Source organism: Vibrio sp. Vb1554 (assembly GCF_033344235.1).
This window is the reverse complement of sequence record NZ_JAWPOJ010000004.1, coordinates 1-115343: the sequence shown is the minus strand read 5'-3', so window position 1 is coordinate 115343 and position 115343 is coordinate 1. Positions and strand designations below refer to the sequence as shown.

Annotated in this window: 95 protein-coding genes and 2 pseudogenes (1 of these 97 running past the window's edge); 37 read left to right on the top strand and 60 right to left on the bottom strand. The window is 43.7% G+C overall.

What is annotated here, in order from left to right; all coding sequences use genetic code 11:
- Positions 1-1189: the 3' portion of an aminomethyl-transferring glycine dehydrogenase gene (gene gcvP, locus R8N28_RS05395; RefSeq protein ID WP_017820968.1), read on the top strand. The gene continues 1676 nt to the left of window position 1, outside the view; 1189 of the gene's 2865 nt are visible here — the last part of the coding sequence; the start codon falls outside the window, past its left edge; the stop codon is at positions 1187-1189.
- Positions 1190-1429: 240 nt separating this feature from the next.
- Here gcvP and R8N28_RS05390 read toward each other — a convergent pair whose 3' ends face one another.
- The 3 genes from R8N28_RS05390 to R8N28_RS05380 form a co-directional block, all read right to left on the bottom strand.
- Positions 1430-1831: a VOC family protein gene (locus R8N28_RS05390; protein WP_005388788.1), complete on the bottom strand. Its 402-nt coding sequence runs from the start codon at positions 1829-1831 to the stop codon at positions 1430-1432.
- A 250-nt stretch (positions 1832-2081) separates the two neighbouring features.
- Positions 2082-2909, bottom strand: coding sequence for an MBL fold metallo-hydrolase (locus tag R8N28_RS05385; protein ID WP_225452537.1), 828 nt, complete (start codon positions 2907-2909; stop codon positions 2082-2084).
- A gap of 266 nt (positions 2910-3175) precedes the next feature.
- Positions 3176-4066 carry a LysR family transcriptional regulator gene (locus R8N28_RS05380; protein WP_237289134.1) on the bottom strand — a complete coding sequence of 297 codons (891 nt, stop codon included), beginning with the start codon at positions 4064-4066 and terminating at the stop codon, positions 3176-3178.
- A gap of 108 nt (positions 4067-4174) precedes the next feature.
- Between R8N28_RS05380 and R8N28_RS05375 the strand changes: the two genes are divergently transcribed.
- From R8N28_RS05375 to R8N28_RS05365, 3 genes are all read left to right on the top strand, one after another.
- Positions 4175-5086, top strand: a complete 912-nt coding sequence (locus R8N28_RS05375; protein ID WP_005388780.1) for a DMT family transporter — start codon at positions 4175-4177, stop codon at positions 5084-5086.
- A 195-nt stretch (positions 5087-5281) separates the two neighbouring features.
- Positions 5282-5743 carry a carboxymuconolactone decarboxylase family protein gene (locus tag R8N28_RS05370; protein ID WP_042520770.1) on the top strand — a complete coding sequence of 154 codons (462 nt, stop codon included), beginning with the start codon at positions 5282-5284 and terminating at the stop codon, positions 5741-5743.
- A gap of 104 nt (positions 5744-5847) precedes the next feature.
- A complete protein-coding gene (locus R8N28_RS05365; protein WP_206957499.1) occupies positions 5848-6588 on the top strand; it encodes a helix-turn-helix domain-containing protein in 741 nt (246 codons plus the stop codon).
- Between the two features lie 119 nt (positions 6589-6707).
- Here the strand turns inward: R8N28_RS05365 and R8N28_RS05360 are convergent.
- Both R8N28_RS05360 and R8N28_RS27450 read right to left on the bottom strand, forming a co-directional pair.
- Positions 6708-6860, bottom strand: a pseudogene (locus R8N28_RS05360) (YcxB family protein); the annotation flags it as partial.
- A 234-nt stretch (positions 6861-7094) separates the two neighbouring features.
- Positions 7095-7292: a transposase gene (locus R8N28_RS27450; protein ID WP_033906523.1), complete on the bottom strand. Its 198-nt coding sequence runs from the start codon at positions 7290-7292 to the stop codon at positions 7095-7097.
- 352 nt (positions 7293-7644) lie between these two features.
- Between R8N28_RS27450 and R8N28_RS05355 the strand changes: the two genes are divergently transcribed.
- Positions 7645-8193 (top strand): DUF6795 domain-containing protein, encoded by a 549-nt coding sequence (locus R8N28_RS05355; RefSeq protein WP_033906564.1) that lies wholly within the window; start codon positions 7645-7647, stop codon positions 8191-8193.
- Positions 8193-9389, top strand: a complete 1197-nt coding sequence (locus R8N28_RS05350) for a lipase family protein (RefSeq protein ID WP_033906522.1) — start codon at positions 8193-8195, stop codon at positions 9387-9389. Before R8N28_RS05355 ends, R8N28_RS05350 begins: the two co-directional genes overlap by 1 nt.
- 310 nt (positions 9390-9699) lie before the next feature.
- Here R8N28_RS05350 and R8N28_RS05345 read toward each other — a convergent pair whose 3' ends face one another.
- From R8N28_RS05345 to R8N28_RS05325, 5 genes and pseudogenes are all read right to left on the bottom strand, one after another.
- The gene (locus R8N28_RS05345) at positions 9700-9870 is read right to left on the bottom strand and encodes a hypothetical protein (RefSeq protein WP_162564176.1); all 171 of its coding nucleotides are present in this window, start codon (positions 9868-9870) and stop codon (positions 9700-9702) included.
- 344 nt (positions 9871-10214) lie between these two features.
- Positions 10215-10709 (bottom strand): YcxB family protein, encoded by a 495-nt coding sequence (locus R8N28_RS05340; protein ID WP_065275264.1) that lies wholly within the window; start codon positions 10707-10709, stop codon positions 10215-10217.
- A 224-nt stretch (positions 10710-10933) separates the two neighbouring features.
- Positions 10934-11194, bottom strand: a complete 261-nt coding sequence (locus R8N28_RS05335; RefSeq protein ID WP_005376453.1) for a DUF5062 family protein — start codon at positions 11192-11194, stop codon at positions 10934-10936.
- Between the two features lie 82 nt (positions 11195-11276).
- Positions 11277-11645 (bottom strand): annotated as a pseudogene (locus R8N28_RS05330) (threonine aldolase); the annotation flags it as partial.
- Positions 11646-12506 carry an immunity 49 family protein gene (locus R8N28_RS05325; protein WP_065275263.1) on the bottom strand — a complete coding sequence of 287 codons (861 nt, stop codon included), beginning with the start codon at positions 12504-12506 and terminating at the stop codon, positions 11646-11648.
- 356 nt (positions 12507-12862) lie between these two features.
- Here R8N28_RS05325 and R8N28_RS05320 point away from each other — a divergent pair, with 356 nt between their 5' ends.
- From R8N28_RS05320 to R8N28_RS05310, 3 genes are all read left to right on the top strand, one after another.
- Entirely contained in the window at positions 12863-13477 is a 615-nt protein-coding gene (locus R8N28_RS05320) for a PolC-type DNA polymerase III (RefSeq protein ID WP_005376459.1), read from the top strand.
- A 173-nt stretch (positions 13478-13650) separates the two neighbouring features.
- The gene (locus tag R8N28_RS05315) at positions 13651-15411 is read left to right on the top strand and encodes an ABC transporter ATP-binding protein/permease (protein WP_065275262.1); all 1761 of its coding nucleotides are present in this window, start codon (positions 13651-13653) and stop codon (positions 15409-15411) included.
- A gap of 488 nt (positions 15412-15899) precedes the next feature.
- Positions 15900-16292 carry a hypothetical protein gene (locus R8N28_RS05310; RefSeq protein WP_053307648.1) on the top strand — a complete coding sequence of 131 codons (393 nt, stop codon included), beginning with the start codon at positions 15900-15902 and terminating at the stop codon, positions 16290-16292.
- A gap of 40 nt (positions 16293-16332) precedes the next feature.
- Here R8N28_RS05310 and R8N28_RS05305 read toward each other — a convergent pair whose 3' ends face one another.
- From R8N28_RS05305 to R8N28_RS05290, 4 genes are all read right to left on the bottom strand, one after another.
- Positions 16333-17337 (bottom strand): metal-dependent hydrolase, encoded by a 1005-nt coding sequence (locus R8N28_RS05305; RefSeq protein ID WP_017820976.1) that lies wholly within the window; start codon positions 17335-17337, stop codon positions 16333-16335.
- A 328-nt stretch (positions 17338-17665) separates the two neighbouring features.
- On the bottom strand, positions 17666-18124 hold the full coding sequence (locus R8N28_RS05300; protein ID WP_005388759.1) for a hypothetical protein: 459 nt from the start codon (positions 18122-18124) through the stop codon (positions 17666-17668).
- A 93-nt stretch (positions 18125-18217) separates the two neighbouring features.
- Positions 18218-19246 carry a phospholipase A gene (locus R8N28_RS05295; protein WP_005376466.1) on the bottom strand — a complete coding sequence of 343 codons (1029 nt, stop codon included), beginning with the start codon at positions 19244-19246 and terminating at the stop codon, positions 18218-18220.
- Between the two features lie 226 nt (positions 19247-19472).
- Positions 19473-19976, bottom strand: a complete 504-nt coding sequence (locus R8N28_RS05290) for a DUF2938 domain-containing protein (RefSeq protein ID WP_005376471.1) — start codon at positions 19974-19976, stop codon at positions 19473-19475.
- Between the two features lie 84 nt (positions 19977-20060).
- Here R8N28_RS05290 and R8N28_RS05285 point away from each other — a divergent pair, with 84 nt between their 5' ends.
- Positions 20061-20468: a helix-turn-helix domain-containing protein gene (locus R8N28_RS05285; protein ID WP_031778925.1), complete on the top strand. Its 408-nt coding sequence runs from the start codon at positions 20061-20063 to the stop codon at positions 20466-20468.
- 72 nt (positions 20469-20540) lie between these two features.
- On the opposite strand, the gene def is transcribed toward R8N28_RS05285, so the two are convergent.
- The 7 genes from def to R8N28_RS05250 form a co-directional block, all read right to left on the bottom strand.
- Positions 20541-21047 carry a peptide deformylase gene (def, locus tag R8N28_RS05280; RefSeq protein WP_054576019.1) on the bottom strand — a complete coding sequence of 169 codons (507 nt, stop codon included), beginning with the start codon at positions 21045-21047 and terminating at the stop codon, positions 20541-20543.
- 234 nt (positions 21048-21281) lie between these two features.
- Complete coding sequence (locus R8N28_RS05275) at positions 21282-21746, bottom strand: ABZJ_00895 family protein (protein WP_065275261.1); 465 nt, start codon at positions 21744-21746, stop codon at positions 21282-21284.
- A gap of 512 nt (positions 21747-22258) precedes the next feature.
- The gene (locus R8N28_RS05270; RefSeq protein ID WP_065275260.1) at positions 22259-22798 is read right to left on the bottom strand and encodes a tetratricopeptide repeat protein; all 540 of its coding nucleotides are present in this window, start codon (positions 22796-22798) and stop codon (positions 22259-22261) included.
- A gap of 1 nt (position 22799) precedes the next feature.
- Positions 22800-23570, bottom strand: coding sequence for a hypothetical protein (locus R8N28_RS05265; RefSeq protein ID WP_065275259.1), 771 nt, complete (start codon positions 23568-23570; stop codon positions 22800-22802).
- Between the two features lie 290 nt (positions 23571-23860).
- Positions 23861-25306, bottom strand: a complete 1446-nt coding sequence (locus tag R8N28_RS05260; protein WP_065275258.1) for an AGE family epimerase/isomerase — start codon at positions 25304-25306, stop codon at positions 23861-23863.
- Between the two features lie 113 nt (positions 25307-25419).
- Positions 25420-25956 (bottom strand): AAA family ATPase, encoded by a 537-nt coding sequence (locus R8N28_RS05255; RefSeq protein ID WP_065275623.1) that lies wholly within the window; start codon positions 25954-25956, stop codon positions 25420-25422.
- Between the two features lie 295 nt (positions 25957-26251).
- Entirely contained in the window at positions 26252-27595 is a 1344-nt protein-coding gene (locus R8N28_RS05250) for a magnesium transporter (RefSeq protein ID WP_017635328.1), read from the bottom strand.
- A gap of 215 nt (positions 27596-27810) precedes the next feature.
- On the opposite strand from R8N28_RS05250, the gene R8N28_RS05245 reads away from it, so the two are divergent.
- Positions 27811-28686: a universal stress protein gene (locus R8N28_RS05245; protein WP_025767825.1), complete on the top strand. Its 876-nt coding sequence runs from the start codon at positions 27811-27813 to the stop codon at positions 28684-28686.
- 43 nt (positions 28687-28729) lie between these two features.
- Here the strand turns inward: R8N28_RS05245 and R8N28_RS05240 are convergent, their stop codons facing one another.
- Positions 28730-29119, bottom strand: coding sequence for a MazG nucleotide pyrophosphohydrolase domain-containing protein (locus tag R8N28_RS05240; protein WP_005376487.1), 390 nt, complete (start codon positions 29117-29119; stop codon positions 28730-28732).
- A 26-nt stretch (positions 29120-29145) separates the two neighbouring features.
- Positions 29146-29574, bottom strand: a complete 429-nt coding sequence (locus R8N28_RS05235) for a PaaI family thioesterase (protein WP_031781242.1) — start codon at positions 29572-29574, stop codon at positions 29146-29148.
- A 211-nt stretch (positions 29575-29785) separates the two neighbouring features.
- Here R8N28_RS05235 and gloA point away from each other — a divergent pair, with 211 nt between their 5' ends.
- Together gloA and R8N28_RS05225 are read left to right on the top strand one after the other, a co-directional pair.
- Complete coding sequence (gene gloA / locus R8N28_RS05230; RefSeq protein WP_005376490.1) at positions 29786-30172, top strand: lactoylglutathione lyase; 387 nt, start codon at positions 29786-29788, stop codon at positions 30170-30172.
- 11 nt (positions 30173-30183) lie between these two features.
- Positions 30184-31284 (top strand): alkene reductase, encoded by a 1101-nt coding sequence (locus tag R8N28_RS05225; RefSeq protein ID WP_065275257.1) that lies wholly within the window; start codon positions 30184-30186, stop codon positions 31282-31284.
- A 117-nt stretch (positions 31285-31401) separates the two neighbouring features.
- On the opposite strand, the gene R8N28_RS05220 is transcribed toward R8N28_RS05225, so the two are convergent.
- Positions 31402-31677 carry a nitrogenase-stabilizing/protective protein NifW gene (locus R8N28_RS05220; RefSeq protein ID WP_017635333.1) on the bottom strand — a complete coding sequence of 92 codons (276 nt, stop codon included), beginning with the start codon at positions 31675-31677 and terminating at the stop codon, positions 31402-31404.
- A gap of 241 nt (positions 31678-31918) precedes the next feature.
- Here R8N28_RS05220 and R8N28_RS05215 point away from each other — a divergent pair, with 241 nt between their 5' ends.
- A complete protein-coding gene (locus R8N28_RS05215; RefSeq protein ID WP_065275256.1) occupies positions 31919-33769 on the top strand; it encodes an acyltransferase family protein in 1851 nt (616 codons plus the stop codon).
- 80 nt (positions 33770-33849) lie between these two features.
- Here R8N28_RS05215 and R8N28_RS05210 read toward each other — a convergent pair whose 3' ends face one another.
- From R8N28_RS05210 to R8N28_RS05195, 4 genes are all read right to left on the bottom strand, one after another.
- Complete coding sequence (locus tag R8N28_RS05210; RefSeq protein WP_064369281.1) at positions 33850-34320, bottom strand: RES family NAD+ phosphorylase; 471 nt, start codon at positions 34318-34320, stop codon at positions 33850-33852.
- Between the two features lies 1 nt (position 34321).
- Complete coding sequence (locus tag R8N28_RS05205; protein WP_017820987.1) at positions 34322-34774, bottom strand: antitoxin Xre/MbcA/ParS toxin-binding domain-containing protein; 453 nt, start codon at positions 34772-34774, stop codon at positions 34322-34324.
- A 165-nt stretch (positions 34775-34939) separates the two neighbouring features.
- A complete protein-coding gene (katG, locus tag R8N28_RS05200; RefSeq protein WP_065275255.1) occupies positions 34940-37114 on the bottom strand; it encodes a catalase/peroxidase HPI in 2175 nt (724 codons plus the stop codon).
- 186 nt (positions 37115-37300) lie between these two features.
- Positions 37301-38842 carry a glutamate synthase-related protein gene (locus tag R8N28_RS05195; RefSeq protein WP_065275254.1) on the bottom strand — a complete coding sequence of 514 codons (1542 nt, stop codon included), beginning with the start codon at positions 38840-38842 and terminating at the stop codon, positions 37301-37303.
- Between the two features lie 156 nt (positions 38843-38998).
- Here R8N28_RS05195 and R8N28_RS05190 point away from each other — a divergent pair, with 156 nt between their 5' ends.
- Positions 38999-39478 (top strand): aminoacyl-tRNA deacylase, encoded by a 480-nt coding sequence (locus tag R8N28_RS05190; RefSeq protein ID WP_005376501.1) that lies wholly within the window; start codon positions 38999-39001, stop codon positions 39476-39478.
- A 176-nt stretch (positions 39479-39654) separates the two neighbouring features.
- On the opposite strand, the gene R8N28_RS05185 is transcribed toward R8N28_RS05190, so the two are convergent.
- From R8N28_RS05185 to R8N28_RS05175, 3 genes are all read right to left on the bottom strand, one after another.
- Complete coding sequence (locus R8N28_RS05185) at positions 39655-41067, bottom strand: coniferyl aldehyde dehydrogenase (protein WP_054574613.1); 1413 nt, start codon at positions 41065-41067, stop codon at positions 39655-39657.
- Positions 41068-41192: 125 nt separating this feature from the next.
- Positions 41193-41765, bottom strand: coding sequence for a GNAT family N-acetyltransferase (locus R8N28_RS05180; RefSeq protein ID WP_054574614.1), 573 nt, complete (start codon positions 41763-41765; stop codon positions 41193-41195).
- A gap of 104 nt (positions 41766-41869) precedes the next feature.
- Complete coding sequence (locus R8N28_RS05175; RefSeq protein WP_005376504.1) at positions 41870-42328, bottom strand: NUDIX hydrolase; 459 nt, start codon at positions 42326-42328, stop codon at positions 41870-41872.
- A 168-nt stretch (positions 42329-42496) separates the two neighbouring features.
- Between R8N28_RS05175 and R8N28_RS05170 the strand changes: the two genes are divergently transcribed.
- Positions 42497-43402 (top strand): DMT family transporter, encoded by a 906-nt coding sequence (locus tag R8N28_RS05170; protein WP_005376505.1) that lies wholly within the window; start codon positions 42497-42499, stop codon positions 43400-43402.
- A gap of 79 nt (positions 43403-43481) precedes the next feature.
- On the opposite strand, the gene R8N28_RS05165 is transcribed toward R8N28_RS05170, so the two are convergent.
- Complete coding sequence (locus R8N28_RS05165; RefSeq protein ID WP_262635257.1) at positions 43482-43796, bottom strand: DMT family transporter; 315 nt, start codon at positions 43794-43796, stop codon at positions 43482-43484.
- 394 nt (positions 43797-44190) lie between these two features.
- On the opposite strand from R8N28_RS05165, the gene R8N28_RS05160 reads away from it, so the two are divergent.
- Positions 44191-45555: an endonuclease/exonuclease/phosphatase family protein gene (locus R8N28_RS05160; protein ID WP_054574615.1), complete on the top strand. Its 1365-nt coding sequence runs from the start codon at positions 44191-44193 to the stop codon at positions 45553-45555.
- A 284-nt stretch (positions 45556-45839) separates the two neighbouring features.
- On the opposite strand, the gene R8N28_RS05155 is transcribed toward R8N28_RS05160, so the two are convergent.
- The 4 genes from R8N28_RS05155 to R8N28_RS05140 all read right to left on the bottom strand — a co-directional run bounded on the left by R8N28_RS05155 (position 45840) and on the right by R8N28_RS05140 (position 48693).
- The gene (locus tag R8N28_RS05155; protein ID WP_054574616.1) at positions 45840-46373 is read right to left on the bottom strand and encodes a hypothetical protein; all 534 of its coding nucleotides are present in this window, start codon (positions 46371-46373) and stop codon (positions 45840-45842) included.
- Positions 46367-46753, bottom strand: coding sequence for an MAPEG family protein (locus R8N28_RS05150; RefSeq protein ID WP_005376510.1), 387 nt, complete (start codon positions 46751-46753; stop codon positions 46367-46369). Before R8N28_RS05150 ends, R8N28_RS05155 begins: the two co-directional genes overlap by 7 nt.
- 209 nt (positions 46754-46962) lie before the next feature.
- Positions 46963-47868, bottom strand: a complete 906-nt coding sequence (gene rarD / locus R8N28_RS05145; RefSeq protein ID WP_025998671.1) for an EamA family transporter RarD — start codon at positions 47866-47868, stop codon at positions 46963-46965.
- Between the two features lie 102 nt (positions 47869-47970).
- Entirely contained in the window at positions 47971-48693 is a 723-nt protein-coding gene (locus tag R8N28_RS05140; RefSeq protein ID WP_005390054.1) for a sulfite exporter TauE/SafE family protein, read from the bottom strand.
- 444 nt (positions 48694-49137) lie between these two features.
- Here R8N28_RS05140 and R8N28_RS05135 point away from each other — a divergent pair, with 444 nt between their 5' ends.
- A complete protein-coding gene (locus R8N28_RS05135) occupies positions 49138-49668 on the top strand; it encodes a prepilin-type N-terminal cleavage/methylation domain-containing protein (RefSeq protein WP_005376513.1) in 531 nt (176 codons plus the stop codon).
- A 49-nt stretch (positions 49669-49717) separates the two neighbouring features.
- On the opposite strand, the gene R8N28_RS05130 is transcribed toward R8N28_RS05135, so the two are convergent.
- Complete coding sequence (locus R8N28_RS05130) at positions 49718-50698, bottom strand: chemotaxis protein (RefSeq protein ID WP_025998672.1); 981 nt, start codon at positions 50696-50698, stop codon at positions 49718-49720.
- 672 nt (positions 50699-51370) lie between these two features.
- Between R8N28_RS05130 and R8N28_RS05125 the strand changes: the two genes are divergently transcribed.
- Entirely contained in the window at positions 51371-51979 is a 609-nt protein-coding gene (locus tag R8N28_RS05125) for a response regulator transcription factor (RefSeq protein ID WP_017821556.1), read from the top strand.
- Here the strand turns inward: R8N28_RS05125 and R8N28_RS05120 are convergent.
- The 5 genes from R8N28_RS05120 to R8N28_RS05100 form a co-directional block, all read right to left on the bottom strand.
- Positions 51976-52863, bottom strand: a complete 888-nt coding sequence (locus R8N28_RS05120; protein WP_065275253.1) for a LysR family transcriptional regulator — start codon at positions 52861-52863, stop codon at positions 51976-51978. The genes R8N28_RS05125 and R8N28_RS05120 overlap by 4 nt on opposite strands.
- 157 nt (positions 52864-53020) lie before the next feature.
- Entirely contained in the window at positions 53021-54391 is a 1371-nt protein-coding gene (locus tag R8N28_RS05115; protein WP_318183327.1) for a GGDEF domain-containing protein, read from the bottom strand.
- Positions 54392-54400: 9 nt separating this feature from the next.
- Positions 54401-54997, bottom strand: coding sequence for a response regulator transcription factor (locus tag R8N28_RS05110; protein WP_017635347.1), 597 nt, complete (start codon positions 54995-54997; stop codon positions 54401-54403).
- The gene (locus tag R8N28_RS05105; protein ID WP_065275251.1) at positions 54990-56156 is read right to left on the bottom strand and encodes an EAL domain-containing protein; all 1167 of its coding nucleotides are present in this window, start codon (positions 56154-56156) and stop codon (positions 54990-54992) included. Before R8N28_RS05105 ends, R8N28_RS05110 begins: the two co-directional genes overlap by 8 nt.
- On the bottom strand, positions 56140-59805 hold the full coding sequence (locus R8N28_RS05100; RefSeq protein ID WP_206958804.1) for an ATP-binding protein: 3666 nt from the start codon (positions 59803-59805) through the stop codon (positions 56140-56142). The genes R8N28_RS05105 and R8N28_RS05100 overlap by 17 nt, the downstream gene beginning before the upstream one ends.
- 447 nt (positions 59806-60252) lie before the next feature.
- Between R8N28_RS05100 and ylqF the strand changes: the two genes are divergently transcribed.
- Both ylqF and cqsA read left to right on the top strand, forming a co-directional pair.
- Positions 60253-61197 carry a ribosome biogenesis GTPase YlqF gene (gene ylqF / locus R8N28_RS05095; protein ID WP_065275249.1) on the top strand — a complete coding sequence of 315 codons (945 nt, stop codon included), beginning with the start codon at positions 60253-60255 and terminating at the stop codon, positions 61195-61197.
- Between the two features lie 337 nt (positions 61198-61534).
- Positions 61535-62716: an alpha-hydroxyketone-type quorum-sensing autoinducer synthase gene (gene cqsA / locus R8N28_RS05090; RefSeq protein ID WP_017635350.1), complete on the top strand. Its 1182-nt coding sequence runs from the start codon at positions 61535-61537 to the stop codon at positions 62714-62716.
- Positions 62717-62819: 103 nt separating this feature from the next.
- On the opposite strand, the gene R8N28_RS05085 is transcribed toward cqsA, so the two are convergent.
- Positions 62820-64865 carry a response regulator gene (locus R8N28_RS05085; RefSeq protein ID WP_065275248.1) on the bottom strand — a complete coding sequence of 682 codons (2046 nt, stop codon included), beginning with the start codon at positions 64863-64865 and terminating at the stop codon, positions 62820-62822.
- Positions 64866-65228: 363 nt separating this feature from the next.
- Here R8N28_RS05085 and R8N28_RS05080 point away from each other — a divergent pair, with 363 nt between their 5' ends.
- On the top strand, positions 65229-65846 hold the full coding sequence (locus R8N28_RS05080; protein ID WP_054577832.1) for an HAD family hydrolase: 618 nt from the start codon (positions 65229-65231) through the stop codon (positions 65844-65846).
- Between the two features lie 89 nt (positions 65847-65935).
- Here the strand turns inward: R8N28_RS05080 and R8N28_RS05075 are convergent, their stop codons facing one another.
- Entirely contained in the window at positions 65936-66484 is a 549-nt protein-coding gene (locus tag R8N28_RS05075; protein WP_005376525.1) for a GNAT family N-acetyltransferase, read from the bottom strand.
- A gap of 271 nt (positions 66485-66755) precedes the next feature.
- Between R8N28_RS05075 and R8N28_RS05070 the strand changes: the two genes are divergently transcribed.
- Both R8N28_RS05070 and dcuC read left to right on the top strand, forming a co-directional pair.
- Positions 66756-67880: an acyl-CoA desaturase gene (locus R8N28_RS05070; RefSeq protein ID WP_005376527.1), complete on the top strand. Its 1125-nt coding sequence runs from the start codon at positions 66756-66758 to the stop codon at positions 67878-67880.
- A gap of 359 nt (positions 67881-68239) precedes the next feature.
- The gene (gene dcuC, locus R8N28_RS05065) at positions 68240-69607 is read left to right on the top strand and encodes an anaerobic C4-dicarboxylate transporter DcuC (RefSeq protein ID WP_005376528.1); all 1368 of its coding nucleotides are present in this window, start codon (positions 68240-68242) and stop codon (positions 69605-69607) included.
- Between the two features lie 103 nt (positions 69608-69710).
- Here the strand turns inward: dcuC and R8N28_RS05060 are convergent, their stop codons facing one another.
- The gene (locus tag R8N28_RS05060; protein WP_005376535.1) at positions 69711-70067 is read right to left on the bottom strand and encodes a hypothetical protein; all 357 of its coding nucleotides are present in this window, start codon (positions 70065-70067) and stop codon (positions 69711-69713) included.
- 577 nt (positions 70068-70644) lie between these two features.
- Between R8N28_RS05060 and R8N28_RS05055 the strand changes: the two genes are divergently transcribed.
- The 4 genes from R8N28_RS05055 to R8N28_RS05040 all read left to right on the top strand — a co-directional run bounded on the left by R8N28_RS05055 (position 70645) and on the right by R8N28_RS05040 (position 74721).
- On the top strand, positions 70645-71877 hold the full coding sequence (locus R8N28_RS05055; RefSeq protein ID WP_065275247.1) for an OFA family MFS transporter: 1233 nt from the start codon (positions 70645-70647) through the stop codon (positions 71875-71877).
- Between the two features lie 66 nt (positions 71878-71943).
- Positions 71944-73557, top strand: a complete 1614-nt coding sequence (locus R8N28_RS05050) for a VRR-NUC domain-containing protein (protein WP_065275246.1) — start codon at positions 71944-71946, stop codon at positions 73555-73557.
- 165 nt (positions 73558-73722) lie between these two features.
- Positions 73723-74370, top strand: a complete 648-nt coding sequence (locus tag R8N28_RS05045) for an AcfA family outer membrane beta-barrel protein (protein ID WP_054574626.1) — start codon at positions 73723-73725, stop codon at positions 74368-74370.
- 15 nt (positions 74371-74385) lie between these two features.
- Entirely contained in the window at positions 74386-74721 is a 336-nt protein-coding gene (locus R8N28_RS05040) for a YgiW/YdeI family stress tolerance OB fold protein (protein ID WP_065275245.1), read from the top strand.
- Between the two features lie 80 nt (positions 74722-74801).
- Here the strand turns inward: R8N28_RS05040 and yegS are convergent, their stop codons facing one another.
- The 11 genes from yegS to R8N28_RS04985 form a co-directional block, all read right to left on the bottom strand.
- A complete protein-coding gene (gene yegS / locus R8N28_RS05035) occupies positions 74802-75704 on the bottom strand; it encodes a lipid kinase YegS (protein WP_065275244.1) in 903 nt (300 codons plus the stop codon).
- Positions 75705-75712: 8 nt separating this feature from the next.
- Positions 75713-76618, bottom strand: a complete 906-nt coding sequence (locus R8N28_RS05030) for a LysR family transcriptional regulator (protein ID WP_005376541.1) — start codon at positions 76616-76618, stop codon at positions 75713-75715.
- A gap of 172 nt (positions 76619-76790) precedes the next feature.
- Entirely contained in the window at positions 76791-77216 is a 426-nt protein-coding gene (locus R8N28_RS05025; protein ID WP_005376542.1) for a bifunctional diaminohydroxyphosphoribosylaminopyrimidine deaminase/5-amino-6-(5-phosphoribosylamino)uracil reductase RibD, read from the bottom strand.
- Between the two features lie 49 nt (positions 77217-77265).
- On the bottom strand, positions 77266-78567 hold the full coding sequence (locus R8N28_RS05020) for a BatD family protein (RefSeq protein ID WP_065275243.1): 1302 nt from the start codon (positions 78565-78567) through the stop codon (positions 77266-77268).
- A complete protein-coding gene (locus tag R8N28_RS05015) occupies positions 78564-80294 on the bottom strand; it encodes a VWA domain-containing protein (RefSeq protein WP_065275242.1) in 1731 nt (576 codons plus the stop codon). The genes R8N28_RS05020 and R8N28_RS05015 overlap by 4 nt, the downstream gene beginning before the upstream one ends.
- A complete protein-coding gene (locus R8N28_RS05010) occupies positions 80287-81357 on the bottom strand; it encodes a vWA domain-containing protein (RefSeq protein WP_065275241.1) in 1071 nt (356 codons plus the stop codon). Before R8N28_RS05010 ends, R8N28_RS05015 begins: the two co-directional genes overlap by 8 nt.
- Positions 81350-81928: a DUF4381 domain-containing protein gene (locus R8N28_RS05005; protein WP_017635361.1), complete on the bottom strand. Its 579-nt coding sequence runs from the start codon at positions 81926-81928 to the stop codon at positions 81350-81352. Before R8N28_RS05005 ends, R8N28_RS05010 begins: the two co-directional genes overlap by 8 nt.
- Complete coding sequence (locus tag R8N28_RS05000; RefSeq protein ID WP_017821549.1) at positions 81929-82891, bottom strand: DUF58 domain-containing protein; 963 nt, start codon at positions 82889-82891, stop codon at positions 81929-81931.
- A 12-nt stretch (positions 82892-82903) separates the two neighbouring features.
- Positions 82904-83887: an AAA family ATPase gene (locus tag R8N28_RS04995; RefSeq protein WP_065275240.1), complete on the bottom strand. Its 984-nt coding sequence runs from the start codon at positions 83885-83887 to the stop codon at positions 82904-82906.
- An 85-nt stretch (positions 83888-83972) separates the two neighbouring features.
- A complete protein-coding gene (locus R8N28_RS04990; protein ID WP_065275239.1) occupies positions 83973-85274 on the bottom strand; it encodes an anaerobic sulfatase maturase in 1302 nt (433 codons plus the stop codon).
- Between the two features lie 114 nt (positions 85275-85388).
- Positions 85389-86915, bottom strand: a complete 1527-nt coding sequence (locus tag R8N28_RS04985) for an arylsulfatase (protein ID WP_047008268.1) — start codon at positions 86913-86915, stop codon at positions 85389-85391.
- A gap of 140 nt (positions 86916-87055) precedes the next feature.
- Between R8N28_RS04985 and R8N28_RS04980 the strand changes: the two genes are divergently transcribed.
- Positions 87056-87913 (top strand): LysR family transcriptional regulator, encoded by an 858-nt coding sequence (locus R8N28_RS04980; RefSeq protein ID WP_017635364.1) that lies wholly within the window; start codon positions 87056-87058, stop codon positions 87911-87913.
- Positions 87914-88047: 134 nt separating this feature from the next.
- On the opposite strand, the gene R8N28_RS04975 is transcribed toward R8N28_RS04980, so the two are convergent.
- On the bottom strand, positions 88048-89595 hold the full coding sequence (locus tag R8N28_RS04975; RefSeq protein WP_005376560.1) for an arylsulfatase: 1548 nt from the start codon (positions 89593-89595) through the stop codon (positions 88048-88050).
- 306 nt (positions 89596-89901) lie between these two features.
- On the opposite strand from R8N28_RS04975, the gene R8N28_RS04970 reads away from it, so the two are divergent.
- From R8N28_RS04970 to R8N28_RS04960, 3 genes are all read left to right on the top strand, one after another.
- Positions 89902-90288 carry a winged helix-turn-helix domain-containing protein gene (locus R8N28_RS04970; RefSeq protein ID WP_017635365.1) on the top strand — a complete coding sequence of 129 codons (387 nt, stop codon included), beginning with the start codon at positions 89902-89904 and terminating at the stop codon, positions 90286-90288.
- A gap of 80 nt (positions 90289-90368) precedes the next feature.
- Entirely contained in the window at positions 90369-92723 is a 2355-nt protein-coding gene (locus R8N28_RS04965; RefSeq protein ID WP_065275237.1) for a fatty acid cis/trans isomerase, read from the top strand.
- Between the two features lie 18 nt (positions 92724-92741).
- Complete coding sequence (locus tag R8N28_RS04960; protein ID WP_005376565.1) at positions 92742-92933, top strand: hypothetical protein; 192 nt, start codon at positions 92742-92744, stop codon at positions 92931-92933.
- A 50-nt stretch (positions 92934-92983) separates the two neighbouring features.
- Here the strand turns inward: R8N28_RS04960 and torS are convergent, their stop codons facing one another.
- Entirely contained in the window at positions 92984-95947 is a 2964-nt protein-coding gene (torS, locus tag R8N28_RS04955) for a TMAO reductase system sensor histidine kinase/response regulator TorS (RefSeq protein ID WP_064369292.1), read from the bottom strand.
- Between the two features lie 43 nt (positions 95948-95990).
- Between torS and torT the strand changes: the two genes are divergently transcribed.
- Complete coding sequence (gene torT / locus R8N28_RS04950; protein ID WP_081051359.1) at positions 95991-97040, top strand: TMAO reductase system periplasmic protein TorT; 1050 nt, start codon at positions 95991-95993, stop codon at positions 97038-97040.
- 64 nt (positions 97041-97104) lie between these two features.
- Positions 97105-97560: a methylglyoxal synthase gene (locus tag R8N28_RS04945; protein ID WP_005376571.1), complete on the top strand. Its 456-nt coding sequence runs from the start codon at positions 97105-97107 to the stop codon at positions 97558-97560.
- 77 nt (positions 97561-97637) lie between these two features.
- Here the strand turns inward: R8N28_RS04945 and helD are convergent, their stop codons facing one another.
- Positions 97638-99707 carry a DNA helicase IV gene (gene helD, locus R8N28_RS04940; protein WP_053303491.1) on the bottom strand — a complete coding sequence of 690 codons (2070 nt, stop codon included), beginning with the start codon at positions 99705-99707 and terminating at the stop codon, positions 97638-97640.
- Between the two features lie 324 nt (positions 99708-100031).
- On the opposite strand from helD, the gene yccS reads away from it, so the two are divergent.
- The 3 genes from yccS (at position 100032) to R8N28_RS04925 (ending at position 102988) form a co-directional block, all read left to right on the top strand.
- A complete protein-coding gene (gene yccS, locus R8N28_RS04935; protein ID WP_005376573.1) occupies positions 100032-102185 on the top strand; it encodes a YccS family putative transporter in 2154 nt (717 codons plus the stop codon).
- Positions 102186-102374: 189 nt separating this feature from the next.
- Entirely contained in the window at positions 102375-102605 is a 231-nt protein-coding gene (locus tag R8N28_RS04930) for a hypothetical protein (protein WP_005376575.1), read from the top strand.
- A gap of 80 nt (positions 102606-102685) precedes the next feature.
- Complete coding sequence (locus R8N28_RS04925; RefSeq protein WP_062731017.1) at positions 102686-102988, top strand: hypothetical protein; 303 nt, start codon at positions 102686-102688, stop codon at positions 102986-102988.
- A gap of 184 nt (positions 102989-103172) precedes the next feature.
- On the opposite strand, the gene R8N28_RS04920 is transcribed toward R8N28_RS04925, so the two are convergent.
- Positions 103173-115343: DUF5801 repeats-in-toxin domain-containing protein (locus R8N28_RS04920; RefSeq protein WP_318183326.1), on the bottom strand; the 12171-nt coding region annotated here is incomplete at its 5' end.

The window sequence follows — 115343 nt, the reverse complement described above, 5'->3', positions numbered from 1 at the left end:
CGCATTCTCACTACAACCAAACTCTGGTGCATCGGGTGAGTACGCAGGCCTTATCGCGATTCAACGCTACCACGAAAGCCGTGGCGAAGGTCACCGCAACGTATGTTTGATCCCAAGCTCTGCGCACGGTACTAACCCTGCGACAGCATCTATGGTGTCAATGAAAGTGGTTGTGGTTAAGTGTGATGAAGAAGGCAACATCGACATCGACGACCTAGCAGCGAAAATCGAGAAACACAAAGACAACCTATCAAGCATTATGATCACTTACCCTTCTACGCACGGCGTTTACGAAGAGAAAGTGAAAGAAGTGTGTGAAATGGTTCATGCCGCTGGTGGTCAGGTTTACCTAGACGGCGCTAACATGAACGCGCAGGTTGGTCTAACATCACCAGGCTTCATCGGTTCAGACGTTTCTCACCTAAACCTACACAAAACCTTCTGCATCCCGCACGGTGGTGGCGGTCCGGGTATGGGTCCTATCGGTGTGAAATCTCACCTAGCTCCTTTCTTACCAGGGCATATTGAAGACGGTGTAGAAGGCGCAGATTTCGCAGTATCAGCAGCAGATATGGGTAGCGCTTCTATCCTGCCTATCTCTTGGGCTTACATCGCAATGATGGGCGAAGCTGGCCTAACAGATGCTACAAAAGTAGCAATTCTGAACGCAAACTACGTGATGGAAACACTTCGCCAACACTACCCTGTTCTTTACCGTGGCAAAAATGGCCGCGTAGCGCACGAATGTATTATCGACATTCGTCCGCTGAAAGAAGAAACAGGTATCAGCGAAGAAGACATCGCGAAGCGTCTAATGGACTACGGTTTCCACGCACCAACTATGTCGTTCCCTGTAGCGGGCACGCTAATGGTTGAGCCAACGGAATCGGAAGATCTAGAAGAGCTAGACCGCTTCTGTGATGCGATGATCGCTATCCGCGAAGAAATGGAGAAAGTGAAAAACGGTGAATGGCCACTGGATAACAACCCACTTGTTAACGCGCCACACACACAAGTTGATCTTTCAGCTGAAGATTGGGACCGCCCTTACTCTCGCGAGATTGGCTGCTTCCCGTCTAAAGCGACCAAATCTTGGAAGTACTGGCCAACGGTAAATCGCGTAGATAACGTATACGGTGACCGTAACCTAATCTGTTCATGCCCAAGCATCGATAACTACGAAGATTAATTTTTGTAGAATCTAAATAAACAAAGGCGAACCGATTGGTTCGCCTTTGTTTTTGGTGTGCCGCCGTAACATTTGTTGATACATCGAGAAGGAATGATGGCTAGTTATTGTTTGCACAAAAGTGATTTAGAAATACAGTGACTTCTGAGAACCTTTGAATTAGCACTAATATCTCAGAGCCTTAAAAGCTTGTTGGAAACTCCTCATGAACACTATGTTATGCAGGTGCTGTGTAGTTTCTCAGTTCAGTTGCAGTAAGTCCCACTTATTACCATAGAGATCTTGGAACACCACCACTGTCCCGTATTCTTCCACACGAGGCTCTTCATTAAATACAACACCATTTTTCTTCATCAACTCGTAGTCACGCCAAAAATCATTAGTTTGCAGAAACAGGAAAACACGACCACCTGTTTGATTTCCTACTGCATGCGTTTGCTCCGGTGTACTCGCTTGAGCTAAAAGTAGGTTTGTACCATTGGAGTTTGGAGGAGAAACTTGAACCCAGCGTTTACCACCACCTAGGTTGGTATCTTCAACCAGAGTGAATTGAAGTTTTTGAGTATAGAATTCGATAGCATCGTCGTAATTTTCAACGACTAGAGCAATGTTTCCGATTTGCTGCTGAACAGTTTTGGCCATGATGATTTCCGCTGTGTCAAAACGCTAATTGTACTCTATTTTGAGACTTTTCTAGAAAGCACATAACGCCTTGCAAATGTGTAAGGCACACAATACGAATGCTTACGCACGGCGCCTTTGTCACTAGAACCGACAAACAATATAGCTGCCACCAGTGTCGAATCTTGATTGAGCAACTTATTAAAGCCTTAGCTATAACTCAAGAGCAAATCTCTAACCTAATAAAGAAGGCTGCTCGTATACCACGGTATTATAGTTCTTCTAGTTTTCCCTTAGCTAAATCTTCTTGTTGCTTAAGGAACATGAAGAAGTTTGCCTCACTGATAAACGGGTTACCGCTTGTGCCGAGCTTCTTCCTATTTTCAAAAAGGAAATTTTTATGTGGATGGTTCGAAAGGTTAACGTTCACAATAGGTGCCTGTAGTGAAATTTTTCTAATTTTCTCCATGCTAGTCAGGAACTGGCCAATAACTTCTGGATCATTGCTACTTACGCTATGCCCACCAACGATAAAAGCACGATATTGTTCGCCATTATCTTCAACAGTGAAGTCTAAGGAATAATCACCTTCCGTGTGGCCAGGTGTGAGATAGAACTTAAACTCATGTCCACCAATAGCCATAGAGCTATCGCTTTTTATCTCTATGTCTAAGTTTGGAGGAAGGAACTTGTTCTCACCTTCGCTTTTGTTTGATTGCTGTATAGATAGTTCATGAGCGCTTTTGGTCATCACGACTTTGGAACCATACTTCTCTTGAAGTAACTGGGCGCCTCCAACGTGGTCAGAATGCCCATGAGTTACCAATATGTGCGTTATTGGCTTATCTTTTAGCCCTAGCTTCTCTAGGTTGATAGGTATCCACTCAGAGTAAGGGAAGTCAAGCGTATCAATGATAACGAGTCCGTCGTCTGTAGCAATGGCATATGATGAGACCCACTTGTCTCCTACATAATAGACATTATCAAACATCTGAAATGGTTCTACATAACCGTTCTTATCATTCATTGCTGGAACATATTGACTTAAGGAAGCAAAAGACGAAGCACTGAAAAGTAAACCTACAATAATTTTTTTCACGAAATCGCACACAAATATATCCTTAATAATTTCTTATAGAACTTCGCGGATGAGAAAGCTCTAAACGATTTTCAGAGGCAAATACAACTGCAAATACTTTCTACTTAGCTTGAGTTTTAGCTGACCGAATCACTTGTAAACTCGAATCCCATTAACTGCCTATGTATTCATGATTCTTTTAGAGGTTAAATAAATGAACTCAATTGAAGCAGAGTCATGAAGCTTCAATTGAGGTTACCGGCACAGCACAATGTGATAAACCTCTTTCAAGCAAACATTTGAATGCGATTTTTCCAATTTAAGACATGTTCAATAAATGCATCAACTCTTGCAGGCCTTTTATCGCGGTCTCGATACATAATGAATACTTCTTTACCCGAGCATTGCCATTCTGGCAACAAAGGCAGCAGGTTATGTTGATCATGATTTAGCTCATGAAAGTAATAGGTTGGAATCCACGCAATTCCTAAACCATGGATGACGGCGTCTCTAACTAGCAGTACATCATTTGAAGTGAATTGAAACTTTAGCGGATGATCAAATGTTTCATTGGTGATTTGATTAACTAATTTCCATTGGCAGTCGTTGTTTACCGTAATTAGGCGATGATGAACAAGTTGTTCTGGATGGGTAATCGGTTGGTGTTGTTCTAAATAGCTTCGTGATGCACAAAGCGCAAATGGAATCGACCATAATTTCTGAGCAATCCAGTCTTGTTCAATAAGATCACCAAGACGAAAACTAACATCGACACGGTTAGATACAAGATTGATTTTTTCATTCTGTACATCTAAATCGATACATATCTTCGGATGTTGCTCTGCAAATTCATAAACGCACCGCTTTAACCACATCTGTGTCATGTTAATTGGCGCTGATATTTTGATCGTTCCGCTTAAAGACTGACGCTCAGTCGCAATTCTCGATGTCACATTACTTAAGCTAAGAAGTAACGGCTCACAGAGTTGATAATATTTTTCGCCATCAGTTGTTAACGCAAAGTGGTGTGCACTGCGGTTAAATAGTCTGCAATTTAAGTTTGTTTCCAGCCTTTTTAACTTCCGGCTTAGCGTGGCTAACGGGACATTAAGACGCTCAGATGCTTGTGTTAGGCTTTGATAGCGAGCAACAGAAACGAATAACAAAAGGTCATCCAAAGAGTGACGTTCCATATTTGGGATTAACCCTCTTAAATTTGGCTATTAAAAATCAAATATGAAATATATAGCATTATCGCGTCAAGTTAATTTTTATCAGGAAGATCTATGTCTAAGCATTTATCAATTTGGTGCGGTGTTGTTGTCGCTATCTTTTTTTGGTCTAGTAACTTTAACGTAATAAAGGCTATTAATAGCGATGTCTCTCCTTTGGATTCAGCGACGTTACGATTTTCCGTTGCAGCTTTAATACTCTTACTGATAAGAGGTACTAAACGCTCTCCATATGGAGCCAAACTCACACGAAAAAGTATGTTGTCGTTGTTTGTTATAGCAACCGTGGGTGTAACTATCCAAAACTTCTCTATTTTCTCTGCAATGAGATTTACTACCCCAGTTAACGCAGCGGTTGTTCAGGCAAACCTACCACTTGTCACTATCTTGTTGTCGGGCTTTATTCTCAAGACTTCCATTTCGGTTAAAACTATTTTAGGTGCACTAATCAGTTTTTGTGGAGTGGTAATCGTCATTACAGGGGGAAATATTCATTCTATTAGCAGCAATAGTAATATTGGTGATCTATACATGTTATTTGCTTTAATTAGTGGGTGTTTATACACAATTCTAGCGAAGCGTTTAACATCTCATATCCCAGTAACTCAGCAGTTACGTTGGGTGTTAAGTATTGGTGCCATTCAAATGGTCGCTATAGCGATGTACCACGGCGACTTTAGCCGTAGCTTAAATGCCATAACATTTAAAGACCTAGCATTAATAGCTTACATGAGCCTGTTTGGAACTTTGATTGCTTATTACTTTTGGATGAAAGGCGCTATCGTTCTTGGTCCAGATAAGATGTCTCCATTATTTAATATTATGCCGGTATTCACTCTACTGATTTCGTTCATTTCTGGTGAGCAGGCTCAATGGGAAAATGTTTTAGGCGTCTTTATCGTTGCGGCTGGTGTGTATATAGGTAACTCAGCACCTTTTGCTCGTTTACGGAAGGTGGTGGAGTAAAAATAGACGCCAACCTTAAGTCCATTATTTAGAGCAATACTTTGTTAATTGGCATAAGTTTTCTTGGTTTCCAATAGGTACACTTTTCGCTTTCGTCGTTCACTCTTTTATCTAACTTTATTGAGTACATGTCGAAAATCTTCAATCTTTTGCTAAGAGCGTTTTTTACTATGTAAAAAACAGAGGAGAATGACCATGAAGAAACGACTCAACTATATTGAAGTAGCGCCAAAAGCAATAGAAATCCTATACGCTCAGGAAGCTTACTTCCATGAACAATTTAGCCAATCAGAAACCATGAACATGATCATATGGGAACTGGTTAAGTTACGCATATCGCAAATCAATCAATGTGCATTTTGTATCGACATGCATAGTAAAGATGCGCTTCAGTTAGGTGAAAAGCCGGAACGCATATGGGGGCTTAGTGCATGGAAAGATATGCCATTCTACAGCGATGCAGAACACGTTGCACTAGGCTGGGCTGAACTACTAACTGCTGGCCTACCAGTAGATGATGATACCTATCAGCTGACCTTGAATACCTTTGGAGAAGAAGCTATGGTCAACCTAACAATTGCGATCAACGCGATCAATAGTTGGAACCGAATAGTTAAGGCATTTAAGCCAAAGGTTGGAGTCTATAAACCTCGATAATTCTATTTGACGGTTCTTACTTGTAAGCCACTGCTTATACCTCAACTTAATAGGATGAAAATTACATGTGTATCACTTTCTCATTTAAGTTGAGGTTAAATAGGATGATTCATTTGAACTTAGAATTTGATATTTTAAAACCTCAAAAGGCTTTAGCTGGCTATGTTCAAGCCATTTGGTCAGCATCCGTCAAACCTGATACGACGCAAACCGTACGTAAACAATTACTCAGTGATGCTGGTACAGGTGTGGTATTCATTTTACAGAATGAAGTACAAATAGATGGTGAGTGGCAGACGCCGGGGGTTGTCCTACTGCCTATAAGCATTCTGGCACATCAGGTCTGCCTACCGCCAGGCGCGGTGATGACTGGCGTACGCTTTCATCCTGCTGTTGGTTATCAACTATTTGGTAAACGTCTAGAACAGCTATTGCGGATTCAAGACGACCACCCTTTGGCTTCTTCTGCACTAGCAACATTTGAGTCTCTGCAAACAGCTCGTTCGCCATATGCAAGGATTTCTACGTTATATCGCTGGGTTCAAACACTGATTGAGGAATGTGAACCGCAGTATGTCGGCCACATTATTGACCAACCTACAGGGACCATCAGTCAGCGCCAGAGAGAGCGCAATTTTCAGAAATGGTTGGGGATTACTCCTAAACATTACCAACGCATTAAACGAGTTAAGCACACTTTAGAGCAACTCCGAGCGCAACCCGATCTTACTTTATCGGAGTTGGCGCTAGAGCAAGGTTTTTCCGATCAAGCACACATGACTAGAGAGTGTAAGCAGATTGCGCGCATGACACCGAAGCAGTATGTCCGAAAGAGAAACCTCTAAACCTTATTAGCTTTCTACATCAAACCCAATTGATTCAGAATCGACCATATACTTGTTACAATGTTCGATCATATATCACCTACTTTTTCGATCGCTCATTCCAGCTTGATGTGAGTTGGTTAGCTCGCTTTTGATGCCGCGTGCCGCTCTACCATAAACGCGATCGCTTCTTCATTTAAGCAAGATTTGCTGATGTATTGGCGTTGTTTACCAAGGTGAAGGATAAAGCCCAAGTCAGTTTGTTCGAATTGGTCGATATCATTGATAGCTAGGTAGAGTTGGTAATCATGCTGTTCAACACGGCCACAGTATTCAGTGCCTCGGTCAGTCAAATTCTCGGTATTAGCATAGGTCGAGCTCCAACGTTGAAGTATTCTCTCTGGGTGCTTTTCTAAGGTTGTTAGGACTTTTCTTACTGGCTCTAGTCAACTAAAGCTTGTACTTGCCTATCTGTCATCGGACTCTCAGCATCCTTTAACACCGCCCAACGAAGAGCTTTTTGCATGTCATTGTTTTTCGAGCGTCATCAACAGCCAGTGTAATAACTGCACAATATGGAACCAGTCGAGAGTAACATTCGCTTTCGGAAGCTCATCTTTGACACCACTCCAACCTGCCCAGGCACATCGATGAGCTTTATAGTGAACTCGAGGTATTTTCGCTGTGATATAGCAATGGTGCTGAAAAAGTTGAGATGGCGCCATGTTTTATCGGTTATAAAAAAACAACCATTTTCGCGGTAGCTATTGTTAACTGGTCTTCATGATAAGAATTCAGAATGAGACAATGAGTATGCAAGCTTACGAAATGGACGTGGATAGGTACTTTAACGAATAGCTCGGTATTTTTTTGCCAGAGGGAGTCTACTTATGTTTACCCCATGAAAGTAATAGACATGTCATTTACATTATTTTTTAAAGTATGCCTAGATATAAGCTTTGACATGACTTATTTTTGAGAATTGGGGCGGTCCTAGGCTAGCACTTGAGAGCATTAGGACATAGTATCGTCTCACGCGTGGATATGGGTTGACCTATGTACAATATTGGTAAACAAATGACTAAAATACTGGTTTCCCTTATGAGTGCCACAATATTATTGCTCTCAACAGGTTGTAACGCAGATATGTTTAATTTCTTCAAATTAAAAAAGTTTCAATACATACTTAGCTCAGAGATCACTGGTCGCTTATACTTAGACGGGAAAGCGTTTACTAGCGAGGTAGTTTATCTACACACGGCTTTTTCTAAAAACCGTTATATCACCGAGACAATTACGTCAGAAAATGGTTATTTTCATTTCCAACCTACATATCACTATCAGACGTTTAAAGAACCTGCCCTTCATGAATCCTCTAGCTACATTGGTATTTACATTTTTGTAGATGGCAAAAAATACTACTTACTAGAGGCTCGTTTTTCTGACGTGAAACCCTATGAATTTATTTCAGATAATCTTCTTGATTTAAGTTGTGAGATTAATTCGGACGAATATCGTTACTTTTTTAAAAATAAATTTGTTGAGAATGGCCTCGATCTTGAAATTATTAGTAGGTGTGATTTGAAAGGATTTTCTGAAAAAATATTACTAAATAAGGACACGTAATGGCAAAGTTAACACCAAAAATGGCTTCAGAAATAGCGGATATTCCTTACAAAGCTTATGAAAATAATGGCCGTTTTATCATGCCGGGCAAAAACAGTTTTTCAAATCACTTTTCTTTTTCTGAAGATGATGTATTTGATGGTTTTACAGGCGGTGTAGCGGGTTTATCCAATGTACCGGTATTGCGTAAAGTTATCCCTGGCTTGATGAGAACTTCAGAGGCGTTTGCAGTGGTTGGCACTGGTAAAGGTTCTACATTTGAGAATGAAATTGTCATTTCAATTCGAGGAACACAAAATGCTAATGACTGGATCACAAATGCGAATATAGGGGTGAAAGGATCACCAAACGGTTCGCCCGCTCATGCTGGTTTCAACAATTGTTTTCAAAGTCTTAGCCCCAAGTTGAAGCAGTATATTATGCAGATGAATCCTAAACCAAAACGTATACATTGCGTTGGGCACAGCTTAGGTGGAGCACTCGCATCACTTTGCGCTGATTGGGTGCGTAATGAGATGAAGGTCAGAACCACCTTATACACCTTTGGCGCTCCTAGAGTTGGTCTGGAAGCATACGCACGCTCATCGGAAAAGCTAAACGATGGTGTTTATCGATGTACGCATGGTGCTGATCCTGTACCCAAAATACCGCTTTGGCCATTTATTCATGCTCCAATCTCAACAGGCGAGTACCGCTTGGACTCTGGCACTGGGTTAAGCATATCAGCCCATTTGATGGCAAGAAACAAAAATCCGGGTTACTTAAACACTGCTTCCTCGGATTCTTGGGGAGCGTTGAAGAGGAAATCGAATGACCACTTATTTACCCCTATCCGTCTAAAGTATGAGCAACGAAATCAAGCTTCTTTTTCGGAGTATTGGGCCGATAGAATACAGGGCGCACTTATCACCTATTTGAAAGATGTGGCTCTTTTGTCAACGGTAACGATTCAAGCAGGCGTGATTGCTGGCTTGACCTTTTATGATTGGCTTTCAAGAAAGCTAGAAGCCGTTGCTAAATCATCTAAGCGCAATGAAGAGCAACTAAAAGGCTTATTAGGCCATATGCTTGTTTTTGCCGGTCACTATGGGACCATCGTTGAGGATCTATCCGCCCGATTCATTAGATGGGTTTTCGAAAGAACCATTGGACGACTAGTCAGAGTATCTAAACAAGCGATATCGTTGCTAAGTTAACCTAACCATTGCAATGGCATAGTAACGTGAATGCTTAGTTAGAGGTGAACTCGTCACCTCATAAGTTAACTGGTGACATTGACATAACGCCGCTAAATGGGATTCTTATTAAGCACTTTTTAGATGAAACTTTCTAACCAAATCGGGTCGCGATTTATCAAAACGAATTTGAAAATAATGAATTTTTCACTATTTTCAAATTCGTGATTAGGAGCCAAAATGTAGGTTTACAGTTTCAACTGTTTTTGGATTTCTGTTGGAAAAGTAACTTAAACAATTGACATTAAATAGATTTAATGGGAAATGGCTCTTACAAAACCCGAACTGCGCCCCCTTCCAAGCTGATGATGATGTAGGTTCGATTCTCGCTGTACACTCCATTCTCATAGGCTACTTTACCTAAAGCTTCGAACGCCTCCCATGGGGCTCGAATCGCAATTCCATGGATAGCCCCCTCAAATCGAATAAGTTTCTTCCGCATAGAAGTTACCTTTAGACGCATAAGTCCAACACTGGCCACATGAACTTTATTAGGGAAAACCCAACAAACTAACGAATGTCAAACCTTTGCCGAACATAGTAATCGAGCAAAAATGCTCTAGAAGTTGGCGTCATCACTGTAGGCTCACAATAAACTATCTCATTGTCACTTTTTTGGTTCAGTTTACACACTAACTCCGCAGCACACTTAAGGAGTCCATATACTGGAAAGACGCAACCAGAAACACCGAGTGTAGTGGTTCAGATTTTGAGCCTGAATCAGAGCTACCCCATAAGCATCAAACCCTAAGATCAAAAAAGCAAACCCACGGACTCGCTTTTTTGTTAGCTCGCTTTTGATGCCGCGTGCCGCTCTACTATAAACGCGATCGCTTCTTCATTTAAGCAAGATTTGCTGATGTATTGGCGTTGTTTACCAAGGTGAAGGATAAAGCCCAAATCAGTTTGTTCGAGTTGGTCGATATCATTCCAAGCGAGGCTGCGGTCAACTTTACCGCTTTTGTAGCGCACGCCATCTGCATTCACTTCAAACACCACTTTACTGCCGCGGCTTGAGCTGATGGTTTGACGCCACAGCCACCAAGTTCTTTTGAAGTAAACGCTACACGCTTCAATCACACTCAATACGATAAAGAACCAACCGACGTAACCGTTAGGTAGCAGTTCAAACTCCAATAAAACCACACCAAAGATAAGAAACAGCATCCCTTTTAGGTACGCTTGTGGGAACTTCGTTGGCTGGCTAGTTTGATCATAACACTCAGCAAAGAAAGGTTTGTCGAGTATGTATTCTGTAGTGAATTCGAAATCTTTAGACATGTATGGTTACTTCAAGGCTTCTGTAAATGAGTAATCTTGGTTGCACTCTCGCAACACCTGCATTGTAGCGCTTCTCGGGATTTATCTTTAGTCATTTTGATTCAGTTTTGTAAATCAATGATACCGCCACGCCAAAAGACCTCGGTGCACTTGCCAAGAGCAAACAAGGCGAACCATTTGGCTCGCCTTGCTAATTAATAACCTGTGTGACTTGTTGAGGTTTTCTACTTTAGAGGGTCGTTGTCTGGCAATGCACTGTGTATCCAGACTGCCAGTCGGTGTTTGATGCTTGCGCCGTCTAGCTTGCTTTCCGGTAGTGGCGTGATCTGTTTGGCGTCGACCAAGAATAGGTAAATCGCTTTTACTCTCAGAGGTTGTGGTGACTGAGGAAGGTCAAAGCCTTGTAGCTTCGCCATCTTCCCACCAATCTCTAGTGCCTTCTTAACCAGTTTGTCTTCATTGTGAAGCTTGGAGCTTTTTGACATTTATAAATCCTCTTCTTCGCTTCAATTAAGAATACATGAAGTGTCACGTATGGCGTGTTAGTAAGCTCGCATATTGATAAGTTTATGTCTTACCACCGAGTAACTGGTTGAAAAACGACCTTAATTCTTCGTCACCAAGGCTGAGCAGGTAGTCACCGACATACCATTCAACGATGGATTGATGTGGATGTGCCGTGACTTGCGGATTACCAAACCAAATGCCCTTTTCTGTAGCGAAAGTATGTTGAAGTTCTTTCAACTTTTCACAGCTGAAAGGCAGGATAAGGTGCAACATGTTTGCTTGCGGTTGGGTTGGTCTTACCGCCAAAGATGGGAACTCATCAATGATCTTGTAGATTTGTTTTGTTCGCTCAAACAGAGCCGGCATTTGTGCCAACCTTTCATCAAACTGCATTGCCGCAGACACCACATAAGGTGTTCTACTAATGATTTATTTAGAACAGAGATCATGCTCACCGTAAACAAGCCATTTAGGTAAATATGCGGCTTCTGGAATCGTCCAGCCATACTTATCGTATGCTAATGCAGCAAGACCAGTCAGTTTCAGAGAAACATTTCCTTTTGGCGAATAGCGAACATCTTCATTTATGTAGAACTGGTAATGCGCCTCTAACGCATCCCTCAGTGCCTCTTGATAATGTGCCTCATCGCCATCGATAATGGCAACAAACACATTCACAAATGGAATAAACAAAGAGTGTACATATGGCACTCTGGTTGATTCTAAGTATTGCGGAGAAGATTTCTCCATCACAGTTTGCAATAACTCAGGTAACGCTGATGAATTGCTAAATACACCGTTAACGAACTCGACTAGCGCAACATCGAATGGATCTTTTAAACGCACTAACGACTCATCCATGATGGTCATCAGCTCTACGCAGCGCCAATCTCTCGCGGCCATCGTTAAACAGATTTCATCCAACCAAGCATCCATCGTTCCCCCTGCAACAGAACGGTTACCTACTTCCGAAAAATGTCGGTGCCCAACGGAGAATTCAACCACTTGGTCTGAATGATTGGCCAGCAAGTAGACGTTATTCAGTAACTCAAGCGCCCTTTTTATATAAGCTGGCGAGGCCTGATGTTGTCCATATTTTGAAGCAGTAAAAAATGCCTGAAGCGAATCCCAAGCATCGCCTTTCATTCTTTTAAGAGGTTGCTTATAAAAAGATTGTTTTTCATCAAGCATTCTTTCCCAGAAGCTGTAGAAATCTTCATCTTCTTCACGAAAAATACGCAATTTTCTTTCTTCAGGTATCTCTAAATAATGATTCTTCATTGGTTCCATCGTTCCCTAGCCTCTCATTATAAGTTGTTCTAATTTTTTGCCGTGATGATATTCATACTCAAAATCAAGCCGTGAATGATGCCGAAGTTGATTTATAAAATCAATTTATAATCAGTATGTTGTATCGAAAGTTAATGCTTAATTGAAATGAATCGAAAAGCCGAAAAACATTTGAAATATAAGGCTACCGCACAAGCCGCGATGGGTAAGCCAGAACGTACCTGTCCATAAACAGTGGACGACGAACACTGACTTTGTGGAGTAAAGATAGACAGATATTCACCATTGTGTTCGCCTTTCTTTTTCTGTCGCTTTCGATAATACTCTTGCACAATATTACTCAGCTGGAAAATTTTATGCCTCAAGCAAACTCTGTGGTCGTACTCGACTTTGAAACCACAGGTCTCTCTCCTACTTTAGGTGATCGCGCAATAGAAATTGGTGCAGTAAAGTTAGTCAATGGCGAGGTTGTCGATAGTTTTCAGCAACTCATGAATCCCGGTTTCAGAGTGAGTTCTTTCATTGAGAACTACACCGGCATTACCAACAATATGTTGCGATCGGCACCAAGCTGCGAAGAGGTAATGGCGTCATTTAGTGAGTTCATTGCAGGCGAAAACCTTATCGCTCACAACGCGTCCTTCGATAAACGATTTTTAGATGCGGAGCTTGAACGAATCAACTGTGGTTATTCGGGTGAGTTTGCTTGCTCCTTACTAGTGGCAAGACGGCTCATTCAAGAAGCCCCATCACATAAGCTAGGTGAACTTGTTCGCTATAAAAATATCGACAACGACGGTGTTTTCCACCGTGCACTAGCCGATGCGCAAATGACAGCCAAGCTTTGGCTCTTAATGGTCGAAGGGATAGAAAACTCAGGCGTCGAAAAACCAAGTTTTCAGTTGATGCAAACGGTCAGTAAAACAGCCAAAGGAAAAGTCGACCTGCTACTCGCCAAAAGCCGTGCGTAACCCCCTCCGAACTAAAAGCTGATTCTAGTCTCTTCGACGTTTAAGTGATTTTCGATATACATGCGATATTGGTTATCCCAGTTAATTTCCTGATCCGAAAGCGGTAGTTCGCTGGTCTCACCAACCAAACTGGCTTACTATGCCAGGTACCTAAAACGCTTTGTGAGTCACTCATGAGCAGAAAAAATAACAAAAATCTCAGCATTCTTCTTAAACTCAGCACCTTTATTGCACCTTATAAATGGCGGGTTGCGGCAGCCTTGGTTGCCCTTGTCGCGACAGCAAGTTTGACGTTATCCGTTGGCTATGGAGTGCGCATTCTTATCGACCAAGGCTTTGCTCAGCAATCATTGCAAGAGCTCACCAATGCGATTCAGTTTATTGTCGGTGTCACATTGTGTATTGCCATTGGGACTTTCTTTCGCTTTTACCTTGTCTCTTCCGTAGGTGAGCGCGTTAGTGCGGATATTCGCCTTGCGGTGTTTAACCATGTGATTACGCTGCATCCGAGCTATTTTGAGACCAACAGTAGCGGCGACATAATGTCGCGCCTGACTACCGATACCACATTGCTGCAAAGCATTATTGGTTCATCGTTCTCGATGGCGATGCGTAGCGCTTTGATGTGTTTTGGTGCCATCATTATGTTATTCGCTACCAACGTTAAGCTCACGCTGATTGTGCTTGCTTCTGTGCCTTTGGTTCTGGTTCCGATTTTGTTTTATGGACGACGCGTGCGTGCTCTCTCTCGCCAAAGTCAGGACTCAATGGCCGATGTTGGCAGCTACGCTGGAGAAGCGATAGAACATATTAAAACCGTGCAAAGTTTTAGCTCAGAGTCGCATGAACGAGCGGCTTTCGCTGTCGAGGTGGAAAAAGCTTATGAAGTAGGTAGACAGAGAGTAAAACAGCGTGCGATCCTGATATCAGGCGTTATTGTGATTGTGTTCAGCGCGATTGCAGGCATGCTTTGGGTAGGCGGCAGCGATGTGATTCACGGAAAAATGTCTGCGGGTGACCTAGCCGCATTTGTGTTTTATGCCATTATGGTTGCCTCATCGACTGCAACCATTTCCGAAGTCATGGGTGAATTGCAAAGAGCCGCAGGTGCTACCGAACGGCTGATTGAGATCCTTCAAGTAGACAGCGATATTAAAGCGCCGAACAACTATTTGCCTGTCCGTTCCGACATGCCTGCTGAGGTTAACTTTAATTCGGTGAGTTTCAACTACCCTTCTCGCCCAAATCAACCAGCAATCAAAGAATTAAATCTAACCGCTGAACAAGGAAAAGTACTGGCGTTAGTCGGCCCTTCTGGTGCAGGTAAAACAACACTATTCGAACTGCTGCAACGATTTTATGACCCACAGCAAGGGCAAGTGTTGTTTGGTGGTGAAGATATTCGACAGTTCGACCCAAACGAGCTTCGACGCCAAATGGCGCTCGTACCACAACAACCAGCGCTGTTTAGCCATGATGTTTTTCATAATATTCGCTACGGTAATCCTGAAGCGACGGATGAACAAGTTATCGAAGCCGCGAAAAAAGCCCATGCCCATGAGTTTATTGAGAAGCTTCCCGAAGGCTATCACAGCTTTTTAGGCGAGCGCGGCGTTAGGCTATCGGGCGGACAAAAGCAGCGCATTGCGATTGCTCGCGCGATTCTAAAAGATCCAAAAATCTTACTGCTAGACGAAGCTACCAGCGCCCTTGATAGTGAAAGTGAACATCACGTTCAACAAGCACTTGAAGCTCTAATGAAAGGACGCACAACGCTGATCATTGCTCATCGTCTTTCGACTATCCAACATGCGGATAAAATTGCGGTGCTCGACAATGGCGAATTAGTCGATGTTGGTAACCACCAATCATTAATGCAAAGCTGTGAGTTGTATCAGCGACTTGTGGCATTGCAATTTAAGCACTTGGAGTAACGCCTAGTTAAGCGCTCAAAAATAAGCAAAGGCGGCCCAAATAATTTAATAACAGGAGTTTAACGATGTTTTTGTGTCAGTTCAGCGAGCCTTGGCGAGACTAGGAATCTAATAGCTGCGCTCTGAGTGGTTAATGAGATATTTAGACCATGAAGAGCTAGGATAGAAGATCCCACATCATGTCCCATCGTCGCTGTACAAGGTGACGAAATACAAAAGATGCCACTCGCAGTTAAACGAGCGGCATTAAACCAAGCAGCTCGCCTTTTAACAAAGGAATTCCAGTAACCAGCGTATTCTCCCTTCAACTAGAAACACTCGTTCACAACTACCATATAAAACCCAATCAGCTTCACTTGTAACAATTCAGGTTTCAAAAATAGGAAATCATTACTGAAAAAGTTTACCGCGTTTTGTGTTGCTATCTATGGTTACAATATTCGAGACATCAATGCCTTTAAACCAAGCAACACAAAAGCGGCACCGATATGAACAGCGAAGCGAATCAACTATTTTCTTATCTATGTCAGCGATACGATGCGCTTTCTCAAGAGCTTGAGTCTCGCCCTTTTCCTGAATTTTCTGAGACTATTACTCATCCTCTTGGGCACTGTTTAGTCCGTTGCCCAGCAGGTAGCCAACGCTTTTCTATTGTAGCAGTCAACTTTGCACCCTCCGTTCGCGGGCAAGGCGTGCTTACTGCATTTATCGACTACATCAAAAGCAATCCTTACCACTACCAAGGTGTTGAGGTTGCAATCATTGAAAACAAGAACTTAGCTAAACGGCTTTTGTCTCTTGGCTGGAAGTACAAGTCCCTGTTTGGCAAGATTTTCTTCGCTAGCAAGCCGACCCTAGTAAAGGACTTTCAGTCTGCGTAATAGTTATTACGAAACCGCATCGACATCCAAAGTAAAACCATCACTCAAAATCCGTAAGCATGTTGAAAAAAACTTGGCGATCTTCTGCAGTACTTCCTCGATGAGCAGTGTATTCAACGTGCGCGTCTGCGCTGGCTTTTGGGGATAGATTGATGCCCCATAACGCATTAATTTGGTTTGGTACGATGGAATAACGCATATCAACAATTCGCATTTCATTATTCGGATCCGTCGCTACAAAACCGTTTGAAAACCAACGGAAACGTTCGATGTCTCTTGCTTGTTGCGATTGCGGGTTTAGCCACGGAAATTGCTCTTTTATATTTAACTTTGGAGTTGATTCGCCAGGGTAAATTTTTATTGAACGCCCCACCCTTACGGCATCTACATAGTAGCTCTCTTCCGTTTCATAAATTAGTTTCCAAACCAAAAGATTGCTGAAACTTGGTTTGGCTTTTAATTGTATAGCGTTGTGTTGTCGCTCTTTGACGATTTCCCAACCAGCTACTTCTGCTCTATCTCGTTGTATCGTTCCAAGACTTAGGTAAGCCAGGCACCATAAAAATGCAATGCGGGCATAGTTTGGGCTTCGCTTCAGTGCAACAAACAAAAGCAATATTAAAATAGGGAGTGTGAACGCGGGGTCGATTACCGAAATAGTGTTCCAAGCATAACGCGTGTTGCTTATCGGCCATAGAAGCTGTGTTCCATAACTGGTGCATGCGTCTAATAACGCATGGGTACTATAACCAAGCGCGCAGTAAAACCAACTCTGCCGGAAGCTTAGTCCTCGCTTTTTTGCGAACAATGGATACAACAACAAAGCACAAATGAAACTACCAAACGGGATAAACAAGAGCGAGTGAGTAAATTGGCGATGGTATTCCAAATACAGCAAAGGATCAGTTGAAGAACGGATTAGCACATCTAAATCCGGAGCCATCCCAGAGACCACGCCCAACACGCCAACAACTGCAAGGTTTCGCTTGTTGCTCACCGCCAGTGGCAAAGCTGCACCCAATAAACCTTGCGTTAACGGATCCATCGTTCACTTCCTTTAGATAGATGAAGCTCAGCTGGAAAGCGTACACGCTCAATAGTCGGTTCCAATTTAAAAACCAGAAGGTTCTTCGACATAAATTATCCGCATTTAAGTGGAAAACAATACACGACTTAGTCATGCATTTGCTTGTTTAGCAACAAACACCTTGATTTAGTGTAAGAAGGAATCACGCCGTTCGCTAGTGAACGAACAAATCTGAGTCTAGGCTTGTTTGTTATTTCAAACCCGAAGGTTTATCTGACGCGAAAAAACAAGGCGAACCAAATGGCTCGCCTTGTTTCAAATTTACTGAACGATAAACGACAGGTGTTTAGTCTTGAGGATTCTCTTTCGCGTTGATTTCAGCGTAAGTGTGCAGCAGCTCCGTCAATGTTTTTACCCACGCAAAAACATCCGAAGGTGCATTTTCGATTAGTTTTTCCACTAGAGCACAGTGTGTTTCTAGCGTGATGGCCTCTTCCAAACGGAATGAGATCGCGTAGAAATGCCAAAGCACCAATCGCGTCATTCGCTCGCTATTTTGCTTTGCGTTGTCTGAGTCATCAAACGCTTGTTGAATTTCACTCAGTGCGATTGCTGTCATGCGTAGCATTGCATCAAGACGTGCAGACAACATGCGGTCTTCACTATCCACTTCTTCTTGATCAAAAGTGAACAGCTCATTCATCACGTCTTCTGGCACCATTTTACTGATCATACGAGCACTAAACTCTTCCAGCTCATGGCGAGGCATAGTTACAAGACAATCGAAGGTGTAATCACGAAGCATAAAATCACTCTAGGTTAGAAATCAATTTCAGCCTCGCATTCTAAATATTGAAATTTCAATTGCCAGTGTTAATTTCTATCCATCTACGAAAAACTACAAAACACCGTTGATTGCAATACCAACACCAATCCGCTGCTGATTATGATCATAGTCGATCAAGCTCTTACCATAACCCGCTGAGTATTGTGCGTACCCCTGAACTTTGCCCCAAATCGGAAATGACACACCCAGTTCTGCAAAACCCTTATGTGTTTGAAAGTTCTGGCGACCTAAAAAGGTAAACTCGTAACCATTCCACTTGTAAGCACTCGATAGCTCAAAGTGTCCCATATAGTCTTCGATATCCGGGTTATCATCACCTTTGGGATCATTAGGCGATGTCTTTTCATCTTCAGGTATACGCCACCAAGGCTGGATAGAAACCGCAAAATTGTCTTTTGCAAAGGTTACGTTGGCATAGACACGGTTCCAACTGCGCGATAGCTCCTGTCTCTGACCGTTAGACTCATGTTCAATACCAAAACCTAACCAAGTCGAACCATCAAGTGGTTTCCAGTCTGTTGGGGTGTAGTAAAAAAGCTCTGGACGATAATTGGTTTCACGGAATGGACGAGATGCTGCACCCGTGTATACCTGCCAAAATGATTTAAGAGTCATTCCAAAAAACAGACCATCGCCATCAAATAACAAGTCATCATAGTTCATTGGTACTTTAAAACTGATTTGGAACTCCGCCTCTTCCTTACGCAGTTCATCGCCGTATTTGGTGTCAGCATACGCGCGTTTATTTACTCGATCACTGTACGTAAACGGAAGAATATAGTTAACGCGATGCGCGACCAGACTAAACGGTTCGAACGCGTTTTCTCGTTCTGATTCCAAACGCTTGTCGACCAAACTTTCCTGAAGTTCTTCAGGCTCTTCAATTTCTGGATCTGCGGGCACTGTGCTGGTTACTGTGTCAAGCTCACACTGCGCGCGAATGCTCTTTATGGTTTCTTCACCTTTGCTTTGCTTTATTTTGTCTAGCAAACATAAATCATAAGCACTGGCTGTTTCTCCCATCGCAACTGGCGCTGCCAATAAACTCAGTATTGATATCCCTGCCACTTTTGAAGCCATCTGAAACCCTTAATATTCTTTATGTCAAACCAGATAATTTTAGTTTTTCTTGGTAAACCGCTTGCCATTCTGACGTTAAGGCAATGTTAAATGTCCGCCGACTTTACGTCTTGGATAAATGCAACAGACTTCGAACATATCGGTCAACTATGATCAAAGCGCAAAAAACAACCAAGAGTTGAGCATCATAGATAAAAACCACTCGTTTGCATGATGCTCATGTTATCTATGCAAAATACTGGCTCGTAACTTTGATTGCAAACCCGGCTATGAATAAACCCAAACCATAACCCAAATGCGCCAATGTGCTAAGAAAACGGGCTTTCCAAGGTGTTGGGGTTTTACTCGCAGCAAAACCAAATCCTAGACAAGGTTGAATGACCAAAAATGGGAAGATCAACGTTACCACGCCTGTAATTAAGCTGGGCATTAGACTGGGCTCTACCAACCAATGATGACCAAAAACAGTAACGTGAGCCAAAGCGAAAGTAACGCCGATGGCATAATGCAAAAACCAGCCAAGTGACTTTTCTCCCGGCATCGCCTCTGACGCCATAATTGGCGCATGCATAAGCTTTCCTTGGGGCATGTACAAAACCCAGCGCGCAACCAACGCATAGTTTAATGAAGGAATACCAAACACTCTCCTTTGTAACCATGCCCATAAATCCATTATCAAAGTGGCACCAATCCCTATTAGCACCGCTTGCAATCCCATTAAAAGCAGCATTTTTCTCTCCTCAAGTTTTTGATTTGTTAAGGTCTTAGTTGAATGCTACAACTTAAAGCCAACTTGAAGTCAATGGGGAATAATATGGATATTGCAGAAGTGGTTAGAAAATCAGGATTGCCGACTTCAACGCTCAGGTACTACGAACAGCTGGGGTTAATTCGCTCGATAGGAAGGAATGGATTGAGACGCCAATATTCACCAGAGGTACTCAATACACTCAATTTAATTAGTTTGGGGCGTATCGCTGGAATATCGCTTAACGAAATGGCAGAAATGTTGAATCAATCAGAAGTTTCAAAGCCATATATCGATCGTGACTTACTAACGAAAAAGGCACTTGAGATTGATGAGCAAATAAAACGTTTGAAAGCGGTGCGAGACAGCCTAAACCATGTTGCCACCTGCCCTCATGAGTCACATATGGACTGTTCTTCATTTCAGAAGCTTATGAAGGTCGTAAAGCGTTATGTCCCCCAAAAGCAGAGATAAACCGCTCTCCCTACCGTCCTATTCTTGATTTACAAGGAAGTAACTCGCGGTTGTGAGTTACTTCCTTTCATATTACTTAGCTTGCGATTTTACGTACTTCTTCACTTTTTTCATCGCCATTTTTTGCTTCAGCGGTGAAAGGTAATCAATAAACAAGTTACCCGATAGGTGGTCAATTTCGTGCTGCATCACAATCGCCAAGAACTCACCGCTCTCAATTGTAATCGGGTTGCCATCACGGTCTAGTGCAGAAACAACAACTGACGTGTAACGCTCTACATCTGCGTAGTACTCAGGAACAGATAGGCACCCTTCTTGACCAAGTGCTTTGTTTTCTCCGCTCACCACTTCTGGATTGACTAAGATTAAAGGATCATTGCGTTCGTCAGAGATATCGATGACAACAACCGCCTCTTTTCTGCCTACTTGGGTTGAAGCTAAACCGATACCATTGCCCGTTGCGTAAAGTGTTTCTAGCATATCGTCTATCAGCGTTTGTACTGTCGATACATCAGTGACTTTTTCTGCTTTTACTTTAAGCCTTGGGTCTGGAATGGAGAGAATTTCGAGGACTGCCATACTTACCTTTCATATCTATAAATCGTAATTCGTGGAGAATTATACACACGTTTCTCGATACATAAACCTGCTAAGCTATCTTGCGCACAAGGCATAAACCATTAACTCAAACGACAACACAATAAATGGGTTTGCCTTTTAAACAAAAAATCCTACAAACAGGAAACTAAAACGCCAGCACATTATGGCTGGCGTCTTGTCATGATCCTAATTGAATCGTTTGTTGTATTTTATCTACTGACTTTCCTTGGCTTTGAGTAATACTCTAATCGCCATTTTCTCACCACTTTTTAAAATTAAGTAGGCGATGCCAATCGTTATTAGCATTATGATAGCAATAAAAATACTTACCCCACCGAGCTCAGATAATAAATAAAACGGAGAAATATCTAACGACATTAAGATAAGAGAGAACACTACCAAACTTGCTAAAGTCCACAGTAAAACAGCATACCATCTTGTTTTTGATGGCATTACATCTCCAGTCTTGTAGCCGAAGTAATAACCAACACTCATGGCTGGGATTAACGTGCTAAGAAAGCCTGTACCACTCATTTCTATCCCAACAATATATTCAATGGCCAACAGCAATGCAGCCCAACAAACGGACGCCAAACACAACAGAGACGTAACAAGAAGTACCGATGGTGGCTGGTTCATTTCTGATTCTGAATAGTTACTTTTTAATTCCACTTTCATTTCTTTCCATTTATTTGAATAAAATAAGCGTTTTAGATCATGCTTCCGCTTGGACAACCTAGAGAAACAACACCACAAGAAATACAACTTGTAGCTTTTTAAATAGTTTTATTTTCATTTAACCTAGATTCCAACTAACTGTTATTTTTTAAAACTAAACCCTCTCTCTCAAATTGTATATTCAATAAGTTTATTCATATGGGCCCAATGCAACCATGTTAATACGTTCTATGTATCAGAAACAATTCATTTATTTCCAATGACACTAGTGAGATTATGCGACGTGATTGGAATCTCACTTAAGTTTTCATGGACCTATCGCGCTGAAAATTGAAGTCTCTACCTGTCATAGAATAAAAAGCCATCAAAACCAGTGGTTCTGACGGCTTTTTATTTTCTATTACACACTCGATTATTGTTGCAGCTTCGCTGTGGCTTCTACTGCTTTGTAGAAGTCCAGCACTCTCTGTTTGAGGTTCGATTAAAACCCTATAAAACATTAAGCCGCAATATTAATTGAGTTGTTCTATATAGCGATTCAGCTCTACCGCATATGTTTTTTGATCAATCGCAGTGTCACCTATTTCTTCATCTAGAAATCCAAGTAGCATTTGTGCACCACCTTCACCATTATTTAACGCTTGCGTCAGGTAATAGGCTGAAAGCACCTTATTTTCAGGTAAACCACAGCCATCATCATACAAACATGATCCTAAATAAAATTGTGCACTAGCCAACCCATCATCAGCAGCCTCTGAGATTAAAGAAAAGCCCCGCTTAACATCCATGACTTTTGGCTCTTTCAGAAGGATTACCCCTAAAAGCTCTTTACTATGAACATCATCCACTTCGATAGCTTTGATCAATAAAGACTTTGCTCCTTGCACATCACCTTGTTCATAAAATTTATTTGCTTTGCTGTACAACTGCTCTGGAGCTTCTCGGGCCTGAGTTAGGAGGCTTTCTGTCGTTTTAGTTGCCTCAAACTTTGACGTAGTATCGTTACATGCCGTAACAAGGAGCACTACTAATAAAACGTTAACAATTCTCATGTTATTCCCATGTGCATTTGATAAACAAGACTGCTGTCGAGTATGAATCGTCATACTGACCGCTTACAATTTGAAACTTTGTATTGATAGGAGCTTTAGCACTAGCTTCACACATATTGGCAATTTGACCACGAACATAAACACTCGAATCAAAGTTATACTTGTCTTCTTGAGAAATTATACTTGCTAATGAAACTCTAGATAGTTGAGGAGCTTTCCCATATTCCCTTTCGACTTTCAAATACTTCACATTAACAATCAAAATGCAGCCAGATGATTCTAGATTTGCATTGTGTACTCGATTAGCTAGTACTCTAACGTTTTGTCGGATAATATCAAAGAGAAGCATAGCTCTGCCTTTCTGTAATACCATCCCTAAGGCCATGGCCCTTCCACTATTTGCTTTCATTGCAGTAGAAGCTAGAGTTGACGACTGTATTGGAGCTAGAGACGAAAATTTACGTGAAGGAATAACAGCTTTGTTTTTCCAGTGCATTCGATCGGTTAACATACCAGACTTAACCGCCATGTTGCGATCTATCTGTTCCTTAAGCTTTTGTAACCTTTTCTCACCTGTAATATCATTTGGAAGCTTACGTAATGGTCCCGCAAGAGAAGTATCTTTTATGGTATTAACGGGAATTTTCTCATTATCTAATTTGCTTCTTAGTTCGACACAAGAGCTAAATAGTTTGTCAGCTGGATACATGTAATTAATGTAGTTTATTGATAACGGCGTATCTCTCTCGTGCGTTAGTATAGAAATGTACATAATGATTCTCTCAAAACCATCATTATGAACAGGATTGCATAAAGTTCCAAGCTCTAAGTTGTCCTAGTTGTGAGATATACCCTAATCAATGAAAGTTAATTTATAGTTAGATATTCGTTAGAAACACTCAGCGGTCATTGCAAATAAACATTCGTTAACTATATGTGTTGTCACCATTATATGTAAGATTATTAAAAATAAAGGCTAACCAGTTGGTTAGCCTTTATTGATATTACTGCTACAATTTGGCTTTTACGCGGACTTTAACCAACACATCACCATCGACCAACCTAAGGTCGAATATTGGTGAATGTCGCGATGGTGACTCCATCACTTTGTGACGACAACGATTTTACGTCTGCGCTAAAGTAATACGGATTAAGTGGCATTTTGCTCTCTGATGGTCGTGCGTAGTAAAGCTTGGCAGGCTGTTTTGCCATTTGTTGCGCGTACAAATACCCGACCAACGCATGTTCAAACTGGTGGTAACCATTTCCCCAATGGAACGCTTTGGTTGATTTAGGACTCAGACCGACTCCTCCATATTGATGATCCACCCATACGTCCATAAAAGTGGGTAACGTGTATTGAAGCGTTTCTTTCATCGAACCATCGACAAGAGAAACTGTCATTGCCGCTTGATCGAGCTCTGCCCACTCCCAAGACGAGCTATAGTGCTTGTATGGTCTTGATTGCCAAGCAGGAATGCTCTCTTGCGTCCATTTACTCTGCCATTCTGGTGAGAAAAGCGCTTTGACTTGCTCAAAGTTTTGCTGGTATTGCGCTTGCTTAAGCGTGTGTTTCATTCCTTTGAAACCAAACTCTGTCCAATTGGAATTCTCCAACAACTGACCATTGAGATACGTCATCCAATACGCTTTGATGGTGTGTCCAAAATCATTGTGTTTCGCATCTGGCATCATTACCGCTTTGTGGTGTATCGCGCCATAAAAGCGCTGCTCTTTGTCGGAGTGGTAGTTATCCAGCATCACTTGCGTCAGCCATTGTAGATCTTGCTTCCACTTGGCTTGCGCTGGCTCTGGTAAAAGTGGCGCCGTTAACAACAAGTAGCCATTAATTTGGTCAAGTTGAGCGACTAACTCTTGCTGCTTCTCACTTTCTCCATCACCATCTTTCAAAACCCACGCCAAACCGCGATCATCGCTTCGTCGGTATTGTTTAAATATAAACGCTTGCTGGTCGATAAGTGCTTGTTCAACCTTTGGATCTTGCGTCAAGTAGTAGTACATCGCCAAGCCCACCAAGGCGTAAGCTTGGTCTTGAGAAGTTCGCTGTTGCCACTCCATCCCCGGTTTTCCACTACGCGTAAAGCTCACGAAACCGCCGTTTTTCTCATCTTGTAGATGATCAATCAGGTAATAAGCCCCTTTCTTTGCCAGCTCTAATGCTTGTTTGTCACCCGTAAGATGAAAAAGCACGCCATAAGCGTAAGTTTGACGCGATTTCATGCGTGTGTATTCGCGATCGAAGTGCGGGCTAATCCACCTTTTGTTTAATTCTTCACACGGCTTTTGTGGGTCGAGAATGACACCGTTATCACAACGAAATGTCGGAAAATTCCCCACAGGTTGCCCATGCGCACTTTCCATCATCCAATATGGAGCTAGGCCATTTGTCACATGGTTTAACCAATCATCCCCCGAAGGCAGGTCCACATCAGCAAAGCTGTTCATGCTCGTCGTTGCGAGCAATAAAGTAAGATATTTAAAAGACATAATACTCAATTAAGTTATTGAATTTTATCCAGTATAAATAACTCCCTTTACACATATTGTCGTCGTGGTCACAATCGCCTTACGCATTTGTTTGCATTATTCATCTGTCTGCCTTATTCGATGACTGAGTCGAGAATAAACGCCACTCTGTCTTCGACTGACATTTTGGGCACTTCGATCAATTGATAACCAAACTTGTGGTATGCATCGACCATCTGTTGATATGTGGCGACCGCTTCAGAAAAATCTTGCTTTCGCTCTTCATCGTTGCTGAATATCGATGCCCATGGTGGAAAAATGAATACTTGAGGATGATAACGAAGCGTCTGGCAATGCGTGATGAGCTCATGCGAAATTGGCAGTTGTTCCAACTTGCTGTAGCCATATACATCCACAATACTGCGATCAAAAAACACCTCTGCTTGGTGCACATTGAAAGCTCGGTAATTGCCCACTTCTTCTTTTGTCATTTCGTCTCGAAAGGCTTGTTTATCATTCCAAGGTAATGCTGAACCGTGATTGGCAACCTGCGTTTGTATCACGTGACGACCTGTTTCTGGCGCGCAGATAAAGCCTTGTATTTTTAGTTGTTCGATAACCGAGGTTTTTCCTGCACCGGGACCACCAGTGAATACGATGAGTTTGTTCAAAATCTTTTCCTTATTTTTTTGTTTGAGCGAAGTAATGCGTGTACAGCCAAGAAAATTGGCATCATTTGGCGTTTGAAATTGGCATGGCATTTGGCACACCAGCGTTAAGCGAGATCGGCAATGGAAAGTTTTGGGATAGAAATGAGCAGTGAAAAATATTGATGAAATGAAAGCTTAAACGGCGTGTTCAGCGTTTATGAAAAACGGAGGAATTTTGAGCGAAGCAAACTTGCCCAAAATATTGGGTTGGGAAATGGAGAGATTGGATCAGCGGGTTAGCGCGTCAATTAGCTTTCTATATCAAGAAAATGGCACCTAAGCCTAAGAACGCAAAGAAACCAACGACATCGGTAACGGTTGTCAATACTACCGAGCCAGCCACGGCGGGGTCAATGTTAAACTTTTTCAACGTGAATGGTATCAACGTACCCGATGCCGCGGCCGCCAAACTATTGAGGAAAATGGCACAGCAAATAATAAGCGCCAATGGCAAAGAGTCAAACACCATGTAAACGACACCCGCGATCACCAATCCCATAATTAAACCATTAATGGTGGCGATTTTTAATTCCTTATTCACCAATAGCTTCAAGTTACTTTGGTGCAAGTGGTTTAGTGCGATACCTCGAATGGCCACCGCTAAGGTTTGGCTACCCGCGATACCGCCCATGCTCGCCACGACAGGCATTAAGATCGCAAGCGCAACGACTTGCTCGACCACATTATCAAAAAGCCCAATGATGGCGGAGGCTACGAAAGCGGTCAGCAAGTTAATCACCAACCAAAGTGCTCTTAGCCTTGTCGCCACGCTTAATGGTGTGAACAAATCTTCTTCGCTTCGTACGTTTTCTGCCACTACAGCTTGTAGGCTGAGTTCGCGCAACGTAATCGCGATGGTCGCCATCGACAAGACGCCCATAATTTTGCCACCAGCCATGATAGGAAACCAATGTGCTCCACCATCAATCGAGACTTGTTTGCTGACGCTTTGAATCGTTTGAATATCTTCTAGAATTGGCGTAACTACGGTCAAGTCGGTAAGTTTGATATGATTTTCGTGCAGCAACAGGGTTTGCGGCTCTATCGTACCAATCACACCACTTGCATCACGCACAATAATCAACCGCACTGGACTTTGCCCACGTTTTAGCAGCTCGGTTTTGATGCCTCCTACGCTGTTTTTAGGGTTTGCGACCAGAAAGTGAGGCTCGGCATAACGTCCAACTTTGTTGTCTTCATACGACAATGCTTGTTGGATATGCGCGACAGACTCTTCACTTTGATCAATAAGGTATTCATCTACAAATTCGGTCGGTAGAAAGTCCGCAAAGATGATCAGTTCAGAATCCGTTATGTACGCCAAGCGTTCATGTTGTAAGTCTTTATTGAGTGATTGATGAATGTGCTTGGCGGTGTCGTATCGGAGCAAATTTAGTACCGTCCAATACTTCTCAGGCGGCACTGCTTCTATGACACGCTTACGGTAAGCAATGTTGACCGATTCCAAAATGTTCGCAATCTGTGCTTCTTGATAGTCTTTCAAAAAGCTCAAGTCTTCGGTCGATTCTATCGCTTTAATGATCTCAGCAAGCAAATGTGGCACTTTGCGGTTAATTTGCAATTGGTTGGAATCTATCATTACTTTTACCTATAGCTTTCACTACCACATTCGCCGCATTGACGATATGTGCTATCCGAAGGCATGAATTCTTGATGTTAAAATTCTAGGCGATAGTTGACTTAATTGCGGAATTTATATTTCGCTCGCAGAAACAAAACGCCTCTGCATCAGTTCATGGTATAGACTTGAATGTGTGTCAGGCTCATTCGCCTTGTTTGATAATGGAGTAATCAATGGCACCTGTATTTTTTCTGACTCAGCAGGCCGCCTTACCAAGTCGTAAGGTGCTTCGTAAAGTGATTCAATTTTCGACAGCGTTGGCTCAGCCTATTGTGGTTTTAGTGGAAGACCATCGCCGAAGTGAAGATCACGCATTCGCTCATTTTCTCAGTTTCAACTCTGACCATATAGAAAAAAGACAAGCTGAGTTTGAAGCTTGGACCTTAAAGTTCAACGCATTAATTGTCGAACTTTGTGAAGAAGAAGAGCTTGAAACACCAACGCTCTCTTACGAGCATTTCAAAGGGAGCCATTGGGTTGAGCAAGTTGCGAAACGACTTGTTGACCACACTGACTTACTGCTCGTGGGACACTTTAACAAACACGAGATTCAAACGATGCTCACAGAACTAGCACAACAAGATTGCGACTTGTTGCTACTGAGTGAGCGGTCATGGCCTTCTCACGCCAACATGCTTTGTGCAATCGACCCACTTCATCGAGGGGATGAAAAGTCGATAGTAGATAAAGCCATCGTCTCGCGAGGCTCAAAATTAGAACAAACCTTAAGCGGGAAAATGACGCTCGTTTACTGCCGATACGTCGCACCATACCTCTCTCGCTATCGTGCAGAGATATTAAGCAATCAAAAAGCAGGCATTACAGATTTTATTAGTGCGCAAAAGTTAACGCGAGTTCCATTACTATTACCGGAAGGAAACCCTGAAACGGCGTTACCAAAAGCAGTTAAGCAATCACAAGCAGCGATTTTGATTATGGGGGCATGTAAACGAAGCATGTCATCTCAATTTTGGTCTGGCAGCACTGTAGACACGTTACTTGATCAACCACCTTGTGACCTACTGTTGGTCAACAGTTCCAAGGGCTGACTAGGTATTCCCTATTAACCAACCCTTTCAATACCAAGCGCAGTTATTGGCTCTTTACATCTTCTAACTGCGCGGCTTCATGCTCTGCGTTCAAGGCTTGTTTCTGCTGCTGTTTTATCTCATCCCAACTGCGTCCCGACTCAATCGCAGATACACGCTGATCGTATTTGTTGCAGGCTCTTTCGAGTACTTTCTCAGGATCTATGCCCTTTTCTCTTTCCAGCGCTTTTAATACGTTAAGATAGTTCCACAACACATCGCCTAACTCGTCTTCCAAATGACAAAGGCGATCCTCACGAATCTCTTCGCGGACTTCATCAACTTCTTTGCCAATGGCCTCCAGATAAGTCTCTACGCCTTTAAACCAAGTGTTGGTTTGGTCATATTGAGATTTTCTCGTCGCAATTGCATACAGCTCATCAAATTTCTTCATTGCCTCTCCGTAGAACACGTTTTTATTTATGCCTTTTTAGGACGAATAAACTTCCCTTTAGCCGTCACTCTAACTTCGCTTTCGACCCGCAATTGAGCCACCAGTTGATATATACCGCGTCGTTCACCTTCACAGTGTGCAGTAATCGTGACTCGATCATCTAACTGAATAGGTGCATGGTAGCGCACATCCAACTGCGCCGTAAGGGCTTGAATGTCTCTAGATAACAAACAATGCGTCATTGCACCATCGAGAAGCGAACTGGCAATACCACCATGCAACAGGTCTGTGTAACCTTGATGACGCGGTAAAACGTGAAACTCTCCGACAACAGAACCATCGGCTAGGTATTGGTAGTTCACGGCCAAAGAGTTCGGATTCACATTAATTGAAGAACAAACCGCACATTGATGATGAGATTCGTGAGTGTAATGACAATAGCTGTTTGTAGACATGATAGTTACTCGGTTTCTCAAAAGAGTAATTAGCATATGCCAACAATTAAAAAGAAACGGCGAGTAATCTTTGTTTGCATGTTGCAGGGCCAGCAACCTCGCTTTTCATAACACTAAATAATCATTTTAATAATTAACGATAATTTCCAGTTTATTTAGAGTGGCGATATGGTTTGCATAGTGATTACGCAACGTTATGAAAAGGCGACTTATGAAGTTTCTCCACACGATGATCCGTGTAGCTGACCTAGACAAATCTATCGAATTTTATACAAAAGTTCTGGGAATGAGTGTTTTGGATCGTTTTGAAAACCAAGAATACCGTTACTCACTGGTGTTTGTTGGTAACCCTGATCAACCAGATGGCGCGACCATCGAGCTAACTTATAACTGGGATACCGACAGTTACGACTTGGGTAACGCATTCGGACACATGGCACTGGGGTCTGAAGATATTTACGCCGCTTGCGAAAAAATTAAAGCGCTTGGTGGCAACGTTACTCGCGAGCCAGGTCCAATGAAAGGCGGAGAAACTCACATCGCGTTCATTAAAGATCCCGATGGTTACCAAATCGAACTCATCCAAACTCAAAAATAACGAGGTTTCCTATGACAGACGCATTATTTCAACCCATTCAACTTGGCTCTCTCTCATTAAAAAACCGTATCGTTATGCCTCCGATGACGCGTTCTCGTGCTTCTCAACCAGGTAATATCGCTAACGACATGATGGCGACCTACTATGCTCAACGTGCTGAAGCGGGCCTAATCGTTGCTGAAGGCACACAAATTTCGCCAATGGGTCAAGGCTATGCATGGACACCAGGCATTTACAGCCCAGAGCAAATTGCTGGCTGGAAAAAAGTAACTGATGCAGTGCACGAGAAAGGCGGCACTATCTTCGCGCAATTGTGGCACGTTGGTCGTGTGACTCACCCTGATAACATTGGCGGCGAGCAACCTATTTCTTCTTCTGCGCTAAAAGCAGAAAACGTGAAAGTATTTGTCGATAACGGCACAGACGAACCGGGCTTTGTCGACGTGGTTGAGCCACGTGAAATGACCAAACAAGACATCAAGAACGTTATTGAATTGTACCGCCAAGCCGCACTAAACGCGATAGAAGCCGGATTCGATGGTATCGAGCTTCATGCAGCGAATGGCTACTTGGTTAACCAGTTTATCGATTCTGAAGCGAATAACCGCACCGATGAATACGGTGGCTCAATTGAAAACCGTCTGCGTTTTCTTGGTGAAGTGGTAGAGGCGATGACGCAAGCTATTGGCGCTGAGCGTGTTGGTGTTCGTCTTGCACCATTCACTTCGTTAAATGGCACCGTTGATAGTACGCCAGTCGAAACCTACACCGCCGCTGCAGCGCTGCTTGATAAACTCAATGTGGTTTACATTCACATTGCTGAAGTGGATTGGGACGACGCGCCAGACACTCCGCACGACTTTAAAACCGCAGTTCGTGAGGCGTATAAAGGTACACTGATTTATGCCGGTCGTTATAACGATGAAAAGGCGCAACACGCGATCGAAAGTGGTTTAGCTGACATGATTGGCTTTGGCCGTCCGTTTGTTGCAAACCCCGACTTACCAAGCCGCATCAAGCATGGCTATCCACTGGCAGAACATGACCCTGCCACATTGTTCGGCGGCGGTGAAAAAGGCTTAGTGGACTACCCTGCGTACCACGCGGGTTAATTCATCTACGTAAAGCTGATTCGCAGCTCGCGACAAACCAATAGCTAACCCAAAAGAACCTTGCTCTTCCCCCTGTGACGCCAAGATGCAGGGTTCTTTTTAGGCAAGCCACCAGAATTAACGTCTTTGACAAGATGTACAACCTCGGCACGCAGAGCGCGTCGTTTTACTGAGCAAACGGCGTTGTACTTTACAGTAAGCATTCTTTAAAGCACGACGACCTGAAAACCAATCATCCGGTTTAGTGAGGATTAAGTAGCCGTTAAACCTCTTAACCAACTCGGTTCGGTTGTTTTCTATAAATCGGCTATCAAACTCGATGTCGAAGTAATCCAAAGCCTCTTCGATACAAGTAAAGCTGGCAATTTTTTCCTGAATCGTATTCTCTGTCATCGTTTCTTTAGCGTAATCATTTTCAATGAAGTCTAAGTGCCTCGCGCTTTACGTTCTTTGATTTAGCGCTTCTTAAGATCATTCTTTATGGGTTTTCCATATTGAAATTCAATTTGGGAATTCGTTAACCCACCTAGCATTTTCATTTTGACAATTACTTTAAGACACTGATTTAAATAAACATTATTTCTGGTTCATATTTTGCTCTACTTCATTAAACGGAATGTTGGAGCAACACGATATGACTTACAGAGCAGAAGTAGACGGATTAAGGGCGATTGCTGTCACGTTGGTGATTTTGTTTCATGCAGGAGTTGAGCAATTCGCTGGTGGCTTTATTGGCGTCGACGTGTTTTTTGTGATCAGCGGCTATTTGATCACCACCATCGTGATTAACGACTTAGAAAACCAGAAGTTCAGCCTTGGTGATTTTTATGAGCGACGCATTCGTCGCATACTCCCCCTCTTACTGGTGGTGATCGCCGTCAGCTATTTGATGTCTTGGTGGCTATTTTTGCCGCAAGCACACAAAGACGTTGGTCAGTTCGCAGTGTCTTCCATTCTCTCTTCATCCAACATTCTTCTGTATTTGAAAGGCCACAATTACTTCGGTTTAGAAGATCAAGCCAACCCGCTGTTCCACACATGGAGCTTGGGCGTTGAAGAACAATACTACATTGTCATTCCTTTGCTACTCATGCTACTCGCTCGTGGCAAAAACGCGTTTTACTTGACTTTTTTTATCACGGTATTTGTGCTGAGTTTGATGACTATTGTCTACGCGAGCAACGATCCTGATTTCGCTTTTTACATGATCTTCTCTCGCGCTTGGGAGCTGGCAACCGGTTCATTACTCGCATTAGTGATGAGAAAAGTCCAAGTTCAATCTAACGATACTCTAGCAACCATTGGCATCGTTTTGATATTGGCTTCCGCGCTTTTGTTTGAAAAATCGCAAGATGGCGCGGGCATTACGCTGCTGGTGCCGGTCATCGGTAGCGCGTTGGTGATTTTGTTTGCCTCTAAAGACAATGTCTGCGGTAGATTACTGAGCCTAAAATGGGTCGTGTTCGTCGGATTAATCAGCTACAGCTTATACTTGTGGCACATTCCATTATTTGTCTTTTACCGCTACGTGTTGGACACAACACAAGACGTCAATATCCCGCTTTACGTTATCGCTCTTTTTGTATTGTCTTACTTCACTTGGCGCTTTATTGAAAAGCCGTTCCGTAGCCGAAAAGCCATGAGCATGCGCACTGTGTCCGCGGTTATTGTGTTGTTGACGTTGCCCTTGCTAACGCTCGGCGTTATCGGTCATCAAAACGGTGGTTTTCCAGAAAGAAGCGCATTTTTCGAGGCCATGCGCGTTAACAACGGTTATGGTTTAGATTGCAACGGCAACACCAACGTTAACGATGTGTGCTCGTCTGCGCCGCAGCCCGCCATCGCTGTGTTAGGCAATAGTCACAGCATGGTTTACGTGAAGCGTCTATCCGAAGTAACACCAACTGGCGTGGTACAACTTACTCAAGATTCCTGTGCGGTCGGTTATGTCGACACCATCAAAGGCGCTGGCTCAGTTCCTTGCCGACAGTTCTTTAATGAGGCTGTCGATACCATTCTAAGTACCCCTTCCATTCGTCGCGTTGTTATCTCTTCTAATTTCAATAAAGAGCTTTCACAAGCCGATTATGAAGCATCATTAACCAAATTATTGAATGAACTGAAAGGAAAGGAAGTGGTCGTTTTTGGTCCAACCCCTTCTGCACCGTTTGCGGTAGGAGAATGCCTTTGGAAAGCGCGTTTGTTTGGCGAGACAGAAGAGTCTGCCTGCGACTTTTCTCCCAAACAACATCACCCTCGAAACGTGGCGAAGTTAGTGAACTACTTTGAGCAATTTGAGCACGTTGAGTTTGTCGACTTGACCGATGCCATTTGCAGAAGTGGCGTATGTCGAATGAAAGTTGGTACAAACAATGCGATGTATACGGATGACAGCCATTTATCTTACAAAGGTGCTGAGTTGGTGCTTGGGCATTACCTCAACACTACAAATGAAGCGCAACAGTTCACTTACGACCGACAATAACCAAGGAAATAAACTTTTATGCTTCAGCGCTTATCTCAGGTAAGCGCTGAATGCTTTAAAGCAAGACAAAACCAGCACGTCTATTTGAAAATGCGCGGATCAAACGCGAAATCGAGCTTTTCGGCTTTCTTGATGATCTCTTTTATTTTGGGATGATTTGGATTAACCACGTAGTTTTTATCACGAGGTGAAATCGTTGAAGGCACTTGCAGCGCGGCAAACTCTGGATGAGGATCATTGAGAAACTGATCACCAATGTACTGCGTAGACTCGCTCGCCGGTATTGCTCGCCACGTCACAGGGAGATCTTCTTCATCTAAGGTGGCGATGAGGTATTCTGGCATTTCAATACGATATAAATCGTAAAGTTTGGTGATAGCAGGATCGTTGTTTACGTGCACAAACACTTCCAACGAGCAAAGGGATTCCGATTCAGAGAAGTAGAGGGCTTCGGTTCCTTTTGAGTTCCATCGCCCTCCAAATAACTTTGCGCCAACGGGGCTGAATGGCGTGTCAGCAAATTTCTTTTGTGTGAGACGATAGAGCTTCATATTACGAGAATACCCCGTGCTCTAAACGGCCGATCAAATCTTTTACGATTTCAAAATCCACCGTGGTCGAGACCATATCAAGTGGACGTTTTCCACCTAAGCCATACACATTCTCTCTCATCCATTTTAACGCGCGCTCTTCGTCGTCAAACAGTTCTGTCGCGAGTTTCAATAACATCGCTAATCGATAGATTGCATCACTTTCTTGCGTATTGAAGCGCTCATCGTTTTTTAGACGACGCTTGATCGTGCTAACAGGTATCAATGTGACGTTTTGAAACTCACTCTGAGAAAGCTTCACACGCTCAACAATATTGCGATACACCTTTGGCTCAAAGCCTTTGTGAACCGCATCAGTGCGACCTGTTTCAGCGTCTTCAATACCCAACATAAACCAGAAATTGGCTTTATGAGGTTGTTTCGGTTTGAAGCTTTTTAATGCTGCAGTTGCCATATCAAGCTCCTATGGTTCATATGGTCCAGTTATTATGGTTCAAATGAGCTTAACTTTCAATCAAAGTAACAATCAAAGTAAAAAGATAGGTAAAGAAAAAGGCGAGCTTTTCGCCCGCCTCTCTTACTTATTCATCAACCCATCTACCGACGGGCATCGTTTCACTTATTGCAAGTCAAAACGATCCGCGTTCATGACTTTCGTCCATGCGGCGATGAAGTCATGGATGAATTTTTCCTGATTATCATCTTGCGCATACACTTCCGCATACGAACGCAGGATCGAGTTTGAACCAAAGACAAGATCCACTCGAGTAGCCGTCCACTTCACAGCGTCGGTTTTACGATCACGGATTTCATATTGATTAGCACTCACTGGTTTCCACGTATATGCCATGTCAGTAAGGTTCACGAAGAAATCATTCGACAAAGTGCCTACTCGGTCAGTAAATACGCCCTCTTTTCCACCGCCGTAGTTACTGCCTAGAACACGCATACCACCGATAAGTACCGTCATTTCTGGCGCCGTTAGCCCCATAAGCTGAGCACGATCTAATAAAAGCTCTTCTGGCTTAACCGCGTAGTCTTTCTTCAACCAATTTCGGAAACCGTCAGCAACAGGCTCAAGTACTTCGAACGATTCCACATCCGTCATCTCTTGGGTGGCATCACCTCGGCCTGGCGCGAATGGTACGGAAACATTATGACCTGCGGCACGCGCAGCCAGTTCAATACCTACGTTCCCAGCAAGCACGATAGCGTCTGCAACACTACAGCCCTCTTCTGCTGCTATTTTTTCTAGCACAGCAAGAACACGGCTTAGACGTTCAGGTTCGTTCCCTTGCCAATCTTTTTGCGGAGCCAAGCGAATTCTCGCGCCATTTGCACCGCCTCGGCGGTCAGAGCCACGGTAAGTACGCGCACTATCCCACGCCGTACTTACTAACTCACTAATGGATAGGCCACTTGCTTCGATTTTTGTTTTTACTAAATCAACATCGTAGTCTGTCTTACCTGCGGGCGTTGGGTCTTGCCAAATAAGATCTTCGCTTGGCACATCAGGGCCGAAATAACATGATTTTGGTCCTAGATCGCGGTGTGTCAACTTAAACCAGGCACGAGCAAAAACGTCATCAAAGTACGCAGGGTCATTTTGGAACTTTTCTGCAATCTTACGATATTCAGGGTCCATTTTGAGCGCCATATCGGCGTCGGTCATGATTGGATTGTAGCGCTTAGAACCGTCTTCAACATCGACAGGCTTGTCTTGTTCTTCAATGTCGATTGGCTCCCATTGCCATGCGCCAGCTGGGCTCTTTTTCAGTTCCCAGTCATACTTAAATAGTAGGTGGAAGTATCCGTAATCCCATTGTGTAGGGTGTGTTGTCCAAGCACCTTCAATACCACTCGTTACCGTGTCACGGCCAATGCCACGTGTTTTGTGATTAATCCAGCCAAGACCTTGCTCATGAACGTCTGCTGCTTCGGGCTCTGGGCCAAGGTTTGCGGCATCACCATTACCATGACACTTACCCACCGTGTGACCACCAGCTGTGAGCGCGACGGTTTCTTCATCGTTCATTGCCATTCGCGCAAAGGTCACTCGCATGTCATGTGCTGTTTTGAGAGGATCTGGGTTACCGTCTACCCCTTCAGGGTTCACATAGATAAGACCCATCATTACCGCAGCAAGCGGGTTTTCTAAATCTCGCTCACCAGAGTAGCGGCTGTTATCAGCGTCACTTGTGGCTAACCATTCTTGCTCAGAGCCCCAGTAAGTGTCTTTTTCTGGGTGCCAAATGTCCTCTCGTCCAAACGCAAAGCCAAAGGTCTTAAAACCCATGGATTCGTACGCCATGTTACCGGCAAGGACAATCAGGTCTGCCCAACTTAGTTTGTTGCCATATTTTTTCTTGATTGGCCATAAAAGGCGTCGAGCCTTATCGAGGTTGGCGTTATCTGGCCAAGAGTTGAGAGGAGCAAAGCGTTGGTTGCCTGTAGCAGCACCGCCACGGCCATCCGCAATACGATAACTGCCCGCTGCATGCCATGCCATTCGGATCATTAAACCACCGTAGTGTCCCCAGTCGGCAGGCCACCAGTCTTGGCTATCAGTCATTAAATCTTTTAAATCTTTTTTAAGTGCTTCGACATCTAGCTTTTTCAGTTCTTCTTTGTAATTAAAGTCCTGACCAAATGGGTTGGTTTTGGAGTCGTGTTGATGCAGGATGTCTAAGTTCAAGGCATTCGGCCACCAATCCATCACCGACTTATCTGTAGATGTTTGCCCACCATGCATAACTGGACATTTACCTACCGAACCGCCGTTTGCTTTGCTCATATAATGCTCCTTCGTGTCGTGGTTGTGGTAACCACTCTTTGTTATTCAATAAATCGAATACCCACCTCAAACAGCGTAGTTCATACACTGTTTTTTTAGTTAACGCCAAGTCAAAATTTCAAACATTTCAGCGAATAAATAATTGTTATCAAACATGTACCTATATGCAGAAAATATGGATAGAGATCAGTTTAAGTCCATACCTGAATACTTAATCCCAGACAGCCTCGCCATGTTGTGATCCCAGGTCGCTAAATCATGATGACTAAATTCATTCAGAGCGTGGCGACCACACGCCCTCGCCATGACTTTCATGAGCTCAACCGAGGATTCGAAGAAATTTTTCAGTTGCTGGGATGACTTTTCAACGTCGAGACGCTGCCTCAAATCGGCATTTTGTGTCGCAATGCCTGCAGGGCAATTATTGGTGTTGCAGATGCGAGCCGCGACACAACCGATCGATTGCATCGCACTGTTTGCTATCGCTACTCCGTCTGCTCCAAGTGCCAACGCTTTGACAAAATCCGTAGGAACTCGCAACCCACCAGTGATGATTAATGTGACGCTGTCACTTACACCTTTTTCATCTAAGTACTTACGTGCACGAGCTAATGCAGGGATGGTGGGCACACTAATATGATCACGGAACATAGTTGGCGCCGCACCCGTGCCACCACCGCGACCGTCTAAGATGATGTAATCAGCCCCAGCATCAAGCGCAAACTGAATGTCTTGCTCAATATGGTTGGCACTGAGTTTAAATCCAATTGGAATACCGCCTGTGATGCCACGAACTCTGTCAGCAAACTTTCTGAAATCGTGAGTAGTGTGAAGATCTTTGAACGTTGGTGGTGATATCGCTGGTTGTCCCTCGGGGATGCCTCTCACCTGAGAGATCTTACCTACATTTTTATTTGCAGGCAGATGACCACCCGTGCCCGTTTTTGCTCCTTGCCCGCCTTTGAAGTGAAACGCCTGAACATTAAGAAGCTTAGATTCGTCGTAGCCAAATTGAGCACTAGCAAGCTCATAGAAATACCGTGAATTGGCGGCTTGCTCTTCCGGTAACATGCCACCCTCACCAGAGCAAATCCCAGTCCCTGCCAACTCTGCACCTTTTGCTAGTACAATTTTCGCCTCTTCAGAAAGTGCGCCAAAACTCATGTCCGACACCAACAAAGGAATGGCGAGTCTGAGCGGCTTACGCGCGTTTGGTCCCACAATCAACTCGGTAGACACAGGAACGTCTTCCAACAACGGTTGTGTCGCCATTTGCGCCACCATGATTTGTATAGCATCCCAATGTGGTAGCAAATGCCTAGGAACCCCCATTGCAGCCATCGGACCATGATGACCGAGTTTAGAGAGTCCCTCTCTCGCTAATTGGTGGATAAACTCGAGGGTTGGTTCTTCTTGAGTAGCAGACGCCGTTGGTTTGTCTCTTTTCTCTCGCTTTTGTTCCGGTCCCTCTTTACCGACTTGCTCTGCGGTAAATCGCTTGTGTGTACCATCACAAAAAGGAGCATTGGCGGTATGCTTACATTGGCAGAGATAGGCATCTTCGTCTTTTTCCGCACTAAAGCTCATTGGCTTTAAGCCGGTTCCCGAATGAGACCCATCGCAGTAAGGTTGATTTTTAGAACGCCCACATCGGCAGAAGTAATATTCTTGCCCAGCTTTCAACTCTACTTTGATCGGCTTGTTATCAGCGATGATTGGCTTGCTCATGTTGCCCCCTATTTATTATTGTTAACCATGCTTTCTCGCTGGCTTGCAATAAGCGTAGAACAGGAGCGTAAAGAGCGTCAGTGTCGCCGAGTAAAATGCGCGATTGTCGCCCGACTAACCTATACTTTTTATGGGTCTCATACACGTGGAGGCTATATGACGATTGCAACCCGATTAGATGAATATTTGACTGAGCATAACATTCACTTTCAAACCGTGAATCACAGCCACAGTCATAGCTCGCTACAAAGTGGTGTTGCAGCAGGTGTGCCTTTAATGAATATCGCAAAAGGTGTGATTCTAGAGGATCATGAAGGGCGTCATATGATGGCGGTCTTACCTGCCAACAACAAAATCAGTTTGTCGAGATTAAACGACGAATTTAATGCCACCTTCCACTTGGTGAAAGAGCGTATGGTTTACCGACTCTTCACCGATTGTGAACACGGCGCTATTCCACCGATTGGTAGTCCTTACCACATGTCGACAGTTTGCGATGAAAGACTAGCAAATTTGGAACATGTCTACCTTGAAGCTGGCGATCATGAAACTCTGATTAAGCTGGACAGAAAGGCGTTTAAAGAACTGATGAACGACTGTAGATATCTAAGATTCAGCAGTGAAGTTCTGCATTAAACTTGCCAAGATCTCTCGACATTTCCTGAACAAGGCTCTTTCAACAAGAGCCTTTCTTTGTTTTGTTGGTAGCACGCGAAGGAAGTTTCTCGAACTTTGCTGCCCAGCGTTTCAGAGCATATAGAAACAAAAAACCGCCTATTCGGGCGGTTTTTTTATCAATCAAATCATAATTATTATCGAACAAAGATCTTTTGGATCGCTTTTATCGCCATAGCCCTACGGCGCATTAATACGCTCGTTCTCGGCAACCATTTCGGTGTGTGAAGAATGGTTTTCGCATGACTAAAAGTTCTGAATCCTTCCTCTCCGTGATAATGCCCAATACCCGATTCACCAACGCCACCAAAAGGCGCATCTTCAGCGCCAACATGTAAAACCGTATCATTAACGCCGACGCCACCACTGTGGGTGTTGCGTACAATATATTTGATGGTCGATTTGTCGTCCGACATAACATACAGCGCAAGTGGTCTTTGGCGCTGATTAATGTAATCAATCGCTTCATCAACCGCATTGTAGGGCTTGACTGGTAGAAATGGCCCGAAGATCTCCTCTTGCATGATTCGCATTTTCGGCGACACGTCCGTGACCAAATGAGGATACAGAAGTCGTTCCTCTTGGGGCGACGCTTCAACAGTATGAATGTTTGCACCTTGCGCTTTTGCATCCTCAAGTAGCGCAGTCAAACGATCATATTGTCGTTGGTTGACAATATGGGTCAGCTTTTGATTCTTGTTGGATTTTAAATAGAGCTTTTCAAAACGTTTTAAGAATAGCGAAATGAACTCTTCGACACGTTCTTGCGGTACAAACGCGTAGTCAGGCGCGACACAAATCTGGCCTGCATTAATGCATTTACCAAACAAGACAGCATCAACGGCTTTCTTCATGTCTGCATCTTTTGCAATGATCACCGGGGACTTTCCACCCAACTCTAACGTCACCGGGGTAAGGTTTTCCGCTGCCGCTTTTGCCACTGCGCGACCAACACTCGTAGAACCCGTGAACAAAAGGTGATCGAATGGCAGTTGGCTGAATGCTTGTGCGACGTCTGCTTCACCCTCAAAAACTTCGACATACTCAGACAACCCACGGCAAATATCGACGATGACTTTATTGGTTTTTGGCGTAAATTCGCTGAGCTTCATCATCACGCGGTTGCCAGCAGCCAATGCTGTCACTAAAGGCGCAAGGCTCAAAATCACAGGAAAGTTCCACGGTGAAATGATCCCGACGACACCTAACGGTTGATACTGAACGGTGACTTTAGAAGGTGCGAGCAATAAGCCGGATTCGCGCTTGCTGGGTTTGCACCATTTTTTTAGTCGTTTGAGGGTATAATTAATATGCGAGACCGTTGGCAAAACGTCGGTCATGGCGGTATCAAATTCTGAGCGATAGCCAAAATCGTCACTTAACGCTTCAACCAAAGCTTGTTTGTTCTCAAGCAGCGATTTTTTTAACAAAACGAGGCGCTGTTTACGTTCATCCAAACTAGGATAAGGCTCGGCTGCATATGCCGCTTTTAAGCGTTCGAGGCTTTGCTGTAACAAGTTATCTACTTCAACCTCTGTGATTGCGTTCATGATGCTTCTCCTAGCCTAGTTTCTGCCAATGACGCCCCAAGTTAACACGAGCGCAACAATGTTACTATTGTAGCGCTCGTGAAGTTAGAGTTCGAACTCTGATTAAAATATTTCTGGGGTGGATACTACATCAAACGTAGTTCATAAATGCCTAGTCGTTGAGAGCGGTCAAGCATATCGAACTCATGATCAACGTATTCTTTTAATGTGGCGCCTGCACGCTCAGCAATATTGATGCTAGCGATGTTATCTTCCATACAATGGAACTGAATGAATTGTGCGTGCCCTTTCTGCTTCAAAAAAGGGATCAATACTGCGAGCACTTGATCAATCACACGATGGCCTCGCCCATTGTTGGCAAGCCAGTAGCCAATTTCAGTAACACGCGTATGTGAATCCACACCTTTAATGCCAATAACACCCGTAAGCTGCTCATCAAAATAAATTGCACACCAGTGGGAATCCAGCGCGTTACTGTTCACTCGCTGGGAAATGTAGTTCACGGCCTCTCGATGATTCGTGACAGAATCCGTCCAAGGTAGATAGCCCTCAAGGCTCTCTCGGTGAGTGTTCACAACCTCTAGTAAAGCGGACGCGTGTTTCGTATTGAGGGGCTCAATTGAGATCCTTTGCGAGACGGAAAAACGCTTCTGTAAGTGATTTCCTTGATACGTCTCTTGGCATGTGACTTCATCCATAGATGTTATTCCTTTTTATTGTGAACGCTCAGCGCAAATCCTAACGCTTCATTTTATGAGAACAAACCTCTCTATAAAAACTAATCAAAGCCGTTGCCGTTCATTTAGCCCTTTTGATCGATCAGCGTAAATGGCGTTAGTGATGCCACATCTACATAATGCTTCCATACATGTTCATAGAGGTGATGCTGATTGGCAAACGGAGCCAGCTGCTTAGCTTCTTCAAGCGTACACCAGCGATACTCTGTATGCTCTTCGTTAAGAACAACTGATTGGTTAGGCGGACAAAATAGCACAAAACATGGGATAACCATGATACGGTTATTTTTTGCTTCGTAGAACTGCTCTAGAAAGTCTGCTGTATGTAACTCAACTTGGTCAATTAGTGTCTCTTCTTTTAACTCTCTTAAAATGGTTTGCCACCCGGCTTCACCCGCTTCGATACCACCTGCAACATGGCACCAATAGCCACCTTTTACGCGTTTGAGTAACAGCATTTTTTCTATGCCATCAATTTTTGAAATGACAACGCCTGAAACATGCGTTGCTTTTATCGGGATCATGTAAGCTCCTTAAATATCGAGTTTTTATTGTTACGCTGAGAGAGGCAGATTAATTGCTACGTATTTTACTGTTTATTCATCTTGTCGACAGAAGTGTTTGAGTTGAGAGGATTTAATCGCTAACTAAGTATGCTAAAGTGAGATCTGTCGCAACAAATGAGCAGTAAAATGTCCAATTCATTCAACACTATGATTCCCATCGGTGTGCGCTTTATGGTGCTTTCCGCGTTCGGCTTTGCTCTGATGTCGGCTACAGTAAAGCACGTCGGCAACTACGGTATCCCCGTTTTTGAAATCGTTGCAGCAAGAGCGCTCGTTTCACTTATCATTAGTTATTTCGATGTAAAGCGAAAACGAATTTCTGTATGGGGCAATAATAAGCCATTACTATTTGCACGCGGTGCTGTGGGTACGATGGCTCTGATGTGTGTATATTATTCAGTGACCACCTTACCTTTGGCAGAAGCGACGATATTCCAATATATTCATCCGGTATTTACTGCACTACTCGCCGTATTTTTCTTGAAAGAGCGCATCCAGCCGTCAACTTTCCTTTGTATTGCGTTGTGCTTACTCGGCATCTATATCATGGTAAGCCCAGAAACGGGGCAAGGCTCAGATAGCGCTTTACCAATGTTTAGCGTCATGATTGCGATCTTAGGCGCATTTGGTAGCTCAATTGCCTACGTCATTGTCAGAAAACTGAGTCAGACAGAAGACAGCTCAGTGATCATTTTCTATTTCCCGTTGGTTGCTCTCCCCGCTTCACTCTTACTGATTGGCGACGATTTTGTAATGCCCGATCTATATCTGACTTTCATGTTGGTTCTAGTTGGTGTCTTTACCCAAATTGGACAATTGGGGTTAACCAAAGCGATGCAAACTCAACAAGCGGGTAAAGCCTCCGCTTATTCGTATATCCAGATCGTATTTTCTGTGTTGTTGGGCATCATTTTCTTTGGCGAGGTTCCGATCATTTGGACGTACGTCGGTGGCGGTCTGATTGTTACAGGCGCATTAATTAATGCGTTTGGTCATCACTTACGGTTACCTTTTATTAAGCGCAACGCTTGATATACCTACCTAGAACCGTAAACACGACATTTAGAAAAACAGCCAGAGTGACTCTGGCTGTTTTGTGTTTAGCCTAACGTTAAGCTGATATTTTTAACCCTGCGATACCAGCGACAATCATTAGCAAGCTTAAGGCTTTGATAAGTGTTGCTGACTCATTGAACAGATAAATACTCACGACTGCCGTGCCTATTGCGCCAATCCCTACCCATACGCCATAAGCAATGCCTAAAGGCAAGGTTCTTAACGCAATGCCAAGCAACCAAAAGCTCAATAACATAAAGACAATAGTGAATGCCGAAGCACCGAATTTGGTAAACCCTTGTGAATATTTAAGACCGACAGCCCATGCGATTTCACACAAGCCCGCAATGAAGAGAATTCCCCAAGCCATGTCACATTTCCCAACGAGATGGGGTCGTCCCCGAGAAAAGATAGAGCGGTGAGGTCGTCCTCACTTCTGATTGACTGCTTATTATATACAGAAATTTAAACATAAAAAATAAAACACGGCGATAAGCATACAACTCAAACATCTCATGCACGCTTAAATTCTACGCTTTTCTTTTTAACGGTGGCGGACTCTCTATTTCGCATCAATAACGACACCGTTTTTTAACAATTTATATATAACCTTCTGGTGTTGAAAGTGTTGCATTTATTGCACAAATCACACAAAAACTAATTGAACATGTAAATATGAAAACGTTTGTGTGACTAATATCGCTTAAAACAATGACTGATGACTTTAATATTCAGCCGAATTAATTATAAGGTATGATGTACCCATGAAAGCAATCAAAACCTCTATCGCTGTCCTTGCTGGCGCCGCTCTACTATCTGGATGTAATGACGACACTGAATACGTCAATGTTCAGCCTAAAGAAGTAAAAATAGTGACTTACAACCTCTCTTTTGACCGCGCTACCTTCGAAACTTTGGTAGATGAAATGCAAATTGAACCAACGCAGCAAGCTGCGTTGGTCACCTCTTATTTAGACGGTTCAATCGCAGCCGAAGACAAAACCACTGCGGAAAAAGTCATTCAAATTCGTAACGTTGCAGCAATCATTCAAAAGAATCGTCCTGATGTTCTTATGATGGCGGAATACAACAACGACGGAACAGGCGAAAACAAAGCAGCCATTGAAGGATTCCAGAAGAACTACCTGTCTGTCGCGCAAAGCATCAATGGCGCGGGCGGTGAAGCAAACCTTGAGCCTATTGAATACCCTTATGCTGAATCTTACTCAACTAATACAGGGTTGTTGAGTGAGTTTGATCTCGACAACAACGGAACCGCAGGTCAAATGCCAGGTGATGCATGGGGCTTTGGCATGTACCATGGTCAATATGCATTTGCCCTTATGTCTAAGTATAAAATTGACACGGCAAACACACGTACATTCCAAGCATTTAAATGGAAAGATATGGAAGGTGCGAAAATTCCAACCATTACTATCTGTGACGGTTCGCAAAAGATTCCAGACGGCATGAAGTGTGGTGATGAATGGTACTCAGCGGAAGAATGGGATCAAGTGCGTCTATCTTCGAAAAACCACGTTGACGCACCAATCATCATTCCAACTCGCAACGGCGAAGAAGTTGTACACTTGTTGATGTCTCATCCTACTCCACCAGTATTCGACACCGGTAAAAACAAAGCGCAAAACGCAGCAGAAGTGGAGTTTTGGCATCATTACATTCAAGGCAAAGACTATTTTTACGACGATGCGGGTAAAACAGGTGGCTTAACGAACGGCGCTAAATTCGTAATGATGGGAGATCAAAACCTTGATCCAGTGTCTGGTGACGGTATTAGCTCTGTAATGCAGGAGCTGCACAACGATCCATTGGTTAACCAAACCGTGATGAATGGTGAGCTTTACCCAACAAGCTTTGGTGCAGCTGAACACGCTGTTGACCGCAGTTCAACTCACCCATATCCGAATCGCATCACTTCAACGTTTGGCTTAGGGGTAGACTATGCCTTGCCTTCAGCAAATTTGAATGTAATAGACTCTGGTGTGTACTGGTCAGCGTCTTATGAAGAAGGCCATAAACTATTTAACGATGCACGTATCGGTAAGTATGGTGATGGTAAGGATGTATCTTCCGACCATCGCATGATCTGGATTAAAGCACAGTTCTAGACCGCATAAAAAAAAGCCAACCACAAGGAGTCGTGATTGGCTGTATATATTTGTGAACAAGATGGTTCACTAACAACGTCAGTTGGCTAGGTGACCCTCGGCTTAGAAAGGGTCACTCATACTAAAGCATGAGGCGTGCCAACTTTTCAGTGCACAAAAACAGGTTGTTATTTAATCACTTTCATTAAAACTTAACCAATAGCTACTGTTTGCTCACCGAATAAATTGCAATTTGCAAACTACCATTGGCATTTCGCAATAAACCTGCTCTTTAGCTCTTGCTTTTATTGTTTCCTAGCTAAGTCGCGAGCAAGGATTAACGCAAGTCCGAATACTTGCAAGAAGAGTCCGATATTCTTGTACCAAGCGATCTTTTCATCCTGCTTTGCCATTACCTCATTGAGCTCTACATTCTCAATGTAGTAATTATCGATGCGGTCTCTATACGAAGCTTGTGCCTGATTTATCTTTGACATCAGTTGAGGAAGTTGATCAATTTTTATTTCATCCGACTCGTTGAGAACCCAAGAAGATAAATGCCCTGCTAATACCTCTTCTAGCTCTAAAGGTATCGCTACGCTCTGACTTATGTGCACATGCAGCAGTAAAGCTTCTCTTTTCCTTTCTAGGGTTTCCACACTGTTCCATGCGAGTTGGATGGAATACAAGTTTTTTGCTGTTTGCTCTGCGAGCTGCGATTGCTGTTTACCCAACTTATCAAGGACTAAGCTAGTAACGATGATCGCGCCAATATTCAGTACTAATCCAATCAGAACGAGTACCCATGGTGGTGGAATGTAACGTCGCAGACTTACCATAACTTATCGTATGGCAGGTAAATCATATTTAACACAACCAATGAAAGTATCACCAGAAATGTCACCTGCATCCCTCTAATGCGCTTTTTCAAGTCTTTTTTCAATATGCCTTTAGCATGAATAACTCGACCAATTACAAAAATAATACCGGTGAGATGTATCCATGTTGGGTAAGCACTATTGAATTCTAAAAGTGCCATTAAAATCAGGGTGATGGGGATATATTCTGTCGCATTACTCTGGGCACTACGAGCAATTTGTAGAGCCTCTACCCCACCATCTGCATAAGCAATTTGATTTAAGCGACGTTGCTTAATTACTTGAACAGCCAACCAAATAATGAGTATTGCGAGAATGTTGGCATACAGAGCTGTGATCATATGTCGTCCTTCTTGATCTGGTTTTCACTTATATAAGCGTGTCACTTGGCTATAACTATAGCGGTATCATTATGATAATGCGTCAAATAATCTCAAGTTATGATTTCTATTCGGGCAAAAAACGAAAGCCAATGCTTCATGACATTAAAAATGCCCTCGAATGGAGGGCATAAGAATAAAGAAGCTAATATGTGAGAATATTGAAACCACTATAAGGGGTGTTTGACCAGCTTTTTGCGCCGATGCCCTTTGATAATACTTTCAAAAATTGTGAACAACAGCCCTACCCAAATAAATGCAAAGGTCACCGCTTTCACTTCGTCAAACAACTCGCCAAAAAACATAACTGCCAACACAAACTGCAAGCTTGGCTCGATGTATTGCATTAGACCGACGGTTGATAAATTAGTTATACGTATTGCGATAGAATAAAATACGAGTGGTAAAAGTGTGATAGGTGCACTGCCAAAATACAAAAGCAATGTTGTGGTATCTGTGCCCGAAGCCAGTTCACCAGTTGCCCATTGTTTATAGAGCAAATAGGCGAGTGCAACTGGAGTCAGTAACAATGCTTCAACAAACAAGGTTGTACTCCAGTCATAATTTATCTTCTTCTTGTACAGCCCATACAAAGCAAAGAACAACCCCATCGTTAGTGCGATAACGGGTAGCTGACCATAGTGAATCACTTGATACATAACACCAATTGTTGCCAGCACGATTGCAATAAGCTTGCCTATTGAGAGCTTATCCCCAAGAATAAATACGCCCAGTGCAACAGATACTAATGGTCCAATAAAGAAGCCTAAGCTGGCATCGATGACCCGATGATGGGTCAAAGCCCAAGTGAACGCACTCCAAGAAATACACATCAAACTGCTCGCCACAAAAGTGTACCACAAGGATTTTTTATCAAGCCAGATTTCTTTCCAATTCAGCCCTCGATGGGTTATCCCAAGTACAATTAGAAACCCGACAGGTACAGACCCAATGATTCGCCATGCTAGCAACTCATCCATAGAAGCATTTGGTAAATAACGATAATAAATTGGTAGCAATCCCCAGATCACAAAGGAGAATGCTGCCATAAAAGTGCCATAACGAGTGTTATTCATAAAACTATCGCCCATTTAAACGACCAATTTGGCGTAAGTAAACAAGTCCGCCATACATAAAAAGGAATGCAATCCCGCAGTGACTTTATGATGCAGATGGCATTATTGGCTCAACGCTTGTACGACGGCGGTAAAGCCACTCACAAAACACAACATAAGTGCCCCAAACCGAATCTTTTCTTTTGGTAACGACTGGGTAGTTTTCATTGCTAGCCAGTAACCAAGCGCCGCAGCAGGCAATAGAGGAATAGTAATGACCAAATGATGCAATGTGAAGAAGCCCACTGGGATTTGTACTATTAGTGAAATAATCGAACTGAAAACAAAAAAAGCCGATAAGTTGCCGCGTAACTGATTTGCTTCTTGATGCTGCAACAATAACGCCATCGGAGGGCCTCCAATCGCAGAACTGGTACCAAACAACCCAGAAAAGAAACCAGCACATGTCATACGCGAAGGCGTAGGCTCAACCCGAAACGGTAAAACACTCACCAAGACTGCAAACAGCACCAACAAACCAATCCAAAGCGTGAGAGTTTGTGTAGATACAAAAAAGAGTAGCAAGCCACCAGCAATTGATCCCGGCACTCGCCCAATCAACGCCATCTTTAAGCCGCCGATTTCAACACTACTGCGGTGCTTCATCGCATTCATCAACGAAATAAATAACGCGACTAAACAAATTGGCGCAGGAACATATTCTGGCGCCCAAAGAATCAGTAAAGGTGCGGCAACAATAGCCAAGCCAAAACCGATTGCGGTCTGAACATAAGAGCCAAGAAATATCAAACCTATTGCAAGGAAGTTTATCGAATCGAATTCCATTTAGATTATTCTTATATTTGAAAAATAAACACAAAACCAAAGCACATTCGCATGATGAATACCTCAGGCATACTGCGATATGAATTCCGCGTAGCATTCATCAAAGTGAATAAAAAGACAATCCATTTGTGCGGTTCGCCCTCATTTGCATTTTGTATTTCATTCCGCTTATGTACATGTTTGCTTACATCGAAGAGGATTCATGCTCGCCTGTTCACGCAGCATTTCTTCAGCGGAATTAATGACCTCTTAAAATCTAGCAGAATTAGACCCGTGAATTCTCCATTGCATTTAATGGATTCAGTCAATTAGTACGGCGTCGGTATAGCACTTTACAACTCACCTCTTTATACTACTGATCGATTTATCATTACCGTACTTATTTACACAATAAACAAGTGTACGGTCAGTGTTTTTCTACCTTTAACTTGCTGTGAAAATAATATGAAAAAACAAACGGGATTTACTCTAATAGAGTTAGTCGTAGTTATTGTCGTGCTCGGTATTCTTGCTGTCACTGCCGCGCCACGCTTTTTAAACCTTCAAAGCGATGCACGTGAAGCACGTTTGGAAGGAATGAAAGGCGCTATTGCGTCAGCATTAGGCGTGGGTTATGGGAAAATGGCGATTGCGGGATTGGAAAGCAAGCCTTACGTTTCAAACTTCGTAGACAGTGCTTTAATGGCAGATTTACCATTTGACGGCTGTAATATTGGTGGTTCAAAGCGCTGTGTTTTTTTATATGGATATCCTGATTCTGATAGCGAATCGATGAAGTTACTCGTGCAAGGACTGAACGAAGAAGACTCGGATTGGAAAACATTTCATCACCCGGCTGGTTCAACAACTCGCGAAATGGTCATTGCTGCAGCCGACGAAAAAAGAGCTAGCCTTACACAATGCGGAATTTTATATGGGCCACCGCAGACTCCAAACGAGAGTTACACCTTAGATATTCTTCCCTGCCCTCAATAAAAATAAGGCTGCCAATCGGCAGCCTTATTTGTTTCATCTGATCGGTTTTTTACGCAAAGTTAAACACGTATTTATCCATCATATTCACCATGCGGCCAATCTCTGGCTTGGTAATCGTATCATTTGCGCCAAGAGATAGTGCTTTCGCTCGGTTATCCTCACTCATCAATGACGAGAACATAATGATCGGCATTTCATGAAACGCTTCGGTATCTCGTAGTCTCTTCACTAAGTGCATACCATCCATTCGAGGCATTTCTACGTCCGTAACCACCGCATCTAATAGCTCTTTAACTGGCAAGTTTTCTTCTTTCGCGACCTCGATCAAGCTCATCAACTTCTCATGCGCCTCACCACCGTCTTTACATGTGATCACATTGTAACCTGAAGAAGCTAATGTATCTTGGATCAAAGAGCGAATAAATGCTGAGTCATCCACCACCATGATCGTTTTAGCATTACGCTTACCGACCATTCTCTGGTTGAGATCCACCGACTTGTCCCCTTTCACATCGTATTTTTCCATACTCAGTTCTGGGTTGATGTCTGCGATGATTTTTTCAAAGTCGAGAATCATGATCAGGTTGCCTTCTTTACGGACAACGGCTACTACACAATCTTGTTCGCCCGCTTCCAAAAACTGACTTGGTGATTCCACATCATTCCAAGAGATACGATGAATACGCGAAATGCTGTCAATTAAGAAGCCATTGGTCATTTTGTTGAAATCCGTAACGATTACAAACTTGCGCTCCAGATCTTGTCGTGTTGGCACACCTAACCAACCAGCTAAATCCACTAAAGGCGTCAGTACATCTCTGGATGAGAACACACCAATCATATGAGGTTGTGCGTTTGGATAATCGGTTGTTTCTGGCACGCGAATCACTTCTCGTACTTTCGCAACGTTAATGCCGTAATAACAAGTTTTTGTGCTGCCATCTGGCAATGTTTTTTCTAAATGAAACTCGATGATTTCAAGCTCATTGGTACCACTTTCTGTCAAAATGGTGCTGGTTACGTTACTCATAAAGCCAATTATCCAACCAAAAATACGCATCAGAAAAAGTTTGATGCAAACGCCATGAGAAGCCATTCTCTGGCTAAAAATCCAAAAGTCCTTTTTAGTCGTTACAACAAAATTTGTAAACCATCAAAAGGACGGCTAACGCACATTTCCATACCAAACCATGTAAAATTGTCTCATTTTTGAACACGACATTATGAGTGGCCAAAGTGCGAATTAACACCTCCACTTTTAGCGGCCGAGTCAATGAAAAGTTTAGAAATAATTTGAAGTGATGTTCAGCGTCAATAGCCAAACCTATCTAACATATATCAGTACAAAGTTGGCTACCGTGCTCATGCCTGGTGTAGAACAAGCTCTCTTCAAGTGGCTTGGTATAAAACTGCGCTTGCTAACACACGGGTTTAAATCGAAGCGCTAGAAACATCACAAGAAAATCTGAAGGCATAGAACACTTTCAGTTTGTTAGTTTTCTGTCAGCGTAAGTTTTAAGCAATCATCCTATCACTAGGTATTTCAATACCTGACATCGCTATTCCCATAATCAAGACACTGATTTCACTTTTGGAAAGAGTCATTTTCCTTCCTCTTAGCAAGGTTTTTCCTACAATCCTATTCATCCAATTGCGCTGTCGCCTGACAGCACACTAGTTGATGTATTAGGTGAGGTTCACTTTGAATAATGTTCTTATTATCGACGCTCAACCATTGTATAGCGAAGCACTTGCTTCTCTAGTTGAATCCGTAATCAACGCAGCTGAAGTGATTCAAACCACTGACAGTGCGGAAGTGATGGATCTTGTCCGAGGCCAAAAGATTGATTTGATTATTCTAGACGTAGTGCTTGGCGACCGCGATGGTATGCGTTTAGCCAAAAACATTTTAGCGACGGGATATCGTGGCCGACTGTTATTTGTTTCTTCACGCGACTACTCGAGTCTTTCTAAAGCAGCGTACGAAATGGGCGCAAACGGCTTCTTAAGCAAACATGAAACAAGAGAGACCATTATCGACGCAATTGTGAGTGTTTCACGCGGTTACTCAATGTTTAAGTCGACTCACACACCATCGTCGGGTAACGTAACACTTTCAAATCGCGAAGCCATGGTGTTCCATTATCTTGTACAAGGCTACTCAAATAAGAAGATTTCTGAACAACTTTCACTCAGCGCTAAAACAATCAGCACCTACAAAACGCGTATTCTGAAAAAGTACCATGCGGACACGTTGATTGAACTTCTGCATACTATTCCTCAGTCAGAAAACATTGAGTTTTGCCGCTAAGCGCTCATGTATTTTGCAATAGCACCGATTAACAACTGGTGCATTGCATCATGTCTTAAGCTTTGCTTCACCTGTACAACCACTTTTGGCCAGCCATCTGGGTAAAAATGCTCTGGCACTCTTATAAATTTATATCCATCAATTGGCGCCTGATATTCAAGTAATACGGTTGCGGCGCTTTTTTGCTTAATTAGCTTCAATACGCTGCTTACGTTGTCTAGAGCCGCAATACGGTTGATGACCATACCGTGGCTTTCCATTGCACGCTTAACGAGCTGCTCTTTCTCTTTCCAACCGATAATCTCTAACATGATAAAGGGAAGTTTGGCCGCTTCTTCCAGGGTGGTAATTCCCAGCTCTTCAGGGACAACTACCACAGCAGGCGCATAGCCGATGAACTTCTGATAAACAGATTTCGGAACATCCTCGTTGAAGTAATGTAACTGCGCATCCACTTTGCCTAGGATTATCTCTTCTATCGTATACTCTATAATCGTTGCTATCGAAATGTGCGCCTTGGGAAACAGCGCCATTAAATCCATTGCAAGTAAATGCCCAAATGAGTATTGAGCGGTTTGCGGCAAACAAATGGTGATGTCTTTTTCGTAATTTTCCGGTTCAAACTCATCTCTAATTAGACAAGTTTCAAGCTTCTCGAGCGCATCGGAAATTTTAGGTAATTGACGTTTTAAATAGTCCGTCGGTTCCATGTGGTGAGGATGCCGAATAAACAATTCATCGTTTAGCTGGAGTCGCAATCGGGCAAGGTATTTGCTAATTGACGCTTCGCTCTTCCCCATCGCTTTCGCAACGGGCTTGAGCTGACGGTGCTTATCCAGTAAGACAAGTATTTTAAGTAAGTTTAAGTCGAGATCTTTGTTCACGTGCGACACCAGATGTAAGGTCGAGAATAAATAGAGCAATCACTATTTGTTGACTGCTCTAATATAAAAGACCACTCATTCTGTTTGGTCAAATTAATCAAACAGTTATGTCATGGTTATGTTCCGTAACTTTGCATTTAGTCAATACCAGACCTGCTTAATGGGACTTCTGTCTGTGTTTTTTCATCTCATAGAGATCTTCATCTGCACGTACAATAACGTCCTGAAGCGTTTCGTGTAACTCATTCGCCGCGATACCAGTACTCACACTAACTTCGATATCCAAGGTCTTTAGTCGGTTATCTTTAACGACACTACGAAGCTTCTTCGCCAATATTGAAGATTGGCTGATACTGCAACCTGGCAGAATCGCAACAAACTCATCACCACCAGTTCGAACTAGATAATCACTATTTCGAAACACTTTAGACATAGCATCAGCAATAATCCCAATAACTTCGTCCCCTACATGGTGACCGTAATGGTCATTGATTCGCTTGATCCTATCGCCATCTATTGCAATGACGGAATATGGCGCGGTTTCCAAACGACGTTTGAATTCGCTATCTTGAAAGACTCTGCGGTTAAACAATCCCGTTAAATCATCTTTCGTCACGTTCGTCAGTGCTTTCGCGAGGCGAAGTTTGCTCTCTTTAGATTCATAAGCTTTGTTGTAATACGCTAAAGTTACGAAAAAGAAGATGATAAACAAGAACACGTAATCCAGTGCAATTTTACCGAATGGGTACATGTAAACAATGAGATTGTTGTTGTCTGCGACATATGATTGGGTGTACGCGAATGATGGAAAGGGGTAGCCAGCGAAGTAAATCACCATTTGCTTGTTCCCATTCGCAATTTGAACATCCACCGCTTTCCCATCATTATAAAGCGGCGAGAGGTACAATTGTTCCGAAAACTCTCCCACTAACTCACCTTGAAAGTAAACCGGACTCATGATGCTTATCGCCATGTCATCGGAGTATGTCGTTTTAAATGGTAGGGAAAACAATACCCGGTCCGTTAGTTGCTCTTTCCACGCGGCTAACACACAAGAATAGTTACTTTTACACCAATCAACATCAAATGTGGCTTTCACTCCCTCTAGCGCTTCAATCGGTCTCTCTAAGATGAGTTTGTTTCCAGTATAAGAACGAAAATACATAACGGCATTTTGTCGATTGAACGCATTTGATAAATACGCTTCAGCCTGATGAAGCGATTTCCGTGCAACAGCTTCAACGTAATTGAGTTTTTCATAAGGTGACAGGGAGTAAATCGCATCTTGAAAGCTCAGCTCTGTTTGCGCTTCTACTTCACTCACGCTCATGCCTTTGTATTGCTCGAGCTGCGCTTCCGTCAATAACCCCATGAGAATCACTTTTTGTTTTATTTTGGCTAAATTATTCGCGTAAGTGTTGAACTGCTTTACTTCATAAGAAATTAACACCGCACCAATCATTGTGACAGAAGTGACGAATAGTAATGTTGCGATGAAAAGAGACAACGCGATACTTTTAAGTGTCATGATGCGGTCTTACGCCCCCGCCACTCTTGTTAGCTCAACAATGTTCTTTACGTTAAATTTATCCAATAGACGGCGTTTGTATGTGCTGACTGTTTTATCACTTATTGATAGCACTGAAGCGATTTCTCTATTGGACTTTCCTTGTAGTAAATACTTCATTACTGCACTTTCTCTGCTTGAAAGTTGTGGCATTTCTCGAACGCTGTTAACAACTTGCTTAAATTTGAAGAAGGTATACCCCTTCTCTACCGCTTCTATCGCGTCTTTAAGAATGTCGTGATTTTCCGATTTACACACATAGCCATCAGCGCCAGAACGAAAAGCCATTTGGCTGTACATTTGGCTAGTTTCAGCGGAGAAGAAAATGACTTTGCCTTCATAACCATGGGATTTGATACGTTTGTAGAAATCAAACCCATCGCAATCTGCCAAGTTCACATCTAAGATCAACAGTTGAATTTCTTCCTTTTTCAATATTTGTAATGCCATCTTCGCTGATGTTGCAGTAAATACCCCATTTGTTTTCCCTAACTCTTCCAACAACGACTTGATCGCAACACAAACGAGAGGATGATCGTCAAAGATCAAGTAATTCAATTTATTCATATCTTTCATTTAGTATGGTTATGGCTTCTAGTGGCATGGGTTTATCAATGTAAAAGCCTTGGCAAAGATCAATGCCATACTCACGTATCGCTTGCAATGTGACTTCGTCTTCAATACCTTCCGCGACCAGTCGTATATTCAAACTTTTCGCTAACGCGCAAATAGCAACAACGATGTTGCGTTTTTTGATGTCGCATTCGACACCTTGTACAAACGAACGATCGATTTTTAACTCGTTGAATGGCAGTTGAGCCAGTTTTTCAAACGTCGATGACCCCGTGCCAAAATCATCTATTGAGACAGTGACACCGTTCATCCTCAACTTGAGTAAATTCTTGTACAGGGACGCGCTAGTCTGAAATGTATCTCGCTCTGTAATTTCAATGGTGATTTGTGATGGGTCAATCTCGCTCTCTAAACATTGCTGTAAAAAGTAATGAGAGAACGCCGTATCTTCTAAATTTTCATGGTCTACATTGATGGATACGTTTTGCGTCAATCCTCGGTGTTTCATGTCATAGATAACATTACTCAATACAGCTTGAAACAACTCTCCTGAAAGGCGGCAACGCTCTACAATTGGCAAAAAATAATGAGGGGGTAACACACCATAAATAGGATGATTCCAACGCGCGAGCGCTTCATACCCAAGCACTTCCCCACTTTGCACATCGACTAAAGGCTGGTAATAATTTTTCACGCGCCCTTCAGCCAGAGCAAACAGGAATTCTTGATCTTCCACTTCAATAGGTTGCGCAAAGCTGACTTGTTTCGCTTTTTCATCTTTTATTTTACGTAACAAATCAACGACTTCATTTTCATCGTATGGCTTGGGTAGCTTCCCTAATACTTCAAAGCTAAATCCCTCGCACATGGCTCTTACCGCAGAAATAATGGTCAATTCCATGGCACTGACCAGTACAACTTGCCCCTGGTACTGGACTTCATCGAGCATTTCCATCATATCGATGCCGTCTTTTCCGGGCATTTGGATATCACAAAAAATTACGTCAAAATGTTGTTCCTGCACACTCTGAATAGCAGCATCCACACAGTTAAAGGGGATGGCTTGCGCGCAATAGCGATCCAATATTTGCGTGAGTATTGTGGTTTGTAGCGGATGGTCATCAATCACCATCACATTAAATTGTGTATTCATTTGTCTCTACCCAATAGTTTATGTTTTCGATCTCCTGCTCGATTCGTAAAATTAGCTCCGCTGTTCGCCTGTCAAACTCCGCAGCAGTAACTCGTTCTGCCTCAATACAAAGCTCAGCCAGCATGCTTACCCCTATCGCCCCAACCGCTCCTTTGATGCCATGAATGACCCGTTTTTTGTCTCGCTCAGTCGATGCGGCGTTTAAGTTTTTTATATCTGTAGACATTGATTGACTAAACACGCGCGCAATCTCTTTTGCGTCCTGTGCTTTGAACCGTTTAATCCAGCCGGGCAGCCTACCCCTCTCTTTTTCGCCAATAAATGGAATCAAAACGGTTTTTAATTGATTAAGGTCATAGGGCTTGTAGAGCACATCATCAATGCCGATATCCTGTGTACGTTCAATGGCAAGACGAGCATCTTCTGCTGTCACACCGATGATTGGAATTGCTTTAAATTCGGAGTTTTTCACGTGCCTAACAAGCTCATAGCCATCCATTTCTGGCATATGAAAATCGGTCAGCAGCAACACAACGTTTTCATCTTGGTTGATGTATTCCCATGCTTCGCGGCCGTTATTCACAATGACAGGTTCGATTCCAAGTTCATGAAGCTGCATTGCTATCACACTTTGGTTAATGGGATTATCTTCTGCGACCAGTACCGTGCCGAGAACCCAAGAAACCACTTCTTGATTTACGTCACTAAGCTTGGTTTCTTGCTGCGTTTGGCTGAGCAAATTGAACAATGTATCTGGATATTGAATCTCTCTTAGCGTAAGACTGCCAAGTACCCTTTGTTCGTCACGCAGCATTAGGCCATTAAAACTGGCATCGCTGTCGTGTATAGGGTGAAGGTTCGCCACCATTGTTTTTAACGTCGCTGGACGCATTTTCCACGCGTCACACCACTGGCGAACATTAAGTGGTAAGCTCTCGCTATACGTCCAGTTCAAACAAACGTCTGGCTCAGAGTCGCAATGCTCAATTGGCAGTCTGACGGTAATCGTCGTGCCCAAGCCAAATTGTGAATCGATGCAGAGCACGCCGCCCATGCAGTCGATCAATCGGTCAACAATGCTTAGCCCCAATCCAGTACCGCCATATTTACGCGTAATAGTGTCATCCGCTTGAACAAAAGGATTGAGAATGCCTTCGAGTTGGTCATCCGTCATGCCGATACCTGAATCTGCCACTTTCAAGATAAGCTGCTTTTCATGAAGAATGACACTGATTCCAACCTCGCCTTCCGCAGTGAATTTCACCGCATTGGAGAGTAGATTGGTGGTAATTTGCACCAATCGCAGCGCGTCGATTTCAATGAAAGCATTCGAAAATGGTTTGATTGTCACTTTGTAATCCAAACCTTTCGCGAGCGCTCGTGGTTCAAAGCTTCGAAACACATCGCACAAGGTTTTAAGCAAGTCAGTCTTAACTGGGGCGACGGTTAAGTGCCCTGCTTCTAACTTTGAATAATCCAGTACTTCGTCTACTAGCGTATTCAAATGATTGAGCGAGCGTATGGCTTGGGCAATTAACTCGCGATTTGAATCTGCCGTCACTTGGTGATTTAGAAGATCGAGGATGCCGTGCGCTGCCGACAATGGCGTTCTTAATTCGTGACTCATGGTTGCCAAAAAGTTTTCGCGCGCACGTACCGCGGTTTGCGCTTCTTTTTGCGCATCGATTAACGCCTGCTCACGTTCTTTTTGCTGGGTAATATCTTGAATAACAGTCAGTACAAACTTGTTCTTACCGCTAGGAGAAGCGATGACTTTGCGTTCTCGATATACATGTTTAATATCAAGTTCACAGCCCGATGAGGCAACCTCTTCTGAAACACGCTTTCCAGCAATAACAGTGGTCAGTTCATCAAAATTATTCACCAGAGGAGCGTGCGTAGAATCACTTTTCAACTTACATTGTTGGCACTGTTTACTGTTGTAGTTGGCACAATTACTCATCTCCATATGGTTATTTTCACTATGGATAAAAACCAAGCTATTGATCTCTTTGATTATGTCCATCAGCCATTGCTTTTCCGCTTCCTCATTGTCAGCATTAAATTCGGCTAACCTCACTTTAAGTCGCATGTGAGATAAGATGAAATACGCCGCAATTAACATGAGACAGAATATGAATGAACCAGCAACAACAAATGTAGCGATCTGCTCCGCGTCATAGCCATAAGTCAGTTTGAAGCTTCGGTGAGAACGCAGCAGTTTTTCGATCTCGTTAGAATCAATGGTTTCGATGATGCTGTTCAACATGTGTTGAAGTTGTGTATTGTGGTTTGCAACCGCAAATGCATTAGAGAACGTCAAAACGTCCTCCGCATTGATCACCAAGCCATCGACTTGATCTTGTGCAATCATGTTGTGAACGATGTCGTCAGGAATGTAAGCCACATCCAAAACGCCCGATTTCAAATCGGTAAGCAGCTTTTTCAAATCATCATAATGATCAACTTGGCCTTGCTGCCAAGTGCCCAAATGAACTAACCCTTGCTTTTTCAAAGTGAGCAGAATACCCGCTTCTTTCAGTGCAGATTTATCGCGCTTGCTCTGCTCCGCTTGGATAGCCACGTAATTACTGTGCATGAATGGTTTAGTGAACAACCAGTCTGACTTAGGTAGATCACCCACATAAGAGATGGGGACTATATCGGCATCAAATGCCGTTAATCCATTGGAAAGGCTCGACGTCGGTTTCACATACTTAAAGCTCAAGCCAGTACGAGACTGCAATAAGTCGATGAAGTCTGGAAAGAAACCGTCTAACTCACCCGTTTGCGAATCTCGGTAGAGAAACGGATAAGCTTCGTCACTGCTGCTGTAAGTTATCACTAGTTTGTTTTGATGATTACGTCGGTAATCTACCAATAACTTATCACTGATATGGTAAGGATTTTTCGAGGCGACGGAGCGAATGTTTTTTCCATTTTGCTCCCACTGAAGGATTTTGTTGATGTCATCGATCAGACGTTGTTTGTCCAACGAAGCGATAAAACTCACCTCTTCGTTTTTCAACCAACTGGGAATATCGACAACCCCTTTTACAATGTCATTCAAATCCAAATATTGGGTAATACCAACATAAGTGTAAATCAGCGCGTTCGCTTTACCTCGCTTAACTTCATTAAACGCCTCTAAACGTGTTTTAACGTAATGTATCTTATCGATACCGCGTTCAGTGAGGTTGTCACAATATACACTGCCCTCAACACACACCCATTTAAGATCACGCGCATCACTATCTCGGTAAGTGGCATTCCGATACCAAACAGCGATAGTGCTCGAAAAAAAAGGCATCGAAAACAAGAAACGCTTTTCTCTTGCTGCTGTTTTACTAAATCCAACCGCACCATCAATCCTCTTGCTTTCGACATCCGCAAGTAAAGACGGAATATGCTTGTAAGTCCGAAGTTCTAACTCATAATCCAAAGCTTTAGTAATGTTAGACAAATACTCAAGACTAATTCCGTACGAAGGACCAACGCTACCGTCAAACGAGTCTTTAGCTTCGTCTTGCGCAATAACACCAACGATGACCTTCGGTTTAGGACTCTGTTTGGCAGTTGAGCAAAAAGAACTCGCTAAAAAAATTAAGGCGACGGACGATACCGTAATACTTCTAAGAATACTGAGCATGACTGCTTCCTCTGAATGGAAGCTCAGACTAGTTTTTGTCAGATAAAAGTCAAACTTCGCTCAATAGCGAAATAAAAATAAAGCTTTGATATAAAACCAAAAAACCAAAATTCGTCAGAACAATCTGACAACACAATCCACCTTTGACTACACAGTGTTTGCGTTCGGTCTCTCACCCAGACGGATATTCACTGCGAGTCGGTATACATAAGGGATGTGTGCTTTTAGGTTTGCACGCCATAGCTTTTTACTTTCATCTTGAATGATTCATCATCATTCCATGATAAACTGGCGTATTAACATGAAAGAAAGCTCAACTCCGCGGTTTCGAGCAGCTTGAAGTAAACACAGTTTTAGAAAATGCGTTCTAGTATTGTGTCACTCAAGATTCACATTGCTACTTTTACAACCGCTGGAGCATTAGAAAAATTAAGGTATTAAATTCAAATGGTTAATAACTCAATCCAGTGGTTTCCTGGCCACATGCACAAAGCACGTAAAGAGATCGAAGAAGCAATCCCTCAAGTGGATGTGATCATCGAAGTACTGGATGCTCGTATTCCTTTCAGTAGTGAAAACCCTTTGATTTCTCAAATCCGTGGTGACAAACCTGTCGTTAAAGTTTTGAACAAACGTGATTTGGCCGATCCAGAATTAACTCAACTGTGGATTGAGCACTTGGAGCAAGAGCAACATGTAAAAGCAATGGCGATCACGACTTCTGAACCACAAGAAGTGCATCGAATCATGGAGCTTTGCCGCAAACTTGCCCCACACCGAGAAGAAATTGGTAAAAACATTCGCACCATGATCATGGGCATCCCAAACGTTGGAAAGTCGACGATCATTAACGCCCTCGCAGGTCGAACAATCGCTGTAACAGGTAACCAACCCGCGGTTACACGTCGTCAACAACGTATCAACCTGCAAAATGGCATCGTATTATCTGATACTCCAGGAATTTTATGGCCAAAAGTGGAAAATCCACACAGTGGCTTCCGCCTTGCGGCTACCGGCGCGGTAAAAGATACAGCGATGGAATATGACGAAGTCGCATTCTATACCATTGAATACCTAGCAGCTCATTATGCAGACAAGCTTAAAGAGCGTTATCAAATTGAAGAGCTTCCAGAATCAGATATCGAGATCATGGAAGAAATTGGTCGTCGCCGCGGTGCACTACGTGCAGGTGGACGTGTTGACTTGCACAAAGTATCAGAGATCTTATTGCACGAACTTCGTCAAGGCACTTTGGGCCAAATTACATTAGAACGCCCAGAAATGATCACTCAAGAACTGATTGAAGTCGAGATTGAAACCGCCCGTAAAGAAGAAGAGAAAGCGAAGCGTAAAGAAGAGCGTCGTAAGCGCTATTTACGTAATAAGCGATAAGCTTGTCTCTTATCTACTCATGTTTCAAGGCGCGATTTTCGCGCCTTTTTTGTTATCTAATGCGCCCATTTTTTTCACTTTTCAAACTTTATATTCCTCATCCAAAATCCCAGATATGAAGCACGAAAAAACACCGAAAAATCGCCGTATAAACTTTAAGCACAAACTAGTTTAGACCCCGGGCCCCTATAGAGTTACAGCCACCATCCAACCCTCAAATGTCGAGTTTGCAAGGGTCTGCAAACTTATGCAACCTGGTTAGTGACACTCTCCCCAAAATCCGCAATATGAATAAGTGTCAGCGCTGGCGTTTTTCCATATGAAGAAGAGATTTATTATGAGTGAAACTATACAAAGCAAACCACTTCCCTCCTTTATCGAGGAACGCCTAGATTTTTATATTCAAGATCTAATCGAACCGAATGAGAACAAAAAACACCTTGTTCTTGGTAAACGCCCACCGTGTAATGCCGTTGTCCTGCAAAGCAATGATTACCTTGCACTGTCTCATAATAAGGAGATTCAAAACGCGCATCGTGATGCGATTTCCCAGCACGATGACAACGTCGTGATGTCCGCGATTTTCTTACAAGACGATGAATCGAAACCTGTATTTGAAACGCAACTAGCCAGTTTCGTTGGTATGCCTAGTTGTCTACTTTCTCAATCTGGTTGGGCTGCGAATGTCGGTTTATTGCAGACTATTTGTGCACCGAACATACCTGTGTACATTGATTTCTTTGCACATATGTCTTTGTGGGAAGGCGCACGTATTGCCGGAGCACAAATTCATCCGTTCATGCATAACAACACCAGTCACCTAAGAAAACAGATTTCACGTCACGGTTCAGGGATCATTGTTGTGGATTCGGTTTACAGCACTATCGGGACCATCGCTCCTCTACGTGATATCTACGAAATAGCACAGGAGTTTGACTGCGGCCTGGTTGTAGATGAATCACACTCTTTAGGTACACACGGTCCACAAGGTGCGGGGATACTGCAGGGTCTTGGCTTAACTCATAAGGTAGATTTTATTACCGTTAGTCTTGCCAAGACATTTGCTTATCGTGCTGGCGCGATTTTAGGCCCAGAAAAACTGGCGAAGACGCTTCCATTTGTGGCGTACCCTGCAATATTTAGTTCTACCGTATTACCGCAAGAGATCATTCGGCTAGAGAAAACACTGGACGTCATAAGAAAATCAGATGATAAGCGAGATATTCTGTTTGAAAGAGCCAAGTCTTTAGCCGTTGGTTTAAAACGCATTGGATTTACTATTCGCAGTGAATCACAAATTATCGCATTAGAATGTGGTAACGAGAGAAACACTGAGCGAGTCCGCGACTTTCTCGAAGAGCGAAATGTTTACGGCGCAGTGTTTTGCCGCCCTGCAACTGGAAGGAACAAAAACATCATCCGTTTTTCAGTCAATGCAGACATGACAGCTGCTGAAGTTGATCATGTACTCACTGTCTGCCAACAAGCATTTGCACACCCTGACTTAGAGTTTGTGTAAGTTAGTGTGTAGATAAAACTAAAGAGCTCAACAGTTTTGCTGAGCTCTTTATTCGTGTTATTCGTTGTGAGCAACTCGCCTCAAGAAAACAAGTCGCGAATGATTAGATCCAGTTTGCGATTTTATCGAACAAACGATTTTTATCCGCCGGTTTTACGATGAAGTCAGACATACCCGAAGACCCAATTTTGTCCAACGTGACAGGTGAACTATCCCCTGTATGTGCAATAATAGGTACCGACGCATAGTTTTTATCCGAGCTTCGAATTCGCCTAGACGCTTCTACACCATCCATAATTGGCATTTCGATATCCATCAGAATGAGATCAACATCTTCTTGCTCTAGTGTATCCAGAGCCTGCTGCCCGTCTTCTTTCTGAATCACTTCAAAGCCTTGCTTTTCAAGTAACATTGCCGTGAATTTACGCAAAGATTCATTATCATCCACGACCATAATTGTGCGCTTATTTGAATTATCTAACGTCACCGAGGCCGTTGGTGTCGGTACATAGCTTGAATCATATAAGAGACGCTCAATAGTTGGTTTAGTATTCAATAACCAGGCTTGCGTTTCGATCCAAATAGGTTCATATGCAGCCTTACGTGCTCTCTGAGTCGGATGATGCTCAAAAAGATAAACTATGCGTGCTTCAGTGAAAGACAAGAGAGATTCTAATCTATCCAATTGGTTTGCTCTTGGATCTAAGCTCTCAAGATCGATAAAAATCAGATCGAATTCGAACTCGTACTCTTTCTTTTTGAGTACTTGGTTGGCATCTAAAATCGTCGAGTCAAAGCCCATAAAACGGCTAATATCTGTTACTTTAGACACCAAGATATCTTGGCTAGTCACCGTTAGAATGGTTTTGAGTTTAGTCAGATCGTTTTTGATTTCAGTAACGGTATCAGATGTCGTTAGTGGGAAAGTTAACGTAAATTGAGACCACTCCCCTAACTGAGATTGACACTCAATGTTCCCCCCAAATGAACGCATGACTTTTTTACAAAACGGTAGACCCAAACCATAACTTCCTGATTTGCCAGTGGTGTAAAAGTCTTGAAAGATATTGCGTAGAACATCAGGAGCAATGCCAGCACCATTATCGGTTACAACAATTTGATTAAAGCGTTCTGAACTTATCATGGATACATGTATGTGAAAATCTTCAGATTTACGGTGATGGAAGGCATTCTTGAAGAGGTTATACATAACGTATTTAAGTAATGTATCACTACCTAGAAACTCAAACTCACTTCTCGCATCCAGCGATATGGCAAACCGATCAGTGGCACGTTTATAACTGAAGCTTTCAATTGCCTGTTCAACGACCGAGTGAACTGAATATTTTTTGAAGCTAGAACGAGAAACTCGATTTTCATCAATCGAAGTTAGCAATAAATCGATGGTTTCATTACCCGATTGGATAATGTTCATTGCATCCTGACTCACTTCACGTAATAAGGTGACATCCTCTACACTCATGACGTACTGCTCTTTTCCTGCCTCTTTCATGTTGGGCAAGATCGACTGGATAACATCTATTGAAGTGCAAAGCCCACTCAACGGGTTACGCATTTCATGTGCGATCCCTGCCCCGAATGATTTTGCCAGCGAGACTTTCGCTTCATGTTCAACTTGGTTACGAAAATAGAACAAATTACCGAAGACATAAATAAACAGAAAGATTGGCACATGAGTCCAATCCATGGTCAAGTCAAGATGGAACCCTTTTGCAACCCAAGCGAAGAATGTTGCTAAACCTATCCCAGCAAAGGTTTGAGCAAACATGACCCTAGTAACATGAACCAGTAAAATGTGTAAGAAAATTGCAGACATAAACGACATAACCCATACATTGGACCAGTCATTCATCAGTAACATATAAAAAAAGAAAAACGGTAAGCACAGCGTTATCGTCACTTGGTAGTAAATAGGAACATAATCTCTCCAAGTCGATGATAAGCGGTTTCTAAAAATGATGCCGAAAAACAATAACGAGCAAAACAATCTAAGAGATAAATTTTCATAAGCCTGTGGAAAGGCAAACTCCCAGACAAAGTAGTACAGCGGAAAGCCAAGAAACCCCATCCAGCCAACGAGAGTTAGGTTTGGTTCTGCATATTGATAAACCTTACGTATCGAGTCCATATAATCTGTTTTGCTTACTCCGCCTGACGCACAATAGTGTGATTTTGATTCACTTTTATCGTTTTATTATTAACTAATTATATATTAATCATCATTTATAAGCAGCGCGAAATGACGTAAACAGCTCGCAATACTTATCTTTAGTTTCAATCTTTTAAGACAGCTACACTTGATTTACAACCAAATAAACAAAGTTGCATATAGTTTAGTGCAATTTTGCGATAATCGCTCTGTATCCAATTGGATGTTAATCTCATTTTGTGTAAGAAACTTAAGTCGCGCCTTTGGCACGACTTTCCAACGATTCAAAAACAGCACTCACCGCATATAGCGTGGTGAAGAACAATTGGCTTGGGGTGTGTTATGAATTCTGTCCAGATAAAAAATGTCATTTTTGATGTAGGTAATGTGTTGGTACGCTGGTCTCCAGTAGAAATCGTTCGCTTAACATTTGGTGGTTCCGTAGAATCAGAGAAAATGGCTCAGATGCTATTTTCATCACAAATCTGGAAAGATTTAAATAAAGGGACGATCTCCGAAAGGGAAGCAAAACAGCGTTATCAACGTGAACACCAAGTAACGACGGAAGAAATGGACCGCTTCTTTTATTATGTAAAACACACTCAAATACTACTTTACGGCAGTATAGAGCTGTTAAAACGAGTAAAAAGTGCCAGATATGGCGTATATGCGCTCACAGACAACATCAACGAAATTGTGGAACATCTTCGTACTACCTATGAGTTTTGGCCACTGTTTGATGGAGCAATCATCTCTTCTGAAGTTCAATTACTAAAACCACAAGCGGAGATCTACCAAACTCTACTTTCAAATTATCAGCTTAACCCCGAAGAGACAGTATTTATTGATGACATGCCTTACAATGTTGAAGGTGCCCGAGCAGTTGGCATGGCTGCTATTCAGTTTGAAAATGCTCAGCAATGTGAGCTCGAACTAAAAGCCATGGGGGTTAACTTCTAGAAAGCTTTTAATAAAACATAACGTTAGGGTGCATAAACAAAAAAGAGCAGTGTTGAGACTGCTCTTATCTAATGTTTTAGAACGCTAGGTTAGGAGTAAATCACGTTTTCCTCAATCCCACTAACTAATGACTGGGCGTTCTTCCAACGGAATACTTTTTCTAACACCTCTTTGCCATCAGGTGCGCGCCAAGTTCGCTCTTGATCCTCTTGTCCACCAATGTGGCGATAGAATTCAATCGCAGAAATGTTTTGCGACACAACTTCTAAATAAAGACCTGTGTCTTTAAAGTACTGCTGTTGCCATTCTGCGACAGCAAGTAATAGCTGCTTACCAATCCCACGACCACGGTAACTGTCATCAACATGCAATGCGTCAATAAAGGTTCCACGCTCGAAATCATGGTTGCCGAACACACAAACAAAGCCAAGTAGCAAACCTCCCTCCTCCGCCAAGACAATGTGCTGATTGAATGGTGGGTTGGTCAAACGGGTTTGCCAAATCAGTAGTTTGTCGTCAATCGCTTCTTTCTCAAGATAGTTATCACTAAGAATGCCACGGTAATGACGCTTCCAGCTATCCGCATGAAGATGTGCAATGCGCTCGTAGTCCTTATATTCCGCTAATCGTAAATCCATTACGTATTCCTATTTTCTTACATTTTTGCTTCTTTATAGAGTCTCGGTATATTCCACCTTTATAACACTTGTTTCTTGGCAGATTTTATACACCTTAAGCCAGAGCTCATTTTTTAATACTACTCATTATTCAATTAAAAGCAAAATATCCCATCAAGTTCCTTAATCTACACCCAAAGGAATAGTCACATTTGTCTAACTTTAATTTGACTTACATGTGTACGCTGATATTCTGGCGAACAGTTGTTAGCTCAAAGTTAGGGATACACCTGTGACTCAAAACAAACCACCTGTTATCTGGTTGAATACATTAATATTTTCTGCCAGTTTTGTTCTGACTTTTATTGTAATGCCTTGGTATGCATATCATTTTGGACTGGGTTGGGAACATCTAATTTGGGGAGTGATTGCATTTAGTTTTACTAACCTTTCTATTACAGCAGGCTATCATCGTCTCTGGAGCCACAAAACATACGAAGCTCATCCTATTTTGCGCGCCATTTTTGCGATTGGAGGAGCATTTTCTTTGCAAAATAGTGCATTACATTGGTCTTCTGATCATCGTGTGCATCACAAACATGTCGACAATAACGATAAAGATCCGTACTCAGCCAAGCGGGGTTTTTGGTATTCTCACATTGGGTGGATGTTACGTGATTACAATAAATCAAAGGAAAACGAATATACAAACTGCCGTGACCTAAAGCGCGACAAAATCGTCATGTGGCAGCATAAGTATTATGTTCCACTTGCCCTACTGACTAATATTGGTTTCCCAGTCATACTAGGACTGATCTACGGTGATATCTGGGGGATGTTATTGGTCGTTGGTGCAGCTCGACTCTTTATGAGTCACCATACAACTTTTTTCATTAACTCCCTCGCACATATTTGGGGTAAGCAAACTTTCACAGACAAAAACACTGCTCGCGATAATGGTGTACTCGCCTTTTTCACATTTGGAGAGGGTTACCATAATTTCCATCATATTTTCGAGAATGACTATCGCAATGGCGTGTATTGGTGGCATTACGACCCAACGAAGTGGTTGATAAAGTCATGTTCTTGGCTAGGACTCACATCTAAGTTGCGCACAACGCCTACATTTAGAATTGAAAAAGCCCGTGCGAGTCAACTTTTGAAGAAAGCAAGAGAAAAGCTAGAATCGAAACCGAACACGCAAACAATCCTCGATCAGCTACAGCACGAGTTTGATACTTTAGTTCATCACATGCAGGAATACTACGAGATGCGCAAAGAAGTACTCGGTGCCAAAACTGCCAGTGTGGTAAAAAAATACGAATGTTCTGTAACGAAAATGAAGTACCAGCAAATTAAAGCAGAGTTCGAACGGCAGCAGCGTAGTTGGAACCTTATGGTTCGTCGATACGCATAGTTTATCCTCATTCTTACGATTACTTAGCTTCGCTTCGGCGAAGCTTTTTTGTTGTGAAGAGTGTTTTCCAATAATTGCTTACTGAGTAAAGTCTTTTTCCTATTGTGAATCAATTCACTCTTTATTCATTCACTTTCCTAGTCATATTTTCCTTCCTATAAATAGCTTCAAACCAGCACATAACACTTAGAAAACCAAATTCCAACAATACAATCTAACGAAATTATTTATTAAATTATTATTTGTCTCAGATCATGCAAGCCCCATATTTGTCTCGTGCCACAGCTAAGAATTCTGTAAATTCCTTGTCATAAACTGAAACAGTTTCTTTCTTTTTTACATAACATTCGGAGATCCCTATGTTAGAGCTCTTAATTGGCTTAGTGGTTACCATTGCGGTGGGTTACTTTATTGTCAAAGGCTATAAAGCTGCGGGCGTGTTACTGACCGCTGGTATTGCTTTACTTCTTATGACTGGCGTTTTGGGGCACGACGTGCTGCCGTCAAAAATCACCTCAACTGGTAACATGGTGACAGATGCGCTTGAATACGTGAAATACATGCTTCAATACCGCGGTGGCGGTCTTGGTATGCAAATCATGCTGCTTTGTGGTTTTGCGTCATACATGACTCATATCGGCGCGAACAACGTGGTAGTGAAACAGTTCTCTAAACCGCTTTCTGTCATCAAGTCTCCTTACGTCCTTTTGGTAGCGGCTTACATTGTGGCGTGTTTAATGTCTCTTGCGGTAAGTTCTGCAACAGGCCTTGGCGTACTATTAATGGCGACATTATTCCCAATGATGGTCGCGATGGGCATTTCTCGTCCAGCAGCCGTTGCAGTGTGTGCCTCTCCAGCGGCAATCATCCTTTCTCCTACTTCTGGTGATGTTGTTATCGCAGCAGAAAAGTCTGGTTTAGAGCTTGATGTGTTTGCGGTACAAACTGTGTTGCCTGTTTCTATTTGCGCAATCATCGTCATGGCAGCGGCAGCGTTCTTCTGGAACAAATACTTAGATAAGAAAGAAAATACACCAATGGAAAAAATTGATGTATCAGAGATCAAAGCTGACGCACCAGCGTTTTATGCAGCTCTTCCTTTTCTACCTATCATCGGCGTTTTCCTATTCAACGGTCGTACCATTCCAGGACTTAGTCTAGACATCTACACTATTGTGGTTGGTTCGATTTTCCTTGGAGCTCTGATCCATTATGTTGTAAATAAGTTCGATGGTAAGAAATCACTAGAAGATTTAGATTCTTGTTACGCAGGCATGGCTGACGCGTTCAAAGGCGTTGTGATGCTTTTGGTTGCCGCAGGGGTTTTTGCACAAGGTCTGATGTCTATCGGAGCTATCGATAACCTACTTCATCTAGCAGATAATGCTGGTGCAGGCGGCGTTGCTTTAATGCTTATTCTAACTGCATTGACAGTTGCAGCAGCAATTGCAACGGGTTCGGGCAACGCGCCTTTCTATGCGTTCGTGGAGTTAGCACCATCTTTGGCTGCGAAAATGGGATTAAACCCTGCTTTCCTAATTATCCCGATGCTTCAAGCATCAAACCTAGGCCGTACTATCTCACCAGTATCTGGCGTAATCGTTGCGACATCAGGTATGGCAAACATCAGCCCGTTTGAGGTTGTAAAACGCACATCCGTTCCAGTTCTAGCAGGCCTTATCACGGTGATTATTGGTACTATGGTGCTTGTTCCAATGAGTGCCTAACGGTATTGCCACGATCAAACTAAAAGCAATATCCGAACAAAATTACGTTTAATTAAAAACGCCAGCAAATGTGCTGGCGTTTTTTTTATTCTAATGTGTTGATTTACGCTGACTTAAATCGGTCAGGAATCTTAGTGATACTCTCTCTGTAGCTAAACCATAAGTAGGTAACGGCAAGCGAAAAGAATAAATATGAAAGTGCGAATACGATTGGAGACGTGATTAATTCCGCGGACATTCCCCACATCACACCGACTACGGTTATCGTCAACTTAGAAAGCATACCGCAAATGAGTAGGAATAAAGCAAGCTGTGGAAAGCGCGAGCTGCGAAATGCGAAGAAATAACAGCTACCTACCGCTAAAGAAGCAATAGATAAGCCCAACATAAATGAATGGATGTGGTCTGCTGATGCGATACCAGCGGATACCGAAGCCATGAGTAATAGGAACAGTTTCATAAGTCACCTCACAACAAATCTAAAAAGCATCCCTTCATAAATGAAAACTCATTTTTCACTATATTCTGCGCCTAAAATCAGCAATTACAAGTTACTTTTTTGCTCACTTAATGTACATAAAAGCTAATCAGCTTCAATTATTACAAAAGGTTAACAATTAAAAATTAGGAAACCCTTTGCATCTGATACTTACGACAGTCAGATGATAAATTCGCCATTTTTGTTACAGATGGTTAACATGGAAACATTTAGAAATTTTTTATTTGAAATGTGAACTGTGCACTCAACAGCGTAAAACCTCTCTCTCTTGACTCATCATTCGTTATTAGTGAACAAAAAAATGTCACTTTTTTACAACGTTCTTACTACATACAAAACCATGAATTCACATCCACTTTTAATGTTGCAAATTATTTTATCAGTAACCGTAAAAAGAGATTCCAATCACATATTTATTGGTTATAATCCGCGCTCATTGCGTTAAACGTTGAAAAACGCAAACTAATTTTGAGAAAAAACATCTTTAAACCAACCTTCTTTGCGGCATTGCCAATAAGAGGAAAAACTGAGAATAAAAATGAGCAAGATTGATAAAGCTATGCGCATCCTGTTAGCAGGGTTCTGTATCAACCTTTGTCTTGGCATCCTGTATGCTTGGAGTGTATTCAACAAGGCACTGGTAACTGAATCAGGCTGGAGTGCTGCAGAAGCTTCTGCACCTTACGCAACTGCAACCATCACTTTCTCTATCTGTCTTCTTATTGCAGGTATTCTTCAAGACCGCATGGGCCCTCGAATGATCCTTATCCTAGGTACTGTTCTTACAGGTCTGGGCATGATCGCTTCTGGCTTTGTGAACTCTCCACTAATGTTGAACATTACATTCGGCGTGATCACAGGTGCAGGTATCGGTTTTGGTTACGCATGCCTATCACCTTCTGCGATGAAGTGGTTCCACGCTTCGAAGAAAGGTATGGTTAACGGCATTATTGCGGCAGGTTTTGGTCTAGCGGCTATTTACCTTGCGCCAGTAACTTCTGCGCTAATAGACAGCATGGGCATTCAAACTAGCTTTATGGTTCTTGGTTTTGGTATCCTAGCGATTGCGGTTCCTCTTGCAGCAACCATCAACAACCCACCAGCAGACTACACACCTGCGGAGCCTAAAGTAAAAGAAGGCCAAGCACCTAAAGCGGTGAAAAAGTCAGATGACTTAACTTGGAAAGCAATGTTGAAAACGCCACAGTTCTACTCTCTATGGATCATGTACGCGTTTGCAGCTTCTGTTGGTCTAATGATCATTGGTAACATCACGACAATCGCAAGCGTTCAAGCAAACTTGCCAAACGCGGTTTACCTAGCATCTATTCTTGCTGTATTTAACTCTGGCGGTCGTGTTGCCGCGGGTATGCTTGCAGATAAAATCGGCGGTGTTCGTACGCTTCTACTTGCGTTCGTTCTACAAGGCGTAAACATGGTGCTGTTCGCGACGTTCGACTCTGAGTTTACACTGATCATCGGTACAGCAATCGCAGCGGTAGGTTACGGCACACTTCTAGCGGTATTCCCTACTCTAACGGCTGAGTTCTACGGTCTGAAAAACTACGGCACTAACTACGGCGTGCTTTACACAGCATGGGGTATCGGTGGTGCAATCGGCGCAGCGGTTGTTGGTTTCTCGATGACAAATGGCGACGGCTACACCTTGGCTTACACAATTTCTTCAGCAATGATGGCAGTATGTATCGTACTTGCGTTCATCACTAAGCCATTGTCTGATGCGAAAGTAGCACAGCTAAAAAACGCATAATTGCGAATTGATTTGATAACAAAAAGGCTTAACCTATGGGTTAAGCCTTTTTGTTATCGGTCGTTTATGGAAAGCCCTATCGAACTTGCACCAGACTACTATCTAGAGAACTTCATTAAGCTGACTCATCACGCAGTAACTTGGTACAGCGATTTACTGACCAAGGAAGAACACGCATGGCTTTGCTCGTTTGATTCTTTGAGCAAACACGCCCAGTGCCTTTTGGTACGTTTATACAGCCGAAAGGGATGTTGGTTTCGAAGTGATAAACTGAGTTATCAAGAAATACCTTCTATCAATGAAGCGCTGGCGGAATTGAGTCAACATGAGTTTGTAGCCCTTTCCCCACCCCTTTCTCATCAAGAGTTAGCGGCCAATTTACTGACCAAACCAGAAATCTCTGCGCTTTATCCCGAACTGCCGAAATCACTCAAGAAAGACGCCCTTGTCGAACGTTTGAGTAATGCGGAATTTGATCGTATAGAGAAGCTTGAGTTTACGATCGTCAAACTCAATTCAGCTCATATGATCGACGTGTTGCTCACTCTGTTTTTTGCCAACACCCATCAAGACTTAAGTCAGTTTGTGCTTGATGACTTAGTTTTGCATCAGTTCGAGCAATATCAATTGAGTAAAGTGCGCCGTTTCTTTGATTCACGTGAGCAAATAGACCGTTTAATTGAACTGAGCCAGTTGGCCAACCTGTACTGGCAATTTGACCGAAAAGACAAAGCCAATCTCGACTTATTAATTGAGGCAATGCCTCAGCCCGTTAAACACCGTTACGTAGATCGTAAACGCGAGCACATGTTGAATGACATAGCACGTGATTACGAACGGCTTAATGATCTAGAGACCGCCCTATCTCTATTTGGCCAAACTCAACTCACACCGAGCCGAGAACGACGCGCACGTATCTATGACAAATTAAACCATGATGATTTATTTTGTGACATTGTCACAGATATGCTTAACTCACCGATCGATGTGTCTGAGCTCGAAGTTGCACAAAAACTTGAGCAACGGTTAAAACGAAAACAAGGCGAGAAAGTGCCAAGAGTGACGAAGCCAACCTGTACGGAATACCGCCTTGAACTGGATTTATCTCAACAGAGAGTCGAACTCGCCAGCAAAGCGTATTTTGAGTCCTTAGGCTGGACTGTATTTTACGCCGAAAATGCACTGCTTAATGCATTACTTGGTCTCACTTTTTGGGATGCGATTTTTGCTCCTATTGAAGGGGCATTCATTAACGCTTATCAACACCGTCCTTTAGATTTATATCACTCGGATTTTGTTACCAAGCGCCAAGCTTTGATAGACACCGCTTTTGCCGAACTAGAAGCGGGCAACACCCAGATGTTATTGACAAAATACGATGAGAAGTTTGGCATCAGTAATCCATTTGTACATTGGAATTTAATAAGTAAAGAGCTACTCGAAACAGCACTCAACACTATCCCAACCAATATGCTGATGGCGCTGTTCAAAATACAATTGAGCGACCTTAAGCTTTACCGTAATGGGATGCCGGATCTCATTGCTTTTAAAGAAAACGAGTTCGAGTGGATTGAAGTGAAAGGCCCTGGCGATAAACTCCAGGATAACCAATGGCGTTGGATCAAAGAGTTTACTCGCCTTAATGTCCCGTTTGCGGTGTGTTACGTCGCAGCAACTTAACTTACTCTATATAAAGAGCTTGGTGTTTGTTCACTCAAACCGCCCCTCGGTTATCGCCCCTTGCTCTTTTTTCTAAACATTTTTTCGTTTCTTCACGATCGCTTCACGCTTCTTCACACAAAATGCGCTTCTACTCACTAAGTTGATTTGAAGAGGCAAAATAAAATGAACAAAACACTTCTTGCGTTACTTGTTACCTGCTCAGTTTCGGTATCTGCGGCTCCTTATGTAGGTCTGGAATATGGACTAGGCACCACTGACCATGATTTGGAACCTCACTTTTCAACTGACAACGTAACACTCAACCCTGAGCTTGAAGACGGTATTTTCTCAGGCTTTGTCGGTTACGCATTTAATGACAACTGGGCATTGGAACTGGGTTACAGCCAGTTTGACCTTGATGATAGTCGTTCAAAAAACCTAGGTATCAAGTCAATCGATGGCAAAGATTACCATCATGAAATGGATTGGGATGCGTCAATCAAAGCCAAGCAAGTGTCGTTGGCTCCTGTGTTTAACTATGCATTAAATGATAAATGGACAACAAAATTCAAAGCGGGTCTAACGTACACGGAATACAACGCCAAGGTTTCTAAACATCAAGAATACGAACTTGTCACGAACGACGATGTGGAAATGACCAACACGCTTTTCCATAGCGCGGAGAAAAACAACGAGCTAGGCGCAATGTTCTCAGTGGGTGCGGAATACAGAATTTTCCCGCAGCTCACCATAGGTGTAAACGCAAAATACCAACTAGACAGCTACGCAAACACTGCATCCTTTAATGTAGGCACAACTTATTACTTCTAATATCAGGAGAGGATAATGAAAAGAGTATTGTTAACATCCATGCTTGCCCTACTTTCAAGCTCGGCTTTCGCCGCGTTTAATGGCCCAGAAGTCAGTGCAATCAATGCGGTGAAAGAGGCGCGCAACGCAACCGACGACAGCGCTGTAGTGCTAACCGGGCATATTGTTCAATCATTTGGTAACGAGACTTACTTGTTCAAAGACAACACTGGTGAGATCGAAGTAGAGATCGACAACGAACATTGGATGGGTCAAGAGGTGACACCAAAAGATACCGTAATGATTCGAGGAGAGGTTGATTCAGATTGGACAACTACGCAAATAGACGTTGAGACCATTCAAAAACGTTAAGAAGTTGACGATACCTCAACACAAGCAACACAGCCACATTTTAGTGGCTGTGTTAAGCAATAATCATGGAGAACGCTCGTTTAGCTAGTCAAGCAAGGACAATCTTGCGGTACGACTAATCGTATACTCTTAGGCTGAACATCAAATCTAATGGTTCTCGAATGATAGGGTTCTCCATCTAAATTAAGAGGTAATGGATTCGGGAAGTCTATCTCCAACCAGCTTGCTCTTGTGTACTTCACAAACTCTCCTTTCTCACTCGGGTTATTGATCTCGTCGATTACTTTAGGCAGCTCATGAGGTAAAAATGGGCGCACCAATGTTAGATCCATCAGCCCATCATTAATCATCGCTTTTGGAGCTAACTCTTGCCCACCTCCAGCAAGGCGCCCATTACAAAACGCACCGAGCAACATTTCTCCCTGATACGCACCACCTTCAATCGTTATTGTTCCGTCATATGGTTTAAAGCCAAGTGCTTTTACAACACCAGTTAGCGTATAAGCTCCACCGCCAAGAAAGTTTTTGAGTTCAACAGGCGTTTCTGCTGTAACTTCTGCGCCAAACCCTGCTGTTGCCACGTTAATAAAGCAGCGATCGTTCGCTTTGACGCAATCGACCAAAGCGGACTGCCCCTCAACAGCAAGAGATAAAGACGCCTTAATGGAATTAGGTACTTGAATAGCGGTAGCAAAGTCATTGGCGGTACCAAGGGGAATAATGGCTAACTCAGGGCGTTTTTCTTCGTCAATTTGAATAATCGCAGAAGCCGCCTCATTGACGGTCCCATCGCCACCAGCGACAACAATACGTTCAATGCTTTCATCAACCGCTTCTTTTACTAGCCGCGGCATGTCTTGAGATTCCCACGTCACACGCACCTGTACGTCGATGCCTTTGTCTCTCATTTTCATGATTGCATCTCTTAACTCTGGATTCCCAGCTTTTTTTCCGTTAAGGATGGCACGTATTGTCTTTTTCATTGCACTTCCTATTGGTTGATGACTTTTCCTGCTTGCTTAATCTGTGAACGCAACCACTGATGGGCGCTGTCGTTTGTGCGACTAGGATGCCAGATTGTGCAAAGCTCATACATTTGTTCATCAAATGGCATTGATAAAGATTTAACATGATAGGTGTTATTGAACAAGTTGATCATCGACTCTGGCATTAAACCAATGTATTCACTACCACAAATAATTGGGAGCATTTCTAGTACGCCTGAGGCTCGATACTTAATCTTTCTCTTATCCAAGTCGACAATGTCATCGGCGTTTAACAGGCTCTTACGACTCTGCCACTGCGAAACTACTACGTGTTCTTCTTCAAAAAATTGTTCAGCCGTAATCTCGTCATTCAGGCGGGGATGCGCTTCGCTACATACCACCACCAAACGCTCCGTAAGTACAGTTTCCAGTTTTAGCACCGTTCTTGCTCTTGGTGTGATATCAATGATCAAATCGTATCGTTGTAACCGCAGATCACTTTCAAAATCTTCCGTAAAAAGCGGATGTACTTCTAATGCAACATTTGGCGCCGACACACGGATTTGTTTCATGACTTGAGGTAGCAACTCAAAACTTGCAACGGACACACAGGCAATAGAAAACACTCTATTCGACACTTTAGGGTCAAACTCACTAGAGGCCGATAATGTCGAAGTGAAATTTTGTACTGAAGCTAGAAGAGCAGGATAAATATCCATCGCAAACGAGGTAGGCTCGACACCTTTAACGCAACGATGAAACAATGGATCATCGTAGATATCACGTAGCCTTGCTAGCGCTTTACTCACCGCAGGCTGGGTGATGTTTAAACGCGCCGCCGCCCGAGACAAGTTACGCTCTTCATAGATGGCAGTGAAAATGGGAATAAGATTAAGGTCGGTCGGTTTCATGCTATTAAATTTTTCAAAAGTCACTTTCTCTATTTTAATCTAACAGCATGATCCTTCACGTAGCCAAGTGCAATAAATGGGCGGTATCGCTTGTTTTAATGAGTTTTAACTCAATTTTGACGCACTTCATTCACCACATAAACTGGCACCATAGTGCAACGTAAAGCTTGACTTAGGCTTTGCCTAGGTAAGGGGTAAGAAACTCGCTGACTTCCTCGCCGCATAAACCAGTTTCTACCTCTATACCTGCTTGTTTTAGAATCTCGATACCTCGACCACTGTTGCGTGGGTCGGGGTCCAATATGGCTACGACGACTTTGCTTATGCCGGATTTGACTAATGTCACCGCGCAAGCTGGCGTGCGACCAACAAACGAACACGGTTCCAGCGTAACGTATGCCGTCACCGATTCTAACGAGCCTTGATACGCATTCAGCGCTTCCACTTCCGCGTGATTGCCACCAATCGCTTGAGTATGACCTTCAGAAACGATTTGATTGTCTTTCACTAACACGCAGCCAACCGGCGGGTTGGGTTGACATTCAGGAAGCGCATTTTTGGACACTTCCAATGCGCGGCGCATAAACTCTTGGCTCATTTAAACTCTATTCTCTAATAAAAACGAGGCGCTATATTAGCGCCCCGTTTTATTCATTGCCATCTCTTCCAATGACTTTGTCCAGTTCTGGTAACGCTCGCGGAATACGGAATTTAAAGCGTTTTTGTTTGGTCTGGACTTTGCGCCACATCGACTTCAGTAAATGAGCGCTATTTTCACCATTTTGCATTCGCGACGCACTTTTTTGCCACGATTCACTCGTATCGGCTTTGGTCATTTCTAGCTCGGCCGTATTTAAACGCAATTGTTTGTACAATATGGTCCTTGCTTCAGACCAACGTTTAGCCTTTAACAAACGGTGGAACGTCAGCCATGCTGGTGTCGGTCTGTTGCGGTAGTAACGTTTAATGGCTACCAATGAAATAATCACAAAACCCAGAAATACAAGCGTGGATACAATCCATGCAAAGTACGTTTTGATGAAGGATTTCAACGTGTGCTTCGCAGCAAATGTTTTGCCCTCTAACATCACCGTTTCCACTTGCTGAGTCTTACTGTTCCACCAACGAAACTCATAATCAGGCAGGGTTAATTCACCACCTTGTTGAATCACGTACACGCTCTCTTCTGTGCGTGTTGACTGGTAATCACCACGTGTTTGCGTATCTGTCAAACGGTGGGGTTGAGGATACGCTTGATAACGGGTTGTTGATTCTCCTTTCAACAAGTCTGGTAGCAATACAGATAGTGAATCTTGAGCCGAAATGGTGATTTTACGCGTGATTGCATCCCCAACTTTGAGTGACTCAGTGGAGGTATCCCACTCTTGCTTTACCTCTACATCTGTTGCAGAAAACCAAGGTGTCTCACCACTCAGCAGGCCCGATGGCAAGGCGGTTTTGAACTTAATCGGCTGCGTGTAAAGTGTGCCTGACACCTTCTCGCCGTCCGGCGCAGACACCTGAACGCCCACTGCGACAGGTGGAATCACAAAATCACCAGAAGCTTGAGGATACAAAGTCACTTCCCAGCGTTGACGCGACCAAGTTTGCCCCTCTTTTTGCTCAGTAAAGTTGGTTGCTAGTTGATTACGCTGTTTGGCGATAACATTGGGCATTTCAATATTGCCAATTCTCGTACCCCCCGTAAACCAACGCGGGGTTGCCACTTCGATGGTTAAAATAACTTGCTCATTGACGCTAAAGCTTGGTGTTTTACGCTTCTCTCCAGCCGTTGGTTGTTGACCAACCCACGCTTGTAACTCTACACCATGCTCTCGTTGAACGTCACGAATATCTTGAGCTAACACACTACTGCTCAGGAGGAAACCGAAACAGATAACTACCCACAAGGGTAAAGCAAAGGGCGTAAAACGGTGGCTTTTCATCATTGCACCGCCTCCTCTGTATTTTCGCTCGCAGTAGAGGTTGATTCTCCGGTTTCTATTGAACGCAATTGAATCTGAAACTTCGCATTTAAGAAGTATTTAGGATCCGCTTCGACTCGCTTTAACCATTTGTCGGCTAATTCTTGGCTACCTATGATGTCGTCTGCATTTAACGTCTCTTTAATCATCAACTCCGCTGACGTTTTTTCATCCGCCCCTTCTGCGGTTTGAGGGTTATCGCCTAGCTCGGTTGATGCTTCTTGCTCTGTTCCTGCCTGACTCTCACTCATCCGGTTGATGTCCTCTACAATACCACCAATCACTTTCAAGTTATGCTCAACATCCGGTCTTAGCCTCTCGCTCAACGTTGGCTTGTTGGCTAGGGATTTTAACAAGTCACGTGCAGCCAAATATTCACGCTGACGCGCCAATGCACTCGCCGCATTATAAAGACCGTAATCTCGAACCTCTTCGGACGGGTCGTTTTGCATTTCCAAAAACGCACTGTGGGCGAGTTCAAACTCGCTAGCGTAGTAGTACGCCGTGCCTTTGCGTAATGGATTGACAAAGTGTTTCGCGGCTTCTAAATACGCTTGTTTGTTAAACAAACGCTGTCCTTGTTGGTCTGGCGTTAGCCACAAATCCCACCACCATTGCGCTACCTTGTCGAAAGCCGTCACTTTTTGCACAACTTGTGGCTGCTCGGCTTTAACAGAAATGTTCTCCGCCAACGCACTGGTTGGCATCAATAACGTGCCGCTCACCATTACAATCACGCACCACTGCACTAACCACCCTTTTCTAAACCACAGCATCATGATCAGCGCGATTGGGAACAGAAGCTGATATCCCATGTCTTTCCAAGGCATTGAAGATTCGCCATTAAGCTGCATATTGCGCTCAACGTATCGATTCAGTTGCTCGATATCACTATTATCGACGGTCACTTCCACCAATCGACCGTTAGTCTGACTAGCCAGTTTTTGTAGAGAATCCAAATCCATTGGGTTGTTACTCACAATGTCAGCATTCCCTGCCGCAAGAATTAACAGTTGATAAGGTTTGCCCGAGAAATACGCTTGGTATTGCTCAATCGTGGCCGGGTTCACGCCGTCACTCACCAACAGAACAGTGGAGCCTGGTTGACCTTGCAATTGTTGGTCAATTAACGGCAATGCTTTTTCGGCAAGCTTACCTTGCACGGGCATAATTTCTGGCGTAATGGCCGCCAAAAACGGGTCAAATACTTTGCTGTCTTGAGTTATAGGCATCGCGACATGAGCACTGCCCGCGAACACGACTAAACCCGTTTTTCCGCCTTTTCGCGCGGCTAGCAAATCGCGTATTTTCTGTTTGGAACGCTCAAGGCGGCTTGGTGGGAGATCTTTTTGCAGCATCGAGTCGCTGTTATCAAGCACCACAAGCATAGAGGCTTTATCTTCGCCAAAGGGGGAAGATTCACGTTGCCACGTTGGGCCTGCACAAATCACAATGGCGATGAACACAATCAGCATCAAGAGCTTAAGCGGCAGTTGCTTACGCCAGCCTCGCTCACCTATCGTCAAAGCATTGCGTAAATGTTCGGGCAGAATATCCTTCCAGCTTGGCTTGCTTTCTTCTCGCCAGCGTAACCACACCAAGAAAAACATGGGGACCAAAGCCAGTAACCACAGTGGTCGAATAAAATGAAACTGCGTAAAGAATTGCGTCCAACTAAGAGAATCAAACATCGCTCTCTCCTAATGATGATCGTGTAACAGCCCTTCTTTTGAGTGTTGCGACGCTGAACGCGAGCAAATGCATGATGACCACTAACGCCATCAAATAATGATGAAGGCTTTGTTTTGGGCGGTATGTAGTGCTTTCGTAAAGTTGAGGTTCCAGTTTGCCAATTTCGTCGTAGGCAGCCGATAGTTCATCACGGTTGAGTGCTTCAAACGCTTCACCGCCGGATTCTTTCGCAATGCGATGAATTGTGTCCATATCCAACGCGGTTTCACCTATCGTTTCCGGATCACCCATCGCAATCACGTGCACTCTCACGCCTTTGGCTTTCGCAACTTTCGCCGCATCAATCGGTTCAACAAAACTGCCCGTGTCGTTACCATCGGTTAATACAATCGCGACTTTTTCACGGTTTTGATCTTGTTCTAAAGCACCACGCGACTTATCGCTTTGCTCAAAAACTTTAATCGCTAAGCCAATCGCATCACCAAGATGGGTACTCTGCCCTGCCATTGCCACATCGGTTTGGTTAAGCAGTTCGAGCCACACTTTTTGGTCTGCGGTAAATGGCGTTTGCACGAAAGCAGCATCACCAAAAAGCACCAAGCCTAATCGGTCACCTTTACGAGACTGAACAAACTCCGACAGCACTTCTTTTGCCGCATCAAGACGAGAAATTTTTTCGCCTGTACGTGAGGTGAAATCTGGCTCGGCCATGGAGCCCGAAAGATCCACCACCACCATCACATCGCGCCCTAAACTCTCGCGAACTTGAGGCTCGCCTAATACGGTGGGTTTTGCCATCGCACACACCACCAAAAGCCATGAGAGAATTAACGTTGCTCGTTGCCACCAACTCGGGATCAACTGGCTTGCACCTTCTGATGGCGTCTCGCCAATCGCTTCCACCAGCTGACTAAAAAACGGCACTTTGATCGCCATTTGCTTAGTGCGATATGCAGGCACCAAGTAGTACACCACCAACGGCAAGGGCAAAACCAGAAACCACATTGGGTGAGCAAATTCAAAACCAGACAAACCAGTTATCGATGCAAGAAGATCATTCATGTTGACCTCCCTGATGTGCTTTGCGTTTCAATCGTGGTGATTTATTTGCCGCGCTTTTTTGAGCATCACAACGGTGCTCACTCACCCAGTTTTTCGCACGAGCAATAAGCGTTACTCGCTCTTCGTTGGTTAGCGTAACGCTTGGGTCAACAATACTTTGTAGCCAGCACTTTGAAAGCTCATCGTTAAAAACCATTTGCGAGTTTGCTTGAGAGTCTCTGGTTTGCGGATACAGCGCATCGAGCTTGCGCAGAAAGGCGGTATCAAACAATTTCGCGTTGCGGCTATCAATATGAATCAGCACTATTTTAAGCACAGAGAACAATACTTTTGGCATGTCTTTGTCGCTCGGGTTGATTTGCGAAATCGCCAGTAGAGCTTCTTTTCGGTAACGATTATGCCACCATTGCCGAGCCAAGCGATATGCGAAATATACCAATGCAATGAACGCAACCGCCGCTAAAATTTTCCAGCCAATAGTTTGCGGGTACCAACTCACGCTAGATGGTACGGCCACATCATGCAGCTCTCTGAGTATGTAGGTACTTGGAGGTGTAGGAAGATCACTCATTTAACGCCCTCCTACCAGTTTTTGGAATTGTTTAATGTGCTCACCTGTCGTATCGAGTTCGATGTGCGGAAGGTGTTTCATCGCCATAAGTTGAGAGAGTGATTGACGCTGTAAGCTAGTTCGAGCCTCAAGCTTTGCGCTCGCAGCTTCTACCTTTGCTTTGCTGTCTAAATTGAGTTGATACTGCCCGTCACCAACCACCCATTTCGATTTTGCCAAATCGTCTGGTAGCGCTTGTTCTAATGGGTCACTGACCATCACTGCAAGAACATCGTTGTGCTGTTGTAGCTGTTTAAGGTGATCAAGGTGGTGCTCCTCGCAGTCGCTCCAGTCGCTGATAAAAATCAAAGTGGATTGCTTGAGCTTCATGCGTTTAATAAGCTCAATCCATTGACTGAACGTTACTTTTTCGGAATTGCAGGAGTCCACATTGAGCGATTGATTGGCTTTAGCGAGACGTTTAAGTTGCGCCAGAAGATCGTTTTGCGAACGCTGTGCCTTGCTGTGAAACAACGCCTGCGGGGATGCGATGACAAAACCGACTCGGTCGCCATCTTTTAATACTCGCCACCCACACATCGCTGCGATCTCTGCCGCGACAACTGATTTCATTACTTGCGTCGAAGCAAAAAACATTGTGCTTCTCTGGTCGACACACACGATTACGTTGCGATCTTTTTCTTCTGTATAGCTGCGCACGTGCGGCTTACCTGTACGCATCGTAACTTTCCAATCAAGGTTACGAATATCGTCACCCAATTGGTAATGGCGCAGCTCTTCGAAGTTCAATCCACGACCGCGAAACAACGAATTGTGTCGGCCAGAGAGTACGCTACCCGCTTTTAGATGAGGAAGTAAACTGAATGATTCTGCTTGTGCTTGCAGACGTACTAAACGAGCATAATCGCAGTACAAACGGGGATCCATCCCCTGTGATTTTGGCGCAAGAGTTGGCTTAGCCATAATGCCTCCCACTTACCCAATTTCTACACAGTCTAGCAGCTCTTGTACGACTCGTTGATGATCGACCCCATCTGCCAGTGCATCGTAGGTCAAAGAAAAACGGTGGCCCAATACAGACGGAACCATGGCACGCACATCGTCAGGAGTAACGTGGTCACGTCCTTGCATCCACGCATACGCACGAGCGCATTTGTCGAGTGCGATAGAAGCACGAGGACTAGAGCCAATCTCAATCCATTTTGCTAAGTTTGAATCGGCATAACGCTCTGGCTTACGAGTCGCCATCACTAACGCAACGATGTAGTTTTCCACTAGGTCTGATACCACGATGTTTGGTAACTGACGACGCGCTTCTAGCACCACGTCTGGCTCGATGTGTTTTGGCGTAATAATTTCGCTGCTGGTTTCCGCACCCAATTCTTCACTGCGCACCAAACGAATGATGTCACGTTCTGCGTCATCTTCTGGATAATCGACGGTAACCTTCATGATAAAGCGGTCCATTTGCGCTTCTGGCAGTGGGTACGTGCCCTCTTGCTCTACTGGGTTTTGCGTTGCAAGCACCATAAATAAGTCTGGCAATACGTGAGTTTTATCGCCTACTGTGATTGTGCCTTCGGCCATGGCTTCAAGCAGTGCCGCTTGTACTTTGGCAGGTGCACGGTTGACCTCATCAGCAAGTACAATGCTGTTAAAAATGGGCCCAGGTTGAAAGTGGAGTTGCGGCTTACCATCCAGCTCTTGATAAACCTCAGTACCCGTCACGTCAGATGGTAAAAGATCCGGCGTAAACTGGATTCGACCAAAACTGGTGTTTAACAAGTTCGCCAACGATCTTACGGAACGTGTTTTTGCCGTTCCCGGTAAACCTTCTAGCAGAATATGCCCATTTGTTAATAACCCGACGACTAAAGCTCGAACCACGTGGCTTTGTCCAATGACGCTTTTTTCTGTTTGTTCGATGAGTTCTTTTATCGCTTGTTGTGCGTGGTTCATAGGATACCTTTTCAATGGTTTAAGCCGTCTTTTCGATAGTTAAGTATAAGAACAAATGAAATAACTTAAGGTTATATTCACTATGTTATCTTTGCGGTTCTTGAGATTGGAGAAGTTGTGCAAGACCAACCAACATCGGTAACGCATAATCAAAGAACATTTTGATTCCCGAACACAAATAGTTTAGACCACTCTCACCATTCGGCGTTTTGATCAAACGGTTTTTTGGGCACTCACCCCAACAATAAGGCAAGTAAGGGCATTGCTTACAATACGTCGGCAATGAATCGCGTTTTGCCATGCCAAAAGTATATTGTCTTGTAGAGAAGGCCATTTCATTCAGTGAGTGTTCATGAATGTTGGCGAGTTTGTATTCTGGATACACATAGTGGTCGCAACTGAACACGTCGCCATTGTGCTCAATCGCCAACCCTTTGCCACAAAACTCCGCCGTCACGCAAAGCTGAGACGGTTTCCCCATTACTTGCGCCACCGCGGTTTCAAACAGATTAACCAGCACACGGCCAAGATCGTTATTCACCCACTCTTCAAAGGTCGCCATTAAAAAGCGTCCCCAGTCTTCAGGATCGACTGACCAATCCGTTACAATCGACATTGGATGCCCCGGTTTAGCCAGATCACTGCCTTTGGTTGGGATCATCTGTTCGTTCCAAAACTGCGGCGCGGTTGTTTGGAAGTTGTTGGCTTCTACCACCGGCGCAAACTGAATATAAGTCACACCCAATTCTTGGGTTAAAAATCGATATACTTCGAGCGGGTATTTCGCGTTGTGACGATTCACCGTGACCAACGCGTTGAATTTCACGCCATGCGCTTGGAGCTTATCTACCGCTTTCATCACCAGATCAAACGTCGGCTTACCGCTGCGGGTTTTGCGATATTTGTCGTGCAGCTCTCGTGGCCCATCAATCGACAAGCCAACTAGGAAGTTGTGTTCTTTTAAAAACGCACACCACTCATCGTTTAGCAAAATGCCGTTGGTCTGAAGGTCGTTTTCAATGCGAACGCCTTTCGGCTGATGTTTCTTTTGCAGAGCTACGACATTACGGAAATAGTCCAGCCCAAGCAGCGTTGGCTCCCCACCCTGCCATGAGAAAACAATTTCTTCGCCATCCTGACTTTCGATGTAGCTTTTCACGAACGCTTCCAATGTTGCGTCGTCCATTTTTGGCTGCTTTTCTTGGTGCAGTAGATTTTCTTTATGCAGATAAAAGCAGTACTGACAATCGATGTTGCATTTTGCTCCGCCCGGCTTTGCCATCACATGGAATCGACGGTCATACGCCTCCGGAACCGGTGATTTAGACGCCGTTTTAAGAGGAACAATAGGCATGGTAGTAGAATGGCGAGGGGAAATCTTACTCATACGTTTCTCACTATTAAATATACCCAAATAACCTCGTGAGCTTTGTACCACAAGAGTGAAGCTATTTGGGTATATAGCGCTCCGAAAAGCGCTATGGATTATCGATGTTCTTTATTACTTAGAAGACTTAGGTACGAATGAACCTGCTTCCATGCGAGGTGGGAACTCTTTAAACGTACCCATTACCTCTTTCACTTTCTCTACCGCTGGCATCATTAGGAATGAACGCTCGTACATCCAACGAGAGTAACCCATACCTTGGTCACCACGTTCGAATGGGTCGATACTCAAGTCGAAGATCAATGGAACACGAAGTTTAGTAAACGGCTTGCGCCATACATCCATGCCCGTTTCATTCTCTTGAATCATAAAGTGGAACTTGTACTTTCCTTGGCGTAATGCCACAAGATCGCCGTCATCGCTCCAGTAAACGAACTCATTACGAGCAGATTTGTCTGATTTACCCGTTAGATATGGCAGTTGGTTATAACCATCTAGGTGAACTTTATAGTCCATATCACCAACTTTCTTGCCTTTTAGTAATTCATCTTTAACTTTGGTGTCACCCGCTGCAGCAACCAATGTCGGGAAGAAGTCCTCTAATGACATCATGCCGTTGAACGTTTTACCTGCTTCGATGTTTCCTGGCCATTTAATCAACATCGGCACACGGAAACTGCCTTCCCAGCCAGTGTTTTTCTCAGAGCGGAATGGTGTCATCCCTGCATCAGGCCACAAATCAACCATAGGACCGTTGTCAGTGGTGTAAACAATGATTGTATTGTCATCCACACCCAACTCTTTGATCTTATTAAGTAGCTGACCGATTTGATCATCGTGCTGCTTAACACCATCCGCGTAGAAACCAGCACCTGTTTTACCTTTGTATTCTTCAGGAACATGCGTGAAGTTGTGCATGCGAGTGGTGTTAAACCAAGTAAAGAACGGCTTATCCGCTTTTACTTGTTTTTCTATGAAGGTTTCCGCAGCATCAAGGAATTCACCGTCAACATTTTCCATACGCTTACGCGTAAGTGGACCGGTATCTTCAATTTTGCCGTCAGCGTAAGAGTGGATTACGCCACGAGGGCCAAATTTCTTCTTGAACTCTGGATCTTTAGGATAATCCACGTTCTCTGGCTCTTCTTCCGCGTTCAAGTGATATAGGTTGCCGAAAAACTCATCAAAACCGTGGTTGGTAGGAAGGTGTTCGTCTCGGTCGCCTAAATGGTTCTTACCAAATTGTCCGGTTGCATAACCCATTTGCTTAAGCACGGTTGCAATCGTTGGATCTTTTTCCGAGATACCTTGCGGAGCGCCTGGTAAGCCCACTTTTGATAGACCAGTACGTTTTGGCATTTGACCGGTAATGAATGCAGAACGGCCTGCTGTCGAACTTTGCTGTGCGTAGAAGTTAGTGAACTTCGCACCTTCTTTAGCAATGCTATCGATGTTCGGCGTGTTGTACGCCATCATGCCTTGGTTGTAGGTACTAAGGTTCCAGTAACCAACATCATCACCAAAGATGACAAGAATGTTGGGTTTGTCCGCTGCGTGTGCAACTGCAGATGCAGCGCCTAATGCTAACGTACATGCGTTAAGTACGAGTTTTTTACTGCTCGTTTTGGTCGCATTTTTCATATTATCTCCAAGAGTTCGCTAGTGCGTAAAAATGGTATTCGCTTTTCAATACCATTGTTGATATAAGATAAAGCACTAATTTCAGGCGATAAATGCAGTCAGAATTAGTTAACCTATAAATTAAATTTATGAGTAACGTTATGGACTTGAATTTGATCCAAACTTTTCTTGTTGTCGCGGAGTTCCAATCTTATACGAAAGCCGCGGAACAATTGGGGCTTACACAACCCGCTGTGAGCGCTGCAATAAAGCGTTTAGAACAAGTGGTCGATAAGCAATTATTTGTCAAAAAAGGGCGAGGTATTGCACTAACATCCACCGCTTATCAACTGCTACCGCAATTCCAGCAAGCGGTTAATATCATTGATAATGCGATATCCGATAAGAATCATTTTGAAGTGTGTTGTTCCGAAATTTTATTGCACATTATGGACCCGATAAAGAACACTATTTTTTATGAATCACCACCCGAAAAGTTCTTATTATTTGAGCTGTTAAGACAACAAAAAGTCGATCTAGTAATCGATACGGTGATCACGAAAGATGCAGCGTTTATTATTGAAGATGCTTATGAGGAAGAAGCCGTGGTTATCTGTAGTGAGAACCATCCCCGTGTACACGGCACGCTCACAAAAGAGCAATTTTATGAGGAAACTCACTGTTTATTTTCAGGAAAATGGAACAACATGTCGGGGTTCGAGCAACTAGCAAAGGAAACAATTCAAGAAAGAAAAGTCGACTTGATCACATCTTCGCTAGCGGGCATGGCGCTGTATGTCGCCCAAAGAGACAGTTTAGGGATCGTGTCTCAATCTTTTGCAAACAAGTGGAGCAAAGCGCTCAAACTTCAAATTTTGCCCTGCCCCATTTCGATACGCTCTATCCCTTACAAGTTCGTTTACCATAAGCGAGAGGTAAACAACCCAGCCCACATCGCTCTACGTGAAAAAATCAAAGCCAACTTAACGGCAGCCCACTACGAACCAATTTGTTTATAACTCTTGTCAATTGAAGCGTTAGGCGTTTTCGTCATCAAGCTTTCTACAAACCTTAATAGATAGAATTTTACAGATAAAAAAGAGGCTCACGTTAATGAGCCTCTTTCTATATGTGATACTTCACTTAGCTTTTCCTACTTATTTGGGTTCTCTTTTAGTTTCTCCATCACTTGATCGAGCGAGAAGCTTGCTGCTTTTTGCCTTGGTGGGAACTCTTTAAACGTTTCAAGGAATCTGCCTACGTAAGCTTGCGCAGGAACAAGCATGTAAGCACGGTCTAGCATCCAATCGTAGTAAGTGTTAGAAGTGATATCAGCCACTTCGTAAGGATCCATACGCAAGTTGAAGATCTTAGGAACACGAAGTGTGGTGAATGGTTCAGCCCAAATACGCAACGTGCCTTTTGCTCGTTGCTCCATAAAGACCAGCTTCCATTTGTTATAGCGAAGTGCAGTTAAGTCTCCATCATCTGAGAAGTAAAAAATTTCTTCTCGTGGGGCCTTATCCTCTTTACCAGTCAAATATGGTAGGAAGTTATAGCCGTCTAGGTGAACTTTGAATTTCTTACCATTCGCACTATAACCTTTGAGCAATTTCTCTTTGATATTGTCATCACCCGCGGCAGCAACAAACGTTGGCATCCAGTCCATGTGATGCATGATATCATTCGAAACAGAGCCAGCTTTAATTTTACCCGGCCAACGTACCATCGCAGGAACTCGGTACGCACCTTCCCAGTTGGTATTTTTCTCTCCACGGAATGGCGTTGTACCTGCATCTGGCCACGAGTTCATGTGTGGGCCATTATCGGTGGAGTAAAAGACGATTGTGTTGTCTTTAATACCCAAATCATCCACTTTTTTCAGTAGCTGACCTACATGGTTATCATGCTCGACCATACCATCTGCATACTCGCTGATACCTGTTTTTCCAGAGTTCTCTTCTTTCACATGAGTACGGAAGTGCATACGAGTTGCGTTCCACCAGACAAAGAAAGGTTTTTCAGCCTTGACTGCACGATCCATAAAGTCGAGTGCCGCATCTAACGTCTCTTCATCCACGGTTTCCATGCGCTTGCGAGTTAGAGGTCCTGTATCCTCAATTTTGCCATCAGCGTACGAACGGATAACGCCGCGCGGACCGAACTTTTTACGAAACTCAGGATCTTTAGGATAATCGACGTTTTCTGGCTCCTCCTCGGCGTTCAAGTGATAAAGGTTGCCAAAAAATTCATCGAAGCCGTGATTAGTAGGAAGGTGCTCATCTTTATCACCTAAGTGGTTTTTACCAAATTGCCCTGTCATATAGCCCATCGGCTTCAGCATTTCGGCAATGGTTGCGTCCTCTTCCTTCAAGCCAAGATCAGCACCTGGAAGCCCCACTTTACTCAAACCTGTTCTAAGAACGGTTTGGCCCGTAATGAAAGTAGAACGGCCCGCTGTACAAGATTGCTCACCGTAATAGTCAGTGAACATCATGCCTTCTTTGGCGATACTGTCTATATTTGGTGTTTTGTACCCCATCAAGCCAAACGTGTAAGCACTGAGATTGGACTGGCCAATATCATCACCCCAAATGACGAGAATATTTGGTTTCTCTGCTGCGATACTGCTACTTGTCGCACCGATTAAAGCGGCGGCAAGAATCGCTAATCGGCGTTTAACGCCATATTTCGCTGTCATATAAACCTCTGTGTGTATTAGAAAAGTGCTTCCTGCAACAGAATGTATAGTTCACAAATAGCGGATAAGCGAATTTACTAAATGAGAATTCTTTCTATCTTCGCCTAACATTACACCGTTATTTGTAGCTAATACGCACTCCAATAGCACTTTAGTTCAGAGCGCCATCGCACCATTCATCACTACTGTTAATCTCAAATATTAAGATTGTCTACGCATATCACAGTGCCCATAAAGTACCTGATTGCTTTTATATAAATATTAATGATAATACGTTTTACTACCATTAATAATTAAGGTGCCCGCGTGCTTGACTCCAAGGTTTCAAATGGAAAAACTTACCAATGCCAACACAACGGCGTTCACCATAATGATGAGGAGCTATTACTAGATAAGCGCACTCACTCTGTGGTACTCAATTACTTGCCAAACAAGAAATCTGTTCAGTTAACAAGCATTCAATTTAAGCTGCTGCAAACTCTCACTCACCATCAAGATCAAGTACTTAGTAAGCATTTTCTTTACGAAACAGTACTAAAACGTGAATTTACTGAACATGATCGAGCACTCGATATGCACATGAGCAGAATGAGAAAGCGTCTAGTTCACGAAGGCGTTCCAACAGACAGAATTCAGACAGTCCACCGCCAGGGTTACATTTTCAAGCGCTCAGACAATCAACAGAAAAATTAACGCTAATTGGCCCAACTTTTGGTAATTGACCGCTTATTTTGCTTTAATTAATGCAAATTCGAATCACGTAAAATAACTCAATGAATTTGCGCTTAATTTTTACACTTTGCATTGCTACTTTGTTTGCCGGCTGTGCAACCTATGCTGGTCTTAACTATGACCAACTGTTTGGTCCACAGCTCGTGCGTGAACGCACAGTTGACGTGGAAACCCCTCAAGCAAACTTCTTCCAAAGCGAAGTTAAACCCATTATGGATAACCGCTGTGTCGTCTGCCACGCGTGCTACGATGCACCATGTCAACTTAAGCTCTCTTCTGTTGAGGGCATTGACCGTGGTGCGAGTAAAGCACTGGTATATGAAGGAACAAGACTCACAGCCGCAGCACCAACACGCTTATTCGAAGATGCAGAAACAACCCAAGAGTGGCGCGATGCGGGTTTTCATCCGGTTCTCAACGAACGTGATCAAAGCATGGCAGCCAACATTGATGCAGGCCTTATCGCACGTTTGCTACAACAAAAAGAGCGCCACCCATTGCCTGACCAAGTCCAGTTAGAAGGCTTTGACTTTTCGATAGACCGAGAGCAAACCTGTCCGACGATTGAAGAATACGAGCAATACGAGAAGGATAACCCAACCTGGGGCATGCCTTTTGGTATGCCAAATCTATCAAACAGTGAATACCACACACTCATGACTTGGTTGGAAAACGGCGCAATAATGAACGTTCACCAACCTGTTAGTGAGAATGAGCAAGCGCAAATAGATAAGTACGAAACATTACTTAACCACTCTGATTTGAAAAATCAGCTGATGGCTAGGTATATATATGAGCATTTGTTTTTATCTCATATCTACTTTTCAGAACTCGATGAAGATCCCCGATTCTTCACGCTCGTCCGCTCTGCTACACCACCAGGACAGCCCGTCAAACGTATTTCAACGCGTCGCCCGTACGATGATCCAGGGGTTGAACGTGTGTTTTATCGAATTATTCCAGAGCAAGGGACCATAGTAGATAAAACTCACATGCCATTCGCGTTAAACAAGCAACGCATAGAGAACTGGAAAACTTGGTTTATTGATGCTGATTACACGGTTAGCCAGCTCCCGAGTTATGCACCAGAAGTTGCTGCAAACCCGATGACATCATTCATCGACCTTCCAGTGAAATCGCGCTTTAAGTTCATGCTAGATAATGCACAAAATACAATAATGGCATACATCAAAGGCCCAGTTTGTCGTGGCCAACTGGCATTGAATGTTATCAATGATCGCTTTTGGGTGTTTTTCCTTGATCCAGATAAAGCAGACATCCCAGAAGTAAATGAGTTTTACCGATCTCAGGCTGATAACCTAAAACTACCGGCAGAACAAGAAAGTAACACGCTACCTGTTACCAACTGGGTCAAGTACGCGCGCCAGCAAGCTCGCTACCTAGAGGCTAAATCTGAGTTCACTAATAACTGGTTTAAAGAAGGTGAAAACCTATCCACCGATGTAATTTGGGACGGTAATGGCACCAACCATAATGCGGCATTAACGATATTCCGCCATTTTGATAGTGCTTCTGTTGTTCAAGGGTTAGTTGGTGAGCAGCCTAAAACAGTGTGGATTCTTGACTACGCGTTACTAGAGCGTATCCACTATTTGCTTGTTGCTGGGTTTGACGTTTACGGTAACTTCGGCCATCAGCTCATGACACGAATGTTTATGGACTTCTTGCGTCTAGAAGGCGAAAGTAACTTTATCTCGTTGTTACCCGCCGATATGCGCCATGAACTGCAATCTAGCTGGTATAAAGATCAAAGCCCGCAGTTGAGTGACTTTTTACAACGAAATGTGAAGCCGTTTAACCAACCAACCAGCGTTCAGTATAAGAGTGACGATCCAAAAACGGAGTTGGTGGAGTTGTTGAGCGAACATGTTTCAGATGTGCTTCTGCCTCGCTACGAAATTCAAGACACAGCTCTTTCTGCGAGTAGTGAAAAGCAACTAAAACGTATTGACCACGTTCGTGGTGAAGGCCTAAAAACCGTTCCGCAAATCACTATGCTTATGGTGAGAAGTCAATCAGGGGAAGATGAACTGTTCACCTTACTTCACAACAATGCACACACAAACATCTCTAGCTTGTTTGATGAAGAAAGTAACCGTGACTTTGCTAACGATGATATGACCATTGTACGCGGCGTTGTGGGAAGCTACCCTGCGGCATTTTTCTCGATCAACGAAAACCAAGTAAAAGATTTTGTCGATCAATTTAGTGCCATCCAAAACGAGTCCGATTACGTTAAGTTATTGGATAATTTTGCGATTCGTAGAAGCTCAGAAAAATTCTGGTCATTTAGCGATCGTTTACACAATTGGTACCGTACAAAACAACCGATCGAATTTGGATTACTTGACTATAATCGTTTTGAGAATCGATGATGATTTAAGGGGGTTCTCATGGGTATCCGAGATAACATTGCCGCTCTTGAACAACAGATTTACGTTGCTTGTTCTGAGGGAGACTACGAAACGGTCAATATGCTTGAGCATCAACTCGAATACTTACGTGGCAAAGTGGAACATCCTTTTGATGATGACCCTTATGCCCTAGACACTCGATTCGAGTGGGAAGATGACATGACCGAATAGAAAAAACCTCCGGAAAGCCGGAGGTTTTTTTATTTTCAATGCTCGATGGATTACTTCGCCATTAACTCATCCAGAGCTTGAATTGATGCAGACACTTGAGAAACTAAATCATCTTTAGTCGCATTATAGGTATCTAGAGGTTGAGGCGCGGCTTCAATTGCTTGGCAAGCGTTCATTAGCGCAGTTAGTCCTAAACTTCCTGCACTGCCCTTTAATTTATGGGCAAGGTTCTTTACTTCTTTACTATCATTGTCCTCAGCAGACGCTTGCAGCTTGCTTAATACATCGGTGCTGGTGGCTCTAAACAGATTAATAATGTGCAACATCTTATCTCTGCCCAAGATTTTCATATCGGACTCAATCACGCTCGGATTAATGATAACCACATCGGGTTCCTTTGTTTTAGGTGCTTGAACGACCTTTAATTGTAGCTCTTGTTCTTGAGGCGAAATTTGATCAAACGGGGTACAGTCGGCATTTTGTGGCAACAACAACGGCTTTCCGTCTAGCGCATCCTGAATCAATGCCGCGAGTGCCTCTTTTGCCAATGGCTTAGGCAAGTATCCGTCAAAACCAGCGGCTAGATAGCGCTCAACTTCTTCCGCAAAAACGTGCGCAGACACTGCAATCATTGGCGTGACGGCAAGCGCTTTATTGGCCGGCTTATCACACTCAATCCGCTTTAAGCGTTGGATCAACTCAGTTCCATCACAATCAGGGAGGTTGATGTCGACCAAAGCGATATCAAAATCTTGTGTGCTGATCAGTTGCTCTGCTTGTGAGCCGTTTTCTGCCATCACGACTTGGTGCCCCATGCTTTCTAGAAAACCTTCCGCGACCACTCGGTTGACTTCATTATCTTCTACTAGCAAGACCTTTGCTTTCACTTTGCAACGTGCGGTTGCCACGGTTCCTGTTTCAACAGGTTCGCTTTCCTCTAACGGAATAGAGAACCAGAATCGGCTACCATTTCCCTCTTCGGAATCGACTTCTAAAACACCGCCCATCGCTTCAATGATTCGCTTACTGATGGCAAGTCCAAGCCCCGTGCCTCCAGTTTGGCTCATCCCACCTTCAGCTTGCGTGAAGGCATCAAACAACGTTCTCTGGTATTTTTTGGCAATTCCTATTCCAGTGTCTGATACTTCAAACAGGACTTGCGACTCGTCCTCAGGGTTCAGGCTAACGTAGATATCAATTTCTCCTTCGTCAGTGAACTTAATCGCGTTACCAACGAGATTGTTCAGCACCTGACTGATTCTGGTGACATCCCCTTTCCAGTAGCGACTAACATCACTTTCAATATGGTAGGAGAACAGCAGCTTCTTCTCTTGTGCTCGACTGTTCATTAACTGGAAAGTGTCCTCCACCATTTGGTGTAAATCAAAGCCCATGTGACGAATTTCTAAATGCCCCGCTTCAATCTTGGAGTAATCCAGTACATCATTAAGGATCGCGAGCAACGTTTTACCACTACGATTAATGATTTCCGCATAACGCTTTTGAATTGGGTTGAGGCCTGAGTCAATCAACAAGCGTGCTGTCCCCAACACTCCGTTCATTGGCGTTCTTATCTCATGGCTCATCGTCGCCAAGAATGCCGATTTTGCTCGGCTCGCTTGCTCTGCTTGCTTGCGAGCTTTAGCGTGATTCAAAACCTCTTCATTCAAACGGCGGTTTGCTTGTTTTAACTGCGAAGTGCGCTGCTCAACGAGCTCTTCTAAATGCTCTTTATGCTCCTCAAGCTCTCGCTTGGCTTGAGCTTCACCCTCTGCTACCACTTTTAGTGCTTGCGCGGTATTACGAGCCGTGATGATGGCCTGCCCCATATGCGCCAACTCATCTTTGCCTTTCACTTCCAACTCAACCGCTAAGTTACCCTGCGCCACAGACAGCAACGCAGCGGAATATTCAGCTAACCGCTTCACAACAGAAAGGTACACCACACGCCATAAAATCAGCACCAATACAATCAAACCAACAATTGAAATAACGGTTAAAGACCACTGAGCGAATTTCAGTGTGCTGGTCAATTGGTCTACAGCGACGGTAGTGGTTTTGTTTGAATCATCAACCAATTTGTTGACCGTGCCATTAAGCTCTGAGAACAACTCTAATGTCTTTTGCATCAGTTGTTGTGACTGTTCGTTATTCTCGTATTGCTGCATCAGTATAGAAAATACGACCTGACGCTTACCAAGCTCTATGAGCAGTTGGCTCATTTGCTTAGAGCGCGTAGGATCTTCCACAGCGAGTACACGGCGTTGCATGATTTTGAGGTTGCTATCGAAATCACTTTGAACCTGTTGAATTCGCTCAATATTCGTTAATGTCCGAGCCTCTTCAATCTGATTCAACATTTTAAAGGCCAACAAGTGCAGTTCATGTAATCGCTCAGTCAGATCAAGATCGACCTCCACCAGTGCATCTAGCGCCTGATAAACTTGCGATTTTTTATTCGATTCTAATAAGTCATAAATATGCGTGACGTTAGCAACAGCAATGGTGCTTGTATTCTGAACTTGCGTACGAGTTAGTTGTTCTAGCTCTTCACTGAGCAGACGCATTTCTTCAACACGAGTATCTATCTCTTTTGCAAGCCACAGCTTTTTTTCAACCGAAACACCGAGTTCTGCCAAATTGTCGATAACGTTCTGGACGTTATTCTCTAAAGCTTCTAACAATTGAGAATCGAACGACTCACTCCCGAGCTCCTTGATGTGAGTGAGTAAAGACTCGAGCTGTTCGAACAGCACTCGCCCTGACTCCTTTCTTTCCTGCTCGTTTCTTGCGTTCGACAACATTTGTACAGACGAAATAATACGAGTACTCAACTCAGAGACTTGCCTCGCCTCAATCATGGCGGGAATCGCAGAATCCACGACATTTCTTTCGGTTTTGGCAACCAAAGAAAATCCAGACACACCAATAAGTGCCGATAACATGACCAGTATTGCCATCGCAATGAAAGACAACAAAAGTTTACGACCGATGCTTGCAGTTGCTAGCAGCATATTTTCATGACCTTAATGTTCGTGTTCAGCGACATATTACGTTATATTTTGCAGTGTTTACTTAATCTATGCCAACGAACTTCATTTCATGGTTAAAAATCAACACGCATTTCGCACATTTTTCAAACATTCTGCAGCTACTTTAACCCTCGTTGCTTCTTTGCCAGCGGTTGCCGCAGAGAAAATATGTGCAATATACCCTCACCTAAAGGATTCATACTGGTTGTCAGTAAACTATGGAATGGTGTCCGAAGCGAAAAGAGAAGGTGTCGAGCTACGAGTTCTTGAAGCGGGCGGCTACCCAAACAAAACCCGTCAAGAACAACAACTCGCACTGTGTAACCAATGGGGAGCAGATGCAGTTATCCTTGGGACCGTGGACCCACAGGCTTACGAGCATTCACTTAAAAATTGGGTAGGGAATACTCCCGTTTTTGCTACTGTGAACCAACTCGACTTGGATGAAGAACAAAGTGAGTTGCTAAAAGGGACTGTCGGTGTTGACTGGCATTGGATGGGATACGAAGCGGGTCAATATTTGGCAGCTCGCCATCCAAAGGGGTCAGGAAAAACCAACATTGCCTTACTTTTGGGGCCGCGAACTCGTGGTGGTACGAAACCCGTTACTGCCGGATTCTATGAAGCGATACAAGGAAGTGATATCAACATTGTTGACTCATTTTGGGCAGACAACGACAAGGAGTTACAACGTAACCTAGTTCAACGTGTGATCGATATGGGAAATATAGATTACATTGTTGGCAGTGCAGTGGCGATTGAAGCGGCCATCAGTGAGCTGCGCAGTGCCGGCAAAGCTGAGGAGATCGGTCTAGTTTCTGTGTACTTAAGTCATGGTGTATATCGAGGCCTGTTACGTAACAAAGTGCTCTTCGCACCAACAGATAAAATGGTGCAGCAAGGTCGGCTTTCCATGATGCAAGCAACGCATTACTTAAGAGGTAAAACGTATGACAAACATGCCTCACCAACCATCAAACCACTGACTCCGAAGACGCTTCATGACGACACGATCGAAGAATCGTTATCTCCGTCAGAATATAGGCCGACATTCCGTGTTAAGGCTGTTGATTGAAAGACCAAAAACGTGTTCTATTGAGTCACAACAATTTTAAAATCATACAAACGGAAACATCTTGATGCAAAAAACCATTCGTACCATGCCAACCCATAAACATGTGGCTTTGGTTGCTCACGACAACTGCAAACCTGAGCTACTTCGCTGGGTAAAAGAAAACAAAGAAAAGCTACAGAGTCACTTCCTTTACGCAACTGGCACGACAGGACACATGCTAAGTAAAGAAACTGGACTTGCGATCAAGAGCATGATCAGTGGTCCGATGGGCGGTGATCAACAACTAGGCGCTCTTATTTCAGAAGGCAAAATCGACGTTCTCGTTTTCTTTTGGGATCCACTGAATGCCGTACCTCACGACCCAGACGTTAAAGCGCTTCTTCGTATTGCTAGTGTTTGGAATATTCCTGTAGCAACGAACCGAGCCACCGCTAAGTTCCTGTTTAACTCCCCTCTTCTTGAGCAAGAAGTAGACATCGAAGTGCCGGATTACGAAGCCTATCTTGCTGAGCGCATGTAAGCTTTGATGCTAACCAAATAAAGCAAAGGCGATACCAAGTATCGCCTTTACTGTTTTTAACATTCTAAACGTTGCATTTAACGAGAAGTCACGATGGGATAGTCACCATTAACGAGCTCTTGAACGAATGCAGATCCCGCACCAGTATGCGTAATCCAAACCTTCTCTTTCGCACGTGTAATCGCCACGTAAAATAGCCTGCGCTCTTCTGCGTAAGGGAATTTGTCTTTGGACTCCGTCAACGCACCATCAATGTGAATTTGCTTCTTCTTAGCGGGGAATTGCCCCTCATCCACAGAAAGAATAATCACAAAGTCAGCTTCGCGTCCTTTACTCGCATGGCAAGTCATAAAGCGAATATCGAGATTAGGGAAACGTCGCAACCAATCGTCGAACAAATCGGGCTTATGATAATGGTTACGTCCTAGCAATAAAACTGACTTGGTTTGCTTGGCTTGTTGATTCAAGTGGTCCAAGATCTTTTCCACTTGATTGCTCGGCGCGGTATGTACGCTCTTCTGCTTGCGTTGTTTGTGGCTGTTTAATGTTTTCGGCAACTGCGATGGGTTTTGCTGCACGAATGTATTCGCTACATCACCAATCTGATTGTTGAAACGATAAGTTGTATCTAAGTGATGGACGGTTGAGTGAGCAAAGCGTTCTTTAAAACCAGTGATAAGATCGACATCCGCTCCTGCAAACTGATAGATCGCTTGCCAATCGTCGCCAACAGCAAATAACGTGGCACCTGCTTGTTTCTGAGTGGATTCACACAGTGCTTCAATCAATGCCAGACGATCTGGAGAGATATCTTGATACTCATCGACCATAATAAAGCGCCATGGCGAGACAAACTTCCCTTTATTCACATAATCTGTCGCACGACTGATCATGGTTGGGAAATCCACTTGGTTGCTTTCTTTAAGCATTTTCTGCCACGCTGTAAAACATGGCCAGCATAAGGCGAGTTCACTATTTAAACGCGTATAGTCTTGGTGGTTTACGAGCTTTTCTTGTACTTGCTTTTTGGTCAAGCCCACCGCCGCTAAATGAGACAGCTGCGAATCTAGCCAAGCGATCAGTTTTGGATTTTCTGAATGGCTTCCTAACTCATCATCCCCTTTTAGGTACGCAATCGGCCATTTGTCTAAATGTTTTTGCCAACGTTTAAAGTTGGTGGGTGTCATCCAATGTTTTTTCAACCAGTCTACACACCATGCTGTTCGTTGATTTTCGTCCAACGCTAAAGGACTAATTTCGACAGGTTGCTGTTCGACTTGTTTAAGAATATACAAACCCAACTGATGGAATGTGTTTACGCGCACACCGTCTGCCGCCATGCCCACTTTATCTACTAAGCGTTCTTTCATTTCAGTCGCCGCATCACGACCGAACGCTAACATGAGAAGCTCTTCTGCTTGAGCTTGATGGCTTTGCAACAAATAGGCAACTCGTGCGGTTAAAACGCTGGTTTTGCCCGAGCCGGCCCCAGCAAGAACTAAGTTGTGGTCGTCGTTGAGTAATACCGCATATTGCTGGGATAAATTCAAAGGAGAGGATTCAATTTGATTAAACAGCACTTCCCAATTTGGACGTTCTGCTTCTAGCCAATCGCGATTACGCTCACCAAGCGCCTCAGAGGTATCAATGAGCCAAGGCTCTATTTGCGACATACGATTCGGCATTCGCATTTTGGCTTCTTCTAGGGTGGTTTTCATCTCGCTTAACTCTTGGTTAAGACTTTCAACCCAGGAGACCACTTGAGAATGCGATAAGTAAGCAGGCAAGTGCTTTAGTTTGTAAAGCTCTTCTTCCCACTTAGGTAGATACTCAGCCAGTTTTCGGCACTGAGTGTTGTGCCACTCTTGATATTGACGAACGGCCTCAAGCGCGAACTTTCGGCATTGTGGCCACGGTAAACCTTGGACTAGCCAGCTTTGTTGTTTGCCTTCGTGTTCATGAGCAAAAAACTGTAAAGAGCTCCATAATAACCCACGCTTTACGCTAACTTTGCCATTCCAGATCGTAAAAGGAATATGTTCTTCACTGCCTATCGAGCTTAATAAAACACTGTTCTCTTTTATTTCGACCTGATGGTACTCATTTTGAATAAAAAACTGTGCTTTGCTAGTGGCAGTAAGCTGCATGAAACGTGCGCCTTTTAGTTTAGAAGTTGTCGATTTATATCATTTTAAGGCGCTAAATTGTAGCAACTGCGAGCACCTAAGTAAGCTTCTTCTTCTATTCTTTAATAAAATTCACATTACTGTCGATTTAATAACCTAAAGCTGAGGTTATTTGAAGCTGGCTTTACAATCCTCAACACATGACCTGGCAGCTTTAATATAAGTCAATGACATCTCTGCTGATTTTATCAGCAACCACGAATTTTTCTTAAAGTAAATCATAAACGCGCTATAGTGGGTCTGGTAGTATTCCCCCTGTTCTTCATCGGAAACATAAGGCGCACTGTGCAAGCAACTTCTAAATTTCGGCTATATTGGGCAAACAAGACGATAAATTACAGCGTTCTTATCCTCATTACCTTACTGGGTGTGGTTATCCCAACTTGGTACTTCGAGCAAAACACGCTGATAACGCCATTAATATTAGGCGTTATTGCTGCTGCTTTGGCTGAAAGTGATGACAGTTTCACTGGACGCATCAAGGCTCTGATTCTCACCTTTCTCTGTTTTGCGCTTGCTGCTTTTTCAATTGAAATCTTGTTCGATACCCCTTGGGCTTTTGCGTTGGGATTATTTATCTCAACCTTCGGCTTCATCATTCTTGGGGCGATAGGTCCTAAGTACGCGAGTATTGCTTTTGGTTCGTTGCTGATCGCTATTTATACTATGCTTGGCGCACATGAAAGCACCAACATTTGGTTTCAGCCACTACTGCTTTTAACTGGTGCCGCCTGGTATTACTTCATGTCCATGATTTGGCAGATATTTTGGCCTCTTCAACCGGTGCAACAAAGCTTAGCCAATGTGTTCTTCCAAATGGCGAATTATCTTGATGCGAAAGCCAAGCTTTTTCACCCTGTGACCAACTTGACGCCACAACCGCTACGGATTGAAGCTGCAAAATGCAATGCTGCCACGGTTACGGCACTAAACGCTTGTAAAACCACATTACTTAACCGATCGAAACGGGGTCACATTGATGGGCCTAGTGACCGATTTTTAAATATTTATTTCATCGCTCAAGACATTCACGAACGCGTCAGTTCTAGCCATTATCGCTATCAGGATTTAGCGACCGAATTTGAACGTTCTGATGTGCTGTTTCGTTTTAAATATCTTTTGGAGTCTCAAGCCCAAGCGTGTCGTGATATTGCACTAGCCATTCAGCTAGGAAATGAATACTCCCATACCGATCAATCTATTCTGGCATTAGCTGAAGTACAGAACTCTCTTGCTTATCTAGAAGAACAAAAGCAAGGGCACTGGAAACGTCTTCTGATGCAGTTAACATATTTATTCAACAACTTAGCGACGGTAGAAAAACAACTTAATAACATTAACAACCCAGATGTCGAAGGCCTAGAAGAAGATACCCTCGCCGATACCAACCCACACACGCTAAAAGCGATGTGGCAGCGTATATCAGCAAATTTACACAAAGATTCGATGCTGTTTCGGCATGCATTACGTATGTCAATTGCCTTAACGATTGGCTATGGAATCATTCAAATATTCAACATCGACCGAGGTTACTGGATACTCTTAACCACTTTATTCGTATGCCAACCGAACTACAGTGCCACTCGCCAAAAATTGACGGCGCGAGTAATAGGTACATTAGCTGGTTTGTTGATTGGTGTACCATTGCTGACTTTTTTCCCTTCTCAAGAAAGCCAGTTAGTATTTATCGTTATCTCTGGTGTGATGTTTTTCGCCTTCCGGATGAACAACTATGGGTACGCGACTGGTTTTATTACACTGCTCGTCCTCTTCTTATTTAATCAACTAGGTGAAGGTTACGCAGTTGTCCTTCCTCGACTAGCAGATACCCTCATCGGGTGTGTACTTGCAGTAGGAGCTGTATTAGTTATTTTGCCCGACTGGCAGTCGAGAAGGCTTCACAAAGTTATGTCGGATGCGATAGAGGCAAACAAGCAGTATCTCGATCAGATCATTGGTCAGTATAGAATCGGCAAGAAAGACAATTTGAGTTACCGTATCGCTCGCCGCCAGGCCCACAATAATGATGCCTCACTCTCTTCTGCGATTAGTACGATGCTGGCGGAGCCTGGCAAATATCGCGCAGCTGTTGATGAAAGTTTTCGCTTCCTAACGTTAAATCACGCAATGTTGAACTATATTTCTGCATTAGGCGCGCACAGAACTCGCATCGAAGATGAGTCAATTCATAAACTCGTTTTAGATGCTCACCGTTGTATTCATCAACATCTGGATGTACTTCATAAACAGCTTCACCAGCATTGTGAGGAGTGTGACCTATCTAATATTGATGATGCTGGACTCGAGCAACGCTTAAATGAATGGCGCGATGAAGACGACAGCTCTGCCCGCATGGTATTGCAACAACTCCATCTTATCTATCGCATGCTCCCAGAGCTTCATTCACTTGCTAGCAAGTTTGCCGTCAGAGTAAGTTAGTAACATTCAAACCATATGTAAGAGGGAAGCGCTATATCGCTTCCCTTTTTATTTTTACGTTTCCACCTACCCCAAAGTGGGTAATTATGTACCTTCTTAGGAAAAATCTGACGTATCACTTAACACACCTTGACAATATTCGGACAAAAAGCAATCGATCAAATTCTAATCTATTTTGGTTGAATAAATATGTTGTATCCAAAGGATGAAGAATTTCGGGCAACGACGGATAAACCGAATCACGACGAAGGTATTGAGATGAACGCACAACAATTTAATGAACTTAAACAAAAGCTCAGTGATTTAACGGCAAGTCAGTTAAAGTCATTACAAGGTGAGATCAGCGTGAAACTAAATAAAGCGCAAAAACCGGTTCTATCTGGTGAAGAAAGAGAAATGCTTGCCAAACTGTTTGCCTAATCAAGTCATTGATATAAAACACTTGAACGTTTTATAAACTCCACCTATGCTCTCACTATCATAATGTTGGGAGTAGTGATATGCCTGTATCGGGAATTCAATCTGGATACCACATCGTTCAGATGTCACAACAAATGGCCGAGAAAGCTGCACATGGCATTAGCAATAATGTAAGTAAGGTAAAAGAAGAGCTTTCTGATCACAACATCGATTTAGCTGCGGTTGCGGATGTCGCAATAACAGCCTCAACACCTAGCCTTCCCTCTCAAAAAGTTGAATTTCTCATCAACCTAGCTCAAGCCGCTGGTTATAACCGAGTTGGCGCGTCTGTCATAGAGAAAAACAATGAAATCATTGGCAGCTTGCTAGACATCCACGTTTAGGCGATTTAACGTCAAATTATCGCTATTTTAATTTCCAACTATCACTATAACGTTGTAACAAGATAACCCCTTTGCTTCGTTCTTGCTTTCTATTTCGATTCAAATATCTCCTGTTTAAAATCAAGCTTTCCCGAAAAAAATGGGCGGCTTATCAGAGCCGCCCATTCTTATGTTGTATACAGGTTTATCCGTTATCAATAACACCGTTGTTCAGCAATGACTCTACAATCTCGTTGGAGCTGAGACCGTTGAAGTCGATTGAAGTACCTAAGTTTTCCACGACAATAGTCTGTTGAACATTTGCATCCGTCGTAATGTTCAGAGAAACACTTTCCGTCGATGCATCGTAGTCTGCCGAAATGTGACCAAGCAGATCATCCATGTCGATCATTGAGTTATTGAGATCAGAGATAACTTCACGTAAATCGATACTGTCTTCGTTAACAGTGAAGTCAGTAATGGTATCCACTGCCCCTTCATCAACGGAATCTACCGTCCACTTGAAGATATCGCTGCCGTCTCCACCCGTTAAGATATCTGAGCCTAAGCCACCGATAAGCACGTCATCACCATCACCACCCAGAATAACGTCGTCACCGTCTCCACCAATCAAGTTGGTACCTGTGTCTCCGCCGACTAAATAGCTGTCGTCCACTGCGGTTGACTGGTCAATATCGTCGCTATCACTACTCACATCCAAACTAATTTGGACAGGTGAAGACTGCGCTTCATCGCCATTAGATTCCGTTGATATCGCCGTAAGCGAAATATCGTAAGAACCGACATCAATACCACTGTTAGTATCTGTTGCGACAATTTCTAGCGTATCAATTTCATCGCTTGGTACTGTCCAAGTGGTACCATCGAAGCTAATGCCTGATGGAGAAACGCCACTTGTTACCTCAGCACTAGCTGGTACGCCCGTTAGCTCCAAAGACAGCACCTCGTCAACATCAGTAAGCGCCGCCATGATTCCGACAATCGCTAAACCTTGACTGCTCGCGGTTTGGCTAGCCGCAATTTGACGAATGTAATTAAACTGAGGATTGATACTCAATGTAGGTGCATCAGCTACAGGTGTCACATTGATAGTGAAGTCTTGATTCGCCTCCAATGCGGTACCCGATGCATTTTCGAAGTACACGCCGTTGTCTTCGACTTTCACCGATAAAGTGATTGAAGCTGCGTTGACATCTCCTGCATCCACAAATACACCCTCAGAAGCGTCTGTTGCTCCAAGAACGGAGTTAATATTATCTGGTGTGCCCATTAGGGTTATTTCACCAGCCATCCCCGCCCCAACAGTCACACCACTACCTGCTGGCGGCTCGACACGAAGGTCGCCCTCGGTAACTGTAAGAGTCACGGTCATGCTTTCATTTGCTTGTGCGCCCGCAAAGTCGACGTCACTCACACTAATACCCGTTACTTTCTGGCCATCAGCTTCATTGATCGTATCCGTTACCGACGCTGCAGTGATTTCAGGTGCGTCATTGGTCGCTTCAACATTCAACACTGCTGTGCCCGCGATTGTAATTGGGTCTGGAGCGCCGTTAGTGGTTCCGTCATCTGTGATTTCATAAGTGAAATTAACGTCACCAAAGAAATCTGCTGCGGGTTCAAACGTCCACTCTGTCGCACTCACTTGAGTCAACGTGCCGGAAGTTGGGTCCACTAACGCAACATTATCGACGGTCAAGTTGTCTGACTCAGGATCACTTGCGTTGCTCAGCAACTCAGTAGCCATAATAGTTACCAAACCACCATCTTCTTCGGTACTACTCAACGTTACCTCTGATGTTACCGGTGCATCGTTCACCTCAGTGACTTCGAAGGTCGCCGTTCCTGACACCGTTTGAGGATCTGAAACACCGTTCGTTGTACCGTTGTCGGTAATGTCGTAGGTCAGATCGACCTTGCCGTTGTAGCCAGGCGCAGGAGTAAATGACCATGTACCTGTTACGTTGTCGAAATCCAATGTGCCGCTGCTTGGATCAACCAACTGGACATTGCTCACCATCAAGGTGTCGTTTTCAATATCAGACGCATTCGCCAACAAATCAGCTTGGGTAATATCAACCGCCGTACTGTCTTCTGCGATATCAGAAAGTGTCACTTCAGACGTCGTTGGAGCATCATTGACTTCCGTTACGTTGAACGATGCGCTGCCGTTAACCGATTTAGGATCGGATGCACCATTTGTCGTGCCATCATCTGTAATGGTGTACGTGATTTCAACTGGACCGTTGTAATCTGGTGCAGGGGTAAATTCCCACTCTCCCGTGCCACTGTTGAAAATAATGCTGCCCGAATTCGGATCCGTTAACTGAACATTGCTAACCGTGAGATTATCGTTCTCTACGTCTGTCGCATTCGCAATAAGATCCGCTTCAGAGATGGAGAACACACCACTATCTTCTTCAATATCCGGTAGCGTCACTGGCGTAGTTTCTGGGGTATCATTCACCGCTGTCACTTCAATATTGAAGCTGCTGCTGTTGGTATTTAGGGTGTCATCTACCCCACCAATTACGATACCTTCATTACCTTGGTCATCGACTGTCACGTCCACCTGAACGTCACCAAAGAAGTTCAGGTCTGGATTAAACTCAATCAGACCGTCTGCAATGGCATTGTTTAGATCGGCCACTGTACCTTTCAGTTCAACGGAGTCCGTACCATCACCGCTCACGGTTAGGTTGTAAGTAGCGATGAGCGTTGGATTAAGCTCCAAGATACCGCTGTCGACGTTCACATTGAGTACATATTCAGCATTCGGATCATCGAGTACGGCATCAATATCGGTAATGCTGAAACCATCAAGCAGCATTGGCGTATCTTCTGGTGTTTCCACATCCACGGTATTGACGAACTCTGGACGATCGTTCACTGCTTCAACATCAACAGTGACATCAAACTCCTCTGCGGAGCCCAAGCTTTGACTGCCATCGAGCCCAGTATCAACGGCTTGCACTTTGAAATGCAGCGAACCATCCCATGAGTTATCGTTGCGATCCCCAGAATTAAACACCACTTGATCCAAGTCTTGAGCATTGATTTCTAAGACAAAAATGCCGCCACCTTGGTCAGTAAACACTGTCCCATCAGGTAATGAAACACTCGCCCCATCAGGGACATTGGAGACCTCAACTCTCAGCGTCTCTGGATCATTTTCCTGGTAGTTTGCACCATCTCCGATGGACTCTTTGTTATCAACCACTAACGCATTTACATTAATAACAATGTCTTCGCCCTCATTACCTGCAGCCGAAGTGTCGGGGTTCACATCAACATCATCACCAATAGGATTGACAATAAGCGTAAAGTTGTTGTTTCGTTCCGTTGGAACTTGTAGCAACTCCTCTTGAATGAAGACCGTAATACCTATCTCAGCCTCGCCACTAAAGTGTTTTGGCGGTTTAATTTGGATGTCACTCAGGTCAATGGACGTCTGAGTGAGATCTTTTAGTTGAATACTCCATTCGCCCCCACCGTTGTTCTTAACAACATAATCAGAGGAATTGGATTTAACGATAAAGTCATCAGGAAGCCCCGTTAACTTGAGTGAAACGAAACTCTCAGAACCGTCATTATCGTTCAGGCTGATCGAAACACCAGAGCCCGATTGATTCAGCGAAATTAAAGTATCTTCGTCACCAATCACCGTGATTGGCTGCGTCGGATCGGCACCTGTAATGGTAATGTCATCAACGACTGGCGTAACTTCAAATGTGACATCGTCAGTGAAGGTTCTCACATCTATATTATCGCCAGAGTTATTCAAGATAGACTGATCAAACACAGCTTCATCAGTAATTTCTCCCTCGATATTAATCTTGACGGTATTTTGGCCACCACCTACGGGGTAATTTTCTTTTGGCTTAAACAGAACATTGTCAAGCGCACCAGCTAAAATCTCAGCTTCATTAAACTCAATACTGGTTCCTAAGCTGTTACCATTGGCATCAACAAACTCACCTAATGTTGTGTCATCAAGCTCTAACTTGATGTTCGTTAGTGTTTCTCGACCACCTTGAGTGTTGTTAAATTGATCGGCAAAATCAACACTCAAGTTAAGTTGGATTAAGCCATCTTCGTAACCAACACCATCCGCCGTGGGAACGTCGTTATTTAGATCAGTTACAGGTTGTTTGTTTGCATCCAAGCCGAAAGTACCAACGATATCTACTTTTACATTCGGTGTGACATCGCTATCCAACGGCTGATCCCCGGCTGAACTCGGAACGTCTGCAACCGGTAAAACCTGAACTGGAAACTGGACATTATTTTCTTTTTCATCACCGGACTCAGTGTCTTTAGTGACAAACCGAATTGGTAATTCGAAATCACCTGCGTAATCTTCTGCCAAGTGCATCGTCAAGCCATCAAGGCCAGTAATATTTCCACTCGCATCGATATGGGCTTGGAACACGTATTTACCATTGACAAAATCAACATCCGTCCCCGTGATCACCAAACCAGGAGGAATGCCAGGAGCTGTCGGGTCGACGATAATAGTTAAGACATCTTCCACACCATCTGCATTAATCGCATCGACTTTCGACGTCAACTGAGCACCAAGGTTAATAGAATTGTCTTCCAACGCTTGAATTTGGACATCATCAGCCACCTGAATCTCTGCCGCTACACTCATTTTCGGTGTGAGGACGGTTGGAAACTCTAGTGTCACATCCGTTTGACGCACGACCGTCGCATCTTTTTCGTTGCCCAAATCTTCGCCCAAATCATTTACTTCTGCGTAAATGGTTAAGCCAATTTGAGAGAGACCACCGTTATCGCCATCGTCACTGTCATCGTTTGGTGTTAAATCAAGTCCAGACGGCGCTTTAATTGAGAAGTTGTCTTCATTGGTTACTGTCCAACGACCTCCACCTTCATTTAGTGCACCGACGATAACCAATTGGTTGAGGATCTCAGGGTCCACATTGTGAAATTGAACAACAAGTTGAGTCACCACTTCATCTGAAGACGCATCAAACTCTTGGTATTTAATGATATGAGCGCCAGATTCGCCCCCCATAGAAGTGTTGATCGTAAAGTCAATGTTACCTTGATCATCTGACTTCACGATATCGGTAGCACCACCACCACTTTCAGTGACAAGCAGACGGGTTTGGTCATCTATTGCCCCCGTATTATCCTCTGGCTCAACGATTGGATTAACTTGGACATTCACCGTACCATTGATGGTTTTCTCAGCGATACCTTCACCGGGATTCGAAGCGTCAACATATTCATGGTCAATCTCTTTCACAGTGACGGTCGTGGTCAAGTCAAAGTCAGTACTTGAATCCTGCTCCAACTGGACTTGAACATAGCCACTTTGAGAGATTTTAGCGGAAAAATCTTGCTCTGATTCACCAGCTTGCGGTGAAAGCGTTAGTGTTCCAGAAACAAGCGCTTGTGCCACACCATCTACATAGACCGTGCTGCCTGGAGGAAATCCAGAGATGGTTACATCACTAAAGAATTCATCGGTATCAGGGCTTTGTACGAGCGTCGGTTTCCAATCGATGTCAAAGCGCGTATCTTCATCTCCCTCCGATCGAACAACGTAGTTATCTTGAGCGTCAATAACGGGTTCGACCTTGATCCTTACCTCTCTTTCAATCACACGACTATGACCATCATTTTCGGTAACAATGATCGTCCCTGTAATCGCAATGTTTTCGGTTGAAGAGGCTTCTGGAATAATTTGAATACCGGAATTAAAATTCAGCCCAGTGATGTTTGCTTCGTAAATCGGTTGACCGTTACCATCATAGCCAACAAAGGTGAGGTCAACGCTTGAACCGTCTGAATCTACGACACGAACACCGTCGGGGATGTTGGACAGGATAACAGTAATGGCTTCTGAATCATCCAGAGGTCTATCGGCAACTTCACCTGATACAACCGAGAAGTTGAGGTTTACAACACCATTCTCTTCAATAGTCGTCTCTATCCCGGCCACATCTCCGTCTACGAATCGGTTCCAAACGTTCCCCGCGTCAATTAATACCGTGTCTGGTATGTCAGCAACACCTTTTACACCAACGATGACAGTCTTACTGCCCAGTGACAACACATCTTCTGTCGTACCGGTAGACAATGATGCTGTGTCTTTCACAATGCCTTCGACATTGAAAGTAAAGTCATCATTGCTGTGCAACGGAGGAAGAACTTCGACGTTCGCTAATTCAGACTCTGGCACTTCGTAATAGAGTACATTGCCGCCTGAGTCGGTCACTTCTACTATCTGACTTGGGTTTGCTGAGTCCAACCACACCAAAGTAACCCCATCAATTGAGAAGTTAGAAATGCGTACAAATAACGCTTCAGAACCATCTAAGTCCGCTGATGGTTTCATGGTGATCACTTCACTTAATTGGAGTGGGTCGTGATCAGTGACAGGGTCTACCGTATTTTGAGTTCGAGCATTATCCTCAAACACATTAATTCGGTTTACAGTAAAACTACCTTTATCCGCAACTGGGTTTACATCAATAATGATGGTTTCGGTTTCTGAGCGAGCGGTATCTTTCCCAAGCAGTGGATTGTTGTTTTCCGTCGTAATAGCGGTGACATCAATTCTGATTTCGCCCGAGAAGTTATCTATCGGATCAACTTGAACTTCATCAATTCGGCTTGCATCCACCAGATAAACACCACTGGATTTTGGTATCGCACTACCATCTGAATAGACTAACTCTGCGTTACCTTCTCCTTGTGTAAAGACAAGCTCGTACACAATGCCTTCAGGGTTACTAGTGTCTTGGGTTTCAGCCGTGATGTTAAGTGCGACATTGTTTCCATCTTCATCAACCGAGTAGTTAAATTCACTGTTTGCCGTCCACGTTGCAATATCTGCAACGGCAGCAACTTCAATGTCTAAACGACCATTAATCGTATGATCTGGCGTACCATTGTTAAGAATTTCCACGCGGATACGAGGATCGATACCAGAAGCATCGGTTGATGTATGACGATCTGGTACGAAGTACAAGTTATCTAGCGAGACAAGCTCACCATTGAATGACTGCTCAACATTTGATGCGTCGAGAACAACCGTATTGCCCACAGATGTTAATTCAATGTAGTTGCCACTGCCGTCTCTGTAGTAGAACGTACCGTTGTGAGTATCAGCATCTCGAATAGTGATGTCACCTAAGCTCTCGTTACGGTCGATATCATGTAAATTGATAACCAAGTCGACTTTCGCAGGGCTAACATCCAGCGTCGACAAGTTGTCCTGAGTATTTGCAGAGTCAACGCCCACAACGACACCATCACGCCCTTGGTCTTCGAACGCAGTAACGGTAGACGTGTCAATTTGCGCATTGCGGTCTCTTATCGAGATATCCACATCGGCATCTGCGATATCGCCATCACCATCGGTTGCCACAACGTTGATGGTGAAATCAATCGAGTCGGTTTCGGTATGGTCAAGATCGTCATTCGGACGGAATGACACACTGCCATCGGTTCGAACAACCAAACGACCGATTTCAGTATCCACTCCGTCAAGAACCTTGTGAACAAATACGACTTGGTCGCTGCCGTTCAAATCGACAGAATCAGAATCAACACCGTTTTGCTTAAAGTAAATGCCTGAATCATCAGCCGAGAATGAAGTCACTTGTGCGCCGTCAGCACCAAGGTCATCATCCCCCTCTACAGGGTCTCGGAATAAACGAACCGTGCGACTGCCTTGTCCCTCAACACGCGAAATAGATGCATCGTGCAAGGTTGGAACATCATCGGTAATCGTCACTGGTAAGTTAATACCTGCCATATCACCATCGACATCGGTCGCAAAGACTGGGAGATCAAGTATGAGTGTATCTTCGCCTTGAGTTGAGTGATCTAGCGCACCCTCAAGCGTAAACTTGTAAGAGCCGTCAGCGTTCAAAACTAGCGTGAACACTGAGTTACCATCAGGTGTTTGACCTTGATAAGTAAAGTTGTTGTTGCTTACCGCGGTTTGAACTAACGTCACCGCAAGACCACCTGAAGTGACTCCTGGTATCGGGTTAGAAGTAAGATCCAGCTGATAAGAGACAACGGTATCTGCCCCTTCCACCGTATCGAAATTGCCCGTTGCTTCTAGGCTGTCTTTGTTGGTTGCCTGAGAGCCGTTGGCAAGGTCATCCTCATCAACCGCCAAAGCATCTGCTGATTTAATTTCGGGAATGTCATCAACTACGGTAATTGGAAGATTCAGTGATGATGACGTGTCACCATCAAAGTCTGTTACTGTAATTGGAATATCAATGACAAGGTTGTTTTCACCTTGAACAGCGTCATGGTCGATTGGTCCCAACAGCTCAAATTGGTAGCTGTCATTATTCGCATCAAGAGACAGCGTGAAGATCTTAGTTGATGTGCCAGTAATAACCGCTTCGTAACTGGTTACTCCACCATTCGTGCCTACTAGATTCAACTCGATGCTGCTGCCGTTCGACGTTAAACCAGACACGACTGCATCGAGGTCTGAAACTTGGTAGCTGACAATCTTGTCTGCACCAGCAACGACCTCAAATCCGCCGTTCAATACCGTAGAATCATTACTTGTCGTGTCAGAGCCACCGGAAAGATCATCTTCATCAACGGTTTGTTGGCTAGAGTCTGTCACTTTCACAATAGCTGGAACATCGTCCACCACGGTGATCGGCAAGGTGATGTTATTGGACACATCGCCATCAAAATCAGTCGCGTTGACTGGGAAGTTGATGACTAACGAGTTTTCATCGTTACCCGCAGGATGATCAAGTGCACCTAATAGTTCAAACTCATAACTGTCAGCTGAGCCATTTAGCGTCAGTTTAAAGACGGTATCCGTCGTACCTTGTACGTAAGCCCGGTACTCAATCACACCATTTGAATTTGAAAACTCAACCAACTCAAGCGGTTGACCACCTGAGGTAAGTCCAGAAACAGGCGACGTTAAGCTATCCAACTGGAAGCTAACGATAGAGTCGGCACCATCAGTAACTTCAAAGTTGCCACCAATGATATTGGATTCTGGCGTGTCGTCCGAACCTTGGCTTGGAATATCATCCTCATCCACAGACAAGGTACTACCAGAGCTAATAGCATCAATGGTTGGTTTGTCATCTACGATCGTAACTGGCAAGGTCGCAGTGATGGTATCGTTGTCGCCATCCGTGATCTTCACAGGTAGATTCAACAAAATCTCATCAGAGTTAACCGCGTGATCTAACTGACCAGATAACTCAAAGTCGTATTTACCATCTTGATGAAGTGTCAACGTGAAGACCGTCACTCCACCCGGAGTTTGTCCCACGTAAACAAGCGCGTCAGCAGTTGAAGCGCCAACGTCTTGAGAAAGTGTTACCTCTTCTCCACCCGATTTCAGGTTCGGAATAGGATTTGAGCTCAGATCCAATTCGAAAGCATCAATACCATCTGCGCTAGTGACTTCGAATTCACCTGATACCGTTAACGGCTCTTTAGTGCCATCAGAACCAAGAGGTAAGTCATCTTCGTCGACACGTAGACTTTCAATATTGGTAACAACTGGAACATCGTCCACAACGGTAATTGGCAATGTGAAGGCTGGTGAAGTATCACCATCATTATCTGTCGCAGTCACAGGGAGGTTAATAACAATCTCGTTTTGCTGATTACCATCTGGATGATCAAGCGGCTTCTGTAAATCGAACTCGTAGGTGTTGTTCGTTGCATCCAACGTCAGTTCGAAAACCACTTCAGCAGGATTGCCAGCGACACCTTGGTATACGTTCACGCCGTTTGCGCTAGAAGACAGAACTAAGGTGATAGCGTCACCATCTGAAGTCAGTGACGCAACTGGCGTGGTCAGGTCACTCAGCTGAATAGAAGCAACTTGGTCAGCACCTTCGGTGATATCAAAAGTACCTGAAATAACAGTATCTTCTGCACTTGCAGCATCCGTACCTGCTGGTAGGTCATCTTCATCAACGGTTTGTTCGCTGCCTGCTAGCAAACCATCAATGGTCGGAACATCATCCACAACCGTAATTGGTAAGGTGATGTTGTTCGACACGTCTCCATCAAAGTCAGTCGCGTTTATCGGTAAATTTATGATCAGTTCATTCTGGCCATCAGCATTTGGATGATCGAGACGAGCGAGCAAATCGAACGTGTAGCTGTCATCAGAGGCATCGAGGGTTACACGGAATACTGGTGTCGTCGTGCCATCAATACGAGCTTCGTAAACTGAAACGCCACCTGCGTTTGATACTTCAACCATAACCAGAGATTGACCACCAGAGGTCAGGCCTTGTACTGGCGTCGTTAGGTCAGAAACGCTGTACTCGACAATGCCATCAGAACCATCAGTCGCGATGAAGTTACCGGCAATGCTGTTCGACTGTGTACCATCAGATCCGATTGTTGGGATATCGTCCTCATCAACCGTTTGCACACTTGTTGCTTCGATTCCACCAAGTGTCGGCTTGTCATCAACGATCTTGACAGGAATTGTCTCAGCAGAGGTATCGCCATCAAAGTCTGTTGCGATGATTGGGAAGTTGAGCGTTAACTCATCACTATCAACAGCATGATCGATTGGGCCTTCAAGCGTGAAGTTATAAGAGCCATCAGTGTTCACTGTCAGTGTAAAGACCGACTCGGTGCCTGCTGTTGCTTGATAGGTAAAGCTGCCGTCGCCATTTGCGGTTTCAGCCAATGTGACTGCCACGCCTTGTGATGTGAGTCCAGCCACTGGTGTTGCTGAAGCATCAAGCTGATAGCTCACTACTCGGTCAGAGCCTTGTGTGGTGGTGAAGTTGCCATCGATTGAAATCGGGCCAGTCTGATCCGAACCAATCGTGCCTAAGTCATCTTCGTCAACGGTAATTGCATCGACATCGGTAATGGTTGGCTTATCATCCACGATGGTGACTGGGATCGTTTCTGTGGTGGTATCACCATCAAAGTCCGTCGCGATGATTGGGAAGTTCAGTGTCAGCTCATCACTACCCGTCGCATGGTCGATTGGACCTTGCAGCGTGAAGTTGTATGAACCATCCGTATTAACGGTCAGCGTAAATACTGCTTCAGTTCCTGCTGTCGCTTCATAAGTGTAGCTACCGTCGCCGTTTGCAGTTTCCGTCAGCGTGACGGCCACACCTTGTGATGTCAGACCATCAACTGGTGTTGCAGCAGTATCTAATTGGTAGCTCACTACCCCATCAGAGCCTTGCGTTGTAGTGAAGTTGCCATCGATTGAAATTGGATCTGAGCCATCAGAGCCAATCGTCGCTAGGTCATCTTCATCCACACGGATTGCGTCTACATCAGTGATGGTTGGTTTATCATCAACGATGGTGACAGGTAGTGTTTCCGTCGACGTGTCGCCATCAAAATCTGTTGCGATAATCGGGAAGTCGATTTGTAGACTGTCACTATTCACCGCATGGTCTAGTGGGCCTTGCAGAGTAAAGGTGTAGCTGCCATCTGGCTTCACAACCAATTCAAATACGGCATTGCCATCTGCTGTGGCAGTGTAAGTAAAGCTGCCATCACCATTTGTTGTCTCAGTAAGCACGACAGGCTCACCATGAGAGGTCAACCCTGCTACTGGATCTGCGGTTGCATCAAGCTGGTATTTAACAACACTGTCCGAGCCTTCAGTTGTGGTGAAAGAGCCCGACATAAACGCATCATCGTTTTGGTCTGAGCCAATTGAGGCAAGGTCATCTTCGTCTACTGTTAGTGGGACAACGTTATCGATGGTTGGAACGTCATCAGTAATCGTGACTGGAATAGTCGCGGTTGTCGTATCGCCATCAAAGTCTGTTGCAATGATTGGGAAGTTCAGAACCAATTCATCGCTGTTTAACGCGTGATCGACCGGCCCTTCCAGACGGAAATTGTATGTGCCATCAGCATTAACATTCATGGTGAAGACCGGATTGCCATCCGCGGTAGCCACGTAAGTGAAGCTGCCATCAGCATTCGCATTCTCTACCAAAGTAACAGGCTCACCGTGAGAAGTTAAACCTGCGACAGGATCAGCCGTTGAATCAAGTTGGTAGCTCACTACACGGTCTGAACCTTGGGTAGTGGTGAACGCGCCTTCAACAAACACAGCGTCACTTTGGTCTGAGCCAATACCTGATAAATCATCTTCGTCTACAGCCAGAGGCACAACATTATCGATGATTGGCGCATCATCCGTAATGGTGACTGGAATGGTTGCCGTGGTCGTATCACCATCAAAATCGGTGGCAATAATTGGGAAATCAATCGTCAGGCTGTCGCTGTTAGCGGCATGGTCAATCGGGCCTTGCAGCGTAAAGTCGTACGTACCATCTGTTGCGACATTCAACGTGAAGACAGGATTACC

Coding starts and splice junctions, on each gene's coding strand:
- torS (WP_064369292.1), bottom strand. CDS start 95,947: ATGCTGCTAGCAACTGCAAGCATCGGTCGTAAACTTTTGTTGTCTTTC.
- R8N28_RS05340 (WP_065275264.1), bottom strand. CDS start 10,709: ATGTCTAAAGATTTCGAATTCACTACAGAATACATACTCGACAAACCT.
- gloA (WP_005376490.1), top strand. CDS start 29,786: ATGAAGTTTCTCCACACGATGATCCGTGTAGCTGACCTAGACAAATCT.
- R8N28_RS05075 (WP_005376525.1), bottom strand. CDS start 66,484: ATGGATTTACGATTAGCGGAATATAAGGACTACGAGCGCATTGCACAT.
- R8N28_RS04975 (WP_005376560.1), bottom strand. CDS start 89,595: ATGACAGCGAAATATGGCGTTAAACGCCGATTAGCGATTCTTGCCGCC.
- R8N28_RS04980 (WP_017635364.1), top strand. CDS start 87,056: ATGGACTTGAATTTGATCCAAACTTTTCTTGTTGTCGCGGAGTTCCAA.
- rarD (WP_025998671.1), bottom strand. CDS start 47,868: ATGAATAACACTCGTTATGGCACTTTTATGGCAGCATTCTCCTTTGTG.
- R8N28_RS04960 (WP_005376565.1), top strand. CDS start 92,742: ATGGGTATCCGAGATAACATTGCCGCTCTTGAACAACAGATTTACGTT.
- R8N28_RS05275 (WP_065275261.1), bottom strand. CDS start 21,746: ATGAAAGTGGAATTAAAAAGTAACTATTCAGAATCAGAAATGAACCAG.
- R8N28_RS05015 (WP_065275242.1), bottom strand. CDS start 80,294: ATGTTTGATTCTCTTAGTTGGACGCAATTCTTTACGCAGTTTCATTTT.
- R8N28_RS05100 (WP_206958804.1), bottom strand. CDS start 59,805: ATGCTCAGTATTCTTAGAAGTATTACGGTATCGTCCGTCGCCTTAATT.
- R8N28_RS04985 (WP_047008268.1), bottom strand. CDS start 86,915: ATGAAAAATGCGACCAAAACGAGCAGTAAAAAACTCGTACTTAACGCA.
- R8N28_RS05310 (WP_053307648.1), top strand. CDS start 15,900: ATGAACAGCGAAGCGAATCAACTATTTTCTTATCTATGTCAGCGATAC.
- R8N28_RS05305 (WP_017820976.1), bottom strand. CDS start 17,337: ATGGATCCGTTAACGCAAGGTTTATTGGGTGCAGCTTTGCCACTGGCG.
- R8N28_RS05040 (WP_065275245.1), top strand. CDS start 74,386: ATGAAAAGAGTATTGTTAACATCCATGCTTGCCCTACTTTCAAGCTCG.
- R8N28_RS05160 (WP_054574615.1), top strand. CDS start 44,191: ATGAAAGCAATCAAAACCTCTATCGCTGTCCTTGCTGGCGCCGCTCTA.
- dcuC (WP_005376528.1), top strand. CDS start 68,240: ATGTTAGAGCTCTTAATTGGCTTAGTGGTTACCATTGCGGTGGGTTAC.
- R8N28_RS05195 (WP_065275254.1), bottom strand. CDS start 38,842: ATGAGCAAGCCAATCATCGCTGATAACAAGCCGATCAAAGTAGAGTTG.
- R8N28_RS05150 (WP_005376510.1), bottom strand. CDS start 46,753: ATGATCACAGCTCTGTATGCCAACATTCTCGCAATACTCATTATTTGG.
- R8N28_RS05140 (WP_005390054.1), bottom strand. CDS start 48,693: ATGGAATTCGATTCGATAAACTTCCTTGCAATAGGTTTGATATTTCTT.
- R8N28_RS05350 (WP_033906522.1), top strand. CDS start 8,193: ATGGCAAAGTTAACACCAAAAATGGCTTCAGAAATAGCGGATATTCCT.
- R8N28_RS05300 (WP_005388759.1), bottom strand. CDS start 18,124: ATGCTTCGTGATTACACCTTCGATTGTCTTGTAACTATGCCTCGCCAT.
- R8N28_RS05175 (WP_005376504.1), bottom strand. CDS start 42,328: ATGATCCCGATAAAAGCAACGCATGTTTCAGGCGTTGTCATTTCAAAA.
- R8N28_RS05245 (WP_025767825.1), top strand. CDS start 27,811: ATGGCACCTGTATTTTTTCTGACTCAGCAGGCCGCCTTACCAAGTCGT.
- R8N28_RS05250 (WP_017635328.1), bottom strand. CDS start 27,595: ATGATAGATTCCAACCAATTGCAAATTAACCGCAAAGTGCCACATTTG.
- R8N28_RS05335 (WP_005376453.1), bottom strand. CDS start 11,194: ATGTCAAAAAGCTCCAAGCTTCACAATGAAGACAAACTGGTTAAGAAG.
- R8N28_RS27450 (WP_033906523.1), bottom strand. CDS start 7,292: ATGGCGCCATCTCAACTTTTTCAGCACCATTGCTATATCACAGCGAAA.
- R8N28_RS05345 (WP_162564176.1), bottom strand. CDS start 9,870: ATGCGGAAGAAACTTATTCGATTTGAGGGGGCTATCCATGGAATTGCG.
- def (WP_054576019.1), bottom strand. CDS start 21,047: ATGGCAGTCCTCGAAATTCTCTCCATTCCAGACCCAAGGCTTAAAGTA.
- R8N28_RS04945 (WP_005376571.1), top strand. CDS start 97,105: ATGCAAAAAACCATTCGTACCATGCCAACCCATAAACATGTGGCTTTG.
- R8N28_RS05240 (WP_005376487.1), bottom strand. CDS start 29,119: ATGAAGAAATTTGATGAGCTGTATGCAATTGCGACGAGAAAATCTCAA.
- R8N28_RS05060 (WP_005376535.1), bottom strand. CDS start 70,067: ATGAAACTGTTCCTATTACTCATGGCTTCGGTATCCGCTGGTATCGCA.
- R8N28_RS05055 (WP_065275247.1), top strand. CDS start 70,645: ATGAGCAAGATTGATAAAGCTATGCGCATCCTGTTAGCAGGGTTCTGT.
- R8N28_RS05365 (WP_206957499.1), top strand. CDS start 5,848: ATGATTCATTTGAACTTAGAATTTGATATTTTAAAACCTCAAAAGGCT.
- R8N28_RS05390 (WP_005388788.1), bottom strand. CDS start 1,831: ATGGCCAAAACTGTTCAGCAGCAAATCGGAAACATTGCTCTAGTCGTT.
- R8N28_RS05225 (WP_065275257.1), top strand. CDS start 30,184: ATGACAGACGCATTATTTCAACCCATTCAACTTGGCTCTCTCTCATTA.
- R8N28_RS05030 (WP_005376541.1), bottom strand. CDS start 76,618: ATGAAACCGACCGACCTTAATCTTATTCCCATTTTCACTGCCATCTAT.
- R8N28_RS05190 (WP_005376501.1), top strand. CDS start 38,999: ATGACGATTGCAACCCGATTAGATGAATATTTGACTGAGCATAACATT.
- R8N28_RS05155 (WP_054574616.1), bottom strand. CDS start 46,373: ATGGTAAGTCTGCGACGTTACATTCCACCACCATGGGTACTCGTTCTG.
- R8N28_RS05355 (WP_033906564.1), top strand. CDS start 7,645: ATGACTAAAATACTGGTTTCCCTTATGAGTGCCACAATATTATTGCTC.
- R8N28_RS05010 (WP_065275241.1), bottom strand. CDS start 81,357: ATGAATGATCTTCTTGCATCGATAACTGGTTTGTCTGGTTTTGAATTT.
- yegS (WP_065275244.1), bottom strand. CDS start 75,704: ATGAAAAAGACAATACGTGCCATCCTTAACGGAAAAAAAGCTGGGAAT.
- R8N28_RS05205 (WP_017820987.1), bottom strand. CDS start 34,774: ATGGCAACTGCAGCATTAAAAAGCTTCAAACCGAAACAACCTCATAAA.
- R8N28_RS05210 (WP_064369281.1), bottom strand. CDS start 34,320: ATGAAGCTCTATCGTCTCACACAAAAGAAATTTGCTGACACGCCATTC.
- R8N28_RS04995 (WP_065275240.1), bottom strand. CDS start 83,887: ATGAACCACGCACAACAAGCGATAAAAGAACTCATCGAACAAACAGAA.
- R8N28_RS05080 (WP_054577832.1), top strand. CDS start 65,229: ATGAATTCTGTCCAGATAAAAAATGTCATTTTTGATGTAGGTAATGTG.
- R8N28_RS04930 (WP_005376575.1), top strand. CDS start 102,375: ATGTTGTATCCAAAGGATGAAGAATTTCGGGCAACGACGGATAAACCG.
- R8N28_RS05270 (WP_065275260.1), bottom strand. CDS start 22,798: ATGAGAATTGTTAACGTTTTATTAGTAGTGCTCCTTGTTACGGCATGT.
- R8N28_RS05235 (WP_031781242.1), bottom strand. CDS start 29,574: ATGTCTACAAACAGCTATTGTCATTACACTCACGAATCTCATCATCAA.
- R8N28_RS05185 (WP_054574613.1), bottom strand. CDS start 41,067: ATGAACGCAATCACAGAGGTTGAAGTAGATAACTTGTTACAGCAAAGC.
- R8N28_RS05025 (WP_005376542.1), bottom strand. CDS start 77,216: ATGAGCCAAGAGTTTATGCGCCGCGCATTGGAAGTGTCCAAAAATGCG.
- cqsA (WP_017635350.1), top strand. CDS start 61,535: ATGAGTGAAACTATACAAAGCAAACCACTTCCCTCCTTTATCGAGGAA.
- R8N28_RS05130 (WP_025998672.1), bottom strand. CDS start 50,698: ATGAGTAACGTAACCAGCACCATTTTGACAGAAAGTGGTACCAATGAG.
- ylqF (WP_065275249.1), top strand. CDS start 60,253: ATGGTTAATAACTCAATCCAGTGGTTTCCTGGCCACATGCACAAAGCA.
- R8N28_RS05215 (WP_065275256.1), top strand. CDS start 31,919: ATGACTTACAGAGCAGAAGTAGACGGATTAAGGGCGATTGCTGTCACG.
- R8N28_RS05000 (WP_017821549.1), bottom strand. CDS start 82,891: ATGGCTAAGCCAACTCTTGCGCCAAAATCACAGGGGATGGATCCCCGT.
- R8N28_RS05170 (WP_005376505.1), top strand. CDS start 42,497: ATGTCCAATTCATTCAACACTATGATTCCCATCGGTGTGCGCTTTATG.
- katG (WP_065275255.1), bottom strand. CDS start 37,114: ATGAGCAAAGCAAACGGCGGTTCGGTAGGTAAATGTCCAGTTATGCAT.
- R8N28_RS05020 (WP_065275243.1), bottom strand. CDS start 78,567: ATGATGAAAAGCCACCGTTTTACGCCCTTTGCTTTACCCTTGTGGGTA.
- R8N28_RS05105 (WP_065275251.1), bottom strand. CDS start 56,156: ATGAATACACAATTTAATGTGATGGTGATTGATGACCATCCGCTACAA.
- R8N28_RS05085 (WP_065275248.1), bottom strand. CDS start 64,865: ATGGACTCGATACGTAAGGTTTATCAATATGCAGAACCAAACCTAACT.
- R8N28_RS05285 (WP_031778925.1), top strand. CDS start 20,061: ATGGATATTGCAGAAGTGGTTAGAAAATCAGGATTGCCGACTTCAACG.
- R8N28_RS05325 (WP_065275263.1), bottom strand. CDS start 12,506: ATGGAACCAATGAAGAATCATTATTTAGAGATACCTGAAGAAAGAAAA.
- R8N28_RS05050 (WP_065275246.1), top strand. CDS start 71,944: ATGGAAAGCCCTATCGAACTTGCACCAGACTACTATCTAGAGAACTTC.
- R8N28_RS05115 (WP_318183327.1), bottom strand. CDS start 54,391: ATGACACTTAAAAGTATCGCGTTGTCTCTTTTCATCGCAACATTACTA.
- R8N28_RS05370 (WP_042520770.1), top strand. CDS start 5,282: ATGAAGAAACGACTCAACTATATTGAAGTAGCGCCAAAAGCAATAGAA.
- R8N28_RS05045 (WP_054574626.1), top strand. CDS start 73,723: ATGAACAAAACACTTCTTGCGTTACTTGTTACCTGCTCAGTTTCGGTA.
- R8N28_RS05375 (WP_005388780.1), top strand. CDS start 4,175: ATGTCTAAGCATTTATCAATTTGGTGCGGTGTTGTTGTCGCTATCTTT.
- R8N28_RS05220 (WP_017635333.1), bottom strand. CDS start 31,677: ATGACAGAGAATACGATTCAGGAAAAAATTGCCAGCTTTACTTGTATC.
- helD (WP_053303491.1), bottom strand. CDS start 99,707: ATGCAGCTTACTGCCACTAGCAAAGCACAGTTTTTTATTCAAAATGAG.
- R8N28_RS05295 (WP_005376466.1), bottom strand. CDS start 19,246: ATGGCTTCAAAAGTGGCAGGGATATCAATACTGAGTTTATTGGCAGCG.
- R8N28_RS05165 (WP_262635257.1), bottom strand. CDS start 43,796: ATGGCTTGGGGAATTCTCTTCATTGCGGGCTTGTGTGAAATCGCATGG.
- R8N28_RS05320 (WP_005376459.1), top strand. CDS start 12,863: ATGCCTCAAGCAAACTCTGTGGTCGTACTCGACTTTGAAACCACAGGT.
- R8N28_RS05180 (WP_054574614.1), bottom strand. CDS start 41,765: ATGGATGAAGTCACATGCCAAGAGACGTATCAAGGAAATCACTTACAG.
- R8N28_RS05260 (WP_065275258.1), bottom strand. CDS start 25,306: ATGTCTTTTAAATATCTTACTTTATTGCTCGCAACGACGAGCATGAAC.
- R8N28_RS04990 (WP_065275239.1), bottom strand. CDS start 85,274: ATGAGTAAGATTTCCCCTCGCCATTCTACTACCATGCCTATTGTTCCT.
- R8N28_RS05290 (WP_005376471.1), bottom strand. CDS start 19,976: ATGCTGCTTTTAATGGGATTGCAAGCGGTGCTAATAGGGATTGGTGCC.
- R8N28_RS05135 (WP_005376513.1), top strand. CDS start 49,138: ATGAAAAAACAAACGGGATTTACTCTAATAGAGTTAGTCGTAGTTATT.
- R8N28_RS05265 (WP_065275259.1), bottom strand. CDS start 23,570: ATGTACATTTCTATACTAACGCACGAGAGAGATACGCCGTTATCAATA.
- R8N28_RS05315 (WP_065275262.1), top strand. CDS start 13,651: ATGAGCAGAAAAAATAACAAAAATCTCAGCATTCTTCTTAAACTCAGC.
- R8N28_RS04965 (WP_065275237.1), top strand. CDS start 90,369: ATGAATTTGCGCTTAATTTTTACACTTTGCATTGCTACTTTGTTTGCC.
- R8N28_RS05005 (WP_017635361.1), bottom strand. CDS start 81,928: ATGAGTGATCTTCCTACACCTCCAAGTACCTACATACTCAGAGAGCTG.
- R8N28_RS04925 (WP_062731017.1), top strand. CDS start 102,686: ATGCCTGTATCGGGAATTCAATCTGGATACCACATCGTTCAGATGTCA.
- R8N28_RS05110 (WP_017635347.1), bottom strand. CDS start 54,997: ATGAATAAATTGAATTACTTGATCTTTGACGATCATCCTCTCGTTTGT.